99 protein-coding genes, 1 tRNA gene and 2 pseudogenes (2 of these 102 cut by a window edge) are annotated in these 115,343 nt (G+C 37.8%); 48 read left to right on the plus strand and 54 right to left on the minus strand.

Features of this window, described 5'->3' with window-relative positions:
- Positions 1-310, minus strand: the 5' end (the start) of a protein-coding gene (locus tag H6G25_RS05535) for a CCA tRNA nucleotidyltransferase (protein WP_190391614.1). 962 nt of this gene lie to the left of the window's left edge; the window shows 310 of its 1,272 coding nt (coding positions 1-310); the start codon lies at positions 308-310; the stop codon falls past the left edge of the window.
- 80 nt (positions 311-390) lie between these two features.
- Between H6G25_RS05535 and H6G25_RS05540 the strand changes: the two genes are divergently transcribed.
- Entirely contained in the window at positions 391-639 is a 249-nt protein-coding gene (locus H6G25_RS05540) for a Ycf34 family protein (protein ID WP_028083119.1), read from the plus strand.
- A 143-nt stretch (positions 640-782) separates the two neighbouring features.
- Here the strand turns inward: H6G25_RS05540 and H6G25_RS05545 are convergent, their stop codons facing one another.
- On the minus strand, positions 783-1,787 hold the full coding sequence (locus H6G25_RS05545) for a phosphoribulokinase (RefSeq protein ID WP_028089692.1): 1,005 nt from the start codon (positions 1,785-1,787) through the stop codon (positions 783-785).
- Positions 1,788-2,588: 801 nt separating this feature from the next.
- Here H6G25_RS05545 and petH point away from each other — a divergent pair.
- A complete protein-coding gene (gene petH, locus H6G25_RS05550; protein WP_190391699.1) occupies positions 2,589-3,941 on the plus strand; it encodes a ferredoxin--NADP reductase in 1,353 nt (450 codons plus the stop codon).
- A 133-nt stretch (positions 3,942-4,074) separates the two neighbouring features.
- Positions 4,075-5,364, plus strand: coding sequence for a homoserine dehydrogenase (locus tag H6G25_RS05555; RefSeq protein WP_190391615.1), 1,290 nt, complete (start codon positions 4,075-4,077; stop codon positions 5,362-5,364).
- A gap of 352 nt (positions 5,365-5,716) precedes the next feature.
- Here the strand turns inward: H6G25_RS05555 and H6G25_RS05560 are convergent, their stop codons facing one another.
- The 5 genes from H6G25_RS05560 to H6G25_RS05580 all read right to left on the minus strand — a co-directional run bounded on the left by H6G25_RS05560 (position 5,717) and on the right by H6G25_RS05580 (position 12,203).
- Positions 5,717-7,051, minus strand: coding sequence for a hypothetical protein (locus H6G25_RS05560; protein ID WP_190391616.1), 1,335 nt, complete (start codon positions 7,049-7,051; stop codon positions 5,717-5,719).
- A gap of 187 nt (positions 7,052-7,238) precedes the next feature.
- Positions 7,239-9,164 (minus strand): tRNA uridine-5-carboxymethylaminomethyl(34) synthesis enzyme MnmG, encoded by a 1,926-nt coding sequence (gene mnmG, locus H6G25_RS05565; protein ID WP_190391617.1) that lies wholly within the window; start codon positions 9,162-9,164, stop codon positions 7,239-7,241.
- 262 nt (positions 9,165-9,426) lie between these two features.
- Entirely contained in the window at positions 9,427-10,086 is a 660-nt protein-coding gene (locus tag H6G25_RS05570; RefSeq protein ID WP_190391618.1) for a restriction endonuclease, read from the minus strand.
- Positions 10,087-10,093: 7 nt separating this feature from the next.
- Complete coding sequence (locus tag H6G25_RS05575; RefSeq protein WP_190391619.1) at positions 10,094-11,266, minus strand: DNA cytosine methyltransferase; 1,173 nt, start codon at positions 11,264-11,266, stop codon at positions 10,094-10,096.
- 25 nt (positions 11,267-11,291) lie between these two features.
- Positions 11,292-12,203 (minus strand): restriction endonuclease, encoded by a 912-nt coding sequence (locus tag H6G25_RS05580; RefSeq protein ID WP_190391620.1) that lies wholly within the window; start codon positions 12,201-12,203, stop codon positions 11,292-11,294.
- A 158-nt stretch (positions 12,204-12,361) separates the two neighbouring features.
- Here H6G25_RS05580 and H6G25_RS05585 point away from each other — a divergent pair, with 158 nt between their 5' ends.
- Positions 12,362-12,982 (plus strand): hypothetical protein, encoded by a 621-nt coding sequence (locus tag H6G25_RS05585; RefSeq protein WP_190391621.1) that lies wholly within the window; start codon positions 12,362-12,364, stop codon positions 12,980-12,982.
- 52 nt (positions 12,983-13,034) lie between these two features.
- Here H6G25_RS05585 and H6G25_RS05590 read toward each other — a convergent pair whose 3' ends face one another.
- Positions 13,035-14,426, minus strand: a complete 1,392-nt coding sequence (locus tag H6G25_RS05590) for a hypothetical protein (protein ID WP_190391622.1) — start codon at positions 14,424-14,426, stop codon at positions 13,035-13,037.
- A 150-nt stretch (positions 14,427-14,576) separates the two neighbouring features.
- On the opposite strand from H6G25_RS05590, the gene H6G25_RS05595 reads away from it, so the two are divergent.
- Complete coding sequence (locus H6G25_RS05595) at positions 14,577-16,094, plus strand: UbiD family decarboxylase (RefSeq protein WP_190391623.1); 1,518 nt, start codon at positions 14,577-14,579, stop codon at positions 16,092-16,094.
- Between the two features lie 88 nt (positions 16,095-16,182).
- Here H6G25_RS05595 and petE read toward each other — a convergent pair whose 3' ends face one another.
- Positions 16,183-16,602 carry a plastocyanin gene (gene petE / locus H6G25_RS05600; protein WP_190391624.1) on the minus strand — a complete coding sequence of 140 codons (420 nt, stop codon included), beginning with the start codon at positions 16,600-16,602 and terminating at the stop codon, positions 16,183-16,185.
- Between the two features lie 253 nt (positions 16,603-16,855).
- Between petE and H6G25_RS05605 the strand changes: the two genes are divergently transcribed.
- The 9 genes from H6G25_RS05605 (at position 16,856) to H6G25_RS05645 (ending at position 27,224) form a co-directional block, all read left to right on the plus strand.
- A complete protein-coding gene (locus tag H6G25_RS05605) occupies positions 16,856-17,437 on the plus strand; it encodes a Uma2 family endonuclease (protein WP_028089331.1) in 582 nt (193 codons plus the stop codon).
- Positions 17,438-17,529: 92 nt separating this feature from the next.
- The gene (locus H6G25_RS05610; protein WP_190391625.1) at positions 17,530-20,892 is read left to right on the plus strand and encodes an Eco57I restriction-modification methylase domain-containing protein; all 3,363 of its coding nucleotides are present in this window, start codon (positions 17,530-17,532) and stop codon (positions 20,890-20,892) included.
- Positions 20,893-21,050: 158 nt separating this feature from the next.
- On the plus strand, positions 21,051-22,454 hold the full coding sequence (gene leuC / locus H6G25_RS05615; RefSeq protein WP_190391626.1) for a 3-isopropylmalate dehydratase large subunit: 1,404 nt from the start codon (positions 21,051-21,053) through the stop codon (positions 22,452-22,454).
- Positions 22,455-22,699: 245 nt separating this feature from the next.
- Entirely contained in the window at positions 22,700-23,308 is a 609-nt protein-coding gene (gene leuD, locus H6G25_RS05620) for a 3-isopropylmalate dehydratase small subunit (protein ID WP_190391627.1), read from the plus strand.
- A gap of 114 nt (positions 23,309-23,422) precedes the next feature.
- The gene (locus H6G25_RS05625; RefSeq protein WP_242034891.1) at positions 23,423-23,896 is read left to right on the plus strand and encodes an EVE domain-containing protein; all 474 of its coding nucleotides are present in this window, start codon (positions 23,423-23,425) and stop codon (positions 23,894-23,896) included.
- Between the two features lie 120 nt (positions 23,897-24,016).
- Complete coding sequence (locus tag H6G25_RS05630) at positions 24,017-24,580, plus strand: hypothetical protein (protein WP_190391628.1); 564 nt, start codon at positions 24,017-24,019, stop codon at positions 24,578-24,580.
- A gap of 180 nt (positions 24,581-24,760) precedes the next feature.
- Positions 24,761-25,264, plus strand: coding sequence for a hypothetical protein (locus H6G25_RS05635; protein WP_190391629.1), 504 nt, complete (start codon positions 24,761-24,763; stop codon positions 25,262-25,264).
- A 351-nt stretch (positions 25,265-25,615) separates the two neighbouring features.
- The gene (locus H6G25_RS05640) at positions 25,616-26,008 is read left to right on the plus strand and encodes a DUF2358 domain-containing protein (protein WP_190391630.1); all 393 of its coding nucleotides are present in this window, start codon (positions 25,616-25,618) and stop codon (positions 26,006-26,008) included.
- A gap of 43 nt (positions 26,009-26,051) precedes the next feature.
- Positions 26,052-27,224: a TRC40/GET3/ArsA family transport-energizing ATPase gene (locus tag H6G25_RS05645; protein WP_028089341.1), complete on the plus strand. Its 1,173-nt coding sequence runs from the start codon at positions 26,052-26,054 to the stop codon at positions 27,222-27,224.
- A gap of 76 nt (positions 27,225-27,300) precedes the next feature.
- Here the strand turns inward: H6G25_RS05645 and H6G25_RS05650 are convergent, their stop codons facing one another.
- A complete protein-coding gene (locus H6G25_RS05650; RefSeq protein ID WP_190391631.1) occupies positions 27,301-28,668 on the minus strand; it encodes a DUF2330 domain-containing protein in 1,368 nt (455 codons plus the stop codon).
- 9 nt (positions 28,669-28,677) lie between these two features.
- Positions 28,678-29,493, minus strand: a complete 816-nt coding sequence (locus H6G25_RS05655) for an RnfABCDGE type electron transport complex subunit D (protein ID WP_190391701.1) — start codon at positions 29,491-29,493, stop codon at positions 28,678-28,680.
- 329 nt (positions 29,494-29,822) lie between these two features.
- Between H6G25_RS05655 and fabG the strand changes: the two genes are divergently transcribed.
- A complete protein-coding gene (gene fabG / locus H6G25_RS05660; protein ID WP_190391632.1) occupies positions 29,823-30,563 on the plus strand; it encodes a 3-oxoacyl-[acyl-carrier-protein] reductase in 741 nt (246 codons plus the stop codon).
- A gap of 70 nt (positions 30,564-30,633) precedes the next feature.
- On the opposite strand, the gene H6G25_RS05665 is transcribed toward fabG, so the two are convergent.
- Positions 30,634-31,716 carry an MraY family glycosyltransferase gene (locus tag H6G25_RS05665; RefSeq protein ID WP_190391633.1) on the minus strand — a complete coding sequence of 361 codons (1,083 nt, stop codon included), beginning with the start codon at positions 31,714-31,716 and terminating at the stop codon, positions 30,634-30,636.
- A gap of 183 nt (positions 31,717-31,899) precedes the next feature.
- On the opposite strand from H6G25_RS05665, the gene groL reads away from it, so the two are divergent.
- On the plus strand, positions 31,900-33,588 hold the full coding sequence (groL, locus tag H6G25_RS05670) for a chaperonin GroEL (protein ID WP_190391634.1): 1,689 nt from the start codon (positions 31,900-31,902) through the stop codon (positions 33,586-33,588).
- Positions 33,589-33,751: 163 nt separating this feature from the next.
- Here groL and ctpB read toward each other — a convergent pair whose 3' ends face one another.
- Positions 33,752-35,020: a carboxyl-terminal processing protease CtpB gene (ctpB, locus tag H6G25_RS05675; RefSeq protein WP_190391635.1), complete on the minus strand. Its 1,269-nt coding sequence runs from the start codon at positions 35,018-35,020 to the stop codon at positions 33,752-33,754.
- A 420-nt stretch (positions 35,021-35,440) separates the two neighbouring features.
- Positions 35,441-36,982: a GTP-binding protein gene (locus H6G25_RS05680; RefSeq protein ID WP_190391636.1), complete on the minus strand. Its 1,542-nt coding sequence runs from the start codon at positions 36,980-36,982 to the stop codon at positions 35,441-35,443.
- Between the two features lie 372 nt (positions 36,983-37,354).
- Between H6G25_RS05680 and H6G25_RS05685 the strand changes: the two genes are divergently transcribed.
- Positions 37,355-37,900 carry a DUF937 domain-containing protein gene (locus tag H6G25_RS05685; protein WP_242034892.1) on the plus strand — a complete coding sequence of 182 codons (546 nt, stop codon included), beginning with the start codon at positions 37,355-37,357 and terminating at the stop codon, positions 37,898-37,900.
- 98 nt (positions 37,901-37,998) lie between these two features.
- Complete coding sequence (gene bchM, locus H6G25_RS05690; RefSeq protein ID WP_190391637.1) at positions 37,999-38,694, plus strand: magnesium protoporphyrin IX methyltransferase; 696 nt, start codon at positions 37,999-38,001, stop codon at positions 38,692-38,694.
- Between the two features lie 176 nt (positions 38,695-38,870).
- Here bchM and H6G25_RS05695 read toward each other — a convergent pair whose 3' ends face one another.
- Both H6G25_RS05695 and H6G25_RS05700 read right to left on the minus strand, forming a co-directional pair.
- Entirely contained in the window at positions 38,871-40,355 is a 1,485-nt protein-coding gene (locus H6G25_RS05695; RefSeq protein ID WP_190391638.1) for a carotenoid oxygenase family protein, read from the minus strand.
- 34 nt (positions 40,356-40,389) lie between these two features.
- A complete protein-coding gene (locus H6G25_RS05700) occupies positions 40,390-41,727 on the minus strand; it encodes a folate/biopterin family MFS transporter (protein WP_190391639.1) in 1,338 nt (445 codons plus the stop codon).
- 474 nt (positions 41,728-42,201) lie between these two features.
- Here H6G25_RS05700 and H6G25_RS05705 point away from each other — a divergent pair, with 474 nt between their 5' ends.
- Positions 42,202-42,399 (plus strand): prevent-host-death protein, encoded by a 198-nt coding sequence (locus H6G25_RS05705; protein ID WP_199319669.1) that lies wholly within the window; start codon positions 42,202-42,204, stop codon positions 42,397-42,399.
- The gene (locus tag H6G25_RS05710; protein WP_190391640.1) at positions 42,396-42,788 is read left to right on the plus strand and encodes a type II toxin-antitoxin system VapC family toxin; all 393 of its coding nucleotides are present in this window, start codon (positions 42,396-42,398) and stop codon (positions 42,786-42,788) included. The genes H6G25_RS05705 and H6G25_RS05710 overlap by 4 nt, the downstream gene beginning before the upstream one ends.
- 557 nt (positions 42,789-43,345) lie before the next feature.
- On the opposite strand, the gene H6G25_RS21480 is transcribed toward H6G25_RS05710, so the two are convergent.
- Positions 43,346-43,477 (minus strand): hypothetical protein, encoded by a 132-nt coding sequence (locus tag H6G25_RS21480; RefSeq protein ID WP_277881740.1) that lies wholly within the window; start codon positions 43,475-43,477, stop codon positions 43,346-43,348.
- 686 nt (positions 43,478-44,163) lie between these two features.
- On the minus strand, positions 44,164-45,594 hold the full coding sequence (locus tag H6G25_RS05715; protein WP_190391641.1) for a DUF4157 domain-containing protein: 1,431 nt from the start codon (positions 45,592-45,594) through the stop codon (positions 44,164-44,166).
- Positions 45,595-45,705: 111 nt separating this feature from the next.
- Between H6G25_RS05715 and H6G25_RS05720 the strand changes: the two genes are divergently transcribed.
- Positions 45,706-47,808: an ATP-binding protein gene (locus tag H6G25_RS05720; RefSeq protein WP_190391642.1), complete on the plus strand. Its 2,103-nt coding sequence runs from the start codon at positions 45,706-45,708 to the stop codon at positions 47,806-47,808.
- 271 nt (positions 47,809-48,079) lie between these two features.
- On the opposite strand, the gene H6G25_RS05725 is transcribed toward H6G25_RS05720, so the two are convergent.
- Positions 48,080-48,415, minus strand: a complete 336-nt coding sequence (locus tag H6G25_RS05725) for a nucleotidyltransferase domain-containing protein (protein ID WP_190391643.1) — start codon at positions 48,413-48,415, stop codon at positions 48,080-48,082.
- A gap of 33 nt (positions 48,416-48,448) precedes the next feature.
- Here H6G25_RS05725 and H6G25_RS05730 point away from each other — a divergent pair, with 33 nt between their 5' ends.
- Positions 48,449-48,607, plus strand: a complete 159-nt coding sequence (locus tag H6G25_RS05730) for a hypothetical protein (protein WP_190391644.1) — start codon at positions 48,449-48,451, stop codon at positions 48,605-48,607.
- A 433-nt stretch (positions 48,608-49,040) separates the two neighbouring features.
- Here the strand turns inward: H6G25_RS05730 and H6G25_RS05735 are convergent, their stop codons facing one another.
- From H6G25_RS05735 to H6G25_RS05810, 17 genes and pseudogenes are all read right to left on the minus strand, one after another.
- A complete protein-coding gene (locus H6G25_RS05735) occupies positions 49,041-49,253 on the minus strand; it encodes a hypothetical protein (RefSeq protein ID WP_190371714.1) in 213 nt (70 codons plus the stop codon).
- Positions 49,254-49,257: 4 nt separating this feature from the next.
- Positions 49,258-49,686: a hypothetical protein gene (locus H6G25_RS05740; protein ID WP_190391645.1), complete on the minus strand. Its 429-nt coding sequence runs from the start codon at positions 49,684-49,686 to the stop codon at positions 49,258-49,260.
- Positions 49,687-49,959: 273 nt separating this feature from the next.
- Positions 49,960-51,723 carry a tail fiber domain-containing protein gene (locus tag H6G25_RS05745; RefSeq protein ID WP_190391646.1) on the minus strand — a complete coding sequence of 588 codons (1,764 nt, stop codon included), beginning with the start codon at positions 51,721-51,723 and terminating at the stop codon, positions 49,960-49,962.
- 52 nt (positions 51,724-51,775) lie between these two features.
- Positions 51,776-53,344, minus strand: coding sequence for a phage tail protein (locus tag H6G25_RS05750; RefSeq protein WP_190391647.1), 1,569 nt, complete (start codon positions 53,342-53,344; stop codon positions 51,776-51,778).
- Complete coding sequence (locus tag H6G25_RS05755; RefSeq protein ID WP_190391648.1) at positions 53,325-54,266, minus strand: baseplate J/gp47 family protein; 942 nt, start codon at positions 54,264-54,266, stop codon at positions 53,325-53,327. Before H6G25_RS05755 ends, H6G25_RS05750 begins: the two co-directional genes overlap by 20 nt.
- A 3-nt stretch (positions 54,267-54,269) precedes the next feature.
- Positions 54,270-57,776 (minus strand): baseplate J/gp47 family protein, encoded by a 3,507-nt coding sequence (locus H6G25_RS05760; protein ID WP_190391649.1) that lies wholly within the window; start codon positions 57,774-57,776, stop codon positions 54,270-54,272.
- A 41-nt stretch (positions 57,777-57,817) separates the two neighbouring features.
- Positions 57,818-58,207, minus strand: a complete 390-nt coding sequence (locus H6G25_RS05765; RefSeq protein WP_190391650.1) for a GPW/gp25 family protein — start codon at positions 58,205-58,207, stop codon at positions 57,818-57,820.
- Positions 58,207-58,902, minus strand: a complete 696-nt coding sequence (locus H6G25_RS05770; RefSeq protein WP_190391651.1) for a phage baseplate assembly protein V — start codon at positions 58,900-58,902, stop codon at positions 58,207-58,209. The genes H6G25_RS05765 and H6G25_RS05770 overlap by 1 nt, the downstream gene beginning before the upstream one ends.
- Entirely contained in the window at positions 58,899-59,960 is a 1,062-nt protein-coding gene (locus tag H6G25_RS05775; RefSeq protein WP_190391652.1) for a phage late control D family protein, read from the minus strand. The genes H6G25_RS05770 and H6G25_RS05775 overlap by 4 nt, the downstream gene beginning before the upstream one ends.
- 14 nt (positions 59,961-59,974) lie before the next feature.
- The gene (locus H6G25_RS05780; protein ID WP_190391653.1) at positions 59,975-60,637 is read right to left on the minus strand and encodes a LysM peptidoglycan-binding domain-containing protein; all 663 of its coding nucleotides are present in this window, start codon (positions 60,635-60,637) and stop codon (positions 59,975-59,977) included.
- Positions 60,634-61,959 (minus strand): hypothetical protein, encoded by a 1,326-nt coding sequence (locus H6G25_RS05785; RefSeq protein WP_190391654.1) that lies wholly within the window; start codon positions 61,957-61,959, stop codon positions 60,634-60,636. The genes H6G25_RS05780 and H6G25_RS05785 overlap by 4 nt, the downstream gene beginning before the upstream one ends.
- A gap of 8 nt (positions 61,960-61,967) precedes the next feature.
- The gene (locus H6G25_RS05790; RefSeq protein WP_347239147.1) at positions 61,968-62,444 is read right to left on the minus strand and encodes a phage tail protein; all 477 of its coding nucleotides are present in this window, start codon (positions 62,442-62,444) and stop codon (positions 61,968-61,970) included.
- Positions 62,445-62,454: 10 nt separating this feature from the next.
- Positions 62,455-62,598 (minus strand): annotated as a pseudogene (locus tag H6G25_RS21620) (DUF6760 family protein); the annotation flags it as partial.
- Between the two features lie 17 nt (positions 62,599-62,615).
- On the minus strand, positions 62,616-62,978 hold the full coding sequence (locus H6G25_RS05795; RefSeq protein WP_137906580.1) for a phage tail assembly protein: 363 nt from the start codon (positions 62,976-62,978) through the stop codon (positions 62,616-62,618).
- A gap of 27 nt (positions 62,979-63,005) precedes the next feature.
- A complete protein-coding gene (locus H6G25_RS05800) occupies positions 63,006-63,446 on the minus strand; it encodes a phage tail protein (RefSeq protein WP_190391655.1) in 441 nt (146 codons plus the stop codon).
- An 85-nt stretch (positions 63,447-63,531) separates the two neighbouring features.
- A complete protein-coding gene (locus tag H6G25_RS05805) occupies positions 63,532-64,647 on the minus strand; it encodes a phage tail sheath subtilisin-like domain-containing protein (protein WP_190391656.1) in 1,116 nt (371 codons plus the stop codon).
- A 1-nt stretch (position 64,648) separates the two neighbouring features.
- Positions 64,649-66,040: a phage tail sheath subtilisin-like domain-containing protein gene (locus H6G25_RS05810; protein ID WP_190391657.1), complete on the minus strand. Its 1,392-nt coding sequence runs from the start codon at positions 66,038-66,040 to the stop codon at positions 64,649-64,651.
- 397 nt (positions 66,041-66,437) lie between these two features.
- Here H6G25_RS05810 and H6G25_RS20920 point away from each other — a divergent pair, with 397 nt between their 5' ends.
- Positions 66,438-66,605 (plus strand): hypothetical protein, encoded by a 168-nt coding sequence (locus H6G25_RS20920; protein WP_206754773.1) that lies wholly within the window; start codon positions 66,438-66,440, stop codon positions 66,603-66,605.
- A 115-nt stretch (positions 66,606-66,720) separates the two neighbouring features.
- Here the strand turns inward: H6G25_RS20920 and H6G25_RS05820 are convergent, their stop codons facing one another.
- A complete protein-coding gene (locus H6G25_RS05820; protein WP_190391659.1) occupies positions 66,721-67,383 on the minus strand; it encodes a DUF4255 domain-containing protein in 663 nt (220 codons plus the stop codon).
- Between the two features lie 538 nt (positions 67,384-67,921).
- Between H6G25_RS05820 and H6G25_RS05825 the strand changes: the two genes are divergently transcribed.
- Together H6G25_RS05825 and H6G25_RS05830 are read left to right on the plus strand one after the other, a co-directional pair.
- The gene (locus tag H6G25_RS05825; protein WP_051289692.1) at positions 67,922-68,197 is read left to right on the plus strand and encodes a hypothetical protein; all 276 of its coding nucleotides are present in this window, start codon (positions 67,922-67,924) and stop codon (positions 68,195-68,197) included.
- A gap of 198 nt (positions 68,198-68,395) precedes the next feature.
- Positions 68,396-70,123, plus strand: a complete 1,728-nt coding sequence (locus tag H6G25_RS05830) for a succinate dehydrogenase/fumarate reductase flavoprotein subunit (protein ID WP_190391660.1) — start codon at positions 68,396-68,398, stop codon at positions 70,121-70,123.
- Positions 70,124-70,409: 286 nt separating this feature from the next.
- Here the strand turns inward: H6G25_RS05830 and rpsU are convergent, their stop codons facing one another.
- The 6 genes from rpsU to purB form a co-directional block, all read right to left on the minus strand.
- Positions 70,410-70,589, minus strand: a complete 180-nt coding sequence (gene rpsU / locus H6G25_RS05835; RefSeq protein WP_028084685.1) for a 30S ribosomal protein S21 — start codon at positions 70,587-70,589, stop codon at positions 70,410-70,412.
- A gap of 101 nt (positions 70,590-70,690) precedes the next feature.
- Complete coding sequence (locus H6G25_RS05840; RefSeq protein ID WP_190391661.1) at positions 70,691-72,004, minus strand: hypothetical protein; 1,314 nt, start codon at positions 72,002-72,004, stop codon at positions 70,691-70,693.
- Between the two features lie 151 nt (positions 72,005-72,155).
- Positions 72,156-73,655, minus strand: a complete 1,500-nt coding sequence (locus H6G25_RS05845; RefSeq protein WP_190391662.1) for an Ig-like domain-containing protein — start codon at positions 73,653-73,655, stop codon at positions 72,156-72,158.
- A 196-nt stretch (positions 73,656-73,851) separates the two neighbouring features.
- Positions 73,852-74,619 (minus strand): TIGR03943 family protein, encoded by a 768-nt coding sequence (locus H6G25_RS05850; protein WP_190391663.1) that lies wholly within the window; start codon positions 74,617-74,619, stop codon positions 73,852-73,854.
- Positions 74,620-74,792: 173 nt separating this feature from the next.
- Complete coding sequence (locus H6G25_RS05855; protein WP_190391664.1) at positions 74,793-75,848, minus strand: permease; 1,056 nt, start codon at positions 75,846-75,848, stop codon at positions 74,793-74,795.
- 275 nt (positions 75,849-76,123) lie between these two features.
- Positions 76,124-77,419, minus strand: a complete 1,296-nt coding sequence (purB, locus tag H6G25_RS05860) for an adenylosuccinate lyase (protein WP_190391705.1) — start codon at positions 77,417-77,419, stop codon at positions 76,124-76,126.
- 178 nt (positions 77,420-77,597) lie between these two features.
- On the opposite strand from purB, the gene H6G25_RS05865 reads away from it, so the two are divergent.
- The 5 genes from H6G25_RS05865 to H6G25_RS05885 all read left to right on the plus strand — a co-directional run bounded on the left by H6G25_RS05865 (position 77,598) and on the right by H6G25_RS05885 (position 87,157).
- On the plus strand, positions 77,598-80,126 hold the full coding sequence (locus tag H6G25_RS05865) for a mannose-1-phosphate guanyltransferase (protein WP_190391665.1): 2,529 nt from the start codon (positions 77,598-77,600) through the stop codon (positions 80,124-80,126).
- A 781-nt stretch (positions 80,127-80,907) separates the two neighbouring features.
- Entirely contained in the window at positions 80,908-82,260 is a 1,353-nt protein-coding gene (locus tag H6G25_RS05870; protein ID WP_242034893.1) for an AAA family ATPase, read from the plus strand.
- Positions 82,260-83,198: a DUF4435 domain-containing protein gene (locus tag H6G25_RS05875; protein ID WP_190391667.1), complete on the plus strand. Its 939-nt coding sequence runs from the start codon at positions 82,260-82,262 to the stop codon at positions 83,196-83,198. Before H6G25_RS05870 ends, H6G25_RS05875 begins: the two co-directional genes overlap by 1 nt.
- A gap of 178 nt (positions 83,199-83,376) precedes the next feature.
- Positions 83,377-84,285, plus strand: coding sequence for a nucleotidyl transferase AbiEii/AbiGii toxin family protein (locus tag H6G25_RS05880; protein WP_190391668.1), 909 nt, complete (start codon positions 83,377-83,379; stop codon positions 84,283-84,285).
- 124 nt (positions 84,286-84,409) lie between these two features.
- Positions 84,410-87,157, plus strand: a complete 2,748-nt coding sequence (locus H6G25_RS05885) for a DNA methyltransferase (RefSeq protein ID WP_190391669.1) — start codon at positions 84,410-84,412, stop codon at positions 87,155-87,157.
- 486 nt (positions 87,158-87,643) lie between these two features.
- On the opposite strand, the gene ilvB is transcribed toward H6G25_RS05885, so the two are convergent.
- From ilvB to H6G25_RS05905, 3 genes are all read right to left on the minus strand, one after another.
- The gene (ilvB, locus tag H6G25_RS05895) at positions 87,644-89,536 is read right to left on the minus strand and encodes a biosynthetic-type acetolactate synthase large subunit (RefSeq protein WP_190391670.1); all 1,893 of its coding nucleotides are present in this window, start codon (positions 89,534-89,536) and stop codon (positions 87,644-87,646) included.
- Positions 89,537-89,663: 127 nt separating this feature from the next.
- Positions 89,664-90,920, minus strand: coding sequence for an MFS transporter (locus tag H6G25_RS05900; RefSeq protein WP_190391671.1), 1,257 nt, complete (start codon positions 90,918-90,920; stop codon positions 89,664-89,666).
- A 147-nt stretch (positions 90,921-91,067) separates the two neighbouring features.
- Positions 91,068-91,640, minus strand: a complete 573-nt coding sequence (locus H6G25_RS05905; RefSeq protein WP_190391672.1) for a hypothetical protein — start codon at positions 91,638-91,640, stop codon at positions 91,068-91,070.
- A gap of 189 nt (positions 91,641-91,829) precedes the next feature.
- Between H6G25_RS05905 and H6G25_RS05910 the strand changes: the two genes are divergently transcribed.
- A complete protein-coding gene (locus H6G25_RS05910; protein WP_190391673.1) occupies positions 91,830-92,810 on the plus strand; it encodes an aldo/keto reductase in 981 nt (326 codons plus the stop codon).
- A 145-nt stretch (positions 92,811-92,955) separates the two neighbouring features.
- On the opposite strand, the gene H6G25_RS05915 is transcribed toward H6G25_RS05910, so the two are convergent.
- The gene (locus H6G25_RS05915; protein ID WP_190391674.1) at positions 92,956-93,429 is read right to left on the minus strand and encodes an SH3 domain-containing protein; all 474 of its coding nucleotides are present in this window, start codon (positions 93,427-93,429) and stop codon (positions 92,956-92,958) included.
- Positions 93,430-93,493: 64 nt separating this feature from the next.
- Positions 93,494-95,005, minus strand: coding sequence for an AAA family ATPase (locus tag H6G25_RS05920; protein ID WP_190391675.1), 1,512 nt, complete (start codon positions 95,003-95,005; stop codon positions 93,494-93,496).
- A gap of 528 nt (positions 95,006-95,533) precedes the next feature.
- Here H6G25_RS05920 and H6G25_RS05925 point away from each other — a divergent pair.
- Positions 95,534-97,189: a serine/threonine-protein kinase gene (locus H6G25_RS05925; RefSeq protein WP_190391676.1), complete on the plus strand. Its 1,656-nt coding sequence runs from the start codon at positions 95,534-95,536 to the stop codon at positions 97,187-97,189.
- Between the two features lie 13 nt (positions 97,190-97,202).
- On the opposite strand, the gene H6G25_RS05930 is transcribed toward H6G25_RS05925, so the two are convergent.
- A tRNA-Ser gene (locus tag H6G25_RS05930) sits at positions 97,203-97,287 on the minus strand.
- Positions 97,288-97,326: 39 nt separating this feature from the next.
- Complete coding sequence (locus H6G25_RS05935; RefSeq protein WP_190391677.1) at positions 97,327-98,046, minus strand: M15 family metallopeptidase; 720 nt, start codon at positions 98,044-98,046, stop codon at positions 97,327-97,329.
- Between the two features lie 358 nt (positions 98,047-98,404).
- Here H6G25_RS05935 and H6G25_RS05940 point away from each other — a divergent pair, with 358 nt between their 5' ends.
- From H6G25_RS05940 to H6G25_RS05965, 6 genes are all read left to right on the plus strand, one after another.
- Positions 98,405-99,055, plus strand: coding sequence for a VWA domain-containing protein (locus H6G25_RS05940; RefSeq protein WP_190391678.1), 651 nt, complete (start codon positions 98,405-98,407; stop codon positions 99,053-99,055).
- A gap of 229 nt (positions 99,056-99,284) precedes the next feature.
- Entirely contained in the window at positions 99,285-100,061 is a 777-nt protein-coding gene (locus H6G25_RS05945; protein ID WP_190391679.1) for a protein phosphatase 2C domain-containing protein, read from the plus strand.
- A gap of 308 nt (positions 100,062-100,369) precedes the next feature.
- Positions 100,370-102,664 (plus strand): GUN4 domain-containing protein, encoded by a 2,295-nt coding sequence (locus H6G25_RS21075; protein WP_190391680.1) that lies wholly within the window; start codon positions 100,370-100,372, stop codon positions 102,662-102,664.
- A 78-nt stretch (positions 102,665-102,742) separates the two neighbouring features.
- Positions 102,743-102,958 (plus strand): KTSC domain-containing protein, encoded by a 216-nt coding sequence (locus H6G25_RS21625; protein ID WP_190391681.1) that lies wholly within the window; start codon positions 102,743-102,745, stop codon positions 102,956-102,958.
- Positions 102,959-103,102: 144 nt separating this feature from the next.
- Positions 103,103-103,408 carry a barstar family protein gene (locus tag H6G25_RS05960; protein ID WP_190391682.1) on the plus strand — a complete coding sequence of 102 codons (306 nt, stop codon included), beginning with the start codon at positions 103,103-103,105 and terminating at the stop codon, positions 103,406-103,408.
- A gap of 530 nt (positions 103,409-103,938) precedes the next feature.
- Positions 103,939-104,373, plus strand: coding sequence for an Imm30 family immunity protein (locus H6G25_RS05965; protein ID WP_190391683.1), 435 nt, complete (start codon positions 103,939-103,941; stop codon positions 104,371-104,373).
- 38 nt (positions 104,374-104,411) lie between these two features.
- Here the strand turns inward: H6G25_RS05965 and H6G25_RS05970 are convergent, their stop codons facing one another.
- Positions 104,412-104,747, minus strand: a complete 336-nt coding sequence (locus H6G25_RS05970) for a hypothetical protein (RefSeq protein ID WP_190391684.1) — start codon at positions 104,745-104,747, stop codon at positions 104,412-104,414.
- A gap of 186 nt (positions 104,748-104,933) precedes the next feature.
- Positions 104,934-105,038 (minus strand): annotated as a pseudogene (locus tag H6G25_RS21080) (type I-D CRISPR-associated protein Cas7/Csc2); the annotation flags it as partial.
- Between the two features lie 125 nt (positions 105,039-105,163).
- On the opposite strand from H6G25_RS21080, the gene H6G25_RS05980 reads away from it, so the two are divergent.
- On the plus strand, positions 105,164-105,394 hold the full coding sequence (locus H6G25_RS05980; protein ID WP_242034894.1) for a hypothetical protein: 231 nt from the start codon (positions 105,164-105,166) through the stop codon (positions 105,392-105,394).
- A 136-nt stretch (positions 105,395-105,530) separates the two neighbouring features.
- On the opposite strand, the gene yidD is transcribed toward H6G25_RS05980, so the two are convergent.
- Entirely contained in the window at positions 105,531-105,776 is a 246-nt protein-coding gene (gene yidD, locus H6G25_RS05985; protein WP_190391706.1) for a membrane protein insertion efficiency factor YidD, read from the minus strand.
- Positions 105,777-105,826: 50 nt separating this feature from the next.
- On the opposite strand from yidD, the gene H6G25_RS05990 reads away from it, so the two are divergent.
- The 7 genes from H6G25_RS05990 to H6G25_RS06020 all read left to right on the plus strand — a co-directional run bounded on the left by H6G25_RS05990 (position 105,827) and on the right by H6G25_RS06020 (position 112,454).
- Positions 105,827-106,534 carry a diacylglycerol/polyprenol kinase family protein gene (locus H6G25_RS05990; protein WP_190391685.1) on the plus strand — a complete coding sequence of 236 codons (708 nt, stop codon included), beginning with the start codon at positions 105,827-105,829 and terminating at the stop codon, positions 106,532-106,534.
- A 363-nt stretch (positions 106,535-106,897) separates the two neighbouring features.
- Positions 106,898-107,161: a CTB family bacteriocin gene (locus H6G25_RS05995; RefSeq protein WP_190391686.1), complete on the plus strand. Its 264-nt coding sequence runs from the start codon at positions 106,898-106,900 to the stop codon at positions 107,159-107,161.
- A 182-nt stretch (positions 107,162-107,343) separates the two neighbouring features.
- A complete protein-coding gene (locus H6G25_RS06000) occupies positions 107,344-108,837 on the plus strand; it encodes an HlyD family efflux transporter periplasmic adaptor subunit (RefSeq protein ID WP_190391687.1) in 1,494 nt (497 codons plus the stop codon).
- 171 nt (positions 108,838-109,008) lie between these two features.
- Complete coding sequence (locus H6G25_RS06005; protein WP_190391688.1) at positions 109,009-111,177, plus strand: peptidase domain-containing ABC transporter; 2,169 nt, start codon at positions 109,009-109,011, stop codon at positions 111,175-111,177.
- A 62-nt stretch (positions 111,178-111,239) separates the two neighbouring features.
- The gene (locus tag H6G25_RS06010) at positions 111,240-111,566 is read left to right on the plus strand and encodes a hypothetical protein (protein ID WP_190391689.1); all 327 of its coding nucleotides are present in this window, start codon (positions 111,240-111,242) and stop codon (positions 111,564-111,566) included.
- Positions 111,567-111,886: 320 nt separating this feature from the next.
- A complete protein-coding gene (locus tag H6G25_RS06015) occupies positions 111,887-112,069 on the plus strand; it encodes a hypothetical protein (RefSeq protein WP_190391690.1) in 183 nt (60 codons plus the stop codon).
- 163 nt (positions 112,070-112,232) lie between these two features.
- Positions 112,233-112,454, plus strand: a complete 222-nt coding sequence (locus H6G25_RS06020) for a hypothetical protein (RefSeq protein WP_190391691.1) — start codon at positions 112,233-112,235, stop codon at positions 112,452-112,454.
- Between the two features lie 548 nt (positions 112,455-113,002).
- Here the strand turns inward: H6G25_RS06020 and H6G25_RS06025 are convergent.
- Positions 113,003-113,206 carry a hypothetical protein gene (locus H6G25_RS06025; protein ID WP_190391692.1) on the minus strand — a complete coding sequence of 68 codons (204 nt, stop codon included), beginning with the start codon at positions 113,204-113,206 and terminating at the stop codon, positions 113,003-113,005.
- An 805-nt stretch (positions 113,207-114,011) separates the two neighbouring features.
- On the opposite strand from H6G25_RS06025, the gene H6G25_RS06030 reads away from it, so the two are divergent.
- Positions 114,012-114,995 (plus strand): alpha-ketoacid dehydrogenase subunit beta, encoded by a 984-nt coding sequence (locus H6G25_RS06030; RefSeq protein WP_190391693.1) that lies wholly within the window; start codon positions 114,012-114,014, stop codon positions 114,993-114,995.
- Between the two features lie 143 nt (positions 114,996-115,138).
- The coding region annotated (locus H6G25_RS06035; RefSeq protein WP_190391694.1) for a MerR family DNA-binding transcriptional regulator crosses the window boundary (this coding region is incomplete at its 3' end): on the plus strand, positions 115,139-115,343 show 205 of its 356 nt. 151 nt of the annotated region lie beyond the right edge of the window.

A 115,343-nucleotide genomic window follows, 5' to 3' on the forward strand; every position in this document is an offset into this window, starting at 1 on the left:
AATCAGTAATTAGACTTTCCCCCTCCTGTTGAGCAAAATCAACGGTAGCTTCAGGAAACACGACACGCGCAATTTGTCTTTCAGCGTCAAGTAACACAAAACCAGCTTGATAACGTCGAGCAATCTTTTTTGCCACTTGCACCGCATTTAATGGGATAATGAAATCCAAATCCATATATTCCCGCATTCTACCCAAAATCCCATCACGAACTGCACCACCAACCATATAAACGGGTCGTGGCAGATATTCCAGACTAAAAGGCCAATTTTCAGGAGATAGACGAGAAGCAACTAATTCGGATATTGTCATCAAAATCAACCCAATAACTAATGCTGATTATTTTGGCATGAGCTATATTAACTATAAAGGTTTTGAGAGTTGGTTCTAATATGTGTATTTGCGTGAATTGCCACTATGTAGACCGCTGTGTTACTTACAACGCCGTAGAAACCCAGCACCAACAGTTACACTTAACAGAAACACCAGATTTTGATCCTCACGAACCCACCATTAATGTTAATATTCGCACGCAAGGCGAGATAATTGAAATGGAATGGGATGTTGTTGGTTGTCTGAGTTTCCAACCCGAAATAGGTAAATGGTCTAAATTACGTCCTGGTGAGTTAGTCCCCACTTAGGTGTTTCCAGGGTTGGACTTTGGTGAATTAAAGCATGATTTTTTCTCACGCAGAGGCGCGGAGAGTAAGAGTTTGGTAAAGGAGGAAACAATTTAAAATGTCCCTCCCTAGTTATGACGCAAATACTACTATTTTAGACTTATTTAGACTTCAACAGCTAGTTTTGCTTCTTTAGCTGTTAAGCGTTCATAAGTAGCACGCATTTTCAAACCTGTCAAGACTTGGAATAAACCAGTACCATTGTTAGAACCGGGGTATTCGCGGTGTTGCACTAATAAGTGAGTCATCTCACCTTGATACTTGGTGGAGGTTTTGCTTAGATGGGTTTCAATGTAAATTACTTCATCTAGGTTGTCAAATTGACCGTCTACTTCTAAAACTGAGACGTAACGACCATAGTAAACATCAAAACCATAGTACAGTTGCATACCTGGGTAAGAACAGGTTAGTTTGCGTCCGCAAGGAGTCCACTGAATTGTTGAACCTTCGTCAAATAGGTAACTTGGTTCAAAGCCCTCTTTTCCTTCCCGTTGTAACATCCGTACCCGTAAAACCTTACGTTCTGTATCGTTTTTAATCAAGTTTGTGGGTAATACTTGTAGAACTACGTCCGCAAATTCTCTTTGTGGTTCGATAAATTTCTCAAAATCAGGTTTCCGAGAATTGATTTGTGCGAGAACATCTTCGTAGCGGTGGCCTCTCTCGGCCATATCCCGTTGAATTTTCCAGGCGATTTTGACTTCATCACTGATATCAAAATAAACACTGAAATCTAATAGTTCTCTAACCCGTTCATCATATAAAGGATGCAGCCCTTCTACTACGATAACATGATTTGGCTTGACTATTTCTGGTGGGTCAATATTGCCAGTTTCGTGATTATAAATCGGTTTATTAATTGTTTGACCTTCTTTAAGAGCTTTAATTTGCTCATACATCAAGTCAAAATTGTTTGCTCTTGGGTCGAGGGCAGTTATGCCTGTTTGTTTACGCTGTTTCCGATCGAGGCAATGATAGTCATCTAAACAGATAACTGTCATAAATTCTTCACCAAATAAATCAATCAAGCGACGTAAAAACGTAGATTTACCGCATCCAGAGTCTCCCGCTACTCCAATTAATACCACACGTTCCGGCTTACTTGTCATAAATCCTCTCTAAATACTAAATGTCAATCAATAATTTTTGTCACAACAGATTTTGAATGCAGGAGCTTACACTCATGGTACACCCCTAGGTTCTGGCTATCCAGGATAACGATGACTTTCTTTCAACGGATAACGTGTAAGCTAATGGCAGTTACTCGTCTGAATGAGCCTAATTTTATCGCTGGTAAGTATTTAATCTTAGTGTTGCACTAGATTTTAACAGAAGGGAGTGTACTCGCACAAGATTTACCTTGAGAAAGAATCTAGTTCCCTTAGCAGTTGTCTAGCTAATATTTTGCCATAGATGATACAATTTTTTTTAAGCCTGAATCAGAAACAAAAAAATATCTATAAATTTATAATCATCAAGTATGTTAACACTGTCATGGTAGGATAGGATGAGTAGTTTTAGGGGAATATGCAGACAAAGTTATAATGTACGCCTTCGGGACATTCTAACAAAGGCAGGGGCTTGTCCTCATAGCCGGGGTTTTTGCAGTATCAAGATGCTGTAAAATGTTTTTTCATCAACCTAAAACTATATAGTTCGAGAAAAAAAGATTAAAGTGATTCACTATTAACATTCTCGCCCGGACTTATCCTCTAACTTAGAAGGTGAACAGGTGTGTTTTTTGCCATGCCTACCGGTCTTGGGCGAGTGTGAGCCGGCATCATGATTATGATGTCGTTTTCCCAGGTGGGCAGTTTTGTGATCCGAAAATCCGGTAAACTAAAGCTCCTATAAGGATGGGAATGATGTTTTTGATAAACGGTTAAGTAAATATCGGAGTGGTAGAAGGAATGTACAATCAAGGTGCTGTTGAGGGTGCTGCCAATATAGAATCAGGTAGCCGCGTCTTCGTTTACGAAGTGATAGGTCTGCGTCAGAGTGAAGAAACTGATCAAACCAACTACCCAATTCGTGAAAGTGGCAGTGTATTCATCAGAGTACCTTACAACCGCATGAATCAAGAAATGCGACGGATCACTCGCTTAGGTGGTAAAATTGTTAGTATTCAACCTGTTACAGCTTTACAGCAAGTCAATCGCCAAGTTAAATTAGTAACGAATGATGTAGCAGTTATTACATCTGAAACTACTGCTAGTACAGAAGTGAAAGCTGAGGTGAATGCTAGTAACGAGGAACATGGTAAAGTCACACCTGTGATTAATCCTAGTGAGGCGAAAGGCTTTGCTAAATCATCGGCTAAGGAGAAAAAAGGCAACACCATGACTCAAGCAAAAGCAAAAAAAGATGCCCATGCTGACGTTCCTGTGAACATTTATCGTCCTAACGCTCCGTTTATTGGTAAGTGTATCTCTAATGAAACATTAGTTAAAGAGGGCGGAATTGGTATTGTTCAGCACCTCAAATTTGATATATCTACTGGTGACTTAAGATATCTAGAGGGTCAAAGTATCGGTATTATCCCTCCTGGACTGGATAAAAACGGTAAGCCTGAAAAACTGAGACTTTACTCGATTGCTTCCACTCGTCACGGTGATAATCTAGATGACAAAACAATATCCTTGTGTGTTCGTCAGCTAGAGTACAAGCATCCCGAAACTGGTGAAACAGTTTATGGTGTTTGTTCTACCTATCTGACTAAAATCAAACCAGGTGATGATGTCAAAATCACAGGTCCTGTTGGTAAAGAAATGTTGTTACCTGAAGATCCAGAAGCTAATATAATTATGTTAGCAACAGGTACAGGTATTGCGCCTATGCGGACTTACTTGTGGCGGATGTTTAAGGACGCAGAAAGAAAAGCTAACCCAGAATATCAATTTAAAGGATTTTCCTGGTTGTTGTTTGGTGTACCAACATCTCCCAATATTCTTTATAAGGAGGAATTGGAAGCAATGGAACAGAAATATCCTCAAAACTTCCGTCTCACCTATGCTATCAGCCGGGAACAAAATAACCCCCAAGGTGGTAGAATGTACATCCAAGACCGTGTAGCGGAACACGCTGATGAATTGTGGCAATTGATTAAAAATCCTAAAACCCACACTTATATCTGTGGTTTGCGCGGTATGGAAGATGGCATTGATGCGGCTTTAAGCGCTGCGGCGGCCAAAGAAGGTGTAACCTGGAGTGATTACCAAAAAGACCTGAAAAAAGCTCACCGTTGGCACGTAGAAACATACTAATTTAGTCATTGGTCATTGGTTATTAGTCATTGGTCATTGGACAATTAAAAGAAGATAATTAGTAGGTAGGGCTTATGCTCTGCCTACAATTGTTTTGTTATTCTCTAATAAAGTTAGTGTGGGTGCAAAATCTGTGACTGTTAAATTAGGAATACTCGGATTAGGTACAGTAGGAACGGGTACAGTACAACTGTTACAAGACAAGCTAGGCCGTCACCCACTGTTACAGGAAATTGAAATATATCGGGTGGGGGTGCGATCGCTAACTAAACCTCGTGTTGTAGAATTATCATCAGGTGTAATCACGACGGATTTAGAGGCCATTGTTAATGATCCAGCGGTGGATATAGTTGTAGAGTTAATGGGAGGATTAGAACCAGCCAGAACATTAATTCTCGCAGCTATTAACAATGGTAAGCACGTTGTCACCGCTAATAAAGCTGTAATTTCTCGATTTGGTGCGGAAATATTTACTGCTGCGAATCAAGCTGGTGTCTATGTCATGCTAGAAGCGGCTGTTGGTGGTGGTATTCCAGTGGTTCAACCTTTAAAACAGTCTTTAAGCGTTAACCGGATTAATGCTATTATGGGTATTGTCAATGGCACAACCAACTACATCCTCACCAGGATGCAAACGGAAGGTAGTGATTTTGATAATGTCTTAGCAGATGCTCAGAGATTGGGTTATGCTGAAGCTGACCCCACTGCTGATGTTGATGGTTTAGATGCGGGAGATAAAATTGCTATTTTGGCATCTTTAGGGTTTGACGGACGAATTAATCGAGAAGATGTCCATTGTGAAGGAATTCGCCAAGTCACAAAAACAGATATTACCTATGCTGCTAAATTAGGATTTGTGATTAAGTTATTAGGGATAGCCCAACACTTAGATACAGATAATTCCCAACTTTCAGTTAGGGTTCATCCTACTTTAGTACCGCAAAACCATCCTTTAGCTAGTATTAATGGTGTTTATAACGCTATCCTTGTGGAAGGAGAACCCATTGGCCAGGTGATGTTATTCGGTCCTGGTGCTGGTGCTGGTGCTACCGCGAGTGCTGTATCATCAGATATATTAAGTCTGGTAGCTACCCTCAAAACTAATACCAATAAACTAAATCCTCTCCTAGCTTGTAGACATCAACATTACTCTCAAATTACGCCAATTTCTGAGTTAGTGACACGGTTTTATACCCGTTTCTTGAGTAAAGACCAAGCGGGAGTTATTGGGAAATTAGGGACTTGTTTTGGCAATTATGGGGTAAGTTTGGAGTCAGTAGTTCAAACTGGTTTTCAGGGAGAACTAGCGGAAATTGTAGTTGTCACCCATGATGTCCGAGAAGGGGACTTTAGACAAGCTTTAGCTGAAATTCAAGCTATGGAATCTATAGACAGTATTCCTAGTGTATTACGAGTGCTGTGAAAAATAAAACAGACACCTACATATTCCCGATTTCTTAAAGAAGTCGGGGATATGATTGATTATCGCTAACTAATAATAAGATAGTTCTTCCTCATCAAAATGATGATAACATAATTAAAATTTTCTGTCAACACCAAAAAATAAAATTTTTCCCGGTTTTTTGCGTCTGAGATAATTGCTTTGTTGGGTTGAGAGAAAGCGTAACCTAACAAAGTTCTCAACAATAAATAAATTCCCTCAAAACTTAAGTGAGGCTCTATATAAATACGTCTTGGCATATACTTCGTTACTCAATCCCTTTCTACTCTTTTACTGTGTGCATTTAACCGGATTTGATATCACCTGTAAGCTTTCATAGTTTTTGTCCTGCATAAATGGATTTTTCCTCGCCATGACGACGAATAATAGCTTCACCGTTACTGACTTCTATTAGTATCCAGCCTGTGTCACCAATATTTTCGCCCAGATTAATCCCGCGAGTGGTACCATCTATGTTAAATAAGCCTACAGATTTATCACCTGATTCCAATATTCCCTCTAACTGCACAGAATAGGTAGGTGTGTTGACAAGTTCTTTTTCTGGTACTGTCGGAGTAATAGTCGCTAATTTTGGTGGTGCGTCTTTTAAAGGTTGAGAATTAACCTCTGTCTTTTTTATTTTCGGTTTAGTTACTGGTTGTACATTGTTAATAGGAGGATTATTAACTACTGAATATGAAGGTTGTGGTATTCTGACTGGGGAAACGGTTCGTGGTTGATAGTATGAGGCTGGGGACTGGTCAACCGGGATATTTTTCCTATTTGTCGCATTTGTGGAAAGTGCAGTCTGGGGAACGGGTGGTAAATTGTTGGCGGCTATAGGTAAGAGAGGAGCTTTAATTTGTGGTTGATAGTATGAGGCTGGGGACTGGTCAACTGGGATATATTTCCTATTTGTCGCATTTGTGGCAATTGCAGTCTGGGGAACAGGTGGTAAATTATTGGCGGCTATAGGTAAGGAAGAAGCTTTAATTTGTGGTTGCGTACTTGGCAAAGGTATGGCTTTTGTTTGATTAATACTAACATTAGTAAGTCCGGGTTTGACTGTAGTTGTGTAATTGCTCCTTTCTTGCTGTTCTATAAGTGAAAAAGCAGACAACATATAATTCACTAAATCTAATTGAGGATCTGATTTCACATAAACAGATGATGGTATCTGGTTGTTTTGTAAACTAGAATTTAATTGAGTATTCGCTCTATTTAATAAGGCAAAGTTCGTTAGCCAAAGCGTACATAATGTAGCCATAGACCAACCAAATCCCATATATATTAATTTATCTAAAATATTATCTAAACCACTGGTTTGTGGTCGATCTTTAGTAGTAATTGCTCCCGGAAAGGAAGAATTAACTACCAGGTATGTTTTTGGGACATTTTTTTTAATAAGTGCAGCAGACTGTAATGAACGATGGACTTTTGGTGACAAACTTGCGTCTGTCCTTGTTAATGCCGTGTTTCGCTTATGGAGGTATGTATTCCCAACACTATGACAATTCTGCTCATTGTTATTATTGAGAATGTTGTCAATATCGGCAAAAATTTCGTCCATTAAGCTTTCAGCATAGGTTTCTATTGGACAAAGCTTGTTAATAACGAAATCTTCGGCTGCCTCCGAGTCAAGTAAATCAGTGCTAGATTTTAGTGACATATATGGTTTTGCGATTGTAGCTGACAATCATAGAAAAATCAAAAACTACTGTGGAAATTAATTAACCTTCTTCATTAAACAACTAATCTTGGTTTTTGTGAATACAGGAATTTATTAGCTAAATAGTATTAGATATTACTTTTATCATGATTATTTAGCGGTAATCCATGAGTTACCGCTACTTTTGTTAAGACAGAATTACTGGGGTTGGGGTGGCTTTAGTTATGTTATTTTTAGCTATTTCTAAATATATCAAAAGGGCGTTGATATCCGCTGGGTTAACACCACCAATTCTCGCAGCTTGTCCAATAGTTAAGGGTTGGACTTTATTCAGCTTTTCCCTCGCTTCCTTCGATAAAGTATCAATGGTTGAGTAGTCCAAATCACCAGGTAGATGGCGATTTGCTTGACGAGCAACTTGGTCAATTTGGTTTTGCTGTCTTGCTAAATAACCAGCATACTTGATATCAATTTCTGCTCCTTCTTTTTCCGCTTGTTTGAGGTTGGGGTTATGGAGTCCGTAACGTTCCAAGTCAATGTAATGGATACCTGAACGACGCAGTAAGTCAGCGAGGGTAATAGAACCTTTAATAGCTTGTTGGGTATCATCTGCGATCGCTTGTCCTACTGCCTCATTTTCCTTTATTCTAGTACAATGCAGCCGTTCTTTCTCCGCAGTAATTTGTGCTTGTTTTTCGCTAAACAAATTCCAGCGCCTATCATCAATTAAACCAATTTCCCGTCCCAAGGGTGTCATACGCAGATCAGCATTATCAGAACGTAGTAATAACCGATACTCTGAGCGACTCGTAAGCATTCGATAAGGTTCTCGTAAATCCTTCGTACACAGGTCGTCAATTAAAGTGCCAATATAACTTTGTTCACGGGGAAAAATAATCATTTCTTCACCCCGTACAAACCGCGCTGCATTGATTCCTGCCACTATCCCTTGAGCAGCAGCTTCTTCATAACCTGTAGTCCCGTTTACCTGTCCGGCACAAAATAATCCGGGAACTTTCTTAGTCATCAAGGTGGGAAAACACTGGGTTGCAGGTAAATAATCATACTCTACTGCATAGGCAGGACGTAACATTACACAATTTTCTAAACCTGTCAAACTCCGCAACATCAAAATTTGCAAAGTTTCTGGTAAACCAGTAGAAAAACCCTGAATGTATAATTCAGGAATATCTCTTCCTTCCGGTTCAATAAAGATTTGGTGACTTTCTTTATCTACAAAGCGGACAATTTTATCTTCAATACTCGGACAATAACGGGGACCGGTTGCTTCCACCCAACCACCATACACAGGGGACAGATGTAAATTTTCCTGAATTAAACGATGAGTTTCTTTAGTGGTCCGAGTCATGTGACAAGGCATTTGTTCCCGTTCTACCCAGACTTCGGGGTCAAAACTGAACCACCGTACAGCGTCGTCTCCGGGTTGAATTTCCATTTTACTGTAATCAACAGAACGTTTATCAACCCGTGCTGGTGTCCCGGTTTTCAGTCTACCAGTTTCAAATCCTAAGCGGTTCAAAGTTTGTGTTAACCCTTCCGCTGCAAACTCTCCCGCGCGGCCTGCGGCCATGGATTTATTTCCCACCCAAATTTTCCCACCTAAAAACGTCCCCGTGGTGAGAATTACCGCTTTACAGTGGAAAGATACACCAAAATAAGTTTCTAAACCAATAACTTCATTATGATCATTTAAGATTAAATCCGTCACCATCCCTTCTCTAATTGTCAAATTCTCTTGATTTTCGACAATTCCCTTCATTATCGCCGCATATTCTCTTTTATCAGTTTGCGCCCGTAATGCCCAGACCGCAGGACCGCGTGAAGAATTGAGGATGCGTTTTTGTAAGTATGTCCGGTCTGCCATTTTGCCAATTTCCCCCCCTAAAGCGTCTATTTCATGGGTTAATTGGGATTTGGCAGGTCCACCGACTGCGGGGTTACAGGGTTGCCAAGCGATCTTATCTAAGTTTAGGGTCAATAGCAGAGTTCGACAACCGAGGCGGGCAGTAGCCAGTGCTGCTTCACAACCTGCGTGACCTGCACCGACGACAATTACATCATAAGCGTCTGGAAATTCAGTGAAATTGTGCATGGTCTTAGTTACAAAATTAAGTTAGTTAGGAATTATGATATAAATTCCTTATTATACATTATTTTTAATTTGTCGGTAATTCGTGATCTGCTTGCAGCAGCACTTAGCGATCGCACTATACTTAAAAATAAGTTAATTCTTAGTCCGTTTCTACCAGAAAAATATAGGTTAAATAAACCACGAAGAAACGAAGACCACGAAGAAAGAGGGAAGATAGGTAATCTTATGTTAGGAAGGGAGTAACTATCTTTAATTGAGATTTTTACACTAATAAATTTTCTATTCCTGTTGTTGTTCCTGCTGTAGAAACTTGGATAACTCTGCTATATTGTAACCGCCATTGTAAAGCGTTAGAAATTGTTAGGTAGCCTATTTCTGGGGGTGATTGTAAAATTCGTTCTGCTAGTGCCTCGCGTCCAATTTCATCTAAAGGAAAATTACGTTCTTCTAAAAAAGCTATCATATCATCTTTATTGCCATTGCGGCGGATAATTTCTTTAATTCCATAGGTAGTTTGATAGTCTCCAGTTCTTTCTTTAGTTACAAAAACGACATTCTGACATTTTAAATTGGCAGTTAGAGAACTATGATCATCAATTTTTTCGTATGCAAATATTAATAAGTTATATCCTAAACCATAGACTTTTTGACTTGCATTTCTAAATGGACAGGAAGACTGAGGCTGTTTAATAGATGTTACTTTTAAATCTACTTCTAGTCCCGGAAAATCTATACCTAACGCAGCACTACCAAGGGTATATTCATATCTTGAGGACAAATATTGATTAAAAGTAGACTCAACATAAGTTCCCACTGCTTTACCATCTGTAACTCCGTACAAATTATGAATTTGTGTTACACTTAATTTTGAGCAAAAATTACGTGCTGCCGTTTTTAAAGATTCTAGTGTTAGTAATTCCATTTTTAAATTAAATAGTCAAAGTTAATTGTTGCCAAGAAGATTTAGTAAATTCAATATTGCTTTTACCAATTCTTTGACATACCCATTCTACACAAGCAGGAACAATTGCATTACCAAATAAAGCATATTGATCATAAATTCTCGCTATTCGACACCAATCATCAGGAAACCCCATCAATCTGGCATATTCAATATTAGTTAAACGCCGATATTTATCAGCTACTTTATAACGTTCATAATGTCTTGATGTCGAAGCAGTTAATGTTGATGCAATTCCATTAATTCCAAATATTGTATAACCTAATCTTGCGCCTCCATCTTGATTATATAATAATTCTACACCATGACAATAACGATTTACAGCTTTACTTTTTTTAATTCTTTCTAAGGTATCAGATGTAAAGTCAAATTGAGGATCTACTATTGAATCATCTTGTAAAATATCTTTTAATTTCTGTCTAGGCTTGGTATCCGGTAAAGTAGAAAGATTCAAAGTTAACATTTTATTTTTATAAGCAATTCCCCAATTGTAATTCTTACCTTTATGTTCAACTATAGGCATCATATCTTTTTCTAGTAATTCTTCTATATTTTCTAAATCGGTTAAATCTGTTTGAGTTAAGAAAACTGATGTATTTTGTAAAAGTTGAGAATTGATATGCACTGAATTTAACTTAGTCCCAAAAATAAAAATCCTGTCTCTATTTTGAGGAATACCAAAGCTAATAGGACTAATAATTCTCCATTCTATAAAATAATCTAATTCTGACATTGCATTTAAAATCACTCGAAAATGATAGCCATTTTCCATTGTTAAAAGTCTTTTGACATTTTCTAAAAAAAAATATTTCGGTTGTTTTTTATCTATTATTTCTACAATACGCTCAAATAAAGTCCCTCTCACACAATCTCTCACACCCAATTTTTTACCAGCAGGGCTAAATGGTTGACAAGGGAAACCAGCAGTTAGTATATGATGATTGGGTATATCTGATATCGGGATTTTATTAATATCACCTAACACTAGAGAATCTTTCCCAAAATTACTTTCATAAACTTGACAACTCAATTCATTGATATCATTAGCCCATATAGTTTCAATATTAGCATTTGCCATACCCAAGCGAAAACCACCGATACCAGCAAATAATTCTACCGCTTTTAAATTCTCTGTTTTCATATATTAATTGTCTATTATTTAATAATTACTCATCTGTAAAATAATCGGAATCTATCTTTTTAATTTCGTAAATAGAGACTGTGGAAACACCCACATGATTATCAATCATTAATTGAGCTAATTCTTCTCCATCTATTAACACAATTTTACTGTCTATAATAGATACATATTCTCTCGCTTCTTGGGAAAATCTGGAAGTAGTGATAAAAACACCTTTTCTTGCTCTTTGTCCATGTAAAGCACCGACAAACTTTTGAATTTCTGGTCTACCAACAACAGTATTATCCCATCTTTTAGCTTGAACATAAACAATATCTAAGCCTAATTTATCTTCTTTAATTATACCATCAATTCCCCCATATCCACTTTTACCGATCGCTCTCCCTGCATCACGTCTTGAGCCACCATAACCCATTTTTACGAGTAAATCTACCACTAATCTTTCAAAAAAATCAGGTGGGGAAATTTTAACTCTATTAAGTATTTCTAATTCTAATTCTTTTCTGATTTTCTTATAACCAATGTCTATAGAATCTTGGGGTGTAGTCTCTGATGTTTCTATAATTTCCGGTTCTGATTTATCATTATCTTTTTTAGTAGTTTTAAATTCTATAAACTCTGGAAATTGATTAAGAAACTTGAGATTAATTTCCGATGGATTTTGACTTAAAATCTCCTTACCTTTGTCAGTAATTTGAAAAAATCCTCTTTTGGGAGAAATAAATAAACCTGCTTTCTTCAAATAAGTTCTTGCCCAACCTACTCTATTATCAAATACTGCTTGTTGTCCACTAGATAATAATTCCTTTCTTTCGTCATCACTTAAATTAAAAACATCAGCTAAAAATGTAATAGCGTCTCTTAAAGAATGTTCTTTACCATCACTTGCATATTGCAATAAAGGAAGCATAATAGCTTGAAAGTCAGGAATAGTCATTTTTCACAAGTCAAAAAATCAATATCTTCACTTTTATACCATACTCTTGTGTTTTTTGGCAATATTTTTACATCACCGCATCAAATAGATATTATATTATCATATATAATATGAATACAAAGGATAAAAAACTGACAACATAATTAATAAATAACTCTATGACTAAATCACATCGTCCTCCAATTCTTAAACCTGATGAAACATACACATTTCGTAAGTATTTTGAGTTAAGGTTTGCACCTGCGGATATTTTACAAGAATTAGGAGTCAATTTAACTAGAGGAACAATTGATTGTCCGGTAAGTAATAATCAAATATCTCGATTAATTGATCTCAAAGAACGATTAGAAGAGGCAATGCAAAGAGTTAGTTTAACAAGCGAAGCTGCAAGAAGAGAAGTTTTAATTGCACCAATTCTCTTAGAAGTTGCACATATTACCGAATCTAAAATTAATATTGAATATCCCATTGAAATAAATCAATTTTTGCGGGGTGACTTAGATTATTACCTGCAATCTCAACATCAGGTTTTAGTTGTGGAAGCAAAACACGCAGATTTAACACGAGGATTTACTCAACTTGCAGTGGAATTAATTGCTTTAGATCAATGGATTGAAAGAGATGAACCAATATTATATGGTGCTGTAACAACTGGAGATATTTGGCAGTTTGGCAGTTTTCAACGGGAAAATAAACTAATAACTCAGGATATAATGTTATATCGAGTTCCTACCGATTTAGAAATATTGATGCAAATTTTAGTAGGGATTTTAACCTAAAACTTCAGATCCCTGAATGGATATGTGGGATATCGAGGCTGGGGAGATTTTGTCAAACGGCATCGTCAGGTATTAATAGAGAAATTCGGGATTCAAAAACACTGTAATATTCTGTTTGCGGGTAAATGCTAATAATGGTATTTCCAATTTCGTAAAATGTTCCTTTTTGTTCATGTTTGGAAAATTGCAAATGGGGATATTTAGCGGCTAATTCTTCAGCAGTCATGGCTTTAGCTGTGATTTTATTGGGTAAATGTCCTGTGACACCAATATAAAATACTAAAGGAGAAATATTTTGTTGATAAGTTTGCTCAACAACTGCTACCAATTTTTTATAAGCTGTTGTCATGGCTGTAATTAAGTCTTCTTTATTGACTAATTTACCATCATGTTTACCATATAATAACAAGGCTAAACTGTCATCACCGACTTGATTGAGAATTTCCCCTATTTTCCCATTGATATTAATGCCCAAAAAGTCATCAAAAATCGGTTTCATCAAATCATCAACTTTAGTTAGTTTCATTCTCCTAGTAATGGCTTTTTGTCGGAAAGCGATATTTTGATTTAAACCCATTTCCAAAGTTGGTTTAGCAAATATCTCTCCAGTCTCTTGGTCATAAACTTCATATCTCCTCCCTAAAAATTGGTTAGCAGCATATAATTTACTCAAGTTGAGAATATCCTGATTACCAAAATCAATTTTATAACTGATATGAGTCTCAATTGTATTTGCATATTCTTGAGTTGTGGGGAAATTCAAATACAGGTTTTTTGACAAATAATTTTGTTTTAATGCCTCTATTTGATCACTCACAAATACATCAGATTGATGGCGTAAATAAGCAGATAAAATACTGGTAAGGACTTTGATTTCTGCTATTTGATTAAACAACCCATCAAGATTAGCAAAATTGATATTAACGGGAACTAATGGTAAATCATCTAACCTGATTGTATACTCACAATTGAAATCAAACTTATCAGCAGTAATTACACCTTTAGCTTGCAATAAATCAAATACTTTCTTGTTACTGATTTTGATATTTAAACTAGAAACGTGAAGTTTTCCATCTTTAACAATGGTATAATTATTAAAACTATCCAAATCATGAGCCAGCAAACCCCCAACTTCAATAATATCGGTATAATCCTCAACTTTTACCAGCTTAACCTTGCGCTTAACCAACATATTAATAGTAGCAGTATTGCGATTTATAGCAAATACACCCATTTGCACAAAATCACCACCATGGATATCTTGAGTTTCTAAACAAGGAGTAATCAAATCACCATTAATATCCCTTATCCCCCTAACTCGCTTAATACCAGTTCTTTGATAATCTTCCTTTAAATTATGTAAATTCAAAATGATATTTTGACGATATACCGATAAAATTTGGACAAGTTCTAACAGAGAAATCTTGTTATTCAACTTCAACATAAAACCCCCTAATTCTCTCTGCGCCTCTGCGCCTCTGCGTGAGAAAAATCCATCTTTTTTCCATTATAGTATATTTGTACTAAAAAGTCAACTTATCCAAATCAAGACTAAGATAAAAATAGCTTTACACTTCTTCATAAAAACAAAACCATGGCGCGAGATTTACGGGGATTCATAAAAATTCTAGAAGAAAGAGGACAATTAAAGCGAATTTCGGCTTTAGTTGACCCCGATATGGAAATTGCGGAGATTTCCAACCGTATGCTGCAAAAAGGTGGTCCAGGCTTACTGTTTGAAAACGTCAAAGGTGCATCTTTTCCCGTTGCTGTCAACTTAATGGGGACTGTGGAAAGGATATGCTGGGCTATGAACATGGAAAAACCAGAAGAATTAGAAACCCTGGGAAAGAAGTTGAGTATGCTTCAGCAACCCAAACCACCAAAAAAGATTTCCCAAGCCATAGATTTTGGTAAGGTGTTATTTGACGTGGTGAAAGCCAAACCGGGACGGGACTTTTTTCCCCCTTGTCAACAGGTGGTAATTCAAGGCCAGGATTTAGACTTAAATAAGTTACCTTTAATACGTCCTTATCCGGGAGATGCCGGAAAGATTATTACGCTAGGATTGGTAATTACTAAGGATTGTGAGACGGGAATCCCAAATGTAGGCGTGTATCGTTTACAGCTACAATCTCAAAACACAATGACCGTACATTGGTTATCGGTACGGGGAGGGGCGAGACACTTGCGGAAAGCGGCAGAACGTGGTAAAAAGTTAGAGGTAGCGATCGCTCTGGGTGTAGATCCTTTAATCATTATGGCTGCGGCCACACCCATTCCTGTAGACTTATCAGAGTGGTTATTTGCTGGGTTGTATGGCGGCTCTGGGGTCAATTTAGCCCGGTGTAAAACTGTAGATTTGGAAGTTCCCGCAGATTCCGAGTTTGTTTTGGAAGGGACAATTACACCGGGGGAAGTTTTACCAGATGGACCTTTTGGCGACCACATGGGATATTATGGCGGTGTGGAAGATTCCCCTTTGGTGCGGTTTCAGTGTATGACACACCGCAAAGACCCAATTTATCTTACCACCTTTAGCGGACTGCCACCAAAAGAAGAAGCAATGATGGCGATCGCTCTGAATCGGATTTACACCCCGATTTTACGCCAACAGGTATCAGAAATAGTTGATTTCTTCCTACCCATGGAAGCCTTGAGTTATAAAGCCGCGATTATTTCCATAGACAAAGCTTATCCTGGCCAAGCACGACGGGCGGCTTTAGCGTTTTGGAGTGCGTTACCACAATTTACATACACGAAATTTGTGATTGTAGTTGATAAGGATATCAATGTAAGAGATCCTCGTCAAGTGGTTTGGGCAATTAGTTCTAAAGTAGATCCTACCAGAGATGTATTTATTTTACCTAATACTCCCTTTGATACCTTAGATTTTGCCAGTGAAAAACTCGGTTTAGGTGGGAGAATGGGTATAGATGCCACTACAAAAATTCCTCCAGAAACCGAACATGAATGGGGTTCACCCTTAAAGTCAGATCCTCGCGTAGCCGCCATGGTGGAAAGACGTTGGCAAGAATACGGTTTAGCTGATTTACAATTAGGAGAGGTTGACCCTAACTTGTTTGGTTATGATATGCGATCGGGAAGTTAAACCTTGATAGTGACTATAAACTATCCCTGTAAATATACGGAGATAGTTTATAAATTACCAAACTTGTAGCTATAAATTTAGCTATAAATTAGCCTTCAACAATGATGTGACCAACCATGCCAGCACCACGGTGAGGTTCACAATAGAAGGTATAATCACCAGGAGTAGCGTCAGCAGGGATAACGGTGGTTTCGGTTTGTCCAGGACTCATTAATAACTTCTTGTGGGACAAAGATTTTGCTAAGTCAGCACTTTTATCAGGATTCTTCTTAGCATCAAAGACAACGTTGTGGGGAGGAACTTTGTTGTTCTTCCATTCAATTGTATCACCGGGCTTAACAGTCAATTTCTTGGGTTCAAAAGCCAACGCACCTTTATCAGTACCTAGCTTAACTGTATATGTTTCCGCAGATGCAGTGGGGGTAAACACAGCAAAGCTACCAAAAATTACAATAACTGTCAACACAGCTAGGCTCAAACGTCGCAAAGTTGCTGCTATAGATTTCATACTTCTGTCCTCGGAAATAATTTTTATTGTTCTCATCCCATTTTAAATACAATTAACGCCAAATATGACAACTCGTCATAGATTTATTTTTGATAATCATCATCAGCAGCTATATTTTGGAGATCAGACAGGGGTAAGATGTTTGTAAGTCAGACTTTATGAGTCCGCTTACCTGCTGCGAATTTATATTCTCAAAGATAGAATTAGATTAAATACAAGTGAACATAAACACCTCAAAGTGATTAAAGCCGCTATGCAAAGTACAGAAACAAATCTAGAATTGCGTTTGTGGACGGTGGAAGAATATCACCGCATGAATGAAGCGGGTATTTTTGCCCCAGATGAACGAGTGGAACTTTTAGATGGGAGAATTATTTGGATGATTGCAAAAGGAACAGCGCACCGTTCAGCAGTAGTAAGAACAGACTATTTATTCAAAAAAAGATTAGAAAATCGTGCTTGGGTATCTAGTCAAGAACCTGTAAAATTAAATGATAGATCTGAACCAGAACCGGATATTTCCGTTGTGAAAATTGATCCTTTGGACTATGCAGATCATCATCCTACACCATCAGAAGTTTATTTAATTATTGAGGTTGCCGATAGTAGTTTAAAATTAGATTGTGAAACTAAGGCTAAAGCTTACTCTTTAGCAGGGATTAAAGATTATTGGGTACTAGATGTGGTAAAACGTGAATTACACATTTTTAGAAACCCAACTCAGAATGGTTATGAAAGTGAGGTAATTATTGGGGAAGATGGAATAGTCTCAGCTTTAGAGTTTCCTGATTTACAAATTAGTTTATCTGATATGTTACCCCCTTGTCAAAAATGATTATCCAAATACCCGGATTCTTGAAAGTGTGGGATCTACATGATGATATATATTGAGAAATTAAATCAGAAATTAAATGAGAAATTAAAGTTATGAGTCAACAACTTTCTAAAGCTTTATTCCAGAAAAAGTCATTAAAAAATGCTTTGGTTAAGTTTAAATTTCCTTCAGATTTAGAACAACGTCACCAAATTATCATCAAATGGGTTGAGGCTTTAAATTCAGGTACTCTTAACCAAGTCAAAGAGATTTCTTTACATGGTGATTTTCTTAAAGATATCTTTCAAAATGTCTTAGGTTACTCTTCCATTATTACAGGTGGTGGTAAAGTTTGGGAAATTCACGCAGAACAAACTATAGCTGACGGTGGGGGTTCTGCTGATGCTGCTGTGGGCTTTTTTACCGCAACAGAAAATAACAAAGGAAAGGTAAAATTACAGGGTAAAGTTGTTGCACCAATTGAATTAAAAGGGACAAAAGATGATTTAGATAGACCCGCAGCAGGGAGAAAAGAATCCGCTGTTGATCAGGGTTGGCGCTATGCTAATTATACTCCTGATTGTCATTGGATTATCGTTTCTAATTATCGAGAATTACGACTATATCATACTAATAAAACTCCCGCTTATTATGAACAGTTTTTATTAGCTAATTTAGCAGATTTTGAGGAATTTAAAAGATTTTATTTACTGCTTTGTCGAGAAAACTTTTTACCAATTAAAGATATATCTACCATTGACAGGTTGTTAGTAACTTCTGAAGAAGCACAAGAAGACATTACTAAACAACTTTATGAAGAATATAAACAAGTTAGACTAAATATAGTTAAAGATTTCCGGTTTCGTTTTGGTAGTAAATTGCATATTCCTAACCGTGATCAAGTATTAATTGAGAAAGCACAAAAAACATTAGACAGAATTTTATTTATTGCTTTTTGTGAAGATAGGGGATTATTACCCGAAAAGACAATTAGCAAAGCCTATAATAACAAAGATATTTATCATCCTCGACCAATTTGGGAAAATTATCAAGCCGTTTTTCGTTGGGTTGACCAAGGTAATGAAGATCCCCCAATTCCCGGTTATAATGGTGGTTTATTTCAACATGATCCAATTTTAGATCAACTATTAGATATTCCTGATTCTTTGTGTGGTCAACTGCAACAATTAACCCGTTTTGATTTTGATTCGGAAGTTTCCGTAGATATTTTAGGACGAATTTTTGAGCAGTCAATTACAGATTTAGAAGAATTAAAAGCTGATGTTGCTAAACAGGAATTTGATAAAAAACAGGGTAAACGGAAAAAATTAGGCGTATTTTATACTCCCGCTTATATTACTCAATATATTGTTGAAATTGCAATTGGTGGATATTTACAAAAACGCGAAGATGAATTAAGAGAACGGTTGAAAATAGGAGAGTTTATAGATACAGCAGAAAATCAAAAACGGGAAATTGAATTTTGGCAAAGTTACCGAGATGAGGTTTTAGTAAAAACGCGAGTTCTTGACCCTGCTTGCGGTTCTGGTGCGTTTTTAATTGCTGCTTTTGATTATTTTGCAGGTCAATATCAACGAGTTAATGATAATTTGCGATTTTTAAAATATGAGACTTTAGAAAATATTGAATTAGATAAGACTATTCTTAGTAATAATCTATTTGGGGTTGATTTGTCTCCTGAGTCGGTAGAAATTACTAAGTTATCTTTGTGGTTAAAAACCGCAACTCAGGGAAAAACTCTAACTTATTTGGATGATAATATTAAAATCGGTAATTCCATCATTAATGATGCAAAAATCACAGATTTACCATTTAATTGGGAAAGTGAATTTTCTCAAGTCTTTGCTGAAGGTGGTTTTGATATTGTGATTGGAAATCCTCCCTATATTCGTCAGGAGTTATTATCACCATTTAAACCTTATTTACAGGAAAATTATCAAACTTATGACGGAGTTGCAGATATTTATATTTATTTCTATGAAAAAGGTTTAAATCTGCTTAAACCAGCAGGAATTATTTCTTATATTGTCACTAATAAATGGTTACGTTCTGGTTATGGTGAATCTTTGCGAAGGTTTTTTTGTCAGTCCAGTGTGTTTGAACAAATTATTGATTTTGGACACGCACCAATTTTTGAAGACGCGGATACATTTCCCTGTATTATTGCTGCGAGGAAAATCACCCCACCCCAACCCTCAAATATCAAAAGTTTATCCTTATCTTCCTCCCTCCTCGCACCCCCCTCAGTCCCCCCGCCACGGGAGGAAGAGAAGGTTTTAGTTTGTGCTGTTCCTCGTGGGGAGTTGAAAAATATTAACCTCATTCAATATGTGCAAAATCCAGAAAACAGTTTTACTATTCCTTGGTCGCGGTTTTCTGCTCATGCTTGGAGTTTAGAACCTCCTGCGGTTGATGATTTAATGCGGAAAATTCAACGGGTAGGAGTTCCCTTAAAGGAGTTTGCTGGAGTTAAACCTTATTATGGAATAAAAACAGGTTTTAATGAAGCTTTTTTAATAGATAATGCTACTAAGAATAAGTTAATTCAAGCTGACCCAAAATGTGCGGAAATTATTAAACCTTATTTAAGAGGTCAGGATATTAAAAGATGGTGTCCTGCTTGGGAAAATTTGTGGATGATTTTTGTAAAATGGGATTGTCCTATTAATAATTATCCGTCTGTTTTGTCTTGGTTAGAACAACATAGAAAAGGTCTGGAACTTCGTCCAGAAGTCAAGCAAAGAAAATTTCCCTGGTATGCACTCAGTCGCTATGGTGCAGATTATTGGCATTTATTTGAACAACCAAAAATCATTTATCAAGTTATTCAAACTTTTCCACTTTATGCACTTGATAATTCTGGAGTATTTGGAAATGATAAAACTTTCATTCTTCCCACTCAAGATTTATTTATTTTAGGGTTACTTAATTCACCTCTTATTTGGTGGTATGGTCAGCGTGTTTTTACAAAAATGCTTTCTGACGCTATTAGTCCAATGGGATATTTATTTGAAACCCTACCCATTGCCCAACCCACAGAAGAAACTCGCGCAGAAGTAGAAGCAATTGTCACCCGGTTAATTGAAATTACCAAAATCAACAGACAAGTTTATAAAGATGTTCTCGACTGGTTGCAAATAGAATACAAAATTGAGAAACTGGGCAATAAATTAGAAGATTTTGCTACTTGGGAATTTCCAGACTTTGTAGACGAAGTGAGAAAAAGAATGCCCAAACAAAAAAACGCCAAAAAATCTTCAGACCCGTTAAGTATACCAGCCTTTACAGCTTTACGTCAAGCATATAATGATTATGTTCCCGAAATTAACAGCCGCAAAAACGAAACTGTAAAATTAGAACAGCGTCTTTCTGATTTAATTAATCAAGCTTATCAACTCACAGCAGAAGAAATTGATTTAATCTGGAAAACAGCACCTCCAAGAATGCCTATTTGATTAAACATCATAGCGTTTACCCAGTTATGTTTTGAAGCTTGTAAACGCGCCCTAAGTTCTGAAAAATTACCTAAAAAATTATCTAATTTTATGGGATCTTGAAGCAGTCTATTTTCTGATACAATCAAAAATCCGACTCCTTTAATATAAATTGATCTATGAGCAAGGGTACTCTATTTGACAAAGTTTGGGACTTACATACTGTTGGTACACTACCGTCAGGATTAACACAACTATTTATTGGACTACATCTTATTCATGAAGTTACCAGTCCCCAGGCCTTTTCCATGCTGAAAGGAAGGGATTTAAAAGTATTATTTCCCCAGCGAACCATAGCCACAGTAGATCACATTGTTCCCACCGAAAACCAAGCCCGTCCCTTCGTGGATAACATGGCCGAGGAAATGATCCAAGCATTAGAAAAGAATTGTCAAGAACATAACATAACATTTTACAATATTGGTTCAGGGAATCAAGGTATAGTTCATGTCATTGCTCCCGAATTGGGACTAACTCAACCGGGCATGACCATCGCTTGCGGTGATAGTCATACGTCAAGTCATGGCGCGTTTGGAGCGATCGCTTTTGGTATAGGTACAAGCCAAGTTAGAGACGTTTTAGCCTCCCAAACCCTATCACTATCAAAATTAAAAGTCCGCAAAATCGAAGTTAACGGTAACTTAAAACCCGGAGTTTACGCCAAAGACGTAGTATTACATATTATCCGTACACTAGGGGTTAAAGGAGGTGTAGGCTACGCTTATGAATTTGCTGGTACAACCTTTGCCCAAATGAACATGGAAGAAAGGATGACCGTTTGTAACATGGCCATCGAAGGTGGGGCGCGATGCGGATACGTCAACCCTGATAAAATTACTTATGATTATTTACAAAATAGAGACTTTGCCCCTAAAGGTGCAGACTGGGAAAAAGCCCTAAATTGGTGGCAATCCCTGAGTAGTAATCCCGATGCCGAATATGACGATATCGTAGTATTTAATGCCGAAGCTATCCCCCCCACAGTCACATGGGGAATTACACCCGGTCAAGGAATTGGCGTAGATGAAAAAATCCCCACAGCCGCAGAACTGCTAGAAGAAGACCGCCTAATAGCCGAAGAAGCATATTCTTACATGGATCTATATCCCGGACAACCCATCCAAGGAACAAAAATAGATGTTTGCTTCATAGGTAGCTGTACCAACGGACGTATCAGCGACCTCAGAGAAGCTGCCAAAATCGCCCAAGGTCGGCAAGTTGCAGCGGGAGTCAAAGCCTTTGTTGTCCCCGGTTCAGAACGAGTCAAAAAAGAAGCCGAAGCCGAAGGACTAGATAAAATCTTTGTTAAAGCCGGTTTTGAATGGAGAGAACCGGGGTGTTCCATGTGTTTAGCCATGAACCCCGACAAACTCCAGGGGAGACAAATCAGCGCTTCCTCCTCCAACCGCAACTTCAAAGGTAGACAAGGATCATCCTCCGGTCGTACCCTACTCATGAGTCCCGCTATGGTAGCCACAGCGGCCATAAAAGGGGAAATTGCCGACGTACGGGCTTTATTATAAAATAAAAATCTTGTGGGGTGGGCATCCTGCCTGCCCAAACCAGAATTGAGTCCCAAAAAAATCTCTCTCAAACTCTGAAAAATCTTGTGGGGTGGGCATCCTGCCCGCCCAAACCAGAATTGAGTCCCAAAAAAATCTCTCTCAAACTCTGAAAAATCTTGTGGGGTGGGCATCTTGCCTGCCCAAACCAGAATTGAGTCCCAGATATTCCTTCGTGTCCTTCGTGCCTTCGTGGTTAATTAATTATGGTAAGTGAAGTAAAACAAATATCCAGTCAAGCCGTTCCCCTACTTGGTAACGACATAGATACCGACCGAATTATACCCGCCCGCTACTTAAAAGCTATTACCTTTGACGACCTCAGAGAAGGGGTATTTGTAGACGACAGAAAAGCCTTAAACGGTGAACACCCATTTGACCAAATCCAATACCAAGGGGCAAATATCCTCATAGTTAACCGCAACTTTGGCTGTGGTTCGTCAAGGGAACACGCACCCCAAGCCCTGGCCAAATGGGGAATCAAAGCCCTCATTGGTGAAAGCTTTGCGGAGATATTCTTTGGTAATTGCGTGGCCATGGGGATACCATGCGTAACGGCTGAAGCAGAGGTAGTTAAACAACTGCAAGAATTAGTTATGGCTAATCCTCAAGCAGTTCTTACCATAGATTTGGAAAAATTGCAAGTGGAAATTGGTGATTTTACTGCCTCGGTTGTCATGAGTGAAGGCACAAGAAGCGCCTTTATTAGTGGAACATGGGACGCTTGTGGACAGTTGGTAGCAAATGCTCAACAGGTAAAAGCAACGGCGGCCAAATTACCTTACATTGCTTGGGGCAATTTGGCCGCGAGTTAGTCGCCCCTCTTTTTGTCTCTGAGGTTGTATTTTATCGAACCACTCCAGGCACAGAGGACACGGAGAAAGGAGACGGAAAGGGAATTTTGGTCATATTGAGTTAATTGTTATGAGATGAATAGAATTAATTATTGGTTAATGAAGTCAGAACCAACGGTTTATAGTATTACTGATTTACAGCAGGAAGGTGAGACTATTTGGGACGGTGTGCGTAATTATCAAGCGCGTAATTTTCTCAAACAAATGCAAATGGGGGATTTAGCATTTTTCTATCATTCTAATGCTGAACCTCCAGGAATTTTTGGCCTAATGCGAATAGTTGAAACAGATATTAATGACCCGACACAATTTGATGTTAACAGTAAATATTATGATGCTAAATCAAGTCCTGAATCTCCCCGTTGGCAAACTGTGAAGGTGGAATTTGTAGAAGTTTTTAATCATCCTCTTTCACTATCAACACTCAAAACAAAATTTAAAGATGATGAATTATTAGTAGTAAAAAAAGGTAATCGTTTATCAGTAAATCCTATCATAGAATCAGTCGCAAATAGGATTTTAGAAATGGCAAGGTATATTTATATTTAGATAGCCTAAAAATCCTCAGCCACTCCACCTCTGTGTCCTCTGTGCCTGGAGTGGTTCGATAAAAAATATAATTCATCTATCCAAAAAGCGTTAACCTAGATCTAAAGTTCACAAATAATTATGACACCAGAAGAAATAGCGGGTACATTAACGGAGTTATTTAGCGTTGAAGTTGTAAAATCTATAGCCCCTGGTTCTTGGCAAGTAGAAACTACTGATTTTCGATTATTGGTGCTACTTTCAGAAGATCATACTTGGTTGCGGGTATTACTGCCAATTATGCCTTTACAAGAGGCTACAGCATTTCTCACCCAGTTTCTAGAGGCTAATTTTGATGATACTCAAGAAACACGCTACGCCGTTTATGATGGGGTAGTGTGGGGAGTGTTCCAGCATAATAGTGGCACTTTGAGTAATGCAGATTTTACTAATGCGATCGCTCGTCTGATATCATTACATCAAACTGGTGTCAATGATGTTTTTAATAATTTGGTGGAAATTCGTATCCGCGAAATTATTAAAACAGCGAAACAACAGGGACAATCTCTAGAAGCTACTATGCAAAATCTAGACCGTTTTTATGCAGAAGGATTATTAGGAGATATTGACCAAAATCCCCAAGGACGAACGGAAGTCTTAGCGGCTTGGCGACGACAATTAGAAGGTCTTTGGGAGGAAATGTAATTCAAGTAACAGGGAAATAGAAGTTCTCAATGGCTTATTCTATTTCCTGGTAAGACCGTTAATTGTTAATTAATAATTAACAAGGCAGATTATACAAGTCTATTAGCAGTAATTGTGAGGATATTCTCAGATAATTTGACTCATCTAAACTTTTCCAATATCGTCTCAAGAATCTAGATCATGACACTGGCAGAAATCCAAACTAAAATCAAAAACCAAGTAGCTAAAATTGAAGAACAGCAAAAAGCATTATTAGATTCTCGACAAGAATTATCTTTGCTTTTAGAACAGAAAAAAATCATGCAACAAGTGGCACATAAAAAGATTAAGGAAGCGGCACAGTTATTAAAAGCAGCACAAACTGATTTAGAGTATACAACTGAAGAGATTATAGACATGACTAAATCAGAAATGATCAGCCCTGAGGCAGAAAATGATCTCAAAATCTTAGAACAATATAACCAAAATAGTTTAACTTTAGGGGCTGGAGAAATTGGGTTAGAAAAATCTGGATTTAGTATCACAGAAGGTCAAAAGGAACTGGTTAATGCCATCACCGAGAAACTGGATGATTTTGAATTTGCTTTATCTCGTTTACCTGTGGAAGAAAGAGATTATGCTAGAGTAAAATTACAGTCTGTAATAAGTAATTTCATCAGAGGAAACCCATCTAAATTGTCTTGACAAAATACTATATTAGTATTAGTGAATCTAGATCGAAAAATATGTCATTTGATTCAAAATATGATAAATTCCTTGATTATTATCCTAAAAATTTAATAAATTTAGAGTAATTATTTATTATAGATGTTATCCAGATCAAAAAACAATTCTGAAATTGTTATTGTTTTAACCATTTTTCTTTCTTTTTTCCATAGGTATCCATCAATAGCTAACTATCTACCCCACAAATTACTGCTATATTCATATAAGTTACACTTTGTCAAAAAAATTAGATGGGTTTCCCCTGGTAATTTAATCAAGAACTAATATACAATTTTCTATTATCAACACCAGCACAACATCAATTTATTTATGGATATTATAGAAACTCTCAAAGCTGATTATCAAAGATTTCCTGTCAATCAAACTTACAGCATTTATGCCCAAGATGTTTATTTTCAAGATGCTGTTTTTAAGTTTCGCGGACTGGAACTTTACAAATGGATGATTAAATTCATTCAGACTTTTTTCTTCAATCTTAAACTGGATTTACATAACATCCAATCTCAGGAAGAAATTATTAAAACTGAATGGACTATGAGTTGGAATTCTCCCCTACCTTGGAAGCCTTATATTTCCGTTTCTGGCTGGAGTGAATTACGTTTGAATGCTGACGGTTTAATTGTTTCTCATATTGACTATTGGTACTGCTCTCGTTTAGATGTAATTAAGCAGCATTTCATTTCTTTGAAAAAACCATCATAATGTAAATAAATGTAAATAAACTTCAGGCAGTAAGGAATCATTGATGCGAGTAATTTTAATGACAGGGAAAGGTGGCGTGGGTAAAACCTCCGTGGCCGCAGCCACTGGACTCCGTTGTGCAGAACTGGGCTATCGGACATTGGTTTTAAGTACAGACCCTGCCCACTCCCTGGCGGACAGCTTTGATATAGAATTAGGACATGATGCCCGTCTCGTGCGCCCTAATTTATGGGGTGCGGAATTAGACGCACTGCAAGAATTAGAAGGTAATTGGGGGGCTGTGAAACGCTATATCACTCAAGTTTTACAAGCCAGGGGTTTAGACGGAATACAAGCGGAAGAATTGGCCATTTTACCGGGCATGGATGAAATTTTCGGCTTGGTGAGAATGAAACGTCATTATGATGAAGGAGAATATGATGTTTTAATTATTGACTCCGCCCCCACTGGTACAGCATTACGACTGTTAAGTTTGCCGGAAGTTGGTGGTTGGTATATGCGTCGTTTTTACAAACCCTTCCAAAATATTTCCGTTGCCCTTAGACCACTTGTAGAACCTATTTTTAGACCCATTGTTGGTTTTTCTTTACCAGATAAAGAGGTAATGGACGCACCCTATGAATTTTATGAGCAAATTGAAGCTTTGGAAAAAGTTTTAACTGACAATACTCAAACCTCTGTGCGTCTGGTGACGAATCCTGAAAAAATGGTAATTAAAGAATCTCTTCGCGCTCACGCCTATCTAAGTTTGTATAATGTAGCCACAGATTTAGTGATTGCTAACCGAATTATTCCCCAAGAAGTAACAGATCCTTTTTTCCAACGGTGGAAGGAAAATCAAGAACAATACCGTCAAGAAATTCATGATAATTTCTTACCTCTTCCAGTCAAAGAAGTACCTCTATACTCTGAAGAATTGTGTGGTTTACCAGCTTTGGAAAGGTTGAAAGAAACCCTCTACAAAGATGAAGATCCAACTCAAGTTTATTATCAAGAAACGACAATCAAAGTTGTCCAAGACAAAAACCAATACAGTTTAGAACTGTATTTACCTAACATTCCTAAAAGTCAAATTCAACTGAAAAAAACTGGAGATGAGTTAAACATCACTATTGGTAATCATCGCCGTAATTTGGTATTACCTCAAGCTTTGGCCGCACTGCAACCAGCAGGGGCAAAAATGGAAGATGATTATCTAAAAATTCGCTTTGCTTGAAGCGTCTAAATTTTTAGATACCCGGCTTATTTAAGAAGTCGGGTATCTGTGTCCAGTGAAGTCCAGACATCTAAATTTACAAACCTAGCCAAGATAAGGAATTATCCCACCAAGAATTAGAGATATTTCCCATAGATAATTTCATTTTTTGGCGAATATCTTGAATATTCCAGTTGGTAAGTCTAGCTAGATTTTGAGCTTCTTGTTCAAATCTCCGTCTTAAAGAACTTTTATATCTTCTTCCCGCACTACATTTAACCTTACCTGTGAATGGGTGTTGTAAAATATAACGTCCTTGAAAAGAGTCTCTTTGAGCAGTTTCTTGAAAGATTAGATCTTCAGGAAATTTATTTCTAGTATAGCGGACGTGCAAGCGAGTAATGAAAACACTACTACTGGGAAAACGAGAACGAAAACCCGGAGCTATTTGGCTATTACTATCACTATTATCATTCAACCAAAAAACACCGGCTTGTTTTAATTCTTCATTATTGAGTGGTTCAGCAGCACAAGGATCACAAGTACTCATATCCCAAGCATATTCTAAAAATCCGACTTTTTTATCTTCTTTCGTGTAGGAATTTTGGAACATGGATTTATAAAAATCACCAAATTGATTTTTCACAAACACGGGAATATTCACATCTGAAGGAACTTTAACCGTGCGATAATTAGTAATTTCTGCCTGGCCTTTAGGTGAGAGAATATAAATGATTAAATCCTGTTCTTTAGTAGCGTTAACCATTCCTAAACGAATAGGTAACATAAATTTCCGTGATTCGTAGGAAATTTGTAAAGGACGCAGGAATTGATAACCTGATTCGGCAAATTTATCTAAATTGACTTTAGCAACAAAGAATTTCATCGCCGAACGAATGTAGGGTTTGAGTAATTCCTTTGCACCTTGAGGAATTTTATAATTATTGCGATTTAACCAAGTTTCTAAGCCACCAGATTCTTTAGCGCTGAGGATAACAATATCATATTCACCAACATTAAATTTGGCTTCAACAGTGACACCTAAACTGCTATCTTCCTGGGTACTACTATCTGATCTGGCTGCGTTTTGCATTGGTCGCATCTCGTTTATTTTATAAACTGGGGCGCAGGGGTCAGAATCAAAATATTCTACTAATCTTGGGGCGCTAAAAGCATCTAATCTTTCAATAATTTTTGGTTGGGCTACATGAACTTGTTCTTTTTGTAATACTGTGGGAACAGGAACAACAATTGCAAAATCTTTAACATCACCTTGAAAATCGTTAGCCATTGTTAAAACTGTCCGATTTCCCTCTCTAGCAAGTATGACTTGAGAAGCTTGGTTATAGAGTTTTGTATCGGCTTTAGCTACATAAAATCCACAAAAAGCCCAAGCTGTAGGTGCGAAACACAGCACCGCTAAAAGTGCAGATACTAAGGGCATAAATAGACGAAGTTTTTTCATTTTGATGCCTTAATTAATTTTCAGTTCTGCTTTATTCCACCAAGAAAATCTAGGACTAAACCAAGATTTATCTAATAAAATAGTCAAGGGTGCAAGGGCAAATAAAGCCCAAAAAACAGCGGTAGAGAGAAAGAAATAATTCCGCAAAATAAAGGTTAATAAAGCAATACATACCGCCCAGATTATTCTACTAATACGGGCGTTGGGAATTGAACGCGGATCTGTCACCATAAACAGAGAAAATAACACTAAAGATCCACTCATTAAATGATGAAAATAAACGTCCCATGTCCAACCTAACCAAATATTTCTCACGGCGGCTAAGAGGGAATAAGCACCTAGAAAAGCGGCGGTAGTATCCCAACGTCCAACGCACTGTAAAATCATTCCTCCAGTCCCCACAAATAATAGCGCGTACCACCATTCTTCCCCCCATTGTCCTGGGGAAACCCAAGCATCATTAGTGAAGCTAAGAACAGCAATAATGCCAAAATTAGCAGGATTAAAAAAATGCTTTTCTCCATATTGAAAGATAAATTTACTTGCTATGGCTGCAAATCCAGCTAAGGCCATGGTTGGCCAATGATCAACCCGTAATAATAAACTTAGTCCCAAAGAGGTAATGAGGGGACTACGAATATTAATTGGTAAAATTCTGTTTTGGGATTTAGTGATCAATGAAAAGATAATTTGTGTTATTATGCAGGAAGCGATCGCTACACCAATAAATTCTGGATGTAATGTCCAGTCTCGCGTTAAAACGCCTATGATCAGAAATAAACTCAGAAACAGAATTTGATAATCTCGAACATCTTTGAATAATATCATCTTCATTCCACTGATTAATCACAGCTTTTTTCTAATTTAAATCACTGTTGTCATAAATTAGGTTGTTGTTACAGTTTTTGTTACAAATGGGACTTATACAGGGGATATGGAAAAACGAACCACTTCAGGACGCAACAGGGAGGAATGAGAGTCCTCACAAATTTATTTTTAACTAAGACTAAGACGGTGTTTGAAAAGTTTCAGGAAGTCAAAAATTAAGCCTGTTCTCTAACTGTCATCCAGAATTTCTGTATATTTTGGCATACTTCCACACCAAACTATTCTAAAATAATTAGCGCGGCATCTTTAAAAATTGAGGAAAATTAATGAGTTTATTAAGAAATCAAGTTGCAATTGTAACTGGTGGATCACGAGGGATTGGCAAAGCGATCGCTTTACAATTAGCCTCCGAAGGTGCAAAATTAGTTGTTAACTACGCTAGTTCTAGCACTGCAGCGGATCAAGTAGTATCAAAAATTACCGCAGACGGAGGTGAAGCCATTGCTATCCAAGCAGATGTTTCTCAAGAAAATCAAGTAGATACACTGATTAAAACCACCTTAGAAAAATTCCAGCGCGTGGATATCTTAGTCAACAATGCAGGTATTACCCGTGACACCCTGTTATTAAGAATGAAGTTAGAAGAATGGCAAGCAGTAATAGACCTTAATTTAACAGGCGTATTTTTATGTACAAAAGCGGTCAGTAAAATTATGCTTAAACAACGATCAGGTCGGATTATTAATATTGCTTCTGTGGCTGGACAAATGGGCAATCCTGGACAAGCGAATTACAGCGCGTCCAAAGCAGGTGTTATCGGTTTTACCAAAACCGTAGCCAAAGAACTTTCTTCCCGTGGAATTACCGTAAATGCTGTTGCTCCTGGTTTTATTACCACTGACATGACCAGCGATATTAAAGCCGAAGGAATCTTACAATATATCCCACTGGGGCGTTTTGGTAAACCGGAAGAAATTGCCGGCATGGTAAGATTTTTAGCATCTGATCCCGCAGCAGCTTACATCACTGGACAAGTATTTAATGTTGACGGCGGTATGGTGATGTAGTTTGATAATACGATCATACCCAGATCCCCGACTTCTCAAAGAAGTCAGGGATCTATGCCTATAATCATTTTCACCGACTATTCAGTATTCTTTGCCAAACAGTAAAGCCTAACAGCAAGATAATACCAGCAGCAGTAGCCAGGATTACAGATAAACTCATACCCTGGACTTTCATGGCCAGTAAATTACAACCCAAAGTAATGGACCACAAGATAAAAGCCGCATTGCGTTGGGATAGTCCCCAAGCCAACAAACGGTGGTGCAGATGATCCTTACCAGGTGTACTCAAAGGGTTTTTTCCTGCCATGATCCGGCGCACAAACACTTGAGTAGTGTCAATAACTGGCAATAACAGAAATAAAACTGTAGGTATGAGGGCATAAACGGTATTTTGTTGAAGTTTACCTAAAATGCTGGTTGCTGCTAAAACATAACCAAAAAAGTATGCTCCAGCATCACCCATAATGATGTGTGAGGGGTGAAAATTATGGCGTAAAAAGCCCAATGCAGCCCCTCCCAAAGCCGCTAAAACTAAGGTAGCCGCAGCACGATTATCAAACTGGGCAGAAACTCCTAATAAACTAATAGCAGTAATAAAACTGATTCCACCAGCTAAACCATCCATACCATCCATGAGGTTAATGGCATTAGTGATTCCTACTACCCACAGTACAGTTAAGGCCATAGATAAGAGAGAATCAATAGGTGTACCAAAAACAACTTTAATGCTGATACCGTTACCAACTAACAAAAGTGCTGTCGTCACCTGGGCCCATAACCGCACAGAGGGAGGTAGTCCAAATTGGTCATCAATAAAGCCAACCAGGACTAAAATAGAACCACCCAGGAGAATGGTTAAGACTTGAGCTAAAACCCCCTGAATTTCAATTGGCCGCAAGAGACTAGCTAGGACCAAAGCGGCAATTACACCCGCGTAGATTGCCAAACCGCCGGCATTAGGTAAAGGTTCTTGATTCAGTCGTCGGGCATTGGGTTGGTCTGCCCAACCTACCTCTAAGGCAAATTTGCGAATTGTGGGAATTAAAAACCAGGTGACACCTGAAGCTAATAGAAATGTAAACACTACAGCTAACCAGCCGGAGCCGCTAGGTTTAGCAATGCCAAGGGATATAAGGAAGTTTTCTAGATTCATTTGCTCCCAAGACAATCATGGGTTTTATAGTTAAATATTAGTATCAACTGTTGATAGTAATGTATTTTGGGATTTTGATACTGCATCTAAATTGTGAAATAAGAAATAAATTGTGAACAGGGATTAGCACTCACTGACCAAGAGTGCTAAATTATCTAATGGAAGTATATAGAGAAATAAAACATGGCCAAGGTTATTGCATTTAAGGAAGAATCACGGCGTGCTTTAGAGAAGGGTATTAACGCCCTAGCAGATGCTGTGAAGATTACTTTGGGTCCAAAAGGACGGAACGTTCTATTAGAAAAAAAATTTGGTATTCCCCAAATTGTTAACGATGGTATTACTGTTGCCAAAGAAATTGAATTAGAAGATCCTTTAGAAAATACTGGTGCTAGATTGATTCAGGAAGTAGCATCGAAAACCAAGGATATAGCTGGCGATGGGACTACTACTGCCACAGTTCTAGCACAAGCCTTGATTAAGGAAGGTTTAAAGAATGTTGCAGCGGGAACAAATCCCATAAGTTTGAAACGGGGTATTGATAAAACCGTTGAGGGACTGGTAGCAGAAATTGCCAAAATTGCTAAACCTGTAGAAGGAAGTGCGATCGCTCAAGTGGCCACAGTTTCCGCTGGTAATGATGCTGAAGTTGGCAATATGCTGGCATTGGCTATGGAGAAAGTAACCAAAGATGGTGTCATTACTGTAGAAGAATCTAAATCCCTGACTACTGAACTAGAAGTAGTGGAAGGGATGCAGATTGATAGGGGTTATATTTCTCCCTACTTCATCACCAACAACGAACGGATGACAGTAGAATTTGAAAATGCCCGCATCCTGATTACTGATAAAAAAATCAGCAGCATCCAAGATTTAGTACCTATTTTAGAAAAAGTTGCCCGTTTAGGCCAACCTTTACTAATTATTGCTGAAGATGTAGATGGTGATGCTTTAGCAACTCTGGTTGTGAATAAATCTCGTGGTGTATTGGCTGTAGCTGCCATTAAAGCCCCTGGTTTTGGCGATCGCCGTAAGGCTATGCTAGAAGATATTGCCATTCTCACCGATGGACAATTAATTTCTGAGGAAATTGGTTTAAGCTTAGATACCGCTACTTTGGAAATGTTGGGAACTGCTGTAAAAATCAACATTGACAAGGAAAACACCACAATTGTCGCTGGTAGCACTGTTAAACCAGAAATCCAAAAACGAATTGCTCAAATTCGTAAACAGTTGGCAGAAACTGATTCCGATTATGATACCGAAAAACTGCAAGAACGCATTGCTAAGTTAGCTGGTGGTATTGCTGTCATTAAAGTTGGTGCAGCCACGGAAACCGAACTCAAGGACAGAAAACTACGGATTGAGGACGCACTTAATGCCACTAAAGCAGCGGTAGAAGAAGGTATTGTTCCCGGTGGTGGTACAACATTGATTCATCTATCTAGTAAGGTAGATGAAATTAAAGCCAGACTCTCCCCTGAAGAAAGAATTGGTGCTGATATTGTCAAAAAAGCCTTAGAAGCACCCCTGCGACAAATTGCAGACAATGCCGGAGTAGAAGGTTCTGTAATTGTTTCCAGAGTCCGGGAAACTGACTTAAATATCGGCTATAACGCAGCGACTGGGGAATTTGAAGACTTAATTGCTGCTGGTATCATTGATCCTGCCAAGGTGGTTCGTTCTGCTTTACAAAATGCCGCTTCTATTGCCGGTATGGTACTCACCACTGAAGCTATTATCGCCGAAAAACCTGAGAAACAAGCCGCTGCTCCTGATGCCGGTATGGGCGGTATGGGCGGTATGGGCGGTATGGGCGGTATGGGCGGTATGGGTGGTATGGGTGGTATGGGTGGTATGGGTATGTTCTAATTTGCCACTCTCCCTAATCCATAATTTATCTAATTTATGAATTACCCACCCCTCAAAGTAGTAGGGGTGGGTTTTTTTGTCTAGTGGGAATTTTGAGTTTTCACTGTTTGTGCTAATTTGCCATTAGAAAGAACACTATATCCTGTTATGTCCAGGGATTTAATTATTTAGTCACAGCAGCAATAGCACGAACATATTGGGGATCACTATTTGTAGCGATTAAATTTGGATTAGAAGCTAATTGGCGTTCTTGTGTTTGTGTCAAATCTAGTTTGATATCAGGTGCAATTCCTTTATGGTTTATATCTGTGCCATTAGGTGTATAATAATGGGCAATAGTGACAGCTAAACCTGAACCATCTGGTAATTCATGGACTGACTGTACCAAAGCCTTACCAAAGGTTTGACTACCAATAACTACAGCCCGTTTATTGTCTTTGAGTGCGCCAGTCAGGATTTCACTAGCACTAGCAGAATTACTATCCACTAAAATGGCCAAGGGCAGTTTGCTGATAGCTGTGCCATTGGCTTTTGTTTCGGCACTTGATCCTTTGCGGTCTACGGTTTTGACGATATGACCTTCATCTAGCCACATTCGCGCAATTTCTATACTCGCATTCAATAAACCACCAGGATTACCTCGCAAGTCCAAAACATAGGAATCAACTTTTTCGCTGTTCCCCCTGAGAATGGCTGCACGCATTTGATCGGCGGCGTGGGAACTAAATTCTTGTAAGCGAATATACCCAATTCGCCGATTGGTTTCCTGTTTGAGACTATACCGGACTGTAGGAACTTCTATTGTCGCCCTTGTTAACTTGATCTTGAATTTCCTTCCTGGTCGTTCTAGATCCAGACTAACGGAAGTACCTACTTGACCACGAATTAATTTTGAGGCATCTTCTATTGTCATTTTTATGGTAGATTTACCATTAATAGCCAAAATTTCATCGCCTGATTTGAGTCCGGCTTTTAGGGCTGGGGAATTTTCTATAGCCTCTATCACGGTCAGACGCTTGGTTTTTTCGTTTACTTGCATACGAATGCCAATCCCGGATACTTCCCCAGATGTTTGACTAGTCAGTGATTCATATTGTTGGGGGTTCATAAACCGGGTGTAGGGATCACCTAGCGTTTGTAAAGCTTCGCGGATCGCTACGTAGGCTTCATCTTTAGAAGTATAGTCTTTACTTAATAAACTCTGTCTAATTGCTCGCCAATCTTGTTGATTAAATTTATCATCAACATATTCACGATTCACCAACTGCCACACTTGGTCAACTAATGCTTTGGGACTATCTTGTAAAGCTAAAGCTGCATTAACACTGCGTGCCCATGCTTGACCAAATACGGATATAGTAGCAGTTGTGGCGATCGCTCCCCCAATCAAGGCAGATTGGAACGGTGAGTAACGTTTTGCAGATTGGTTCATGTATATTAGCTGAAATAGTTGTATTTTTGAGAGTTTATCAATCTGGATTTCCTGATTTCTTGTAGTTTTCTATCCTAATAACCTTTATACTTCATCTATCTTTAGACCTTGGTTCATGATGAGTCGAATATTTTATTTCTTAGGTTAATAACTCCAGTTTTTTTACAAGATAACACAGACGAATATGTGACATATAGATAAGTGTCATTTATAAATTCTCAATTATCTACTTTACGATAGCACTTTCTTGGCTGAGTAGGTGTGATTTCCATCCATAGATAATTAAAGTTTTATTAATTGTCGGGAATTAAAAATTTTTGATCGGACTTAGGCAGGAGTTACGGAATAAGAAACTACTTCAGCCACAGAGGTCACGGAGAAATCAGGGTTTGAGGAGTATTTGCCTAAGTCCTATCAGTCCTATATATGATCTTCTTTGTCTGTAAAGCTATCAGTTAAAGGTTTAACGACTTTAGCGATCGCTTCTTGAACAAAAACTTTGATAAACTCATCTCGGCGATTAATCTGAAACTGCTGTTGTACTACTTCTGTCATTCCCCCGTCACCCCAATCTTGATCATGACGAAAATACTCAATAAAGCTTTTCCCAGCAATGCGGGTTAAATAAGCGGCTGTTACACCTTGAATTGCTCTACCGACAATAAAAGTAGTAACATTGAGTTGTAAAGCTGTTGATAATAATTGAATTGCCCCTTTGACGATACCTAAACCAGCAATAGTTTTTCCTAAAGATAGGGCTAATTCCTTACCCCTTTCCATGTTTAAATCGCAACCGTATATCTTACCAATTTCTACTACCATTTGGGCATTAACGGCAGCAGTTGCCAGTAAATCTACTACTGGTAATGGTGTCACGGAAACCACACCTGCCCCAATCCATTGATAACGGACGATGACTTTATCAGCTTGACGACGACGCTGGGAGTCTATGAGTTTGCGGGCTTCTTCCCCTAAACGCAGAGATTGTAAAAGAATATTATCCGCAATTAAATCCTCACCTTCAGCCCGTAAGATAGAGGCCATGCGCCGCAACAGAGGTATAATATCTGGTTCTGGCTGGAAGGTTTCGCCGGTTTCTAACTTAGCTATTTGCGGGTTAGCAGCGATCGCTACCACATCATTAGTAGCAATAAAACTCCGTACTCTTTCCCGCAATCTCCCCAAAATCACATTCCTATCAGTATCAGTATATAAATCCGTTTTATTTAGCACTAAAAGCGATCGCTTACCAATTTCCGCCAACCCCCGCAGTGGTTCATATTCAGAACGGCGTAGATCATTATCTACCACAAATAACAGTAAATCGGCTTCCGTGGCCAAAGCCCTAGCCAGTTGTTCCCGTTCCGTACCCGCTACCCCTGGTTCTAAAATCCCTGGAGTATCGGTAATTAATATCTTCCGTTCCAAACCCTTCAACCGTAAACAATAGGTTTCTCCCACCTGAGTTGTCCCCATAGGCGCGTTGACTTCACCCACTATCCGCCCCATAATGGCATTAACTAGGGAAGTTTTGCCGGCGCTTCCTGTACCAAAGACAACCACTTGAATTTCCCCCCTAGCTAAATTAGCCTCAATGTCCCTAGTGCGACTGAGTAAAGCTTGGCGTGTCACCTCATCTTGAATTTGGGCTACTTGTTGACGCACTGCTTGTAAAGTAGAAGAAGCTGCATCAGATTTAGCGGCGGGAATTTGGGCTGGAGTCACTCTTTGGCGTTGTCGTCGGGATTTTTCCTCTCCTTTTCGCAGCACCAGTACATAATAGACAAAGGCAGCGATTAAACCACCAATCAAGAAAATTAGCAGTAATAATAGTAAATTACCCAACAATGGTGAATAGGACAACTGCCAGTACAGCCGAGAGAGAGAATCAATCAGCCATAGGGTTAACGCCAAAATGACGATTAGACCAACAATCAGTGTTACTACGCGAGACAAAGGCATGAATGATAAATTTATTACTTATAAATGGGTTGTTCAATTTTCTCAAGTATAAAGTACCCAGTATCAAGTACAAAGCACTTTTTTTCCATATCCTAGCCTGTAGTCAGAACTTTAGTCTTGTTTTCCAAACCCTACCGCCACAAAATCAGGTCTAAAGCCCAAACAACAAAGAAAAAAATATAAAAACTATAATTTTGTGACACCGATGTAAATCCGATTTAGACAAAGATGATTCTCCGGCTTGGAGAGTAGAGAAAAATAGTCTTTCATTTACCTGAAATATGCTGTAGAATCATATAATTCCACTACTTAATCCTCAATTCTGCTATAGAATTGATCATGAGAAACATTAAAAACAACGGGTAAAAATCAATGGGACTGTTTGATCAAATTCTTGGGGCTGTTAATAGTTCCACTCAAGTCGGTGGCTTAAATGACTTACTAAATGTTGTTAGTAATTCCACTCAAGGTGGTGGTTTGGATGACTTGCTAAATATTGCCAATACAGTTAAACAATTAGGTAATAACGTTGGTGCTGACTCCTCGACAATCCAATCAATTTTATCAGTTGTTGGCAAAGAAGTACAATCATCTTTACAGGTGAAGCAAGCTACCAACGGAACTGAATCCGTACAGGATTTTGTAAATCAATTTGCAGGAACTTCACCTAATTCCGAGGCAGTAAATACCCTATTTTCTCCAGATATTCAAGCGAAAGTCACTGAAAACGCCGCCCAGGTCGCCGGTCTAGATGTTGAGAAAATTCAAGAATTATTACCCAGTTTAGTGCCTTTAATTTTGAGTTTCTTGCAATCTAGTGGCAATCCGTTCTTAAATAAATTTCTAGATATTGATGGTGATGGTGATATTGATATTGCTGATTTACTTAAATTAGCTAGTCGCTTTTTAAGAATTTAATCCCGATTCATCCCAACTGCATTTGTTCAAACATTATAGCAGGGAATCCACTGACAAATGATAATTTTAAGAATTGTGAACCGTTAACAATTGAGTTTATGAACGCAGCCCAGGATAAAACAATAGTCCGCGAATATTTCAACTCTACAGGCTTTGACAGGTGGCGACGCATCTATGGTGATGGTGAAGTCAACAAAGTTCAGCTAGACATACGCACTGGACATCAGCAAACTGTGGATAATGTCATGGGCTGGCTAAAAGCTGACAACAATTTACCAGAATTATCAATTTGTGATGCCGGCTGTGGTGTAGGTAGTTTAAGTATTCCCTTGGCTATGGAGGGCGCTAAAGTCTATGCCAGTGATATTTCTGCTAAAATGGTATCAGAAGCCCAGGACAGGGCTGTAAAGGCTTTTTCCAATACCATAAATCCCTCCTTTGCGGTACAGGATTTAGAATCTTTGAGTGGTAATTATCACACCATCATCTGTTTAGATGTTCTGATTCATTACCCCCAAGACAAAGCTGATGAAATGATTTCTCACCTGTGTTCTTTAGCACAATCGAGGATTATTCTCAGTTTCGCGCCTAAAACCTGCTTTCTGACTATCCTTAAAAAAATCGGTAGTTTCTTTCCTGGCCCTAGTAAAGCTACTCGTGCCTATTTACACCGTGAATCTGATGTAATCAAAATCCTGGAAAAAAATGGCTTTTCAGTGCAAAGACAGGCTATGACTCGCACACGCTTCTACTTTTCCCGCTTACTAGAAGCAACTCGTACATCTGGTCAATAATACCTTATACCCCCGATTTCTTAAAGAAATCGGGAATTTTATTATTTACGAATAAGTCCAGCGTCACCTCGCCCTATATTGTACCCGGTTTCCTATCAAAACCTGCACATCTCCATTATCCATTTTTATGGGAATGGAGGATGTTATTGGGTTTCCTAGCGTCAACCCAACCTACATTAAATGAATATTTCTGGTGTAAAACTCCCATGTAAACCGTAGGGAATATGATGTTTTAGACCTAGTTTTGCAATTCTACCTTTTTCCAAATTCTGAGCATCTAAAATCACTATCTCTGAACGATGATTTTCTGCATTGTAAACTACAACTATAATCCAACCATCATCTTCTTGTTGAGAATGTGCGCGAGGAACAAAAATTGGTTCTCCTACAAATCCTCGCGGTGCTGTACTCCAAAGTTGTTTTTTTCCTGATTCTAAATCTACCTTAAAAATGGCTTGTAATGGTGCATTCAATGTTGATTTATGAGCCGCAGCACTGTATAAATAACGGTATGGTTTACCTACGTAACGCGGGTGAATGGTAGGAAATTCAGTGGTACGAGTGTCTATTAACTGATTTTCGACTTGATTCTCTAATAAATTTAGATGAAATCTCCATAGTTGGGGAGGTGAATTTTTCTCAAAATCAGTTTTTCGATAATCGCTATTGGGTTCAACTTCCATTAATGATTCATAACAAATAGAATCAACGATAATTTCATTTTCTAGTTCAAAAGCATTAACATGATGGAAAATGAAACCCGCTTTGGTCTCTAAAATTCTGACTTTTTCAATGGGTGTATTTGTGGTGCGAGGAATAATGATGATTTTTGTGGGTTGATTTTTTTCAACTTTAATACATTCGGCTGCACCACATATTCCTAAAGCAAAAGGTATGGGGTTAAATTTAACGGGATTTTGGAAAAAGATACAGTAATTTTCTGTAATTACAAAATCATGAATAAAGCAAAAACCAGGAACACTATGATTTTTTTTGCTGGTAACTTCTCCCTTTGTATTCAATTCAAAGATGGTAATTGTAGTTGATAATCCCGGTTTTATGGCAAAGTTAACTAATATCCCATTGGGATCAATTCGTGGGTGGGCGCTAAAGGCTTCTCCCTTGGACAAGACACCGTTAAAATATTCATTTCCTAAAGTTTCTAAGGTGTGAGGATTGAGTAAATAGGGTTCGGCTGCTTCCCATAATGCTAGGAGTTTTTTACCCCAATAAATAACGTTGGTATTGGCAATATTTTTGAGGTTAAAATCGAAAATATTAGCTAACCAACCACCCGGTTTTTGTGTACCAAAAACCCCCCGGTAAAGAATTTTTTTTGCTTTTTGTTCTGCTAAATAACCTGCTGTTTGTACAAATCGGTTACGAAAATGAGCGCGACCATTGATAAATGTAATGCGGCTGATCATACCGTCACCGTCAAAAGGGTGGTGTAATCTTTCTCCATTTATATCTAATAAACCTGCTCCATTTCTAAATAATGTTCCCGCTAATTCTGGGGGTATTTCTCCTTCGATATCATCAATCCAATAGTCATATTCTTCAGGAAGGGATTCATATCCACCTTGCCAATCTTTGATGGTATAGGATTTTTCTAGAACTTGGTTATCTTGTTGGTTATCTTGGGTTTCTAATGTTTGCATTTTTTTGGTTGACTATCCTGAAAGACTATAAAAACTATATTGATGAACTATCATCAATTTCCATTGTACCATCTGGTAGCCAATTAATAAAAAATATGGGAATTAAAGAACTAAAGTTAGTAATGATGATTAGTAACCATAATAAATCAAATTGATTTTCTGTGATTCCTAACCATTTCATCATCATAGACCCTAACCAATAGGAAACTGTTCCTCCTAAATTAAATACAGACATTATTAAAGCAAAAAATGTGGCTTCTATACCGGGAGGACAAAGCTTTGTTGCCAATACTAGGACGGGCATAAATACAATTTGTCCAATCACTGTAATAACTAAATTATCACCTAAACTAAACCAATGATCATTTATTCCTAAAAGTCTGTTGGTATGAGTTACTAATAATAAAGTTGTCATTCCTAAAGCAGTGGATATAAAAATACCCCAAGTAAAGATAATTTTAAAGGAGATAGTTTTAAAGTAACGCTGAAAAGCCCACACTCCCACTAAAGAAGCAAAACTTGTGACTAATCTCACTCGTCCTAAAAATTCTGGTTGAAATTGTAGTTCGTTGGTTGTAAAATAGAAAAACGCTGATTCGGCATTTGGTGTAGCGTGCCAAACAAATATAAATACTGTTGGTAGTAAAACTGCTTTTTTTGTGATTGCTTGACGTATTTGTACTAATTGATATTTAATATGATCATAATTGTTTTTTTGATCATCTTTGTTCATCGGTTTTTCTGTAATTAACCAAGCGACAAATGAGGTAATTATAGGAAATAATGCCGTGATTAAAAATACTGTACGAGTGGTAAAGTATTCTAAAAGTAGGCCGCTAAAGTAAGCTGTACATAAGCCACCAATGGCTGAAATAGCCCAGCAAAGAGATTGTAAAGAACCTAATTTTTCTGCTGATTCTGATCTGGCTCTTTCCACTACTATGGAATCAACTATCACATCACTAAGAGCAACGGAAAAAGAAGAAAGGAGAATCATCATTGTTGCAGTTGAGCCACTATTAACTATTGTTCCTAAACTCAACCAAGCCGCACTTCCTATAATTCCTGATAAGAATATATAAGTTTTTCTATGGTAGCCAAATAATGGTAAAATATCAGAAATAAAACCATATAATGGTTTGATCATCCAAGGTATGGTACTGATACCGATAATTGCGGACATTTGTACTGGACTTAATAACAATTCATCTTTGAGAAAAAAGCTAACAGCTAACCGGGATAACATTAATATCCCTTGGACAAAATATATAGTCAGAATTGCAATTAACTCAGAACTAAGTTTATTTCCTAAAAGAATTTGCTCGATTAGTGAATCTTTAAGTTTTGGCAATTTGGCAGATTCATTTAACATTGAAATCAATATTTTTTAATTTTCATTTACTTTTATATCATATCCATATTTTCAAAATATTGTCTAAATTGACCTGAATCACATTCCACAAATCTCAAAGAATATTTTTAATGTAATAAAGTATACTTTTTGCTTTTCCTCCCAAGGAAGCAGGGCGTTTTCATTCTCGAAGGTAAAGAAGAAAAGAATAGTGGTCTTTTCTTGATCAAATCAAAAAGAGATCACTGATGTTTCAATTTTTAAATAGTGAATTGCTAGGTATCTTTTTCTCAACCTAACCTAGAATATCTGCGAACTGCTTGCAGCAACGCTTACGCACTTTTGGGTAGGGTGTGTTAGCGCAGCGTAACGCACCGATACCTCCCATCCTGATGTTGCCTTACATTTCATTAACGCACCCTACAACAGCGATCGCCATTCTTTAATGAATTTTATGTTATCGTAATACTAAGGTCAATTTGAAGGAATTTAATTATGCCAAATAAAGCCTTAATTATGGAAGAAATTGAGTCCCTATCAGAACAGGAATTAGATAAAATTCTAAGTCTAATCCGCCTCATTAAAAATAAACCAAGATTGACAACTCAAGAATTATTTGCAGACTTGCGAGGAAAAGTTACCTATTTAGAAGATTTGACAACTCCTACCACGGATGAATGGGAACTTTTATGAGTCTGGTTTTAGATACTTGTGCTTTGATTTGGTGGAGTCTTGATCCAGAGCAATTATCTTTATTGGCTCAAAAAGCGTGTGAGCAAATGGAAAAGGATAAAAATGGGTTAGTGGCTTCTATTTCAATTTGGGAAATCGCCATTAAAATCAAAAATAAAAAATTAGATCTAGGTATTTCTTTAGAAATTTATATTAAAAGATTACAGCAATCAGATGTGATTTCAATTATCCCAATTGATGAGAATCTTTGGTTAAAAAGTGTTGCTTTAGAATGGGAACATAAAGATCCAGCAGACCGAATTATTGTGGCTTTAGCAAATCAATATTATGCTCCTATTATTACCAAAGATCAAAAAATTAGAGGCTTTTATCCGTCAGTCTTATGGTAAAGCGATTATGATCAAGATTGCATCGGCGATCGCATTAATAGCCATTCCAAATATTAGACAATGATGATGAATAATCATTAATTTGGTGCGTTACATTTCATTAACGCACCCTACAAGAGCGGCGATCGCACTAAGCATTATGGGCAAGCTTTAGGGATTAATCGAGATATTTCTCTGTCACGACAGAAGCGCGGGGAAAGTCATCTTTGGCAACGTCGTTTTTGGGAGCATTTAATCCGAAATGAGCGAGATTTTGCGCTGCATTGTGATTATATTCATGATAATCCTGTGCGACATGGTTTATGCAAAAATCCCCAGGATTGGCCGTATTCCAGTATTCATCGTTTTATTGCTCAGGGAATTTATCCTGCCGATTGGGGTAAGGGGGAAAGAAAGGAAAAACCTTCAGGCTGTTGGGATGATTAACCACAAAAAAGTAGGGTGTGTTAGCGAAGCGTAACGCACAATAAACAATCATTTTAGAGAGAAAATTAAATATTTTGGAGAAATAAGCGTTAATTTGGTGCGTTACATTGCATTAACGCACCCTACAAGAGCTATAAAATCGGCGATCGCACTAATTTGACATTTCGATAGATACAGTTTTGAAGGCGGTATAGATTCTTTTGGAATTTCTTCCAAGGTAGTTTCTTCCACACCACGTTCCAATCGTAGGATTGTACGTTCATAGTGTTTTACTTCTTACTTTTCTATCTCTGACTTTTTCAGTTTTGGATAGTCGGGTTTCTCAAGCCCTACCTTTCCTCTTCTTTCCTCTCTTGCTGTCTTTCGGTTTTGTCCTTGACCTTCTACGTTAGACTGTATTTCTAGTGCGTAGTGACCGCAGAGATTTTCAACGTTCCCTCGTTACTTTTCTCGTTCATTTTAGGCTTAGTCCCTTTACACCGACTCCCACTTTGAAGCAGCCTTGATACTTGATTTATTCAATCTTTCTCGGTGGACAGGATGAGCGAACTCCTGTGTTTCGGGGGAGCCATATTTCTTGGGGAAATATGATAGAGTTTTTCCTTAGCCTTTGCTCTATTTCTCGTTTACGATGCTTCCATCGGGTCTTGCCTTGATGAACTTTCGGTTACGCTTTTCATGATAGGCTATTCGGGGGGTTAGCGTATTTTCCTGCTTGCTTTCAGCGTCTTACACTGGACTCAGCGTGACGGTTGGCTGTTTGCCGTTTCACCTTTGACTGCCAAAGGGGTGGGAATTTAACCCACAAGTTGACGAGAGTTATGCAAGTTTCTGAGTTTTCAACTTGCCGAACGGTGTTTTCCACTTCCAAGTTTCTTTTGATTCTTAGTTTCGTTCAACGTTTCGCCCGCACCCTACAAGATCGGCGATCGCACTACAAGATCGGCGATCACTCTGACCATTTCATAAATTTGCAACCACAGGCTTTTTTGATTTCGTGTTTTGATGCGTATAGAGTTTGGAAACCTTGTTTCTGATACCATGACTCAGCGGATTTAGCGGAATCGACTCTAAGCTCCCCTTGTGCATCGTGGGTGGCGATTTCTTTTGCCGTACGCACGAGGGCACTTCCTCCTCCTTTTTTCTTGGGATGTCCCAGAAGCCATCTTATATACCGATGTGTCAAATTGGGACTTTGTTTATCCTCTTTTCTCATCTCTACTATCATTACGGCTATGGGATCGAAGTCACCGGGTATGTAAGCTATAAAAATTTTCTGTTCATATTCGGGGTCGGCACTTCTGTATTCTGGCTTTAACAGATCTCGGGACACGTCCGCTCCCTCGTCGTTGATATTCCAATCTGCACCTGAACATTCGTATTCTTCTTTGGGTTTATTCGGATCCCCGCCTAGATTTTGCCATTCTATTCCTATGGCTGTTACGGCTAGATCTAGACGTTCAGTCCAATCGGCAACCTCCGCGACGACGATTTGATTGCTGGCATCTCCCATCAGATTCTTCGGGTTGAGAAGGCTTCGCAACATCTGCTCCTTTTTCGGTATATGACTCAAATTTGTTTTGACAAATTGACTTCCTAAGCTTGACTCTAGCTCTTGGATCTCTTCCCAAGGACGGTCGGTTAGCATTAGGCCATTGCATTGAACGGTTGAATGGTGCATTGAAGTTGGCTGTTTATTGTCTTCATGCCTCTCAGCACGATTACTCTTTTTCCAAAAACACTGTTTCACGTTACATTTTTTCTGGGTTAATAGATTAGTAACGTGTTTGGGCCAATGCTTCTGTAATATTTTTTTACCCTTTTTCTCCGCTTCTCTCTCCAAACCCTCATCATCATTAATCTGTACTCCCTTCATTTGCATTGTCGGCTTAACCCTTCCCTGCATCTGCTGAACAACGTGCCAAGCCTCATGCGCCAAATGCTTCTCCTGCCCAGGCCCCACATGAATCTCCGTCCCCTGCGTGTAAGCTAACGCCTGTAACTGAGCAGGCTTAGACGAATTGTAATGAACCCTCACATCATCCAACGAAAAACCCGATAAACTCTCCACTCCTGCCTTCAGGTCATCAGGTAAACCCGTTTTATTTTCCTCTTCCCGTAACTGGACAGGCTGAGACTCTGCCGCCAACTCCTGGGATAAACCCCGAAAACTCGGTTTCGCTTGAATCGGTGGCTGAATTTGAGGCGATGAAGAAAAATCCGACCCCAATTGTTGCCGAAAAGCCGCACTCGCCGCCCGACTGCCATAGACTTCCTGAAACTCATCAATGGGATCACGGACAGAAGCACGAGAAGCAACATTCGATACAGCTTGCTCTGCTTTAGATAGAGAATGCTTGTGAAGTCTCGTTTGCACCATGACCCATTTCTCCCGTTATTTCAAGAAATTGATAAAAGCTGAATAATGTCCCTCATTTTAGCATTAAACTACTCAACAGCAGTTAAACGCCCAACATCTTAACCCAAATTAATGCTTCCCCATCTTATCCCCCTCCTGCAATGGTTAGACCGAAAACTTGAAACCGCGATCGCAGCCATTGATGACCCAGAAAAAAACGTTAACCCCTATCATGACCTGTTGCAAATCACCCCAGAAACCGCCGAAAAAATAGTAGGAAAACCTCTCGATCAATCGTCTTTCCTAACAGAAGATAACCCGAATTTAGCGATCGCCGTTATTGCTGACACTCCCTTACATTGGCTACAAAAAACCTATCAATTAGATGATATTGAAATTAAAATCATGGCGATCGCTTTGGCTGTTGAACTTGATCGCAATTATGAAAAACTCTATGCCTATCTCCAGGACGATGTGCGAGCCAAAAGACCGACGGTTGATCTCGCTCTTAACTTAATTTGTGCGAATATTCCCGAAAAACTTACCTATCGCCGCTATTTTCAGCCCGACGCTACCCTGACCCGCGATCGCCTTTTGCAACTCGTTTCCCCCGTTGACCATAGTTCTTTACTCGCCCAGGAATTACATCTAGACCCGCAAATTACTCAATACTTATTAAAAATTCCTGGACTAGATGCTCGATTGAAAGATTACGCCCATATTATTGAACCTGAAAACGAATCAGTTACCCTAAAAAGTCCCCCAGGCTTACTCCGACTCATCCAAGACCATTGGCAAGCAAGCAAACCGCTAAAACTCTATTTTCAGGGCGGAGATTCCCTAGAAAAACAAACCCTGGTTCAATCCCTAGCCAATCAGAGCAAAGCTTCCTTACTGATGGTTGATTTGCCAAAAATGATGGCGGCAAAAGTCAATCAAGAAACGGCTTTTTTCCTACTATTACGACAGGCTCAACTGCAACAAACCTGGCTTTATTTAGCGAATATCGATCCACTTTTTCAAAATACTGAAAATATCGCCTTTCAAGGTCTTTGTAGAGCGTTAGGGGATTATCCCACCCTGGTGATTTTGTCGGGAGAAATGCCTTTTCCCAGTAGTCCCTATCCCTTGGGTTTATTGACTATTCCCTTTACTCTGCCTGATTTTGAACAACGGCGGGATTGTTGGTTATCCCATTTAACGCCCCTGGGTATAATGTTAAACCCTGCCGAACTGGACTCTTTGAGCGATCGCTTTCGTCTCTATTCCCACCAGATCAGGAATGCGGTAGCAATGGCTAGTCAACAGATGCTCTGGGAAGGTTATCAAGACAAGGAATCTCAGGGGAAGGAGAAGCCTAAATCGAGTTATCTGTTTGCGGCTGCGCGTGCGGAATCTGGGTATGCTCTGATTACCCTAGCCCGGAAAATTGAGCCAAAGTATGGCTGGGAGGATATTATTCTTCAGTCTAACCCCGCTCATCAACTCCGAGAACTTTGTAATCAGGCCAAACAGCATCATTTTGTCATGGAAAACTGGCAGTTTGGTGAGAGATTATCCCTGGGTAAAGGGTTAAATGCCTTATTTTCAGGTGCGCCAGGGACGGGAAAAACCATGGCGGCGGAAGTCATTGCCCAGGATTTACAGTTAGACTTATATAAAATTGATCTGTCTCAAATTGTTAGTAAGTATATTGGCGATACGGAAAAAAATCTTAGTCAGGTATTTGATGCGGCCACTAATTCTAATGCTATTTTGTTGTTTGATGAGGCTGATGCCCTGTTTGGTAAGCGTTCTGAAGTCAAGGATGCCCGCGATCGCTATGCGAATATGGAGACCAGTTATTTATTACAAAAAATGGAAGAGTATGCAGGAATTGCGATTTTAACGACTAATTTTCGCCATAATTTAGATGAGGCTTTTACGCGCAGATTACGATTTATTATCGAGTTTTCCTTACCAACGAAGGAGGAACGTCGTCGAATGTGGGAGCTTATGTTGCCGATGAATACGGCTATCTGTCAGGATTTAGATTTGGATTTTTTGGCTGGTCGTTTTGAGTTAACGGGGGCGGATATTCGCAATATTGCACTGCGGGCGGCTTTTTTGGCAGCGGGGGATGAGAATCAGGACAACAGAGCGATCGCTATGAACCATATTATTAAAGCGATCCGTCTGGAATATCAGAAGCAAAACAAAATTTTAATGACGGGGGATTTAGGCGACTATGCCTAGATAAAGCAGTTTCCGATATACAGATATTAATCATAAAACTCTTGTGGTGCGGGCATACTATGGCTAACGCCACGCTACGCGAACGACAAGTGTTACAGTGAGCTTGTCGAACTGCTCAGTACGAGTCTTGCCCGCATAAGGTGTACCTCACTCAAGCTGAACTTGCTGTAAGAGCGAGATACAGAATATTCGGCGAAAGAGTTATGAAGTAATAATTGAGCGGCTAAAATACTTTGACGTGCTTTGAGCAACAATTCTAATTGTTCTGGTTTCATAAAGTAATGCCTTCTTTACGAATATTTCTGAGTAGAGGTCCAGACCCATTTATAAATTGTTCTTTATCTATAAATAAACGACTAATTACTACATCATTTTCTAAAGATAGATCTGCAATTATCTTCCCTGTTTGTTTTATTTCCTCGCCAGGGTTGACGGTTTCATTGAGGACGATAAGAATATCAATATCAGAGTCGGGACGAGCATCTCCCCTGGCTTGGGAACCAAATAAAACAAGTTGAAAGAGTTTTTGTCCGTAGTGTTTTTTTAGTTGAAATTCGATTTGGCTGAGAATTGTTTTTAATTCATTGTTTATTGTGATAGTTTTCATAAAATTGAATAGCAATAGCTATCGAGTTATTTCATGTTGAATTTTCTGAAGAATATTGCCCTCCGGGCGGCTTTTTTGGCGGCAGGGGATGAGAATCAAGAGAAGAGAGCGATCGCTATGAACCATATTATTATATCATGTCCGGTTGAATATTTATCATATCTGTTGAGGCTGGTAATGGGTAATTGGTAATTGGAAAAAGGCAATACAATGATGAACTATATCGTAAGTGATTAGGCGGACATATTATTAAAGCTATCCGTCTGGAATATCAGCAGCAAAACAAAATTTTAATGACGGGGGATTTAGGCGACTATGCCTAGATAAAGCTTTGTAGGATATACAGCAATTTCAGCTTGAGTGAGGTACACTTTATGCGGGCAAGATGCCCGCACCACAAGAGTTTTATCATTAATATCTGTACTTCAGAATACCGGGAACTGCTGTAATATATTACAGCGGTTTTCGCTCTTATAAGGTACATCTTAAGCCCCCTCCCCGCAAGCGGGGAGAGGGTTGGGGGTGGGGTTCTTGTACCTCATAACATCGGGAAGTGCTGTATGTCCTTTTTTTGTAAGAGATATAATGACAAACTGCCCTATTTTCATCGTCAAAATAAACAATTTTAGTTAATAATTTCTACGGGAGTTTCTTGAACGGGTTCTAAGGTTTCATTAACTCTGTTAATTTCTTCTTCTAGGATTTGAATTGCTCCACTAATTCGCAGTAATGTATCCCGCAGATTGGACTGTTTACTTTCTAGTTCTGTCATCATTTTTTGACCCGCTTCAAATTCGCTTTTGAGTTCGGTTAGGCGTTTTTCCAGTTGTTTTTTCATGCTGTTAGGTTGCTTTAACTTTGAGGTTGGTGGTCATAAATGTACCCGTCCCTGAATATTGGCGGGTAGCATCGGGGATTGGTCCGGCTGGTGTGGGTTGTTGGGCAGGAACAGCGACCTGGAATTTAGCGGTAAAAGTAGCTCCTTTGAGGAGGACGGGTTTACCGCCTGATTTGGTTTTCGTTGCTTTTTGGTTGCCCCCCAGAGATTGAATAGAAAGAATGCCCACACCAGGAATACTATATTGGGAGGTCATGTAGGGGCAACCAGGGACGATTACTGTTTTTTCGTCGCCATCAACACAAATCAGTTTACCGTTAATTTTACCTTTCCCTGTGCCGATTAAGTCCCCTGGGCGGACTGTAACCATTGCTTGTCCAAAGGTGGGGTTAAACATGGCTTTATCCCCTGTGATCAAGATAAAATCAGACATTTTTTAATAATACTTGAACTGTTTGATCATCGTTTTTTAGCTTATTTCACACGGAATTTCCTCAAGAATCGTAGATGTTTTGCCAATAGTTTAGTCGTTATTTTCAATAAGTGGATCGCCAAATTGTTTTGCTAAATCCTGTCTTAAACCTTGTCCAATATAAGGTTTTAATAGGAGTTTATCAACTATGAAGAGAATGAAGTCAGACATTGGTTGATTCGTAATCAAAAAATATATTGCAGAAGCTGGAAATTTCAAGTTAAGAAAATAATTTTATCGCTTCTGTAAAAGTAGAATGTCATTTTGTAGATTCTCAATTAAAGACTGTTGAGCTTTGAGTGCCGCTAAAAGAAAACCATTATAGTCCAGAAAACTGACAGCTTTACCACTTTCATCTAATATATCTTCGGGGGATTGTTCGGCAATTACCCCCAATCTTATTTTACCATCAATTCCTGGTGTCTTAAATCGATATCTAAATACAGGTGTTTGCTTCAATCGTTTAAGAATTGAGTTTAAATCTTCATTAGAAAGTTTAGTGATATCTTGTTTATGTTCTTGCGATGAGTTATTAACAAATGTTCCATTAACTTCAAAACGATCCCATACAGAAACTCTTCTACCCTGACCATTCGATTTGTTCCCTATGATCATTAATGTTTTGTAGTCAGATGTATCGTTACTAATCTCTGCAACATTAGTTACTACATCAGGTGTTGCTTGCCACTTACCAGTAAAATTAATTGGGTTTGAACCAGAATTTAGGGTGATCGCTCCACTAACTCTTAAATTGCCAGCAAAAGAAGACGTTCCCGTTCCATTAACAGTTAAAGAACCATCCGCTCCTGTCGTTAGTGCCATTCTTTCATTATTACCGTTAATATCTCGCCAAGAGTGTTTTCCAGCAGCCGCGTAAAATAATGTCCCGCCATTTATGCCTAAACCATAGCCAGTCCATAGCTGAAGCTTCAGGTTATTGGTAATATCTGTATCTGAAAATTCAATTTTTTGATTTCCTGGTACAGTTATTTTGTTACCTGCTGTCAGACTGCCAGTAACTTTTAAATTGCCACTAACTTCTAGTTTTTCAGATGGAGTTTCTGTACCAATGCCGACATTGCCCGTAGGAGAAATTGTAAGTGCTTCAACAAGTTCAGGGTTAGTAGTTCCCTGTTTTTGCGTTCTGATTCTGAGTCCAATATTTCGATTTGAACTATCATTTCTGGCTTGGAGATAAGCAAGATTATTAGTTGAAAATTCTTTAAGTTGTACATGACCAGATAGATCAATATTTGCTGTGCTACCAAGTTCTGCTCCAACTTGTAACAAAGTGCCTGAAGATCCAGGAATAGTTAATGTTCCAGAAGTAATTTTATTTGCTGACAAATTAGGAATACGCTCAACAGCTAATACTCCAGAATTAATATTTGTCGCATCAATATTACCTGTAATTGTTCCCGTTACCGTTAAACTACCATTTAAAATCGCTACATTAGGATTAGCATTTCCTCCTGATCGCAGAGTTAAATCATTGCCAGTCGCATTAGGCAAAAAGATGCCTGAATAACTACGAACAGTTAGATCTAACGTCAGAACATTATTAACAATAGAAATTTTAGCTAACTTAACACCATCATTGGGAGTTGTAGCTGCAAAACCAATGGTTGGGACTTCTTGCCAGCGAGTGAAATCTTCTTGTTGTTTAACCTGTTTTTCTTCTTTATAACTAATATATAACTCTCCATTCGTAAGGGGAGCAAACTTAGAAAAAGAAGTATCCTTTTTCAGGATAATTAAATCTCCATTGCTATTAATAGCAGATCCAGATTTTATTTGGACTTCTTGCTTATCCTTGATCACCTCTACTTCCAATCCTTCAACAATGCCTGAAACATGAAGACTTTGCCGATGATATTTTTGGCGGTCAATTAGATATTTTTGTTCAACCTCAAAATCATCTTCTAATAAAAATTGACCAGGGAAATAGTTAGGGCGGGCATCAACAAAGTTGGTAAAATCGGTTTTTGATTTGGGCATGGCTTGACTCCTTAAAAATGAATTGTCAGAATAATTTAATTAATGGTTAAAGTTACTGAGTTCCTAAAATGGTAAAAACAGTGCCTTGTTTATCTGTGTTAATGATTTTTCCATCCTGATCTTGATAACAAATTTTTAAGATATCTTTAGGAGGAACAGCAGCTAGGTTTAGATCTTGTTCAAACAAGGTAAAAACTGCCGGAACTAGATTAATATTCATTTTAACACTAACACGAACTTTTCCGCTAGTCTCAACATTGTTAAGATTTTTAACTGTCAACTGTAACTTATCTGAAATGTTGAGAAGTTGTGGGTAACTAAGCTGGCGTTTAATGGTCATTTTATTGCCTTGAATAACTGTTGTCGGCGTTAATAAATGATAGTTGGAATTTTCATCTTGAAAACGAATAGCAATATTGTTGATGATATTTTCTGTGATTGCTGGAGGTTGATTAATTTGTACGGTAGCCTCTAATTCAAAAATTTGAATTATGGGAGAGTCAAATAAAGTAAAATTATAGGGATTTGTCCAGAGAGACTTGGTAATCTGCATCCCAGAAAACTCAGGAGCTTGGGCTTGTTTAAGAATGGTATTACCTCCAATAATATTACCTGATTTATCTTGACTACAAAGTTTGAGAACGGGTAATAAATTCAATGATTGTTCTAATAAGATAGTCTCTTTCTGATTACCATTAAGATCCATAAAAAGCGTTACTTTTAAACCTCCTACAAAAAGATTATCAGTTTGATTAGACAATATCACATTAAAACCTGCTAAATTATCTAAAAATTGTTGATAGGTTATTTTTTGTTTAACGTAAAAAGCCTGATTATCTGTAACAATTAAGGGAGAATAGGGGGTGATTTCAGTTGTATTTCCTTGAATTTTCACAACTAACTGCCTAGACAAATTAATGATTTTCTCTGGCGCGGTTTGCTGAGGAATAATGGCAACTTCTAAGGTAAAATTTTGGGTTTGAAGGTCATTAAATAATTTAAAGGGATAGTTAACCTGCGATCGCCGCGTCAACTGCATCGTCGGTATCAGAATTTTCAGCGAATAAAAGGTATGGGCTGGTTTTTCTTGATCGATAATAGCTTTCGCAATCCTAGACTGTCGCCAATACTTTTCAGGATCGCGGTCATTTAACGTTAATTGAACCTGAAAATAATTCGGGAAATTATCAAATTGGTCAAAAATTTCAACCTTATCGCCAAAACCTGAATTGACTAGATAGAGCTTTAAAACCGAAGCCAATCCCTCTTTTGTCCCTCTTATCCGATATAGTTTAACGATTTCCCTGATAAATGCTCGTTTAGTGCTAGTTTCCCAATCATCTCGTAAACTTAAGGCCACCCAACCCGCTAACCAAGGCAAAAACTTCTCTGGCGTTTCTTGGGGATGAAAATAAGTCTCAATCCGATTAATAATCTCTTCTAATCCAGGGACATTTTCGCTATTTCCTTGAATGATTTTTTCATAATTGGGTAAATCCTTCACTCCCGAAAGAATCTTTTCAAAAGCCAATAAAAACCTACCCATAAAGGGATCTTCCTGAAGAATGGCAGGTAAATATTGCAGATAGCTACTGACTAACTTAGACTTCTCTGGATTCATTGCCGATTTTCACCTCGATTGTAATTGTTGCAGTTTGAAAGTTGATCAATTGGTCATCATCTAACTTAATTTCAGTGAGGACTGTTTCAGATTTTTTTTCTTCTGGGTGAATAATTAATTTTTTTACATAATCTACCCCAGATAAATTATCCAACAGTTGATACAATTCTGATATATAAACATTACGGCCAAAGGGATAGCCCTTACCCTGCCAATATTTTCCTGATTGCAAAGGATGAAAATAATATTTTAACGCTTCCTGAGCATTTTCTTTAACATCTTCTGGCTTGATGCCATCTTCAATCACTAATGTTGTTTCCAGATTAACTGATATATATTTAGGTGCGACTAGATGAATACGGGTGGTTAATAACCTTCGCTGATCGAGAAATTTAAAGAGATTTGGATAGGCCGCATTGCTGGTGATATTATCATCATCTTTAACAACAACTAGGGTAATATGACCTTTTGCGTTAGTTTGATTTTGATTCCTCAGAGGTAAACAATTAACCCTAGCGATAGATTCTGCTTCGGTAAAATCCTGTGAATTTTTCCACTCTTCAAGAATGAGTTTCTCGTAATCTTCTTTCGTGACAGCCCGATAGGTGTTTCTTAATTCTAATAAGGTTTTTCTAATTTCAATCTGGAGTTGTTTCTGTTTTTCTTCAGCAGATTTGTTCGGTAAAGTCCATTGTTCTCCCTTTAATAAACTCACAAAACTAGCATAATTTTGATCGGGAATTTGATTAATTTGATAAAGGATCATTTCTGTTAACCAAGCAAACAATTCAATCAGAATAATTCCCGTATCTGTTGGATTATGGTCAGTCCATTCAGGATATTCTAAGGGAATAAGCGCGATCGCCTCTTGCACCAAATCATCATAGCTCTGATCATCCAGATTAGGTAAGGGTAAATTCATAATTTAATTTCCTCCAGAAGATTGCAAATGAATAAAATGAATAATATGATGACCCGAAAATATTAATAAGTCGGCCGCTAGTTCGGGTGATTCAGGATCGGGATTAATCTCCAATAAATCCACATGATCAACCCCAGAAATGGACTGAATCAGTGCGTAAAAATCAGACTTTTGGGGATAGCGTCCAAATCGCCAACCGTCTCCACTTCCGCCGGTGAGGGGATGTAAAAAGGCTTCTAAACGCCGATTAATCGTCTCTCTGAGGCGATCTAATCCTTGGTAAGTCGTGGGTGTAATGGTGGCAGTTACAATGATTTTTTGCCATTTGGGAACGGTGACAGTTATATCTAACATTTCTTCACAACGACATCGAATATAGCTTTCGACTTTTTCTAATAAAGCTAAACTAGGATTGGGTTGACGTTCTTTACTATTAGGTAAAACTATTAATTTAACTTTTCCCGAATCCTGATTAATTTTTTCTATCATTGTTTTAAATTCATCGGGGTTGGTAATTTGTGTCCTTTTACTGTTGATATAATCATCAAGTGTTATGTCTTTCTTGGTCGGATCTAACCACAAACCTCCATTTAATGCACTAAATTTTGGAGTCATTAAATTAGGTGTAATCAATTTAACTCTCTTCACATCCGTAGAGGCTTCATAGGCTAAATCTTCTATATCTTGAAGGGTGACTGCGCGATTTCTGTGCCGTAATTTTTGCGGAACTCTTTCTTTGAGGCGTTCGAGCTTTTCTTGATTGGCCCCCCCAGCCGCTGCTTCTAAATTGATGACTCGATCAATATAGGGAACAGTGGTTTTAAGTTGATTGACTGATTGGGAAACGAGATTTCCCTGTTCACCACCACCAACACGATAAAAAGAAAGACGAATATTATTACGACCCCTGGGAGGAATCATCCCTGATTGTCCATCACCAAAGCTAATTTTTCCTGTCTGACGATCTAATAAATAATGGCGATCGCTCTCCGTTGAACTATAAAAATCGGGAACTTCTTGCCATGTTACCCAAATTTCTTCAATCTCTCCTAAATTATCTCGAATCACTGTCAATTTATCCGAATCAAACTGTTGAGGAATTTCATTTTCTCGAATTTCTAATTTTTCACCGATTAAAATTGGTGAATAACGGGCAGTAAAAGTTTGGTGAGCTTCGTAATTACTTGAACCTAATATTTCTGCTTGGATCGTAGTTGCCTGAACTGCCCAGGTTGTATTGGTCAAAATTTTATTTAAACGAGGCTGAATCGAAAAATTTCCCCCTTGCCAACGGACTCTTAACCAGTATAAGTCCTGATTAAATATCATTGATTTGGTGAAATCGCTAGGAGCAATAAATTGAATTAAGCCTCTGTGAGAAAATGCTTTTGTTTGATCATTGACTCCCAAAGTTTGCCAACCCAGGGGGCTAAAATATTCCCAAATTAATTGAGGATTACTTCGAGAAATTGCTTGAGATAATTCTTCAGGAGATGGAGGATTTACCTGAGCATAAAGAGTAACTGTTTGATTGCCAAAAGGTTTATCAAACCCTAAATATAAACTAGGATTTTTATCAATAGTGGGGATAAATGGTCGAAAATGACAATCAATACGGGTATCTTTTAAGTATGTTTGACTGAGACTTGCCGCTAAAATAAGTTGCTTAGTTTGAGGATTGATATACTCGATTTGATGAATTTCTGGATTAGGCTGAGAGGGGAATGTTAAAAATTCTCCAACTGCCAAACCTTCAACTTGATTAATACTGACTCTCTGACTACCCTGATCTATTTTATCCGTTAATTTTATATCAAACTTTTTCGGCTGGGAATAATGAAGATCATTATAGGCAAAATTAATCGCCTTTTCATTAAAATCAAAGTTATAGGTTAACTTAAGAGATTGGATGATCGGTGGGTCATAATTCGGAGGAACGGTTTCAGAGATGACATATCTTAAGAAAATTTTTGTTCCTTTTACTTTGGCTTGGGGATTAGTAACTAATGTTTCTAAGGTTAATTGGTTATTACTAAGACTTTGAATTTTATATTCTTCTCTTTTTTCACTATTATTTTCTAACCAGACTAATCGGATAATATCACCAGCTTTGAAAAAATCTGATGCTGTACCTACGATAGAAATCGTTTTATTATCATTAGTGACACTATCAACGATAGCCACCTCATTATAGATGGCATATTTTCTAATAGTGGAAGCTTGTCCATAAAGTCCTTGGGTAATTCTAGCGCGAATCCAGTAACGAGTTTCTCCATTAACTGTACTGGGTGAAGGAATTTGCTGGGGAAACTTTAATGTCGTAGTTATTGGACTATTTTTAATCAACTGAGGTGATGAATTCATCCACAATTGATTTTCACTTTCTATTGTCGCAATTTTTTTCCATTCTCCCTGTGCTTGTATTTCCCAGGTAATAGTTATATCAGAAAAGGCTAGATTGGAAGTATGGCTTAACTCAAAAGTCAATGTGATATTTGCGCCAGGTTTAACAAACCTATCATGTAAGGCAATATAAAAAGTATCATTTAATTTGGGTTCTTCTCCAAAGGGATAAAAATTCTTACTCTGATCTAAGGGGGTATCATTATATAAACAAACTTCAGGCATGAGATTTACTTGATTAATCTGTGTGCTACCTTGAATTTGATTAATAATGGGCAAATTATTGGGTAAAGAATTTAATTTTAATTTGGCTTGTAGCCATTTTCCTGATTTTCCATTAATTTCAGAGACAGAAGGAAGTGTAATATCAGCAAAATTTAAGATACACTGGCTGTCTTTAATCGTTAAGCTAGGACGAGAAAGATTTTGCCACTCTAGACCATTCCAATAGGACCAATCTAAATATAAATTTAAATCCGCCATACTTTGGGGATTATTTGTTTCTATAGTCAGGCTTAAATTAGATAATTCAGGCAAATTAAATATTTCATGACAAGTTATATAAAGAGAATGCTGAATCGGGCGATCGCCTGAAAAAACCAGAAAGGATTGATCTTCTTTTCCTGTGACAAATAAGGTATAGTCACCATATTTATCTTGATTGGGTTCTCGTACAAATACCGCTTTTAATTGAGCAGTGGTAACAATAAGTTCCTGCTCAGTTTCAAAAATAATTTCCTCATCATTGCCTTCCAGGGGAGGTGCAGAAATTTGGGTATAGGCAGGAACAAATGCCCCCACTGGACTGGCTTCGGCTAAATAAAAAGTTAAGGGAACTTTTGCGGGTTGAGGCGGCTGTAATTGTCCGCCAATTAAATCGAGAAAGGCCAGAAAATTTTTCTCAGGGACTTGATTGAGGCGATCGCTAATTTTTGTTACCATACGACCAAAAATGCGAATTAAAGCTCGACCCACATCCATTTGCCCTAGGGGAGGGGCTTTCCATCCCTGTTCAAGACTCGAAGTAAACTCTTGAACAAAGGCTTCTGTTTGTTGGACAATCTCTTCATAGGTACGTTGGTCAATTTTAGGCGGTAAAGAAGTCATATTTAATCCTCCGTAGTAGGTTTAGAATAGAGAAATAGTTGTTATTGATCTAAGTAAAATGGATAAACTAAATTAAAAATATTGTTAGTAGTGCGAACCTGATAGTTTATTTGGATAAAAATAACATGAGGTTGACTCGCATCAGGAATGGTATCAACATCTAAAACATCAATACGAGGTTCCCACTCAATTAAGGCCTCTCTCACATCGCTGACGATTTGACCGATGGTTCCGAGATTATTGGGAGAAAATACCCTTTCATAGATACCGCAACCAAAATTAGGACGCATTACCCGTTCTCCCTTAGCTGTACGGAGAATCATGATCACAGATTGACGAACTGAATCTTCATATTTTTGGGTTTTAATTTGACCTTTTTCATCAATCTTTACCGGGCTTGTCCAACCCACTCCTAAAAAATCAATATCCATTACATCACCTCTAGGGAATTATCATTAATTTCTACACCTAATTCTACACCTAAGGACGCTTCCAGTGCGTACTTAGATTTAGCTTTTATAGTACAATCTTTTCCCGTTTCCAATTGATAATTTCCCTGGGTTTTAATTGATAAGTTCTTACATTCTATCGAAACATCGTCATTACTACTTTTTAGGATAATTTTTCCGCCTGTTTCTATGGTTAAATCTTTTTTCACCTTGATATTCATCGTATTTTCTTTGGAATCAATAATAATTTGATTCTTGCCTGTTTTATCTTGAATAATAATTTTCTCTTCTCCCTCAGTGTCATCTAGGGTAATAGTGTGACCACTGCGCGACTTAATCATTCTTTTATTATTTTTTCCATCTTCATTCACTTCAGGCGGCGTATCTTTACCATTCCATAATGAACCAAGAATGTAGGGAAAATTCATATCACCATGCTCGAAAGCCACTAAAACTTCGTCGTCAACTTCAGGCAACAAAAATAAACCCCGATCTTTCCCTGCCATTGGACTAAGGACCCTAGACCAATCACTTTCATCATTTTCTGATAACCAAGGGAACTTAACCTTAACTCGACCCATTTTTTTAGGATCTTGATTATTGGTGACGATCGCAATAGTCACACCATAAAATTTATGATTTTGTTCCTTTGCCATTAATAAGTCTATTCCCATCATGTCGCAGTCCTCCTAGCTGTAAATAGAGTTTGATACCCTTGATCGGGTGAAAATTTGTGTTCTGTGGTCGTCACGTAGTAAAGACCGCTAAATCGCTTACCGATACCTTTAACTTCGATCACTTTGCCGATTCGTAAATCGGGATTCCCCAAACTACTTCCCTCCGCTATCACATAGGCGATCGAAATATCTCGAAATTGTCCTAAGGCCATTTCGTCGGCTTCTGCCTTTGTTGACATTGGTTGATCGACAATTGTGTTACTAGATTTTCCAAAGGTGCGGATCATCTGAGATCCTGTTTTATCCCCTCCCATTTTACTGTTTTCTTTGCCCACCCCTGCCTTACTGACCACAACTTCTTTGTCTTGAGGATTCCAACCTCTAACTTCTACCTCAGAAACTTGATTGAGACTACTTAATCGAGGAAAAAATTCAACTAAATCCTCCCTATAAGTAAGTGTTAAAACTTTACCAGCAAAGTTTTTATGGGGACGAAAATACAAGTCTTTTTTGTCAACAACCACCTCATAACCAATGCGCTCGGCGCGAGCTTTTAAAAAATCCCAGTCAGTTTGATTATGTTGTAAGACGTATTCTAATTTTACTTTACTATCAGTAACTTTGGCATTCAATCCTCTAGATGTAGCGATTTGGTTAGCAATTTCACTATCTTTTACTTTCAGAAAAGATTTTGTCTGATTACCACGTAATAAACGATGGCGTAAATCATGGCCTCTCACTCCTAATATGGGTACTGATTCTTGACTAAATTCTGGTTCTAAAGCAGTAATTTCTCCCGTAATAATTGTTTTGAGATTGTTTGCGTATCCCATTTGAATTTCTACTGCATTACCAATTTCAAATAAATTATTATCTGCCCAGGTTACTTCTTGTTTGACTAAATCCCAACTAACAATTTTTAGTTCAAACATACTCGGTACTTCCAGATCTTCGGAAATAGATACTGAAATCAAATCGGCATCTACTTTAGGGGATAGAGAACTACCGTTAATTAAGATTTTTCTATTAGGGTTCAATAGGTCGGCATTACTTGGCATAGCTGATCTTAATTTTATGAACTTTGAAGATTATTAATTCGTAAAGGGGGAATTGTTAGCACCATTCCTGGATTTAAAATTCGAGGATTAATCAAGCGATTTTCTGCGGCAATAATTCGCCATAGAGAGGGATCACCATATTCTTCTGTGGCAATACTACTGAGACTTTCTCCCTGTTTTACTATCCTTACGGGATCATCAATCGGGTTGCCAATTTTGGTTTTTATCCCTGGTTCTTGCCACTCTTTAAACGTACAATCTAAGGTAGCACGAACAGGGGTTCCATCTTCAAGAAAGTGGGTTAGGGTTTTAGTCACACTTATTAAAAAACCATCGGGTAATAAAACACTGTCCTTTCCTGATATTGTCCCCCATACTAATCGGCATCGCGGAGGACGTTTTAAGTTCATATTAATTTGTGCCAAATTATAAATGAGTCTCGTATAATTTTGAACATTTTTATTGGGTTTTATCTCAAAGGTAGTATCAAAAAATAACTCAATATCTAGGGTTGCAGGATCATCAGAAAAGTTATAAGTTTCTTGTTCTTCATTTTTATTTGATTTAGTAACAGTAATCTTATTTGGGTTGAAGGGAACTTTGATCAGCAAAGGAAATTGATCAGGTTTTTGTCCTTTGCTTTTCTCGGCATAAATTTTTAATTTTTCTAAACTCATCGTTTTTGTCCTCTGCGTTCACTTTCGATTACTAAACGTCGCATGATTTTCCGCTCAACTTGATCGGCGATCGCCTCTAGATTAACTTTTGGTGGAGTGGTTTGTATGGGAGAAATTCTGGTTTCTGTGGGAGGAGATGATACCGCAAAAACTTTAGGAACTTCTGGACTCTGTTGTGGCGATTGACTTTGAACATCAAAGTTAGCAGAACTGGACAATGATGGACTTCTAGAAGCCAGGGGTAAGGGAGCCGCGATCGCAGACCTATCACCAACAGTTTTTACGTTAACTCTGGGCATTTTTGACGAATTAAATGGTGGCATGGGCAGTTGCTTTTGTATATTTTCTGAAGGGTATTGATGAGAAATTTTAACCACAGGTAATTTAATTTTTCTTTGCTCTAAGATCATCGAATCTATTAAAAATTCTTCAGTGATAGGTTCTTCTAAAGAGCGATTAAATCTTTGCTTTCTATTCTCAGAATAATTAATTAGGGAGGAATTGGTTGATGATATAGGCAGACTTAAAGGACGCTCTTGAATAGACTTATTTTCAGATAATAACTTATAAGCATTGTCCTGTAATAATGGATTAACAATTAGATATTTTCTCTCGGAAAAATTAGAGTTTCTATCAATACTTTTAGCAATCGGTAGTGGATCTTCTTTTTTAAAACCATTGTTGATCAAGGAATATGTCTGATTTGACGATAAAAAATTATCTATGATTGCTAATGGATGAACAGTTTGATTTTGTGTTAAAGAAATACTGTTTTTTTTGTTAATAGAATCAGAAGTTTCTGATTTAAATTTTCCAGGAATCATAGTAGATGAAGTGGCGATCGCCTCTAAGGATTCTGAATTAGTCACTAGCGGCATTTCTATCGCTGGAGCAATTTCATTCCCTGTTGATGGTTGAATTACTATAGGATTGGCAGTATTAGGTTCTCTGTTTTCTGTCAAATAATTACTCGCTGCTGATGGTGTTTGAGACGATGCTGTTTTTGTTTGTATTGTTTTCTCTGTATTTGATGCTAAATTGTTAGTCTGATTGACTGTCAAAGTCTGATTATTTTCTGACTCTCTCAAAGCAGGTAAAGCATAAACAATTGGTACAGAGTCTACAGACATTTCATTAAGCCCTTGCCAACGCTGTAGATATTGACTTAATAGGGGTAAACGATTCAAAAAGCGATCGCAACGATCAATAATTTTTTGGCCAATATCCTGCTTAATAATGCCAGGTTGTTTACCTAAAAGAATTAACCGCTGCAACAACTGAGGATTTAATGAATCTTGCCAGTTTAATGAAGAATTTTCCATGAAAATACCTATCTTTTCTTAGTAATCCCTTGATGAACTAGTTCGATGCGTTCGATCGCAATTTCGTCACCACTAGCATTGAACGTTGGCCCTTCCCATTTAACGGGATAGGCCTTTTTAAAAGTCCACCAGAGGACAGGAATCCGTTGACTATTTAATAAAATAATCGTGCCGTTTTTTTGTTCAATAATGCCTTCACTGGTGGCTTTATACCAAATAAAAAATAGGTCAACATTGACTAAACCCCGCGTAAAAACCAGATTAGGATAGGTCGTATTTTTAGGAAATTGATGAACAAAACCATTTACCCCTCCTTCTTGATATGATTCGAGATTGATTTCACTACTTAACCCACTCACTTCACTAAAACCACCAATCACGACTCCACCAACTTCCACTGCAAAGTTGTAAGCCATATAGGGATCGTGTCCCAGGGCGCTGATCGTTGAGCCGGTCAATAAAGCCCGATTGAGTAACTGATTCACGATTGCCTCCTTAGGTTTGCGAATTGTTGAGTTGTTCGTTGATTCGTGCGACCTGGGCAACCCATTGTTGGCGATCGCGGTGTTCCATCATCATTACTTGGTCATGGGGCCAATGAAAATAGTAAGCAAGATAGGCTACCTCCTCCAGTAAACGCTCTGGGGGGTAGCGACTTACTCCCCCAGGGGAACGGTTTCCACTTCAAATTCCCCTTGACAATGGGGACAGGCAACCAATAAACGACTATGACCATTTTGATTAATTCGTTGATAAAAATCCTGCAAATAAATCAAATCTCCCGAAAATAATTCTTCGATCACCTTGGTATTAATTTGCTCTAATGCTCCCAGTTTGGTAATTACCCGCGCTAAGAGAATAATGATCAAATAGCCTGGATTTTTTTGCACTCTGGGATCTCGTAGAGGGGCAATTTCATCCTGGGCTGTGGAGAGACGCATGGTTCCCTCACGGTGGAGATTTCCATGAGCATCCAGATACCCCTGGGGAAGAATAAAGGAAAATTCGGTTTGTAGCATAGATAATTATCAATTATTTAAGGCTGATTAACTGACAGTAATGCCTTCGTGAACTAATTCCAAGGTTTCGATTGCGACTTCATCGGAAGTGGCATTAAAATCGGGGGCGTTCCAGGTGGTTGGCCAACAATTTTCTAAGTTCCAACGTATTTTTTCTTGTCCCTGATCGTCAGCTAAAATGATGGAGACGTTGCGTCGCTCTGCTGTGCCGTCCTGTAAAGTTTTATGCCATTTCCAGAGTTCTTGGTTATCGGTAATGCCGCGTTTGAGAGAAATGTTGCCGTAACTATTGAGGCCTGGAATTTGGCGTTGGGTTAAAGTTTTGTCCGTACCTTCTCGATAGGTTCCCGCTGCACGGGTAGCCGTTAATCCGCTACATTCCCGAAAACCAGCATGGATAATGCCATCCCATTCCACCCAGAAATTATAGCCACTATAGGGGTCATGGGTATTAACAACGTTAGGCATGATTAGATCTCCGTATTGTTTAATAAATTTTAGTCGCTATCTTGGTTGATGATTTTATGCAAAATTATTTTGCTAATTTAGCAACCTAAACTAGGGCAATACTATTTCCCGTTTGTACCAAGAGAAGTTGAATAAATTCTCCTGGAATGGTGGGAGCTAAACCGATTTGTGCGATCGCTTTTCCCATTTCCCGACTTTCGGGTGGATTGGTGATTGCATCACATTTTACATAAAATGCTTGCTCGGTAGTTTCTCCCTGTAAGGCTCCTTGTTGCCAAAGAGATTCACAGTAAATGGTCAATTCTCGCTGTATGCGTAACCACAGGGAAAAATCATTGGGTTCAAAGACAGTATCCCCTAAGTTGAAGTCAATCCAACGTTTAAACGTCAAAAAAAGACGACAGACATTGACATATTTCCATTCAGGCAAATCACTCAGGGTACGAACCCCCCAAACCCTTAGTCCCCGTCCCCGCAAACTACGAATGATATTAACCCCTGCTTCTTTTTCTTGATTGAGTTGGATTTGCTGTTCTGGTGTGAGGGAAAAACTGAGATCAAGAATGCCTGCAATGACTTGGTTGGCTGGGGCTGTGTGAACTCCACCTGCTCGGTCAGATTGGGCATAAATTCCCGCAATATGGCCACAGGGAGGAATGGGATTTTCTCTATTTTCAATCTTGAGCCAAGGCGCGTACAATGCCCCATGATTGCTAATTAATCCTTGTTTTTGCCTGTTTATGGCTTGAACCTCAGCACTATCAACAGCATCTAGAATAGCAAAGCGATCGCCCATTTTTTCACAATGGGAGAGAATTTCCCGTTGCATTTCTAAAATATCCTGAGTATCACCTTTCATGATGTCGGGAGCGCAGACTAAATCAATGTTTTCGACAATTTCACTCGCTTCTAATCCCCTTTTCAAGGCATCTAGGGTATGATCTGGCAAAGGCATAACATAGCAAAGACGACCGCCATTTTCAAAAAAGCCTCGCACCGTATCTCCCAAATACCCATCTTTCTGAGAACTAAAAAACTGTTCAAACTGATCCAACAGAGTTAGTCGTTGAGGAAAATAAACTTTCTCCTGATCACCAGCAAGACCGAAAAAAATAGGAACTCCCGTGAGCAATTGGGCTTCAGGAGCAGGACTAATTTCCGTTAGATAAACGCCAGGAATTTTAGATTGGAGTTGTTGCATTTTATTCTTTAGCGCCAGACCACTGACTCAAACGAAAGATCACAAATTCAGCAGGTTTAACCACCGCTACGCCGATTTCTATCACCACTTGACCGCTATTCCGTATTCCCTCATCATTATTCTCTCCATCGCATTTGACATAGAAAGCTTCCTGGGGAGTTGTTCCAAATAAAGCTCCTTTGCGCCATTCTAAAGTCAAGAAAGCAGAAATATTACGACGGATTTTGGCCCAAAGTTCAGGGGTATTGGGTTCAAAAACAACCCATTGCGTCCCTTTATCAATGGAGTCTTTCAGATAACAAAAATGACGACGAACATTAATATATTTAAACTCTAAGTTTTTATCGCCACCGAGGGTACGCGCCCCCCAAACCAGAATATTGCCATTGAGTTTACGAATAACATTCACGCCCTTGGGATTCAGCCCATCTTGCTTGGCTTTACTGGTGTTAAATTGCAAATCCAAAGCACCTAAAAGAGGCACATTAGCTGGGGCTTTGTGAACACCTCTTTCTCCATCAACCCTGGCATAAACCCCCGCAATATGTCCACTGGGCGGAACAAAAATGTTGGTCTCTGTGGCAGGGTCGTAAACCTGTATCCAAGGGAAATAGAACGCCGCATAGTCAGAACTAAATTCCGGCACTGTTGGCTTGGTTTCACTGCCTAAATTAATATCAGTCTTACAATCAAGGATGGCAATGCGATCGCCCATTTTAACGGCATGGTCTTTAATTTTGACAATAATATTCGCATCAGTTTGTCCAGGAGCGACAACAATACTGATTTCATCAATGGCTTCAAAATCATTCAAAACCCCATCCACACCGTTATCATCGGATACCCAGGTCACATAGGCGCGAGTTCCGCCATTGCGAAAGAAACCATAAACCGCATGGGCAAAAATATTTTGCTCTGGATTGTCTTTGATAAAATCCCCAAAAAATTGTTTAAATTCAGTAAAATTAGTAATTAATTTGATTTCACCTGATGAAACCGAAGTCCTAAAGTAATCAATTATGATTTCGGACTTTTCAGGGGGAGGTGTTGTAAATTCAAGGCTTGAAATCTTCTTAACATGATCATTTGTTAATTCAAAGCTATTGTTTTTGAGTATTGATTCAGGCAAAGTAACACTTTTTTGGTCCGTCGCCACTGGATAATTGTTAAGCGGAAAAATCTTTTTTTCACCATCCCCAACGCCTACTTTTTCCTGAGTAATCTTGTTAAGATAATACCAAGAGGTAGCTTGAGTTCCAGGAGTTTTAGCAAGGGTTGTAGCGGATTTAATAATGGCGATGAATCCAGCAACACTTGTCCCCGCTCCCGCAATCGGTGCAGAACCAGAAGATACCTCTTCAACATAGACACCCGGCGATAAATAAGTCGGCATGGCTTAAACTCCTGAGTAGTTGGGAAAACTATAAGAAGAACTATAAAATATTTCTGGTCAGTAAAGATATTAACATTAATATTTCTTAATAAAAGAATACCTAAGTTATTAATCATTCATGAATGAAAACACTTAGGGCATAATACCCTGGTCGAAAGTGGGGATTTTTGCAACAAAAATTTACAATCTTTGGGTTTTAACTGAGTAAAATATCTGATTATTAAACATCTCTGAAAAAGAATTAAATAAACAATGAAATTATGATGCGATCAGATTATAAAATAATGTTTTTAGCAAGTTTTAGGATCAGTATTTTTGAGTATCTTCAAAAAGATCCACAGGAAGTACAGCGTTTAATTGGGTTGAAATATGAGCAAGTGCAGGAATTATTGAATTATTGTTAGAGGAGAAAGAAAAGTTTGATGAAAAACTAAAATTTAGTGGTGATAAAGCTTGTCTGGGAGAAGAATTAATTAAAACCCCGACAAAAAAACCTAAAAAACAAGAATTAACTTCAAAACAGATAGCGAGCGCTATCCAAAAAGTATTCATAGTAGGAGTTTGACAGTTTTCAGAGATGTCTATTGAGAATAGAGTCATTAAATGCTCAAATTTGGTATCACTAACGCCAATACACAACTTAGGTAATATTCTTCATATCTTAACATTTAACGAGTGAATCACTTGGATGAGTTCTTCTGCTGATTTCTCTGTACACTAGAACTCTCTAAGGTGACCTTGCTTGTTGTTATTAATGGCACTTTTTCTTGTTCATCATCAACAACATAAGGGACGGGAATTGTTACAGTACAATGAATCGAGGCCTTGGGTTTTCCTCCCATTGCTTGCCAAAATTCACCTAGATTTTGAACTTGTCCAGATCGTAGTGAGATAATAGGTACAGGTAACTCTTGTTTTTTTAGTGTTCCCTGCAAAATTGTAGATGGAATATAACGATATCTCACCAAAATTTGCATAATTTCTCCAAGTATTTGATGTTCATAGAGAAAGGGAACTTGATTACTATCGTCACGATTAGATTGAGGTCTATTAGTCCAAACAGTAATTAAATAAGAACAATCAACCCTAGTCGAAGCAAAAACTCTTTTTGAAACTCTTTGTCCTTCGGTTGCTTGGATTGGCATATCCCAACTTCTGACAGAACTACGCAGTTCAACATTTTCTCGTATATCATATAAAAAAAGGTTGATAATAGTTCCTTCGTTTTCAATCTCCTGACTAGGTGGCTCAAAACTAATTTTATAACCACGTTGATCTATCACATCATTTTTTAAATTATTACTTAATAGTAATTTTAAGGTTTCATCTAGATCTTTTAACATCGCTTTAACTCCTTTTGCCTAAAGTGTCATAATTAAAATCTTAGGTGATTTTTTATTAAAGAAAACCTAGATACTTCTTGACTCAAAAATAATATTTACCATATTTATTTACCATATTTATTTACTATATTATTTATTATTAAATTATTTTTAAAAGCTTCAAAGCTTTAATTGGTAAAAACTAAACTCAGTTATATCCCATGAGCAGATTTATTACCGTGAAATATAATACAAGGAAATATAACATCATTGTTCAGATCAGAGCTTACCCCTTACAAAAATTTACATTTTTAAGAATTGATAGCCTCTGAGGGGGTGACGAAATCCTTTCAACCAATTATGCAGTCAGGGTTTTGAAGGTTTCCGCTATGAAGAAAAACAAAAATCAGATCAGACTTGTGGGTTTTGGCTTTTACCCCAGTTGTTGATATTTGTAAAGTAATATTACAAACCTTGGAAAAATATTGAGAAATTGCTCACCTGGCAAACATAGCTTTAAGGTAGTAGCTATAGAAGAGAATTAAGGCCAATTTATAAAATGAACAAAAATAATCTTCAAAACTATCGGTTTGCTTGTACCTTGACCTTTGGTGATATATATGGCCAAATTATTGTTTGGTTAATTACCATTACTATTAGTTTAGCATCTGCGTTAGCATTAATGGGCGCGAAACGACCTGTTTACGCTTTGGCTACGGTGGGTCTTGTGGTTCTCTTGTCTCTGCCTTTTTTACTTTTTGCCTTTGTGACAACTCTATTAAATAATATTGAATTGAATGCTGTAGAGCCGGAAACAAAGACTGAATCAACATAAACCAATGATTTGTTACCCTGTTTCTAGCAGGGCTTACGCAAGTGGCATAATAGATGAAATCCTAGTCAGGAATTTAGTTCTATCTTTAGACCTGAATACAAGCAAAAGATGATAACTTTTTGTGACAATTGCGTAAGTCCTAATCCAGGACGGGGAATTTTTTGATCATCTTTTATCATCTATCATCGGTGATTGACAATGCTAGAACATGATGTAATTATTGTTGGTGGTGGTTTGGCTGGATGTCGGGCTGCGCTGGAAATCGCCCGCATTGACCCTAATTTAAAGGTAGCGGTAGTTGCTAAGACTCACCCCATTCGCTCTCATTCTGTGGCTGCTCAGGGTGGTATGGCTGCATCTTTGAAAAATGTTGATGATCAAGATTCTTGGGAAGCACACGCTTTTGATACTGTTAAGGGTTCTGATTATTTAGCAGATCAAGATGCGGTCGCAATTTTAACCCAAGAAGCTCCAGATGTGGTGATTGATTTAGAACATCTAGGGGTGTTGTTCTCTCGTTTACCTGATGGTCGTATTGCTCAACGGGCTTTTGGTGGCCATTCCCATAACCGTACTTGTTACGCTGCTGATAAAACCGGTCATGCGATTCTACATGAATTGGTAAATAATTTACGCCGTTATGGTGTCCAAATTTATGAAGAATGGTATGTAATGCGTCTGATTTTAGAGGACGGCCAGGCTAAGGGTGTGGTCATGTTTCATCTTGTGGATGGAGATGTTCAGGTACTACGAGCAAAGGCTGTGATGTTCGCTACAGGTGGCTATGGTCGCGTTTATAATACGACTTCTAATGATTATGCCTCCACTGGTGACGGTTTGGCAATGACCGCGATCGCTGGTTTACCTCTACAAGATATGGAATTTGTCCAATTTCATCCCACTGGGTTGTATCCGGTGGGGGTGTTGATTTCCGAGGCTGTCAGGGGTGAAGGAGCTTATTTAATTAACGCTCAAGGTGATCGGTTTATGGCTAATTACGCCCCCAGTCGCATGGAATTAGCCCCTCGTGATATTACCTCACGGGCGATCGCTTATGAAATCCGTGCTGGTCGTGGTGTAAATACTGATGGTAGTCCCGGTGGTGCTTTTGTTTACCTGGATTTACGCCATCTGGGTCGGGAAAAAATTATGAGTCGTGTTCCTTTTTGTTGGGAAGAAGCCCATCGTTTGGTCGGTGTGGACGCTGTAACTCAACCTATGCCGGTACGTCCCACGATTCACTATTGTATGGGTGGTATTCCTGTGAATACTGATGGTCAAGTCCGTCATAGTGCTGATGGTTTTGTTGAAGGCTTTTTTGCCGCAGGTGAGACAGCTTGTGTCTCTGTTCACGGTGCTAATCGTCTCGGTAGTAACTCTTTATTAGAATGTGTAGTTTATGGCAAAAGAACCGGAGCAGCGATCGCTAATTATGTTCAAAATCGTCAATTACCATCAGTAGATGAAGCACGGTACATCAGGGAATCCCAGCAACAAATTCAAGCTTTAATAGCACAACCTGGACAATATCGAATTAATCAAATTCGTCAATCTTTTCAAGATAATATGACTGAATATTGCGGCGTTTTTCGCACCGCAGAATTAATGGGTCAGGGTTTGGAAAAAATAGCCGAATTACAACAGCAATATTCACAAATATACTTAGATGACAAGGGAAAAAGCTGGAATACAGAATTAGTTGAAGCCTTGGAACTACACAGTTTAATGGTGGTAGGACAAACCATTTTAGCGTCGGCCTTAAATCGTCAAGAAAGTCGTGGCGCTCATTTCCGAGAGGACTTTTCTCAAAGGGATGATGTCAACTTTCTTAAACATACAATGGCTTATTATTCATCAACAGGTATTGATATTCAATACCGTCCAGTCACAATCACTATGTTTGCACCAAAAGAACGAAAATATTAATTAAATCAAAGTTATCATTCATCTGTTTAGTATGATAATTGATAATTTGCTGGTGCGAAAACATATTTTGCTTGCTTGTTACTTATTAATGCTAACACCCAATAACTATGGGTGTAGCATATTATTATATTTATAAGCGTAGAAAAAAGCTGTTTGATAAATAGTTAAAGCTCTTAGGAAATCCTAAAATGATAAAACTAACTAATTTACACCCAGCAATTAACTTTTACAAGTATATCTTTAGCTTATAACATCTCAAGCAAATTTTGTAGCCACCGAAATATGTTTATCTAAAACGTCGGTTACGTCTAATAGCAACTGCTTTACGTTTGCGCTTTTCTAATGGTGTTTCAAAGTGCCGTCGAGATTTTACATCAGCTAGTATACCAGCTTGAGCAACTTGGCGTTTAAAACGACGCAAAGCTGAATCTATGCTTTCATTTTGTCCTAAAAGCACCTGAGTCATTCTTATCCTATCCTTAATTGATTGATGATTTCCATGTTGAAAATTTTCATTCTCAAAAAGCATTTTATCAAAAACTTGATTAGAAATAAACTCTTCACAAGTTACTTAGGTTTGGGTTGAAAATTCGGCAATTCTACGGATGCTAAAGATTTCCGTCCCTTGGGTGGTCGTTGGGGATAAATCAACGGTGAAGGTGATTTATTTTCAGATGTATTGTTATCCAGTGACTCCGAATTCAGGGGGTGATTCGGTAAGTTTGACACTGTATCAGGTGGAACATCTAACCAATAATCTTCAATTTCCACCTGTGTAGAAGTGATTGGTAATTCCTGTGCTGGTGATATTAGAAATCTTTCCTTTACGTTATTTTTCGTGTCATCATGGGTATTAATTTCTAACTCCACATCCTGTTTAATTTTTATTTCTGTTTGTTCATTATTTTCCAGAGTAAATACCAGATTTTCCCAAATAAACTTATCATCTTGATGAGTATGATTAATATTTACCTCTCTTGCTGTTGCTTGTGGAATTACTTCAGGTAATGGAGTAGTAAAAAACTGCTGGGAGATCTCATCCTGTGGCAGATTTTCGGGTAATATTTGAGAAGTAGCGACAGCTTCTATTTTATCCATTATTGGCTGGGAGATTAAGGGTTCTTGCTCGTGGGTATAGTGATCAGAAATAGTTGTTGTCGGTGGAATACAGGGATTGTGTATAGAATTGCTCAGAGAATCTGTAACTCCAGACCAAGGTTGAATAGGTTGAGCATTGGGAAACAAAGATCGAGCTTTTCTAGAGAATCTCGTTTGTTTATGAGTGATATCATGGGGATGGTGAATATGATCTTCTAAATTATCATTATTGGAAATTGGTGAATCTAGACATTTTTCCAGAGCCGACTTAAATTGTAAAGTCTGTCGTTGTTGACGCATAAGTCTAGTCCGTAACTCACGACAAGTATTTTCCGAGTGTAGTAATTGTTGGGACTCTTGACTATAATTAGTTTGTAGTAGGGAGCATTCCCGTTCCAAATGAGCTAAACGTTGTTGGCTAATTTGCAAATGGGATTTATAAGTTTCTATACATAATTCTTGTTGTTGAATTGTTTGTACAGATGTTTCTAACTGTTGATATAGAGATTGAATTTGATCTTGAGTAGCGGAAAGTTCTTGGGTTTGTTGGTTAAACATAGACTCACTAATCCTGGAGCGTGTTTTTTGCCACTGCAAAATTTTTTCGGCTTCAGCTAATTCGGTTTTTAATTGCTCTACTTGAGCATATAAATCATTATTAGCTGTACGTAATTCTGTGTTTAACTTTAGTAGCTGCTGAAATTCTAAATTCACCTGTACTTGTTGATCAATGTCAGATTCTGCAATCAAGTCCTGTTGTTTACGATCTTCCGATTTTTCCATAACTACGGTTTAATGTTGATTATCTGTAGTTGGCTGATAGCATCCTCTTAGCCCTATGATAGATAAATTTGTCACGGACATAAGCGATATAATTTACTTACACAAACAAAAATTGACAGTTGATAATTGTTAATTATTGATTGTCAATCAATTAAGGTAGCCAATGGGGATAAAAACCGACGAGAGGTAATTGTTCTGGTTTAATATCAATGTTAGTATTATCAGGGATGGGTAGCAAGGGCATTAACCAAAGAGTACTACTAGCAATCGGTTCACCATCCTCAGTTTTTAAGGTATTTGCGGGTAATGGTGTAGTATTATTGTTGATGGGAATTACTTGGTCAAATAATAAGCCTAAACCATCAGGTGCTAAACTGGTTTGCACATTGCGTTGAGCAGCAGGTAACAGTAGTAGTGGTTTTTGCATTCCTGTTTTCAAATCAATGGCCAGTAAATAAGGCTGTTCCAGATATTGTTCCTGAGAAATAAGTTGTGTCAGTAAGCAGTAAAGAGTGGGGGACGCAGGATCAAACTGACAACTAAGAATAGAGCCTTTAGTCTTTAATAATTGCTTTTGTACACCTTGATTCGTAACCAAAAACAAATCCCGCGTATAATCGGTATTGAATTTAACCATCGCTGCCTGGGAGCCGTCTTTAGAAAAGGCTTGTACTAAGCCAAATTGGGGAAGAAAATCTAGGGGTTTGTTGCTATTACCGTCTAAAGAAACAATTGCTGTTCCCTGACCTTGGGAAACTGCTACGGCTTTGCTGTCCGGTGTAATCAAAAAATCCCCACCCGGTTGCCCTTGTAAACGTTTTGCAATGGGTTTTTCTGAATAAATATCATTGCTAGTAGGTAAGTACCAGAGAGCGAAATCACCAGGGTGATCCCGTTTACCTCTTTGAATAACAATAGTTTCTCCATCTGCTGAAAGGTCAAATTTTAGATTTTGATATTCTTTGTTATCCAAAATTAAGTCAACTTTCCCTGCTGCTTTTTTCCTAGTACCAACCTGACTAGAAATACCCGTAGTAACAGTATAAATCTGGGCTGAAAGAAGGTCGGGATTTTGAGAAGAACGAGCAGAAAATACAATTTTTTCACCATTAGGGAACGGCTCAAAATCCATAACAATTAAGTCTTTAGGGGTAAGAACCTTTTTTTGTTCTTTGGTCAAATTATAAAGTACCAACTGCCCTGGAAATTCCTGATTAGTTCCAATATAAAGGATAACGCGATCGCGGGTGGTAAAACTACCATTAAAAGGCTGCATGACCCGGTTTTTTCCTTCTGCTTGGGAATATTTGTCTCTACCTTTTTCTAATTTAACTTGGTAAGTTGTGCCATAGGGGGCTGGTGTGAGCAGTGTATACACCATTCTTCTTCCCGCCCAACTAATTTTACCAGCCAAAGGTGGATCTATTTTCAGATTTCCCTCCACACTTTTGATATCCATAGGGCGACTAAAATTCAGAGAAAATGAAATATCATCCGCTCCAATTTGTTGTTTTTCCCAGGTAAAATTGCGGACAACAGGTTTGACAACATCACCTTTCCAGATGATTAACCCTATGAGCATACTTAATAATAGCATCAGGGCGATCGCAATTCCATCTAATGGTTGAATAAATTTATAAGATCTGCTCATCTAACAATTTTGGATTTTGGATTTTAGATTTTGGATTTTAGATTTTGGATTTTAGATTTTGGATTTTAGATTTTGGATTTTAGATTTTGGATTTTAGATTTTGGATTTTAGATTTTGGATTTTAGATTTTAGGACGACTATATGATTGTGGATTTAAGAAGCACAAGCAAAAGTTACAATCATCATCTACTCCTGATTAATAACTGTAAGGATTTTGAGGTTGGGGAATTTTTTTCAGAGAATTGGCCGCAATAGTTAATTGACGTTTCTCCCCAATAGTTTGAGTCGTCATTTGTCCTTCCACTTCTAACCATGTATCAGGTGGATATTGTTGACGAGACGAACTTGGTAACTGTACTGGTAATCCTACTGGATAAGCATCAGCCGCACAACAAGTGAGGATAAATCGGGCTAAAAATATATATTCTTGACTAACATTAGGTTGGTGAATCACAAATCCCTGCACCTTTACCTTTTGTCCCGTATATGCGTCCGGTTCAGGATATACATTTAGTGTTCTTACCCAGTCTACCAGCGATCGCTCCTCTGGACGAACCTGAGCGCGAAAAGCTTGGGGTTGAACACGAGTCGCACCAATTAATTCTGTCACACCTCGGTCTAAAGCCGTTTGACTAGCAAGAGCACGGGGTGTAATGATTAACCCTAAAATTGCGGCTGTTAATAACAGGAAACTACCCCAACCAGGAGGAAATACATTAATGTGCAAAGCATTAGCCTTATCAGCTTGGCGGCGGTGTTTCCACAGTTGTAAACCTTTAAAAAAACCAACAATTAACAAACCTATACCACCGACAATAACTAACCAAAAGTAATCAGGGTGAATTAACAAATACAGTTTACCTGTTAGCCAGTATTTCAACATTAAAATACCCCAAGCTGTAATAGCGACCACATCTAACCAGGGTATGAATTTATTTGAGGCTTTGATTTGAGAATTTGACATTTTGTCAGTAATAGGTGAAGTGATAATACTTAATTACTTACGCACAAATTACGGAATAATCAACCACATATCGAAACCAGGGAAAGCCGCACCAACGCCTAGTAACCCTACTGATAGAAGCAGAAGACACCAAAGAAAAAAGCCCTTCTCCAGCTTGCGTAAGTCCCATGATCTCAAATGACGTGCAAATTCATGAATAAAGTGAATAAAAGCGTCAATTGTCCAGCCAAGAAAAAAAGATAGATCAGAGCTTTCGGCTTAAAAATGGATAACATTAAACCAACACTCTTAATATCAATCATCGGTCCGAACACCAAAAACGCCAATAACGACCCACTGGTAAAAGTAGAAGCAAAAGACAAAGCAAAGAAAGAATCAACCGTAGAACATATTGATACAACTCCCGCTAATACTAGCATGGCTAAAATCGAGCTAACAGGACCTGCTCCCAGACTGAGAATGAGTTCACGGGGGGCTAAAACCTGAATAGCAGCAGCTATGGCACTACCTAATACCATAACTCCACCTAATTCCCGCAATTCTTGGACAATATTATCTAATACAGACTGGAGTTTCTCTGGTAAAGGTTTACTAAAGTTAGGAATTGCAGCCACTTCACTGTAATAATCATCTATGCGTTTTGGTTTTCCCGTTGTTCCACCCAGAATATAAGTTCCCGATTGCAATAAACTGGTTTTACTGGTTTGCAGTTGCAATTGGGATTGTCTTCCCCCGCGTGTTGCTTTTGCTTGAGTAGGGGGGTTAAATTTAAGGTAACGAGCCATACTTGGTTGCAAAAAGGGAATTAAGTCTGATTGAAAACTGAAAATAAAACCAATAATGGTAGCAATGGCTAGAGAAAATACCACTCTTAACACTACTATTTCTGGTTGATCACGAAATGCAGTCCAAGTTGACCAGATCACAATTGGGTTAATCGTGGGTGCGGCTAATAAAAAGCCCATTGCCACCGGTGTAGGTACTCCCTGCATCAACAGTCTCCTGGCCACAGGTACATTACCGCACTCACAAACTGGAAACAAAAGACCCATTGTACTGCCGAATAAAGCCCCCAGCAGGGGATTTTTGGGCATTTTTTCGACCAATTTACTCTCATCAATAAAGAACAGTAGTACACTGGAAAAAAATACACCCAGTAGTAAAAAGGGCATGGCCTCAACTAGTAGACTGAGAAATAATGTAAAACCATTGTTCAGTTGATTCGTCATTGCGTTGCAGTCAACAGCGGTTGGTGAGTTTTAGGGTTTTGTTTTGTCATATTATCCGATAGCTTGGCATCTGCCTACGGTAGTTATTCCCAAGGGAGGGGATCATTAATTAAGCTGCTAGAGCTAAACCTCATGATCGTGAGGAAATTATAGCAATTCTCAGTAAGTACCTAAGAAAAATTAATTCAACATTTTGGCAACACAAATCTCCGTTTTTTTGTCTGTTCCCTAGTCTGTGTTCCCCAGCCCCTGTTCCCTCTTTCCTATTCCCTCTTCTAAATACCCAGTCGTTGATAAACTTGTTCTAAATGCTGGAGATGATGTTGCGGATCAAAACAAGCTTCTATCTCAGCAGTTGACAAGTTTTTAATGACGCGCGGATCTTTGGTAATTAAATCACGGAAGTTCCCTTCTGGTTTGTTCCAAGCGGTGTGGGCGCTTTCCTGAACTATGGAGTATGCTTCTTCGCGGTTCAGTCCTTTGTCAATTAAAGTTAATAATACTCTTTGACTAAATACTACTCCACCATAACAGTTGAGATTCCGTGCCATGTTTTCAGGATAGACCAGGAGGTTATTCACCAGGTTAGTGATTTCGTGTAGCATGAAATGGGTTAAAATGCAAGCATCTGGTAAAATTACCCGTTCTACAGAACTGTGGGAAATATCCCGTTCATGCCATAAAGCGACGTTTTCTAAAGCTGCACCGGCATAACTCCTGACCAGTCGTGCCATTCCTGTTAACCGTTCAGAACGGATAGGATTACGCTTGTGTGGCATAGCACTAGAACCCTTTTGTCCCTTGGCAAAAAATTCCTCAACCTCTAAAACGTCTGTTTTTTGCAGGTTACGAATTTCTACAGCAAACCGTTCTATAGAGGCAGCAAGTAGCGCTAATTGTTGCACAAAGTCAGCATGAAGATCACGGGAAATTACTTGTGTAGAAGCAGTATCAGGTTTAAGTCCGAGTTTTTCACAAGCGATCGCTTCCACACGGGGTTCTATATTAGCATAAGTTCCCACTGCACCAGATATTTTCCCGACCGCGATGGTTTTCTTGAGAATTTGCAGCCGTTCTTGGTGTCGTAATACTTCCGCTAACCAGCCAGCTAACTTAAAACCAAAGGTAATTGGTTCAGCGTGGATACCATGCGATCGCCCAATCATCACCGTATACCGATGGGTTGTAGCTTTTTTGCGAATTGCTGCAATTACATCTTCTAATCGTTTTAACAACAAGTCCAGACTAGCCACTAATTGTAAAGCTAAAGCAGTATCTAATACATCTGAACTGGTTAGACCTAGATGAATATACCGACCAGCATCACCTACATATTCATTAACATTTGTCAAGAAGGCAATAACATCATGACGAACTTCCGCTTCAATTTCTAGCACCCGTTTGGGGTCAAAATTCGCCTTAGCCTTAATTTCCTCCACTGCTGCTGCTGGAATATAACCCAGTTCTGCCTGTGCTTCGCATACCGCGATTTCTACATCTAGCCAGGTTTTCAGCTTATAGGTTTCACTCCACAGATTGCCCATGTCCGGCAAAGTATAACGCTCAATCACATTTACAGGATCTAATACAACTGTCATATTTTACATTGTAAATTACCGCTTGTGGAAAATAGCCAAGAGAGAAGAATTTTGATCAGATGTTTCTTGGGGAAGTTCCTTAAATCTCAATATCTGTATGAGACTAAAGGAAGAAAAACATCTTGATTTTTATTCAAGTCTAGGAGTATTTATGCGTGCAGTGTTAATGGCAGGTGGGTCGGGAACGCGGTTGCGTCCTTTGACTTGTGATTTACCCAAACCCATGGTTCCGATCTTAAATCGTCCTATTGCTGAACATATCATCAATCTTCTTAAAGGACATCAGATTTATGAAGTAATTGCTACATTACATTATCTACCAGATGTTCTCCGTGATTACTTCCAAGATGGTAGTGATTTTGGTGTACAAATGACCTATGCTATTGAAGAAGACCAGCCTTTAGGAACAGCAGGTTGTGTAAAAAATATTGCTGAACTTTTGGATGAAACCTTTTTAGTGATTAGCGGTGATAGTATCACAGATTTTGATTTGACTGCGGCCATTGAATTTCATCAACAAAAACAATCAAAAGCGACTTTAATATTAACCCGTGTGCCTAACCCCATCGAATTTGGTGTGGTAATTACAGATACCGAAGGACGTATTAACCGATTTTTAGAAAAACCTTCTACCAGTGAAATTTTTTCTGATACCGTCAATACTGGAACTTATATTTTAGAACCAGAAGTTTTAGATTATTTACCAGAACATACTGAATGCGACTTTTCTAAAGATTTATTTCCCTTACTACTAGCTAAAAATGAGCCAATTTACGGTTATGTTGCTGAGGGATATTGGTGTGATGTAGGTCACTTAGATGCCTACCGTGAAGCCCAGTATAATGCCTTAGAAAGGAAAGTTTTGCTCAAAGTAAGTTATCCAGAAATTTCCCCTGGTTTATGGGTAGGACAAAATACTTATATTGATCCTACAGCCAAAATTGACACCCCAGCGGTAATTGGTAATAATTGCCGAATTGGTGCAAGAGTACAAATTGAAAATGGAACAGTGATTGGTGATAATGTGACAATTGGTGCTGATGCCCATCTAAAAAGACCAATTATTTGGAATGGAGCAATCATTGGCGATGAAGCCCATTTATCGGCTTGTGTAATCGCTCGTGGTACTCGTGTAGACAAACGCGCCCACGTTTTAGAAGCGGCTGTAGTGGGTTCATTATCCACCGTGGGAGAAGAAGCGCAAATTAGTCCTGGTGTGCGAGTTTGGCCGAGCAAAAAAATTGAGTCCGGCGCTATTCTCAATATTAATCTGATTTGGGGAAATACCGCCCAACGGAACTTATTTGGACAGCGAGGAGTACAGGGATTAGCCAATATTGATATTACCCCAGAGTTTGCGGTCAAATTGGGTGCTGCCTATGGTTCAACCTTAAAACCGGGTTCAATAGTTACCGTTTCCCGTGACCAACGCAATGTTTCCCGCATGGTGACACGCTCTTTAATTGCTGGTTTAATGTCTGTAGGTGTAGATGTGCAAAACCTGGATACTACAGCTATTCCCATCGCCCGGACGGTGATCCCCACAATGTCCGTAGCGGGGGGTATTCATGTGCGAGTACACCCAGAACGCCGTGATTATATCTTAATTGAATTTATGGATTTTAAGGGCATTAATATCTCTAAAGCCCAAGAAAAGAAAATTGAGGGGGCCTATTTTAAAGAAGATATGCGTCGTTCCCAAAGTCATGAAATTGGTGATGTCATATATTCTAGCCAATTGATGGATCGCTACTGCAAGGCCTTTGAGAAATTATTGAATGTGGACACTCTGCGTAACAGTCGGGCAAAAGTGGTCATTGACTATGTTTACGCCGTGTCTGGGGCAATTTTACCGCAAATGCTAGATAAATTTGGGGCTGATGCGGTGGTATTAAATGCTAGTTTGAATAAAACGGCAATTTCTAACGCTGACCGAGAATTACTATTAACTCAATTAGGCCACGTTGTCGAGGCTGTAAATGCTAACTTTGGGGTACAAGTATCAGCTAATGGGGAACAACTAATTTTAGTTGATGAATCGGGTTTTCCCATTCGTGGTGAAATGTTAACCGCTTTGATGGTTGATATGATGTTAACTGCTAACCCTAGAAGTTCCGTCGTTGTTCCCGTTCATGCTTCTAGTGCGGTGGAATTAGTTGCCCATCGTCATGATGGTAATGTAATTAGAACTAAAGCGAATCCGACGGCTTTAATGGAAGCTTGTCAAAAAAATTCTCATGTGGTTTTAGGTGGTAGTGGGGAAACTGGGTTTATTTTCCCCCAATTACATCCAGGATTTGATTCCATGTTCTGTATAGCCAAGCTGATTGAAATGTTAACCATTCAAGAGCGATCGCTGGCAACCGTACGTTCTGAATTACCCCGTGTGATTAATAGAAATTACACCCTTCGCTGTCCCTGGACTGCTAAAGGGGCGTTAATGCGTTATTTGGTCGAAACCCACCCCGCTCAAAATTTGGAATTAATTGACGGTGTGAAAATTCGTCAACCCTATGATGACAATTGGCTTTTAATTTTACCAGATGCCAGTGAGCCTTTGGTTCATCTCTATGTTAACAGCAGCGATCGGGATTGGGTTGATGAAACTCTCAGAGATTACCGTTCCCGTATTCAATATTTTGTCGAACGTGAACAGGAGAATTACAGATTGGATATGTAATTAGGGCTGGCTGAAAAAGTTGTCTGTTAGTCCAGGGAACAGGGAATAGGGAACAGGGAACAGGGAACAGTTTTAACTGTTTGGATATTCTCAATTTTCCAAATCCGACAAAGAAAAATGCAATTCATTACCCTAATTAGCGGTATAACTTATGTTTGACATCCAGACACAAAGGAGCAAAAACCCAAAGTTTGAGATTTTAGATCTTCTCATGGTTATTCCCTATTTCCTGGAATAATTTCAGCTTGGGAATACATGGACGGGAACAGAATAAGATACCGCCAGTCAATTTATAATAGGACTTACGCACAAGTCACGGAATAATGAACCACGAAGGAGCGAAGATAACGAAGAAAAGAGGGTTTGAGAGGTATTTTGCGTAAATCCTGTATAATTTATTTATTGGTTGGTAAGGGTGCAAAGGTGCGGTAAGAGCGCACCAGCAGCGTCGAGAGGCGCTGGCTCGGTAAACCCCGGTTGGGAGCAAGTCCACAAGGAACTACGGTTGGTCTTTTACCGGTTCGGCTGAAAAGAGCCGCTAGAGGTGTTTGGTAACAAGCTCCCAGATAGATAACTGCCCTCGCAAGAGAACAGAACCCGGCTTACTACCGACTCTCTATTTTTAAGCGAATTATGGATTTTTTATTTTCCATAGTTCGTTTTTTCAATTACTACAGAAAATGAGAGATACTGAAACATTTTAGCTAATGAAATTTTGAATAGAGCTATTTGACAACTTATGACATAATATATAGCTATGGTTATTAATATGGACAATAAAATGAACACAAGTAATATAAAATCTTTTTCTGTGTATGGTCTTTTTGGAACAGATGATATACACATTCCTTTTGATGAAAATATAAAGATACTAGTTGGTGAAAATGGGATTGGCAAAACTCAAGTCTTAAATCTTTTTTATTATACTTTAACAAGAAATTTTTTTAGACTTGATGAATTCAGTTTTGATCAATTGATTTTAGAATTTAATGACAGAAATCCTATTAAAATAGATAAAGCTAGTGTAAATGAATTGACTAAAGGAATTTATGATAATCCCATAGTTAAGGAATTTATTAATGAGGTTGGTTATTCTGAATTTGAGATGTTAAGAACTCGATTTATACAAATCAAAGGTACTAGAAGAAAATTAGAAATGGAATTTGAATATAATCCCAAGTTCAGAAAATATCCTATAACTCATCTATTTCGAGTTTTTGAGCAAGCCGAAATGAATAAGGAAAATTTATCAAACCAATTTTTTAGAACCTGTAAAGAGGAAATTGAATCCGGTATTAAAGGTAGTGAGATTATGTATTTTCCAACATACAGACGGGTTGAAGAAGATTTATATAATTTAGGTTACAATGATGAGATTTTGAAGCAAGAAAATACACTTATCCAGTTTGGAATGGATGATGTTAAAAAACGTTTTACTCAAATTGAAAGTAAAATTGATAAACTCTTAAAAGAAGGATTTTCTAAAATTACTTCGGAAATTTTAAGTCAATTAGTAAAAGGATTTGCTCACACAGATAATAATTTTTTAAATAGAATTAATGAAAATGATATTGAAATTATTTTAGCAAGAGTTGGTAAAGAATTATCTGAAACTGATAAAAATGAAATTAGAAATAGTGTTAAAAATCAATCATTTGGAAATCCATCACTAACTTATATTTTAAAAAAGTTAGTAGAAATATATGATAAACAAAAAGAATTAGATGATTTGGTGAAGAAATTTAAAGACATTTGTAATAAATATTTAATCAATAAAAAGGTATTTTATGATGAAAGTGCCATCAAAATATTTATCAAATCAGAAAAAACTGATTCTGAAATTGACTTGAGTAAACTTTCTTCTGGAGAAAAGCAAATTATTTCTATATTTTCCAAAATATACCTTTCTGAAAGCGACAAAAGATTTATTATACTTTTTGATGAACCGGAATTATCATTATCAATGATCTGGCAACAACAATTACTTCCAGATATTATCAATTCAGGAAAATGCGAATTACTTTTAGCAGTAACTCACTCTCCATTTATTTTTGATAATGAACTAGATAAATATGCTATTGGATTAGATCAATATATTCAACCTTCAGAAAATTCAAGAAAGATTATAGCCTAATGTCATACTTAGATAAACTCAAACAGAGTCGGAATAAATCCCAGGTTGCCTATCAAGAATTTGCCCTGCATACAAGACAAGGTAAAGATGGTTTATTTTGTTTTTTTGAAGGTAAAGATAATGCTTATTATGTGCCAAGAATCAAGCGTTTTATTAATAATTATTACCCTATCCATTGTGGTGGTAGAGAGAAAGTGTTAGAAGTTTACCAACTTATTACTATTCATAGGGAATATGATAAGTACAAAAAAGCATTTTTCATTGATAGAGATTTTAATAAACCTTTACCACCTCATAACCCACCAATATTTGAAACATCTTGTTATTCAATTGAAAATTTTTATGTTTCAGTAAATGTTTTCAAAGAAATTATCAAAAATGAATTTCATTTATCAGAGGTTAGTGATCCAGATTTTCAAGTTTGTTTAACTCTTTTTAAAGATAGACAAGAAGAGTTTCATCAAGCTACAATTTTATTTAATGCTTGGTATGCTTGTTTGATAGAAATTAGAAATACTACAGGAAGAAAAACAGGTGTAGAACTAGATGATAAATTCCCTAAAGATTTTATTTATTTAACTTTAGACTCAGTTTCGGTAAATTATGACTTGGAAAAAATTAAACAAAAGTTTCCAAATGCTCCAGAAATTCCAGCAGATACTTTAAATGATAAAATGGAGGAATTTACTAATTGTGAACATGATCAAGTTTTTAGAGGTAAATATGAAATGTGGTTTTTGTTAATCTTTTTAAGATTAATTTTAATAGACTCTAATAAAAGCAAATTGTTTATCAGCGAAAAATTAAGTTTCGCTTTTAATAATGACTATAGTAGTCCAAGTCCTATCCTTAGTAATGAACAAGCACTTAAAATATTTAGTGACCATGCTGAAACCCCTGAAAGTTTGAATATTTATTTAATGCAAGTGATAAAATAGTGTATTATATAGTATATGATTCCCTAGAACAGTAATTACTTACCAGTTCTAATTAAGAAACTGCAAAATATAAACTTAAAACCACTATTCTTTACCCAGAAATTATTAACTATACATTATAACCTCTTTTGGTCTCTTTTTTTATCTAAGTCCCACCTCAACTCCAGTATACCCCCGAATGTTAATTAAACCTCAAATTCAAACTCCAGAAAAATTGCCGTTTTTAGAAAAATTATGTTGGCAAAGAGAAGATATAAAAAATCTTGCTCCTTTAGAAATGCTGAAAATATATGAACGAGGGTGGCATTACCGGGGAGTTTTAGGCAACTTGAGCCATACAGAAGCCTTATTTGTGCAACAATTAGCTGAGTATTATCATTCATGGTTAGGAGCAAAAATGTTTGAAAGGGAATTTCATCAAAAAATTTTAATTGTTCTTCACCAATTAAAGGCTAATTTTTTATTAGAGTGTGGCGCGTATTTTGGCGGTGGGACTCTGGTTAGTTTAAATCATGGGGAATATAGATTAAGCAAGGATATAGATTTTCTCTGTTCTACTGGTACTGGCTACCGATTACTGCGACAAAAAATAGCTGAAAATCAATATAATGCCCTTTTTAACACTCAAAATAATCTCAACCTACCCGGAGAAATTAAAGCTGACCAGTACGGAGTAAGGTTTGCCATTGTAGTTGATCAAACTCTGATTAAATTTGAGATAATTATGGAAGGACGGATTGAATTGGGAGAAGCAGATTATCCCAGTTGGTCGCCTGTTCCATGCTTAAATCAAATTGACAGTTTTGCAGAAAAACTTTTAGCTAATTCTGACAGATGGAATGATTCCTCGGTAGAGTCGAGAGATTTAATTGATTTGGCTATTCAAAGGCTCAATTCTCCTATTCCTCAAGCAGCTATTGAGAAGGCAGAATCAGCTTATCCTGTAATTGAACCTTTAAAAAAAGCGATCGCATTTTTCCAAAATCACCCCAATTATCGAGACAAATGTTTTGCAGCTTTGGGAATTGCCGATCCCAGTAAAATTATTGATGGTATTGATTTAATGGCGGCTGATTTAAGACTGTAATGTGATAAAATAGTGTATTATATCCTATATGATTCCCTAGAACAGTAATTACTTACCAGTTCTAATTAAGAAACTGCAAAATATAAACTTAAAACCACTATTCTTTACCCAGAAATTATTAACTATGCCATTAAGCTGGAACGAAATTAAAAGCCGAGCGATCGCATTTTCTCAAGAATGGGAACATGAAACCTCAGAAGATGCAGAAGCTAAATCATTTTGGGATGGGTTTTTTCATGTTTTTGGTATTTCTCGTCGCAGGGTGGCAACATTTGAACAATCTGTCAAAAAAGCCGATAATAAACAAGGTTTTATTGATTTACTCTGGAAGGGTATAATTTTAGTAGAACATAAATCTAGGGGGAAAAATCTCGATAAAGCTATGCAGCAAGCCAAAGATTATTTCCCTGGTTTAAAAGAACATGAATTACCAAAATATATTTTAGTTTCTGATTTCCAAAAATTTAAACTCTACGATTTAGATACTAATATTACCACAGAATTTGAACTAAAAGATTTTATTAATCAGGTTCATTTATTCGGTTTTATTGCTGGTTATGAAAAACGCACCTATAAAGATGAAGATCCGGTCAATATCCAAGCCGCTGAATTAATGGGTAAACTACATGATAAACTAGAAGCAGTTGGTTATCGAGGTCATGATTTAGAAGTCTATTTAGTGCGGTTACTCTTCTGTTTATTTGCTGATGATACAGGCATTTTTGATAAAGGTATTTTTTGGGAATATATTGATTTACATACTAAATCAGATGGTAGTGATTTAGCAATGCACATTGCTTCTATTTTTCATACATTAAATACACCACCGGAAAAAAGATTAACAAATTTAGATAGTAATTTGGCTCAGTTTCCCTATGTGAATGGTAAGTTATTTGAGGAGGTTTTACAACCGGCTGCTTTTGATAGCAAAATGCGGGAAATGTTTTTAGAAGTTTGTGGTTTTGACTGGGGTAAAATCTCACCGGCTATTTTTGGTTCGATGTTTCAAGCGGTCATGAATCCCACAGAAAGACGAAATTTAGGCGCTCATTATACCTCGGAAAAAAATATTCAAAAGTTGATTAAACCTCTATTTTTAGATGATTTATATTTAGAGTTGGAAAAGGTCAAAAGTAATCGGGGTAAACTCCAAGAATTACATCAAAAAATCGCTAGTCTTTATTTTCTTGATCCTGCTTGTGGTTGCGGTAATTTCCTAATTATCACCTATCGGGAATTGCGAGAGCTAGAAATTAAAATTTTGCAAGCATTGAATAAAAATGGACAGCAATTTATTAATATTCAAGATATTATTAAGGTTAATGTAGATCAATTTGCGGGTATTGAATATGATGAATTTGCGGTGCGTGTTGCGGAGGTAGCAATGTGGTTAATTGATCATCAAATGAATATTCAGGTTAGTCATGAATTTGGTCAATATTTTTTTAGAGTTCCTTTAACTAAATCTGCGAAAATTGTTCATGGTAATTCATTAAGAATTGATTGGGAAACCGTTGTCGAGAAGGAAAAGTTAAGTTTCATCTTAGGAAATCCCCCATTTGTTGGTAAACAGCTACAAAATGCAGAACAAAAAGCGGATATGCAATATGTTTGTAATAGTATAAAAAATTCAGGTGTTTTAGATTATGTAAGTGCTTGGTATATCAAAGCTGCTCAGTTAATACAAGATACAAATATTCGTTGTGCTTTTGTGAGTACAAATTCTATATCACAAGGTGAACAAGTTGGGATTATTTGGCAAGAACTTTACAATAATTACAAAATAAAAATACATTTTGCTCATCGTACTTTTAGCTGGAGTAATGAAGCTAAAGGTAATGCTGCTGTACATTGTGTAATTATTGGGTTTGGTTTAGAGGATATTGAAAATAAGAGAGTTTTTGATTATGTAAATATTAAGGGTGAACCAACAGAGAGGAAAGTTAAAAATATTAATTCATATTTAGTAGAAGGAAACGATTTAATAATTTTAAAAAGAAATCAGCCTATTTGTAATATACCAGAAATGCTTAAAGGTAGCCAACCTACAGATGGAGGAAACCTTTTAATGACTGAGGAAGAAAAGGTAGAATATGTCATTCAAGAACCATCTGGAGAAAAATTTATTAAACTATTTATTTCTGCTGATGAATTTCTTAATGGTAAAAAACGTTGGTGTTTTTGGCTGAAAGATATTCAACCTCATGAATTAAAAAAATTGCCATTATTGTCTGATAGAGTCAGTAAAGTTAGAAAAATGAGATTATCAAGTACAAAACAATCAACGGTAAAATGGGCAGATTTTCCTACATTGTTTACTGAAAATAGACAACCTGATACTGATTATTTACTTGTACCTCGTGTTTCATCCGAGAATCGAAAATATATCCCAATAGGATTTTTTGAGAGTAGTGTAATTGCCAGTGATAGTTGTATTACTATACCTAATGCTACTCTCTATTTATTTGGTATTCTCACTTCAGAAATGCACATTACATGGGTAAAATATGTATGTGGAAGATTAAAAAGTGATTATCGCTATTCCAATACCATCGTTTATAATAACTATCCCTTTCCTGAAAACGTCAATGATAAGCAAAAACAGAAAGTAGAAATAGCCGCGCAAGCAGTATTAGACACCAGAGCAAAATATCCTGAGAGTAGTTTAGCTGATTTGTATGATCCCTTGACAATGCCACCAGACCTAGTCAAAGCCCATCAAATATTAGATAAAGCCGTAGACTTATGTTATCGTCCCCAGCCCTTTGTCAGTGAATTAAATCGAATCGAATTTTTATTTAGTCAATATGAAGCCTTAAATGCTCCCTTACTCAAACCAGAGAAAAAGAAAAGAACGAAAAAAAGCAGTTAATTCTTTAGTTTTTCAATAAAACAGAAAGATTTGGATAACATTGAATGGGTTTGTGCTAAAGTAAATTTAGCTAAGAGAGACTTAACAAAAGAAGAATTTTTAGAGTTATGTAAAATTATTTGTATGAAAACCCAACCATAATACTAGCCTCGCAGAGGCTGATCTTTCTAGCTCTACTTCACGTACCCGCAAACAAGCAGGAAGCATGACGCAACTAGGGGAAAAGAAGCGTCAAAAATCTCAAAGTAACTCTGCTAATAACAAACTAGAGGATGTAGAAACCTCTAGTTTAAGCGAATCTAACTAGAGGTAGTTCATTAGACATCTCCAGACATCTCCGGTAATTAAATGTGCGTGACTTACAACCCTTGTAGAGACGTGACCTGGGTAGGGATTCTCGGCTCTACAATATTTTTCACCAGATGTCTATTGCTTCTGATTTTCCCTTCAAAAGTTAGCAAATAATTAACTAGTTAACTGCCCTAACTACAACTTTGTTCCGCACTCAGAACAGAAATTATGATTAGCTTGGTTTTGTGTGCCACAATTGCTGCAAGAAATTGATTCCACAGCAGTTTTTGGTGTTTGTTTGGGTAAACCAACCATTTGGGAGTTATTCTTACCAGGGGCTACCATGGGATAGCAGTTTTCATCTCTGGTAACATGAACATTGACAATTACTGGTCCATTATGTTCCAGCACTTCGGCAATTTTATCTGCCAATTCTTCCCGCTGACTAATTACCATGCCTTTGATACCATAAGCCTGGGCTAAAAGCTCAATATCAGGCATTCCTACTTCCATGTTAGAAGATGAATAACGCTGGCCATAGAAGGCTTCTTGCCATTGTCGCACCATTCCCTGCCAACCGTTATTTAAAATAATGGTCTTGACATTAATTCCATATTGTGCTAGTGTTCCCAATTCTTGTAAACACATTTGGAAACTAGCATCACCGCTGATACAGATTACTTCTTCGTCTGGAAATGCTACTTTTACGCCCATGGCCGCTGGAACACCAAAACCCATTGTTCCTAAACCGGCGCTAGAAATCCAGCGTCTTGGACCATTTTTGAGGAATTGGGCAGCCCACATTTGATGTTGACCGACATCTGTGGTGTAAAATGCGTGCGGAGCTTGTTTACCGACTTCGACAATTACTTCTTGGGGAGAAATACTATCGGCATGATGGGGTACAATTAAAGGGTAATCTTGTCGCCAACGGTTAATTAGGTTTAACCATTCTTGGTTTTGGTTTGGTGTGGCTTTCCTATTTGCGTCTTGACATCGGTGTAATAGGTCTTTTAAGACGTTTTTAACATCCCCAACAATGGGAACTTCAGGAACGCGGTTTTTACCGACTTCTGCGGGGTCAATGTCAATGTGAATGACTTTGGCTAAGGAGGCAAATTCGTCTAGTTTTCCTGTAACTCGGTCATCAAATCTCGCCCCAACGCAAATTAATAAATCACAATTTGTCACAGCAAAGTTTGCGTAGGCTGTGCCGTGCATTCCCAACATTCCCAAAGACAGGGGATGATGTTCGTCAAATGCACCGATACCCATTAAGGTGGTGGTAACGGGAATATTGAATAATTCGGCTAGTTGTTTGACTTCTTCATGGGCATTGGCTGCGATCGCTCCTCCCCCAACATACAACAAAGGGCGACGACTTTCTCGAATTAATTGAATGGCGGCATTAATTTGGCGGGGATTTCCCTTAACTGTGGGACGATAACCCGGTAATTTAATCGAACCTGGGGCTACAGGAACATAATCAAATTCTTCTAACGCTACATCTTTGGGAACATCAATTAAAACAGGTCCAGGTCTACCTGTACTGGCAATGTGGAAAGCTTCAGCGACAATCCGCGCCATATCTTTAGCATCACGGACTACGTAAGAATGCTTAACAATGGGTAAAGTAATCCCATAAATATCTGTTTCCTGAAAAGCATCTGTACCAATTGCGGCTCGTGGTACTTGTCCTGTGACTACAATCATGGGTATGGAATCCATGTAAGCTGTAGCAATACCTGTGACTAAGTTGGTTGCCCCTGGTCCAGAAGTACCAAAACATACTCCTACCTTACCAGTAGCACGGGCGTAACCGTCAGCAGCGTGGGATGCTCCTTGTTCGTGTCTAACTAAGATATGCTTAACTGTACCCGCTGCTTCTATTTTGTAGAGGTCATCATAAATGGGTAGAATTGCGCCCCCGGGATAACCAAAAATATGCTCAACACCATGACGAATAAGACTATCTATGAGCGCGAAACCTCCAGAAGTCCGTTGGGGGTGAACTGGGGAATTGGGGGAGACAGGAGACTGGTTGTGATTTTCAGATTTTGCGGGACTGATGGAAGAAGACGAAAGCACGGTTTAGGCCTCAAGGTATAACTAAAATTAACGCTTAGATTTTGTATTTTAAGACTTGATTTTAATTTAAAAATTCTCACAGATCATAAATTGATATGCAATGAGAATAGATTTAGATTGTACAACTTTAGATCACATCTTGCAATACTTTACGAGTATTTTGCCAGGACCAGATACCGATAGCTCCCACAAATACACTCATTCCTAATAATACAACAGATAAACCAAAGGCATTAACTAATTTGGTTGTAATTAATAGAGGTGCGGTCAGGGCGATATTAATGGCATGATTTTGAAAGCCAAAGACTTTACCGTGCATTTCTGGTGGTGTTTGTTGTTGAATTAAGGTCTGCATTGGCACGTTAACAAAAGCTGCACCTATGCCTAAGAAAATACATAGTCCTAATGCTAAGGGTTGGTTGTCAATAAAAATGAATAAGCCTAAAGAGAATGCCATAATTATAAACCCAATCAAAGGCAAGGGTTTATGATGTAAACGATGGCCGAAATGCCCTAAAATAGCCGCACCTATCACCATACCCACTCCAGCCGCAGCGACAAAGGAGCTAAATTCTTCCGGTGCTAAATGTAACCTAGCAGCCATACCAATGGCTAATTCTATCAGGGCGGCAAATACGCAGTATAAGGTGACAATTTGCAGCATAGCATTCCATACCAGCCGATTTTGTTTGAGATAGCGTAGTCCTAACATAAATTCAGCCCAGGGATTAATTGGGGCTGTCTCTTGGTTAATTTGTCTGTGTTCCCGAAAATGAATGGGCATCATGATCAGGGCAGAAAGCAGGTATAAGCAGCCAACTACCAATTCTTTACCAAAGCCCTTGTTAAAACTTTCAAACCAATTTAACATAGGGGTAGCCACGGCATTACCAATAATTAACGCAGCCATCATTGTGCTGCTGAATAAGGCATTGGCAGCCATTAAACCTTCTTTTTTGACCAAAAGCGGAATAGCAGCCTGTTCTGCTGGGGCAAAAAACTGGGTAATGGTGGAGATAGAAAAGGTGAAGAAGAGGAGAATGGCAAATTCTCGCGGTAGGAAGGGAATTAAGATCATTAACACCCCGCGTACCGCATCTGAACCAACCATAATCAGTTTTTTTGGTACACGGTCAACGATAATACCACCGGCAGAACCAAACAACATGGCTGGGACGGTAAATGCCATATACAAATAAAAACGTCCGTCTTCTCCTTCACCATTAACAGGCAAATAGAGTTTGAGTAAGGCAATCATTAATACAAAGAATACCTTATCTGCCAATTGGGAAATCAGTTGTCCAATCCATAGAAGCATAAAGCCTCTATTTTTTACCAGTGCTGCAAATCCGTGATTAATAGTAGTAGATTTATTCGGTAGCATGAGATACTTGAGATTGGTGAATAGGTGAGGTAATTACGCATAACATAATCAAGGTTGGTGGCGGAAAAAAGGGATATGTCCAGATGAATTACTCTTGATTAACAATAAGCTCTTCGGTCGCATTTTTCGTAATTCCTCAAATAATCACTATTTATTGTGATACTGTTGTAATATGAAATTGAGAAATTCAGAGGCGGTAAGGTAGTTTTTGGGTGGAGAGAAACCAGTGGGGGGGTTTACCCATTTCCCTGGGACTGCTTGGGGGGAATGCCACATTGATAGATGGTCAACTGCTGGATCTGCGTAAAAGTTATTTTCTTTTATACCGAGATAAGCTGAACTCCAATGAGTGTAATAATCATGACTTAAACGATGAATGGGAAAGTTGCCCCCTAGAGGCACTCCCCAACCGTCAATGGCAATAAAAGCCTGAACGTGACCTCCCAAAAGTTGCCACCCTGTAGCTGCACCTATACCCCCAATTACACCCGCACTAAAGCATAAGAATATCAGAGGAGATTCTAGTTTATCACGGAGGCGATCGCGCAAGAAATGTAAAATATGAAATGTTGATAAAGTTAAATAACCTTCTCCTGGAAAAATTAGTATATCTGCTGGCTTTTTCATGTTAAAACTTTTTTTGTCTTTATTTAAACACTCTTGGATAAAGCTTTGAGTTAATTCTGGTGCATGAATTCCGGGACAAATAATAATGGGCATTTATTTTTTATTTTCTAATCTGTCATAATTTTCTACTAAATTAACATGAAAATTTACCGCAGATGAGCGCTGATAAACGCTGATAAAGAAAAAGGATAATTATTCTGTGTAGCTTTGGAGAAAATTGGTCTGATTCGTGAATAATTAGTTTTATAATAAGTCCAAAAATTTTCTTATCTTAATTAGATTATGCAAACTGACCATTTACTAAATCTACCTCTCATGGGTTGCGGAACTTGGGCTTGGGGAAATCAATTACTTTGGGGATACAATCAAAGTATGGATAACCAGTTGCAAGAGGTATTTAATCTCTGTGTTAGCAGTGGTGTCACATTATTTGATACGGGTGATTCCTACGGTACTGGCAAATTAAAAGGACGCAGTGAGTTACTTTTAGGCAGATTTTCCCAAGAATATCAAGAAATAAATAAAGAGAATATTTGTATTGCGACTAAGTTAGCTGCATACCCTTGGAGGTGGACTAGAAACTCAATTATATCAGCTTGTTATGGCTCGGCAAAAAGATTAGGTAAAAATGTTGATTTGGTGCAAATGCACTGGTCTACAGCTAATTATGCACCTTGGCAAGAAGTGGGTTTATTAGATGGTTTAGCAGATTTATATGAGCAAGGTTTAGTTAAAGGTGTCGGTTTGTCTAATTATGGTACAAAAAGACTTAAATGGGTGCATAAAAGATTTCAGGAAAGAGGAATACCTATTAAAACTTTGCAGGTACAATATTCACTTTTATCTACTTATCCAGTCACGGAATTAGGTTTGAAGGAAGTTTGTGATGATTTGGGAATTAGGTTAATTGCTTATAGTCCTTTAGGATTAGGTTTATTAACGGGTAAGTTTTCGGAAAATGGGAGTTTTCCTAAAGGTATTCGGGGATTTTTATGTAAGCAGTTATTACCAGGAATGAAACCGCTTTTGGGCTGTTTGGAAGAAATAGCAAATATGAGAAATAAAACTATGTCTCAAGTGGCTATTAATTGGTGTATTAGTAAAGGTACAATTCCTATTCCTGGCGCTAAAAATGTGAAACAAGCACAAGAGAATATTGGGGCTTTAGGTTGGTTTTTGAGTAATGGTGAGGTGATAGAATTAGATAGTGCTGCTAATAGGGTGGAGAAGAAAATGGTGCAGAATATTTTCCAGACAAAGTAAGATGAAAAGTCAGAGAAATTAATTGTAAAAAGCTCTCCCAGCATAAGCTGTAAATAGATGGTAGACAGCACTGAGAGAGGAAAATCAGTAAAGCATATCCGTATTAGTGATATTTGTAACTGATTTACCTAGAATCTGCGGTAGGTTACTGGGAACGTTGAATATTACCTGCTTTTACCCAACCTTCTTGATTAGTATCAGCAATGCGAATTTTTTGCCATTTTTTATCCGTACTTTCCTCTAAAATGATCACTTTTTTATTAGCGCCAACTCCACTTGTGCTAGGAGAATTTATATCCGGTTCTGACCGCATACTTAGCCCTCCGGCCCAAGTAACAATTCCTTGGTAAGCACCTGGTGGTAATAAATTAGGTGATTTTATGGGACTAGGTGCAGGTATGGGACTAGAAATAGAAATAATTTTTTCCTTGGGTTCAGTCCGAGAAATGGCTTGAGGCTTTTTGGTTTGACTTGTAGAATTATCATTGGCAAATATGGGCTTGGGTGGGTTCACAGCCGTACGGTTGACAAAATAGAAAGCAACTATCAGTCCAGTACCTGATAAAACCGCAAGCGCTAAAACAAAACCCAGTATAAATTTAAGTAAGTTTTCAAACATAATATTGGTGAATAGGGAGTAGGGAAGAGGGAAAAATTTTCTTCTTTATTCCTCCTGACTCCTGCTACAATTGACGTTGAATGCGTTGATTTAAAGGGCTATATTTTGAGGCTAGACGGGCCCTACCGGCTGCTGCCCATTCTTGGAGTTTTTGAATTTGCTCGACAGCGGTTTGCGCTAAGGGTATAATTTGACTAGCGGCCTCTAAAATATCATCAGTTGTGAAGTCGCGGTTTTGACTGAAGCCAATGTGCATGGCTTCAATTAAAGTTTGCTCAATTTCTGCACCGGAAAAATCCGGGGTTTCGTAGGCCAACCTTTCAATTTCATAGCTATTCAAATTATGGGGGCGCAATCGGGATAAATGCACATTAAAAATTGCTTTTCGTTCCTCCTGACTGGGTAAACCGACAAAGAAAATCTCGTCAAATCGTCCTTTTCTTAACATTTCCGGTGGTAAGGATTGAATATCGTTAGCGGTAGCCACAACAAAAACAGGGGAGGTTTTTTCGGCTAACCAATTGATAAAAGTCCCAAATACTCGGCTTGTAGTTCCTGCATCACCTTTACTACCCAAACCCGAAAAAGCCTTATCAATTTCATCAATCCATAGTATACAGGGAGCGAGCGCTTCTGCCACTTGAATCATTTGCCTGGTGCGGGATTCTGATTCACCTACCAAACCGCCAAATAATCGCCCTACGTCTAAGCGTAACAGAGGTAAGTGCCAATGGTGTGCGATCGCTTTGGCAGTTAAAGATTTACCAGTTCCCTGAATTCCCACCAACATTAACCCACGGGGATGGGGTAAACCATATTGTCGGGCTTTTTCGCTAAAAGAACCACCGCGACGAATTAACCAATCTTTTAAATTATCTAACCCACCAATATCAGTAATTTCCTCGGTGGCAGGGTAAAAATCAAGAATTTGGGTTTGGCGGATAGTTTGGCGCTTTTCTGCCAAAACTAAATCTACATCTTCTGGTTCTAATTGTCCATGAGATGCGATCGCCCGCACTAATACCCGGCGAATTCTTTCCATGGATAACCCTTGACAAGAACGCACCAAATCATCCAAAAACTTGCCACCTGGATGGTTGACCGTGGCTTGTAATAACCGTTCTACCTCGGTTTTGATTTCCGGGGCGTTAGGTAAAGGAAATTCAACCACTGTCAGCACTTCTGTTAAATCATCAGGAATAGCGACGCGGGGGGATAATAAAACAATATTTTTCGGTTGTGACTTCAACAGTCGGGCTAAATTACGGAGTTTACGAGAAATGGCTACATCATCCAAAAAACGATGATAATCCCGCAAGATCAGGACCGCAGGTGCAGCAGCAGTCAACTTTTCCGCCAACTCCAAAGCCTGTAAAGGGTTACGTTTTCCAAACCCCACATCATTAGGATTTCCCTGATAACCATCCACAAAATCCCAAGTATATACTGGACGATTACCTTGATTAATCGCTTCTTCCCGAATTGCAGTTTCTACCCGTTCCTCCTCATAAGTAGGAATATAAATCAATGGGTAACGGGCGCGGAGTAACAATTTAAACTCATCACGAAAATTCATAAAAAAAGGAGTATGGCTAAGGCAGTCCTATGAAAATCAATAAATCAGGGTAAGTTATAATACCACATTTCAGTCCAATAAATGAGAAACTTTTATGGTAAGCAGATCTTGTGTACACTATGGTATATCCTTAGAGAATGTTTGGACGGTTTTCGGCGAGCATGAATTTGTACTTTTTAAATACCTTTGGAAAATTTTGGCTTCAGTTTAACAAAGGAAGGAATAGCTAATCAGTTAGTATAATTATGTCCTATGGAAAAAGTTATCTGTCAGGACAGAGGAGAACCAAGAAGGAATCAATAAGCCCTAATTAGGAATACCGAAAATAGATGTGGTTTCAGATAATATTATCATATCACTTGAGGACATAAAGTTTATTGGTTTGGCATCTGTTCATATTTTCGTTTTTTTTAGTCTTTGCGGAATATAAAGGTATTCATCTTAGACTGGTAATTTGTGTTTGTACTTTACAGATAAAAGTGCTACAACCTAGTTAATCATCTGCTCATTTAAGATGCAAACAACCCTATGTTAGCAGGCACAACTTTACAAAATGGAAAATATACCATCCTCCAAGAAATAGGGCGGGGCGGATTTGGTGTCACCTTCAAAGCTATGCACCACTATTTAGGTCAAGAAGTGGTGATGAAGACTATTCATGAACGTTTACGAAAACATCCTGATTTTCCCAAGTTTCAGCGCCAATTTCAAGAGGAGGCTAAAAGATTAGCCACTTGTGTTCATCCTCACATTGTCCGGGTAAGTGACTTCTTTGAGGAAGATAGTTTACCATATATGGTGATGGAATACATTCGTGGAGAGACTTTAGGTACTGCATTTGTCTTACCAGGAATACCCCTACCAGAAGTTACTGCTATTCATTATATCCGCCAAATAGGCGCGGCGTTGCAGGTAGTACATGATAATGGCTTACTACACAGAGATGTTAAACCAGATAATATTATTTTGCGTCAAGGAACTCAGGACGTAGTATTAATTGATTTTGGCATTGCCAGAGAATTTAATAACGGGGCAAAACAGACACACACAAGTTTAGTCAGCGAGGGTTATGCACCCATCGAACAATATTTAACCCAAGCACCACGCACAGCAGCCACAGATGTTTATGGTTTAGCGGCGACTTTATATGCACTGTTAACGGCACAAGTTCCTGTACCTGCATTATTGCGCGATCGCCAAAAAATGCCCTCTCCTAGTGAACTACAACCCCATCTTAGCGCGGCTGTGGATCAAGCGGTAATGCGGGGAATGTCCGTAGAAACTCAGTTTCGTCCGACTACAGTAGCAGAATGGCTGCAACTTCTACCTGGAAATGGGCTAAATGTCACGTCACCAATTTTACTTACTCAAGCAGCACCTACTATTAATTTATCCGGCTTAAGATCAAAAGATCTACATAAAAAAGCTACTCCTCTCCCCATTCCTAAACCCCTAATAATTGAGAAAGTCCCTGGTATTGGACAAAAAGCAGGTGCAGGTATATCTAAGGGAGTTATTGGCATTAGTATAGCTTTAGTTGCAGCTACAGCAGGCTTTAGCATGATTCATAAATTATCAAAATCTGATTTACAATCACCAGCTAAACCGCTTATTGAACAACCTACCTACGAATCTAACACAACCAAACCTATTGTCGAAATATCACCATCACCTGAAAGTAAAAATGATAGTGAAAAGACTCAAAGCTCATACGCTGGGGAATCTATACCAGTACGTAGTTTGAGAAGAAGAAGGAAAAATTTTCGTGTTTCTCCAGAACCAACTCCGACTAGCAATAACAGTTATGACGAAAAAGCACCTGAAGATAACGCTCAACCCACCCCAACTCCTTACACCACAATGGAGAAATCAACACCCGTTGATACTTCTTCACCATCTTCCGTAGACACCTTGCGTGATGCTAAAGAACCGCAGAAAATCCCGCCTCCAGCCGCAAAAAATACCTCACCAAAAAATACCGCACCAGAATCTCATCAAAATCAGGTATTACCCCCATCTTTACCAGAATCTCATCCGATAGTTATCCCCCAGAAAGAACCTCAGCCAGTAAATTCTCCCTCCGTCGTAGTCCCAACCCAAGAAACAGACCAAAATCAGGCACAGGAAAATAAACCCCAAAAGGCCGAAAAGCCGCCGCAAAAGGAAGAAAATCCGCCACAATAGCTGGTAAATTTAACGGAGAGGGGGGGATTCGAACCCCCGTTGAGTTTCCCCAAAACGCATTTCGAGTGCGTCACCATCAACCACTCGGACACCTCTCCAAAATTAAAATTAAGTTTTGACCCCAATTGTAGCACGACTTATTGAAAATTTGTGTGTGTGTTTTCAGTTAATCTGCCATAACGTGCTGTCATCACAGTTTGGGGATGAGATTGATTATATAACCAAGCCCACATTTGATCACCAAAGGAAAAATGCCACCATTCTCTAGGATTACGTTGAAATCCGGCTTTTAGCATGATACTATACAATAATTGACGGTTAGCATAATATTCTTGATTACTATTAAGATAATATTCGGGGTGCGATCGCTCGGACATTTCATCAATAGGTGAACCCATATTCACAATTTCCCCTGTATCATTTACTAGGGTAATATCCACCGCAGCACCCGTACTATGGGGAGGAGGGGTATTTATATCCAAACTCGGTACAGCCCAAATTTCATAAACTGCTGCCCAGATTTCTTTTTGCTGCTGGGGTGACAATTCTGTTTCTGTTAAACCCCTATTTCGCAACGCTTCCCGAAAACTATAATCTACCATAAATTGTTGGACAGCTACGGGGCGATAAGCATCGAATATCTGAATATGCCAATGGGGATGTAGTAATTGTAAATAATTTTGTGCCTGAATCAAATTTGTAATGACAGTTTGCCGTAAATAATAGGGTGAATGTCCTTCATAATTAGCACCTAACTTTTGATAAGGATGAGGTGATTCTACTGCAAACAATTCTAGAGGAATTTGCACTAAAGGTTCACCACATTCAATAATGGGGATTTGGTAATAAGGTCGCATTGGAATTGATCAATTTTTAACCTATTATACAATCTTGCTTGTTCTGTTACCTTTGCTGGAAATTACTTGTTTGTACGCTAACTAAAAATCGGTATAAGAACAGCGGATCTTGATTCTGTAGAAACACTTACAGCAAACTGTCATCGAAACCGGAACAAGAACCCCACCCCAACCCCCTCCAGTATCAAAAGCTTATCCTTTTCTTCCCCCCGCTGCGGGGGGATTGAGGGGGGTGCGAGGAGGGGGCTAAGATGTACCTTATATGATTGGAAATCGCTGTATGTTAGCATATTTGGTGATAACTAAAATCTAATTTATATATTCTGCATCTTACTTTGATTAACCAGGAGTATCGAAAATGCCAGTAGGAATGCCCGAATTTGTGGAAAACCCGGAAAATCGTTGTCCGGTAATTCTTTTGCTTGACACCTCTGGCTCAATGTCAGGACAACCTATCCAGGAGTTAAATCGGGGTTTAGCAGCCTTTAAAGAAGATGTGATGAAAGATGCTCAAGCCTCTTTAAGTGTAGAAGTGGCTATTGTCACTTTTGGACCTGTGAGACTGACGCAAGATTTTGTCACTATAGACCATTTTACACCGCCTAAGCTAGAAGCAGATGGTGTAACTCCAATGGGAGAAGCTATAGAATACGCATTAGATTTATTAGAACAGCGCAAACAGACTTATAAAAATAATGGTGTCCATTATTATCGTCCTTGGGTATTTTTAATTACCGACGGTGCGCCCACAGATGATTGGCAAGGTGCAGCGCAAAGAGTGAGAGAAGAAGAAGAACAGCGGCGAATGTTGTTTTTTACTGTTGGTGTTCAGGGTGCTGATATGAACAAACTTAAACAAATTGCACCTCGTCCTCCAGTAATGCTGAATGGCTTAGATTTTCGCTCTTTATTTGTTTGGCTTTCCACTTCCATGAAACGGGTTTCTAGTGGCAAAGTAGGGGAAGCTGTGGCATTACCGCCGGTAGGGTGGGGACAAATTACAACATAATCTGAATAGAAACCAGATTCCCTACTTCTAATATTAAGTTGATAATTTATTGACATGATCAAAGAAGAAGTCGGGGATCTTAAATCAGATTACTTAAACAGGACTTACACACAACAAAACGAAAGTAGGGGTAATTCATGAATTACCCCGACGAAAGAGTTAGGTTTATAGTAATATTGTGGGTAAGTCCTATTAAATTTAAAGATTAGATTTTGAGGATTTATTGATTGTGGGTTGGAAAGCTATAGCGCGTTCTGCGGTGGGAACAAGTCATAATGAGCAAAAAATACGTTGTCAAGACTGCGGACATTATCGCATTTTTGATGATGTGATTGTGGGTGCTGTTGCTGACGGGGCTGGAAGTGCTAAATATTCTCACTTTGGTTCTGAATTGGCAGTAAAAACTGTAATTAAATGCTTTGCTGATATTAATGAACTTCCTGATCAACAAGGTTTTACTCAACCACTGAATCAAGAAGAAGCTGAGAAAGTTTTTACTAAGTTTGTCAAGGAAGTTATTAGGGCGTTCAATCAAAAAGCAGATAATAAAGGTTATTCTGTCAGTGATTTAGCTTGTACCCTGTTAGTTTTTATCGCAACTCCTGAATGGGTTGCAGCCATGCAAATTGGCGATGGTTTTATGGTGGTGTATTGCCAAGATCAAGAATATCAATTATTATTTGAACCAGATAAGGGGGAATTTTTCAATGAAACAACTTTTGTCACTTCAGCCAATGCCCTGGAGGAAATGCAGGTACAGGTAATTTCAGGTAAACAAGGGTTTATTTGTGCTTCTACTGATGGATTAGAAAAAGTAGCAATTCGCTTGAGTGACTGGCAACCTCACGCGCCATTTTTTAAACCCTTGGAGGAATATTTGCGAGAAACAGATAATCCAGAAGATGATGATCAATATGTCATTAATTTCCTCAATTCTCAGCGGTTAAATTCCCGCACGGATGATGATAAAACTTTGCTTTTGTGTTGTTTTGAAAATCAGATTTAGTAGTCATAATTAAATGATGGGCGGGCAGGAGGCCCACCTCACAAGAGTTATATATTTATTGTGGAATGGGCTTCTAACCCGCAGAGACAATTAAATGATGGGCGGGCAGGATGCCCACCCCACAAGAGTTATATATTTATTGTGGAATGGGCTTCTAACCCGCAGAGACAATTAAATGATGGGCGGGCAGGATGCCCACCTCACAAGAGTTATATATTTATTGTGGGATGGGCTTCTAGCCCGTCCTAGTCAACAATAGGATTTGATGTTTATTTCAACCCATCTAATTAAAATCTAATTAAAATTCTATGACAGTTCTTACTTGTGCCAGTACGGGAAAATCAATTACTCTCTTAAAAGAGATTGCTAATAGTGGTGAAGCGAAAGTTTGGCGAACTAATCAAAATGGTTATTTAGCGAAAATTTACCATTCTCCAACACCTGAACGGGTGCAGAAGTTAGCAGTAATGATAGACCACCCACCCACAGAACCAAATTCCCATCTTCATCATGTTTCTTTTGCTTGGCCTAAGTCGGCGTTGAAAAATGCTCAGGGCGATTTTGTCGGCTTTTTAATGCCAGAAATTAAGAATGGAAAAGAACTTATTGATGTTTATAATCCCCGTCGTCGTCAAACTTTGAAACTAGAGATTGATTGGCGGTTTCTGCACACAACAGCGCTAAATATTGTTTCCATTATTGAAGCCCTGCACGCTGCTGGTTATGTCTTAGGTGATATTAAACCACAAAATATTTTAGTGAATAATCGGGCTTTACCTTCTATTATTGATACAGATTCTTTTCAGGTGAAAAATCCGAAAAATGGTAAAGTTTATCATTGTTTAGTTGGTTCTGAGGGATATACACCACCGGAACTGATTGGCAAAGATTTTGATAGGATTGAGCAAACGGAAGTACATGATAGATTCCGGTTAGGGGTAATTATCTATCAATTATTATTTGGTGGTAATAATCCTTTTCATGGAGAATGGACAGGTGCGGGGGAAATTCCAGACATAAATGAACTTATCTGTCAGGGTTTATGGGTTAATGGGTCAACTAATTTAATTGCAGCAGTAGCAAGAACAATTCCCCTGGAGATTGTCCATCCAGAGATTCAGCAATGTTTTCTAAAATGCTTTAATGATGGTCATAATTACCCCAATTTACGCCCCACAGCTAGGGAGTGGTTGGAAGCTTTAAGAACAGGAAATGATAATTTAACTATTTGTGGCAGAGTAGATAGTCATTATTATAGTAGAACCTTTGGTAATTGTTATTGGTGCGATCGCTTTGCAAAACTTGGTATTGATATTTTTCCTGGTGTTGTGAAATCAAAACCATCTGCTGTGGTTGAATCAACATCACAAACTAAGATTTTTGCAGCTACTAACACGCTAGAACTGGTTAAGCAAGAAGGAAAGATAATAACTGTAGTTGGTAAAGTTGCTAATACTCGCCATCTTAGCAGCGCAAATATATTCTTTATTAACTTTGGTAACGTTTCTAGTCTCGTCAACGGTTATAGTCCTTTTGCAATTGTTATATTTTCAGAAGGTTTAAAAAATTTATCTAATTCCAGAAGCTTAACAATTACTCAATTAAGTAATTGGGTTGGAAGTTATATCAAAATTACGGGAACTCTTGAAGTACATCAAAAATCAGGTCGTAATACTCCACAAATAATACTAAAAGATTCAAACCAAATAAGTCTAATAAGTCAAGCTGAAGCTAATAAACTAATTACGGGGAATACTAATATAAATAATTCAGCCGCAGTTAAGCAAACTCAATCTCAAGTTACGCAACCAGCAGTTTATAAACCTCAAAATCAACCTGTAATAACCCAACCATCGGGACTATATACTAATACCACTACTTCATCTCCTGTTAAGCAAACACCCTCTCAGATTTCGCAAACTACACATTCTACAAATTTACCCAATTCTTCCCGTCGTCGTTTTCTGCAAATTTTAGGGTTAACAGGTTTTGGATTTGCGTTAGTGATGACTGGAGAAAGGGTTTTGGATAGAGAGAAACCACAACCCTCACCTCTTCCCACAAGTGTGGAGAAAGTATTAAAATCACCAGTTATAGATTATACGGAACTGATTGTGCTACTCAGTGCTGGAAAGTGGAAAGAAGCAGATCAGGAAACACAAAGAGTAATGTTATCTGTAACAAAACTTGAAAATGAGTTTGGGTTAAATGAAGAAAATATTGAGAATTTTTCCTGTATAGACCTTCGTACTATTGATCAACTTTGGGTAAAATTCAGTAATGGAAAGTTTGGGTTTTCAGTACAAAAGCGTATTTATCAAAATTTGGGTGGAACTAAAGAGTACAACGAGAAAATTTGGGGTGCTTTTGCAGATCATATAGGATGGAGGAAATATCTAGGATGGAGTGAAGGCGACACATGGTTAAGATATGATGATATGACTTTTGACAATACAGCACCCGAAGCCCACTTCCCTAATGATACGTGGAATAGAATGATATGGGGGGGAGATTTGACTGGCGGAGGTGGACGTAAAAGCGGGTCGCGTGTGATTGCTCTTATGTCGAGGCTTATAGATTGTAATATAGATAATAGCGAGTAGAGTGGGTTAGACACACTTATGAATTATATTTATTAATAAGAATAGACTTTCATTTCCCTTAGTTCAAGATATATAACAATGCAAAGAAAAACTGTATCATCATCAAATATAGCCTCCATTGGTTACGATGCAGAACATCAAATACTAGAGGTAGAATTTTCACAAGGCTCTGTGTATAGGTATTTTAATATTCCGCAGTCACTATATCAAGGCTTAATGAGTGCCTCATCTCATGGTAATTATTTCGATAAATATATCAAGAAGAGTGGATTCACTTATAAGCAAATTGCATAGTAGTTAGAATCAGAATATACAGGATTGGAAAATTTACAGGGTTTTATTAAAAATAATCTATCTATTTTATTATCCTGTAAATCCTTTAATCCTGGACATCCTGATTCAGACAATTTTACTAACCTATTTCCTCACCATAAATCTATGAATCATAAAGTTTTTTATCTTGATGGTAAAAAAATCAATAGCAAACAAACATTTTTAAAACAAGCTGCTGAAGCAATGGAATTTCCTCCATACTTCGGCGCTAACTGGGATGCTTTTGATGAATGTATCACCGATTTAACATGGTGTCCGGCTCAAAGATATGTCATATTATATGATCATGCTGATATCTTTGCTCAAGCAGAACCGACACAGTACCAAATAGCATTGGATATTTTAAATTCAGCCAAAGAATACTGGGAAGCTAATAATATTCCTCTCAAGTTTTTAGTTATTAACAAATAGGTAAAGTTACATTTTCACTATTTGGAGATTTTTTGTTGTGGTTATCAGAATCAGGACATCCAGGATTTAAGGATGTACAGGATTGTTATTTGTAGATTTTCTGTGAATAGTTAATGATGATAATTTATGATTTGGAGGAAAATATATTCTTGATTCTGGATAAGAGTTGTCAGAATCAGGACATCCAGGATTTAAGGATGTACAGGATTGTTATTTGTAGATTTTCTGTGAATAGTTAATGATGATAATTTATGATTTAGAGGAAAATATATTTTCTATCATTCACAAAAACCTATATTTTCTCAAAAACATCCTGTTAATCCTCTAATCCTGGACATTATCTCGACTTACTTCGGCAAGCTCAGTACAAGTCGCTCGATAACCACCTGATTCTGACAATTTTATGATGTACGTTGTATTTATCTTCGTCAAGGTTTGTATAATAGAGAAATCAGGGAAAGTTTGCAAACATTAATCAGACAGAATAAATCTACTTGGCCATGGATTTTTGAGAAATAAGGGACAAAACAATGAATCAAAATAATTTACTAGCAACCTTGCAAGAAAATCGCTTCATGCAAACAGAAGCACAAGTTACAAATTTTGAAAATGCTTTAGCTGAAATAGCTGAAAATCCTGATGAAAATAAATTATCTGCTTATCATCTAATTTTAGATGATCAATGTCAACAGCCAGAAGTGATGTTTAGCTTAATTCATTTTCTCGAATCTTTCGATATGGAAAAACAAATTACAGCATTTATTCATGTTGTCCCTCAATTAATGATAACAGCACCAGAATGGACGAGAATTATTCACAATCGGATTTTAAATGATGAATCAGCGTGTCAAGTTTATCAAAATCTATTACATTCAGCTAATTTAAACACTCCTCATTTTATCTATTATCTTTTACAAGAAAGTATTATAAATAAATTGCAAATTAAAGAAAGTGTATTAACGTGATTGTCCTGTTTAGAATTACCATATAAATAGTGATTATGTTAACTTGACCAATCACTTGGTGCTTCAATAGTTCCTGTTAAGGCCTCTAGCACATCCCAAGCATTACCTTCATTATTGCGTATTTCTGTAACTTCCATTAAAGGATTTTTAGTTTCATAACATTTAATTTCTAAAGTTACTATTTCTGGTTTTCGGGCTTGAAAAAGTTGAATCAGATTATTTAATGCTTCTTCTTTATTTGCACCAAAACCTTGAAATTCTGGTAAACTTAATAATGTCGCTTTCACAGTGCCATCTTCTTGGTTTTCAATTAACACATCATAAGTTAACTTGGGTGCAATTGTGGAAAGAGCATTTTTAATAGCTAAAATCATGATATTTTTACTCTTCTAAATCTGAATTAATCAGGACTTACGCAAAATATCTCTCAAACCCTCTCTTCTTCGTTCTCTTCGTTCCTATCCCTGACGGGACGCTCCGCGAACGTGGTTCATTATTCCGTGACTTGTGCGTAAGTCCTATTAATTGTAACACAATACTTGAACAAAGTTAAAATTATCATCTAGAGGATTAATTGGCTGTGTATTCATCATCAAATCATAGATTTTTTGTGTCCATCGCAAATTACTAACAATTTCTCCATCTGCAAAAATCACCCCAATTAGCGCGATCGCTTTTAAAACATCCTTCACAAAATAACGAGCAAAGTCATAGACTGCTTGACCGAAAATAATGGGATACAAGCCCCGTTCTTCTCCAGTCATTACACTGTTAAAAACTACATCAATATATGGTAGAACGGATACCAGATCAACCACAAGCAAAAAGAGTAATTAGAAGACTATCAACTACATTTTTGTTTATTCGGGAAATCATGCAGTATTCCGTTGATTGTATTGTAGTTTCACCGGAGAACCTGCGATCGCGCATTAAAGGAAAACTGATCAATCTATTCAATCTATGTCAAAATTATGACTTGACTGTATCACTCACAAGTTACAGCAGTTTTCATCTATATTAAACCAGACTTTGATTACCTTCTTCCTTCGCGCCTTCCCTACTTTGCGCCTACCCTTCGGGATCTCTAAGAGAGATTGCGCGAAACAAAAACCTTGGTTCGTTTACCAGCAAAATCGCTGTAATATCATTATTAGTATTTAATCTTCATGTTCACAACAAGATTTTTCCTGCACATTGGGAACAGGATCATAACCTCCTGGATGAAAAGGATGACAGCGTAAAATCCGCATAATAGCCATCCAACCACCCCGAAACACCCCAAACCGTTCAATTGCTTGAATCGCATACATAGAACAAGTCGGTTGAAAGCGACAAGTGGGGGGAAACAGAGGAGAAATAAATAAACGATAACCTTGAATGAGCCAAATCAATAACATTTTCATACCCAAATCTAATAAAGTAGGATTAAAGTGAAAAATACCTCTATTTGACATTGTTTAACACATTTCTCGGCTTGGAAACCATTTCTCCATTATCGCTGCAAATTGCCCCCGCTGCGGTTTGGGTGGGATTAATTATCTGCATTGCTTGGGTAGTATATCGTTTTACTGATAGTGAAACGGAAATCATTCGTAAAATCGTGCATATTGGCATGGGTAACGTGATTTTAATTGCTTGGTGGTTAGATATTCCTGCTTATGTGGGAATTACTGCTTCAGTTTTGGCGAGTATTATCACCTTGTTATCCTATAAATTCCCCATTTTTCCTGGTATTAATAGCGTCGGTCGTCAGAGTTTGGGAACCTTTTTCTATGCTGTGAGTATTGGGGTTTTAGTGGGTATTTTTTGGCATTTACATCAACCTGAATACGCCGTTTTAGGGATTATGATTATGGCTTGGGGAGATGGATTAGCTGCTTTAATTGGTAAACGTTTTGGCAAACATCAATACATATTTTTCGGTTCTCAGAAAAGCTGGGAAGGTTCTTTAACAGTGACTTTAATTAGTTATTTGATTTGTGTAACTATTTTACTTGTTACTCAAGGTAATATTTGGCAAACTTGGATAGTTTCTTTAATAGTTGCCTTAGTAGCTACGATTTTAGAAGCATTTTCTTTTTGGGGAATAGATAATTTAACCGTTCCTGTCGGTAGTGCTACTTGTGCTTATCTGTTAGTTCAGATACTCTTTAATTACTGAATAATTGCTGGTATAGGCAAATATCTAAAAGTATAGAGATTAAATTTTGTCTTGAGAGAAAAACCAAAGTAAATTCCTATCATCATATTTTTCTATGAAAACAAAAAATTAAACAATAAAAATTATGAATTATGAAGATATTAGAAAAGAAAATTAATGTATTAACAATGTATTAGCTAACACTATTTTAGTGATAAAAAACTATTTTGTCTCTACTTTTAGAAGTTATTTTGTCTCTACTTGTAGAGGTAAATTTGCAAACATTACTTTCTACCCTTAGATTTATGAAATATTAGCCAACAATGCTTATAGTTGAGTTGTTAGGTAATAAAACACTTAATCACATAGGTGAGGCTAATAATCGTGTCAAATAAAATGTTAACCGTCTTATCAGATCAAGAACAAGAGTTACTAACTGGTGGTGCAGATTTTTCTCTAAACTCAAGTGCTTTTGGTAACAGACGTTCAGGCGCATTGGGTGAAAGCAATTCTAATCTTCAAGGTAGCACAGTCAAAGGTGGAGGTCTCAATGATACCACCGTTACCGCGTCAACAGGTGCAGTAGGTATAACTGCACCTGTTGCACCTGCTGTTCCCGCTGTACCGGTTGTCACTCTTCCTTCATAGATTTCGATAATAAAAACAAATTAGGATTCCAGAGTTATTTTACCATTTTCTCTTTTGCCAAACCCAATTCATATCACCAGTTGAATTTGGGAGAATAGCATTAGTGAATTAGTCTCTGGAATCTTTATTTATGCAAAATTTATGCAATTCAACTATTGATTTATAACTAAAGGTGTAATACCGTGAATTATTCCCATAACTTAAATGAATCAAATTCTGATCATCTCCATATTTTAGAAGCCAATGAGTTTCTTCCCCATATCGGTAAATGGATTCATGTCGGTGGGGGAGTGATGATTAGTATGCTTGTAGTTGCTGCAAGTCTTACCTCCATTCTTTATTATAACGTCACGGTTAAAGTTCCTGCAACTATCCGACCATTGGGAGAATTACGGTTAGTTGAATCAGCAATGACGGGAACTATTAAAAGAATTGCTGTCAAAGAAAATCAGGTAGTAAATAAAGGAGAAATAATTGCTTATATTGATGACTCCCAACTACAATCTCAAAAAAGACAACTGCAAAATACTTTTGAGAAAAATCAATTACAACTTATTCAAATTGATGCTCAAATTAATCAAATTAATACTCAAATAATTGCTCAAACTAACTTAAATAACCGGACTATTATAGCTACCCAAGCTGAATTAACTGGAACTCAACGTAACTATAAAGATCAACAAATTAAAGCCAGTGCAGAAATGACACAAGCTAAAATAACTATAAATTTAGCAAAGGAACAATTAGCAAGATTAAAAAAAGAAAAGGTATTAATAGCCACAGTACAAGAAGCAGAAGCAGCATTACAACTGGCTATATTACAGAGAAATCGCTTGCAGAATATAGCTGAATCAGGAGCAATATCTCAGAATTTAGTCGAGGAAAAAGAACAAGCTGTTAAATCGGCTGAATCAAAATTAGAACAAGCTAAATTTAGTGCTAAAAATCTCCAAGAAGAAAAAGAGCAAGCTGTTAAATTAGCACAAATAAACCTACAAAAAGCAAATAGTGCTGTCAATCCTAGTAATGCGATAGTAACAGTAGCATCGGAAAGAATTAAACAAGAAAAGTCCAAAGGTGAAGCTAATTTAGCAGCATTAAAAAAAGAAAAAGAAACCTTGTTTCAACAACTTTTAGAACTACAAAAACAACAAATTCGCACCCGTCAAGAACTACAACAATTAGAAAATGAGTTGAATAAAAGTGTGATTCGCTCCCCAACTAATGGTACACTTATACAACTCAAACTCCGCAACCCTGGACAGGTTGTACAACTCAGTGAAGCTATCGCTCAAATTTCTCCTGTAGATGCTCCTTTAATTATCAAAGCTCACGTTCCTACTAAAGATATTGACAAAGTAAAAACCGGTCAAGCAGTGCAAATGCAGGTTTCCGCTTGTCCCTATCCTGACTATGGAACTCTGAAAGGAACTGTCAAAACTGTTGGGGCAGATGTTTTAGCAACTACCCAGAATAATCCGAATAATTCAATTATTAATACACCCCAATTAGCTACTTATGAAATTAATATTGAACCAGAAAGTCTATTTCTAGGAAAAGGTAATCATTTATGTTATCTCAAATCTGGCATGGAAGGACGCGCTGATATTATTTCTCGTCGGGAAACTGTACTCCAATTTATTCTGAGAAAAAGCAAGTTAATCACTAATTCATAGGTGAAAATGTAGGTTGGGTTAAGGGATAGCGCAACCCAACACAAGCTTTTTTAAAATTGGGTTTCCTACGTCAATCTAACCTACTCAAGACCATCCAAAGCTTTGTTAATAAAGTTGGGTTTCCTCACGTCAACCCAACCTACTAGAATACTCTTAATAATCATGTTTAATATGCTCAATACTTTTAAAAATCATCAAGATTATCAGTGTACTTTACAGTTAAGTGAAGAAGATTGTGGAGCAGCTTGTTTAGTTTCTATTAGCAAGCATTATGGACATTTTTTAAGTATGATTAAAAGTCGGGAAGCTGTTGGTACTGGACAATTAGGAACAACATTATTAGGTTTAAAAAGAGGCTCAGAAAATCTCGGTTTTAATGCTAGAGCAGTTAAAGCTTCTCCAGAAATTATAGACAGAATTACAGAAATTACATTACCCGCAATTATCCATTGGCAAGGCTATCATTGGGTTGTTTTATATGGTAAAAAAGGCAAAAAATACGTTATTGCCGATCCTGCGGTGGGAATCCGTTATTTGACCAAAGAAGAACTAACCGCTGCTTGGAATGGGGTAATGCTCTTATTAGAGCCAGATCCAGATCGTTTTTCTGACCAGCCCCAAGAACAATCAAAAGGTGGAATAACGCGCTTTTTTCATCGCATTTTACCCTATCGTGGTTTACTAACTCAGGTTTTAATGATTAATATTGTCCTGGGTTTACTAGCTTTAGGAACTCCGGTTTTGATTCAATTATTAACAGATGATGTTCTCGTTCGTGGAGATGTACAATTACTTACTGTTGTCGTTTCTGCTGTTGTCGTTATGAGTTTATTTAGTGGAGGTTTACAAGTATTCCAAGCTTTAATGATTTCTCATTTTGGACAAAGATTACAATTAGGTTTAGTCTTAGAATTTGGTCGTAAACTTCTGCAATTACCTTTAAATTATTATGAATCCCGTCGCAGTGGTGAAATTACTAGCAGACTCCGAGATATTGGCGAAATTAACCAATTAGTATCACAAATTGTGATTGTTTTACCTAGTGAGTTTTTTATCGCTATAATTTCTCTTGGCTTAATGTTATTTTATAGCTGGCAATTAACAATAGCTGCTTTATTGGTTGCTGGTTTAATGACCTTATCTACTTTACCTTTCTTGCCTATTTTGCAACAAAAAACCCGCAGTCTCTTAGTTTTAGGAGCAGAAAATCAAGGTGTTTTAGTAGAAACATTTAAAGGCGCACAAGTCATTAAAACTACTAATGCTGCTCCTCAATTTTGGGATGAATTTCAAAGTCGTTTTGGTCGTCTAGCTAATCTTGCCTTTAGTACAGTACAAATAGCAATTATCAACGGTACTCTTGCTAGAATTATATCTACAATTGGTGGCGTTCTCTTACTAGGATTTGGCAGTATTTTGGTAATTGGAGGAAATTTAAGCATCGGTCAAATGTTAGCTTTTAATGCTTTAGAAGTAAATGTTTTAACTTTAATTAATTCATTAGTTAGCTTTGTGGATGAATATTTTCGCTCTCAAACCGCAGTTTCTCGATTATTAGAAGTTATTGATGCCACACCAGAAGTAGTAGGAGGAAGTCAAAAACCAATTGTACAAATTTCCAGTAATGCTGATATTAGTTGTGCAAATCTTAAATTTCATCACCCCGGAAGAGTTGATTTATTAGATGATTTTTCTATTCAAATTCCAGGAGGAAAAACAATTGCTTTAATTGGTAAATCAGGTTGTGGTAAAAGCACTTTAGCTAAATTATTATCTGGTTTATATGTCCCAGATTCTGGTAATATTCGCATCGGTTTTTTAAATATCCAAGATATTGCTTTAGATTGTTACCGACAACAGGTAGTTTATGTTCCCCAAGAGCCTCATTTTTGGAGTCGTTCTATTTTAGAAAACTTCCGTTTAGGCACACCTAATATTTCTTTTGAAGAGGTAGTTCAAGCTTGTGATATTGCTGATGCAGATGGTTTTATTAGTCAATTACCTAATAAATATCAAACCGTTTTAGGAGAATTTGGTGCAAATCTTTCTGGTGGCCAAAGACAAAGATTAGCGATCGCTCGCGGCATTCTCACAAATCCACCTATACTAATTTTAGATGAAGCTACCGCCGGATTAGACCCTATGAGTGAAGCTAATGTTTTAGATCGTCTTTTGGAATATCGCGCAGGTAAAACCACAATTTTAATTACCCATCGTCCTAGTGTCATTCATCGCGCTAATTGGATTGTTCTTATCGAAAAAGGTCAAGTACAAATTCAAGGAACTGCTGATACTTTCTTATCAAAACCTGGCGAACATTTGCAGTTTTTAACTGCATAAATTGAGCTTTTATTGTGCTATCAATTAACCAAAATTACTTAGGTTTTTTAAGGACAAATAATATGTCTAAAAATACTCAATTTAGTCATCCTCAATTATTCAGATATCTTTCTGATGCAGAACAAGAATCTCTAATTGGTGGGCAAATATCTCCCCAATTAGGTGTATTAGTTGAAGGTAATTCATTTTTCCAAAAAACTGATATTGAAAATGAAGGTAAAAATGATTTAAAACTTGCTTCAGGTGATTCTAGTTCACAAACCACCAAATATAAATTATCCCAAGTCACTATGGTGCTTTCGTTAACATTTGGGTTACTAACAATTAGTTCTAGTGGTGATAAATTGAGCAATTTATTACCCGGTTTTCTAAATAATTTGTTTTCCTAAAATAGCTAGATTTAATTAAATTAAAACATTTTATTGTAGAGACAGGTTTATTTTCTGCTCTACATTTTCTGCTGTTTGAGTTAATAAATAACTTCTTTGAGGATAAAAAAATAGAGTATATAATTATGTACTGTTAATTAGATAAATCAAATAAAAAAACATGAGTTAAAAGAGAGAGATTTATCTAAATAGATATATAACCTAAGAGTAATTTAACATCTCAAAACTTTATAACCAGAGGATCATTTATTTCCCATAATAAATAGTTATAAAAGAAGCATAGGTGAATAACACCTATTCATAAATTGAGGCTAACAATCATGTCATATCAAAACATTAAATCTGATTTACTCGTGGAGTTATCGGCAGATCAACAAGAGCTTTTATCTGGAGGACAGCAACGTCCAATACTCTGCACTCGCTATCGTCCCCATAGACGAAGAAGACACCAATCTTCTGCTTCTGAGGCCGATATTGTTAATATTGATATCGATACTGAGTGATGGCGATTCCTAGAGATATTAACTGGAATAAACTCACAAATTGGGTAGCCATTTAATTTCAACCTAGTCTTTACGAGAGGAAAGAGAAAGCTGATATAACCATTACCTTTCTCCTTCCTCCTAATTAAAAGCCAAGCAATTCCACTAATTAAGGCACATAATTATGTCAAACCAAAACATCACAACTGATTTACTTGTTGAATTATCCTCGGAAGAACAACAACTTTTATCTGGGGGATGTGATAATTACGAACCTTTACGTCGTCGACGTGGTGGGGTAAGGCAAAAAGTAGAAAATCATCCAGTATTCAATATATATCCTTCTGAAGCAAAACGTACCGATCAGCCTGACAGTAGCCAAACTTCTTCAGATGATGAAGATTAAAACTAATGTTACTAATAACTCAATTTGCTGATTATCTCGTTGAGGCTGGTAATGGGTAATGGGTAATGGGTAATAGGTCATTGGTGAGTAATTTTCCGTTTTAATCCTGTAAATCCTTGAATCCTGGACATTCTGACCCAGACATTTTCCCTAACTAGCAACTTACGTTAATAAGTTAGTCCCCTAGTTTAAACTCTGGAATTATTCAAAACAGGAGAAAACTTAGGTAATTCATTCAAGATAAATCAAGTTTTGAGAATATTTAGGCATTCTCATTTGTTCTTTTCAGAGATTTAATTAAACGTGCTGAATATAAAAAGGTAACTACTATAAATAGCAGTTACTTTTTTCTTTATTTTTACTTTTAATGGCGTAATTTATTCCCCAATATTTATTTTATTTTTAATCATTAAAAAAGTCTAATTCCCCAAGGAGAATTAGACTGTAAATTGATTAACAAGGAAGTAATGGTTCTAATTTATATGAAATAATGACCATCAGAGACAATTGATTTGAGTCCTGAAAACTCCATAAAAACCCATGGTATTTTAAGTAGGTTCGTTAGTAGGTACATTCTGAGTTATGTCAGGTAGATTTCTAACTGTCACTTTAAAAGTAGCTGGAAAAGTTTGACCACCGTAGACAAAATTACCTGTACCCTCCAGAACTCCCTTTTTACCTCCAGATAAAAGCTGTTGTTCCTGTTTAGATAATTCAACAAGTAACTCAGATTCAATCGTATTAACTGACATGATTCTACCTCATCATTAACACTAATTTAATTGGCATTAGCTGGTTTTCTAGCTAACAATTCAAATATAACCATCATTTATCAGAAAATCATAATTCTCAAGTTAGATCATATATCTATTTTTGCCCTGTCATAAGAGATATTTCTTTCAAAGAATTTGCTTAACACATAAATACTTGATTATAGAAATAATATTCACAAAAATCGCATTTTTTATTGAATTAACTATGCTAAACTGGAGGGAACACGGAAGAGGTTTTGGGCAACTTTACTTTTCGTTACTTGTGTCGTTTTTTCCGTTCACCTACTTAGGATTATGTTCAGAAAAAGATGTAGAAATGATTCTTAATTTATTAAAAGAAGAAAGCAGAATGATTATTAGTCTTATTAAAAAACTAGAAAATTAATTTTTTCCCCTGTTAAGAGTTCCCAGTTAAGAGTTCCCTTCTCTCAACTTCTCGGTTTAGCATAACAAGTACCGAAGAACCTTATTTACACCTAACTCAGGTGATACAGCAGTTCCCGATGTTATGAGGTACAAGAACCCCATCCCCAACCCTCTCCAATATCAAAAGTTTATCCTTTTCTTCCCCCCGCAGCGGGGGGATTGAGGGGGGTGCGAGGAGGGGGCTTAGGAAGTACCTCATAAGAGCGGAAACCCCTGTATAATAAATTTTCTACTCCTACGTCCTTAAGACAGATTATAAAGAATTATCCCCTGTTCTCAATAAGAGTGATAGGCTTGACGGTATTCGGGACAATGACACGATAAAATTCTATAACGATAAATTGCAATAAAGGTCTAAATGGCAGAAACACTATTTTTCAACGCTCTGCGGGAAGCTATTGACGAAGAAATGTCCCGCGACTCTAAGGTATTCGTTCTGGGTGAGGACGTAGGACACTACGGCGGTTCTTATAAAGTTACTAAAGATCTACACCAAAAGTATGGTGATTTGCGGGTTTTAGATACCCCTATTGCGGAAAATAGCTTTACTGGAATAGCTGTAGGCGCTGCTATGACCGGTTTACGTCCTATTATTGAAGGAATGAATATGGGCTTTCTGCTCCTCGCCTTCAACCAGATTTCTAATAATGCGGGTATGTTGCGCTATACTTCCGGAGGTAACTTTAAAATCCCTATGGTCATTCGTGGTCCTGGGGGTGTGGGTAGACAATTAGGAGCGGAACATTCCCAGCGTCTAGAAGCTTATTTCCAAGCTGTTCCCGGTTTAAAAATCGTGGCTTGTTCCACCCCTTACAATGCTAAAGGCTTACTGAAAGCAGCTATCCGCGATGATAACCCAGTCTTATTTTTTGAACACGTTTTACTTTATAATTTAAAAGAAGACCTACCAGAAACAGAATATGTCCTCCCCCTAGATAAGGCTGAAATTGTCCGTAAAGGTAAGGATGTGACAATTTTAACTTATTCACGAATGCGGTATCATGTTTTACAAGCTGTGAAATCTTTGGAAAAACAAGGTTATGATCCAGAAGTTATTGATTTAATTTCTCTCAAACCTCTGGATTTTAACACTATTGGCGCATCAATTCGCAAAACTCACCGCGTTATCGTTGTGGAGGAGTGTATGAGAACGGGGGGTATTGGTGCAGAATTAACCGCTTCTATTAATGATCGCTTATTTGATGAATTAGACGCTCCTGTATTGCGTCTTTCTTCCCAAGATATCCCCACGCCTTATAATGGTAATCTGGAACGCCTAACAATTGTTCAACCAGAGCAAATTATCGAAGCGGTCCAGAAAATGGTGGCTTTGCGAGTTTAGATAATTGGTGATAGGTAATTGGTGAGAGTTTTTCCAATTACCAATTACCACCCCAAACTCCTACTCACATATTTTTAAATCTGGGAGGAGTTTAGCTAGTTAAATATTTGCCAACTAATACTAACTAATGCTATACTTTTCTTATGGCATACATACCACTTAGAAAAGCGGTCGAATTTCTGGGATTGCATCCAAACACCTTGAGGAGATATGCAGATGAGGGGAAAATCAAAAGCATTAAAAACCCGGCAGGACAAAGATTATACGATGTCGAATCATACATCACGGGCGATTCAATTAGAACTCCCACTATTTGCTACTGCCGGGTCAGTTCCTCAAAACAGCGAG

The organism is Dolichospermum sp. FACHB-1091, assembly GCF_014697585.1.
Classification (GTDB): Bacteria; Cyanobacteriota; Cyanobacteriia; order Cyanobacteriales; family Nostocaceae; genus Dolichospermum.

Coding starts and splice junctions, on each gene's coding strand:
- H6G25_RS05540 (WP_028083119.1), top strand. CDS start 391: ATGTGTATTTGCGTGAATTGCCACTATGTAGACCGCTGTGTTACTTAC.
- H6G25_RS05545 (WP_028089692.1), bottom strand. CDS start 1,787: ATGACAAGTAAGCCGGAACGTGTGGTATTAATTGGAGTAGCGGGAGAC.
- petH (WP_190391699.1), top strand. CDS start 2,589: ATGTACAATCAAGGTGCTGTTGAGGGTGCTGCCAATATAGAATCAGGT.
- H6G25_RS05560 (WP_190391616.1), bottom strand. CDS start 7,051: ATGTCACTAAAATCTAGCACTGATTTACTTGACTCGGAGGCAGCCGAA.
- mnmG (WP_190391617.1), bottom strand. CDS start 9,164: ATGCACAATTTCACTGAATTTCCAGACGCTTATGATGTAATTGTCGTC.
- H6G25_RS05570 (WP_190391618.1), bottom strand. CDS start 10,086: ATGGAATTACTAACACTAGAATCTTTAAAAACGGCAGCACGTAATTTT.
- H6G25_RS05575 (WP_190391619.1), bottom strand. CDS start 11,266: ATGAAAACAGAGAATTTAAAAGCGGTAGAATTATTTGCTGGTATCGGT.
- H6G25_RS05580 (WP_190391620.1), bottom strand. CDS start 12,203: ATGACTATTCCTGACTTTCAAGCTATTATGCTTCCTTTATTGCAATAT.
- H6G25_RS05585 (WP_190391621.1), top strand. CDS start 12,362: ATGACTAAATCACATCGTCCTCCAATTCTTAAACCTGATGAAACATAC.
- H6G25_RS05590 (WP_190391622.1), bottom strand. CDS start 14,426: ATGTTGAAGTTGAATAACAAGATTTCTCTGTTAGAACTTGTCCAAATT.
- H6G25_RS05595 (WP_190391623.1), top strand. CDS start 14,577: ATGGCGCGAGATTTACGGGGATTCATAAAAATTCTAGAAGAAAGAGGA.
- petE (WP_190391624.1), bottom strand. CDS start 16,602: ATGAAATCTATAGCAGCAACTTTGCGACGTTTGAGCCTAGCTGTGTTG.
- H6G25_RS05605 (WP_028089331.1), top strand. CDS start 16,856: ATGCAAAGTACAGAAACAAATCTAGAATTGCGTTTGTGGACGGTGGAA.
- H6G25_RS05610 (WP_190391625.1), top strand. CDS start 17,530: ATGAGTCAACAACTTTCTAAAGCTTTATTCCAGAAAAAGTCATTAAAA.
- leuC (WP_190391626.1), top strand. CDS start 21,051: ATGAGCAAGGGTACTCTATTTGACAAAGTTTGGGACTTACATACTGTT.
- leuD (WP_190391627.1), top strand. CDS start 22,700: ATGGTAAGTGAAGTAAAACAAATATCCAGTCAAGCCGTTCCCCTACTT.
- H6G25_RS05625 (WP_242034891.1), top strand. CDS start 23,423: ATGAATAGAATTAATTATTGGTTAATGAAGTCAGAACCAACGGTTTAT.
- H6G25_RS05630 (WP_190391628.1), top strand. CDS start 24,017: ATGACACCAGAAGAAATAGCGGGTACATTAACGGAGTTATTTAGCGTT.
- H6G25_RS05635 (WP_190391629.1), top strand. CDS start 24,761: ATGACACTGGCAGAAATCCAAACTAAAATCAAAAACCAAGTAGCTAAA.
- H6G25_RS05640 (WP_190391630.1), top strand. CDS start 25,616: ATGGATATTATAGAAACTCTCAAAGCTGATTATCAAAGATTTCCTGTC.
- H6G25_RS05645 (WP_028089341.1), top strand. CDS start 26,052: ATGCGAGTAATTTTAATGACAGGGAAAGGTGGCGTGGGTAAAACCTCC.
- H6G25_RS05650 (WP_190391631.1), bottom strand. CDS start 28,668: ATGAAAAAACTTCGTCTATTTATGCCCTTAGTATCTGCACTTTTAGCG.
- fabG (WP_190391632.1), top strand. CDS start 29,823: ATGAGTTTATTAAGAAATCAAGTTGCAATTGTAACTGGTGGATCACGA.
- H6G25_RS05665 (WP_190391633.1), bottom strand. CDS start 31,716: ATGAATCTAGAAAACTTCCTTATATCCCTTGGCATTGCTAAACCTAGC.
- groL (WP_190391634.1), top strand. CDS start 31,900: ATGGCCAAGGTTATTGCATTTAAGGAAGAATCACGGCGTGCTTTAGAG.
- ctpB (WP_190391635.1), bottom strand. CDS start 35,020: ATGAACCAATCTGCAAAACGTTACTCACCGTTCCAATCTGCCTTGATT.
- H6G25_RS05680 (WP_190391636.1), bottom strand. CDS start 36,982: ATGCCTTTGTCTCGCGTAGTAACACTGATTGTTGGTCTAATCGTCATT.
- H6G25_RS05685 (WP_242034892.1), top strand. CDS start 37,355: ATGGGACTGTTTGATCAAATTCTTGGGGCTGTTAATAGTTCCACTCAA.
- bchM (WP_190391637.1), top strand. CDS start 37,999: ATGAACGCAGCCCAGGATAAAACAATAGTCCGCGAATATTTCAACTCT.
- H6G25_RS05695 (WP_190391638.1), bottom strand. CDS start 40,355: ATGCAAACATTAGAAACCCAAGATAACCAACAAGATAACCAAGTTCTA.
- H6G25_RS05700 (WP_190391639.1), bottom strand. CDS start 41,727: ATGTTAAATGAATCTGCCAAATTGCCAAAACTTAAAGATTCACTAATC.
- H6G25_RS05705 (WP_199319669.1), top strand. CDS start 42,202: ATGCCAAATAAAGCCTTAATTATGGAAGAAATTGAGTCCCTATCAGAA.
- H6G25_RS05710 (WP_190391640.1), top strand. CDS start 42,396: ATGAGTCTGGTTTTAGATACTTGTGCTTTGATTTGGTGGAGTCTTGAT.
- H6G25_RS21480 (WP_277881740.1), bottom strand. CDS start 43,477: ATGAACGTACAATCCTACGATTGGAACGTGGTGTGGAAGAAACTACCT.
- H6G25_RS05715 (WP_190391641.1), bottom strand. CDS start 45,594: ATGGTGCAAACGAGACTTCACAAGCATTCTCTATCTAAAGCAGAGCAA.
- H6G25_RS05720 (WP_190391642.1), top strand. CDS start 45,706: ATGCTTCCCCATCTTATCCCCCTCCTGCAATGGTTAGACCGAAAACTT.
- H6G25_RS05725 (WP_190391643.1), bottom strand. CDS start 48,415: ATGAAAACTATCACAATAAACAATGAATTAAAAACAATTCTCAGCCAA.
- H6G25_RS05730 (WP_190391644.1), top strand. CDS start 48,449: ATGTTGAATTTTCTGAAGAATATTGCCCTCCGGGCGGCTTTTTTGGCG.
- H6G25_RS05735 (WP_190371714.1), bottom strand. CDS start 49,253: ATGAAAAAACAACTGGAAAAACGCCTAACCGAACTCAAAAGCGAATTT.
- H6G25_RS05740 (WP_190391645.1), bottom strand. CDS start 49,686: ATGTCTGATTTTATCTTGATCACAGGGGATAAAGCCATGTTTAACCCC.
- H6G25_RS05745 (WP_190391646.1), bottom strand. CDS start 51,723: ATGCCCAAATCAAAAACCGATTTTACCAACTTTGTTGATGCCCGCCCT.
- H6G25_RS05750 (WP_190391647.1), bottom strand. CDS start 53,344: ATGAATCCAGAGAAGTCTAAGTTAGTCAGTAGCTATCTGCAATATTTA.
- H6G25_RS05755 (WP_190391648.1), bottom strand. CDS start 54,266: ATGAATTTACCCTTACCTAATCTGGATGATCAGAGCTATGATGATTTG.
- H6G25_RS05760 (WP_190391649.1), bottom strand. CDS start 57,776: ATGACTTCTTTACCGCCTAAAATTGACCAACGTACCTATGAAGAGATT.
- H6G25_RS05765 (WP_190391650.1), bottom strand. CDS start 58,207: ATGGATATTGATTTTTTAGGAGTGGGTTGGACAAGCCCGGTAAAGATT.
- H6G25_RS05770 (WP_190391651.1), bottom strand. CDS start 58,902: ATGATGGGAATAGACTTATTAATGGCAAAGGAACAAAATCATAAATTT.
- H6G25_RS05775 (WP_190391652.1), bottom strand. CDS start 59,960: ATGCCAAGTAATGCCGACCTATTGAACCCTAATAGAAAAATCTTAATT.
- H6G25_RS05780 (WP_190391653.1), bottom strand. CDS start 60,637: ATGAGTTTAGAAAAATTAAAAATTTATGCCGAGAAAAGCAAAGGACAA.
- H6G25_RS05785 (WP_190391654.1), bottom strand. CDS start 61,959: ATGGAAAATTCTTCATTAAACTGGCAAGATTCATTAAATCCTCAGTTG.
- H6G25_RS05795 (WP_137906580.1), bottom strand. CDS start 62,978: ATGCTACAAACCGAATTTTCCTTTATTCTTCCCCAGGGGTATCTGGAT.
- H6G25_RS05800 (WP_190391655.1), bottom strand. CDS start 63,446: ATGCCTAACGTTGTTAATACCCATGACCCCTATAGTGGCTATAATTTC.
- H6G25_RS05805 (WP_190391656.1), bottom strand. CDS start 64,647: ATGCAACAACTCCAATCTAAAATTCCTGGCGTTTATCTAACGGAAATT.
- H6G25_RS05810 (WP_190391657.1), bottom strand. CDS start 66,040: ATGCCGACTTATTTATCGCCGGGTGTCTATGTTGAAGAGGTATCTTCT.
- H6G25_RS05820 (WP_190391659.1), bottom strand. CDS start 67,383: ATGTTAAAAGATCTAGATGAAACCTTAAAATTACTATTAAGTAATAAT.
- H6G25_RS05825 (WP_051289692.1), top strand. CDS start 67,922: ATGAACAAAAATAATCTTCAAAACTATCGGTTTGCTTGTACCTTGACC.
- H6G25_RS05830 (WP_190391660.1), top strand. CDS start 68,396: ATGCTAGAACATGATGTAATTATTGTTGGTGGTGGTTTGGCTGGATGT.
- rpsU (WP_028084685.1), bottom strand. CDS start 70,589: ATGACTCAGGTGCTTTTAGGACAAAATGAAAGCATAGATTCAGCTTTG.
- H6G25_RS05840 (WP_190391661.1), bottom strand. CDS start 72,004: ATGGAAAAATCGGAAGATCGTAAACAACAGGACTTGATTGCAGAATCT.
- H6G25_RS05845 (WP_190391662.1), bottom strand. CDS start 73,655: ATGAGCAGATCTTATAAATTTATTCAACCATTAGATGGAATTGCGATC.
- H6G25_RS05850 (WP_190391663.1), bottom strand. CDS start 74,619: ATGTCAAATTCTCAAATCAAAGCCTCAAATAAATTCATACCCTGGTTA.
- H6G25_RS05855 (WP_190391664.1), bottom strand. CDS start 75,848: ATGACGAATCAACTGAACAATGGTTTTACATTATTTCTCAGTCTACTA.
- H6G25_RS05865 (WP_190391665.1), top strand. CDS start 77,598: ATGCGTGCAGTGTTAATGGCAGGTGGGTCGGGAACGCGGTTGCGTCCT.
- H6G25_RS05870 (WP_242034893.1), top strand. CDS start 80,908: ATGAACACAAGTAATATAAAATCTTTTTCTGTGTATGGTCTTTTTGGA.
- H6G25_RS05875 (WP_190391667.1), top strand. CDS start 82,260: ATGTCATACTTAGATAAACTCAAACAGAGTCGGAATAAATCCCAGGTT.
- H6G25_RS05880 (WP_190391668.1), top strand. CDS start 83,377: ATGTTAATTAAACCTCAAATTCAAACTCCAGAAAAATTGCCGTTTTTA.
- H6G25_RS05885 (WP_190391669.1), top strand. CDS start 84,410: ATGCCATTAAGCTGGAACGAAATTAAAAGCCGAGCGATCGCATTTTCT.
- H6G25_RS05900 (WP_190391671.1), bottom strand. CDS start 90,920: ATGCTACCGAATAAATCTACTACTATTAATCACGGATTTGCAGCACTG.
- H6G25_RS05905 (WP_190391672.1), bottom strand. CDS start 91,640: ATGCCCATTATTATTTGTCCCGGAATTCATGCACCAGAATTAACTCAA.
- H6G25_RS05910 (WP_190391673.1), top strand. CDS start 91,830: ATGCAAACTGACCATTTACTAAATCTACCTCTCATGGGTTGCGGAACT.
- H6G25_RS05915 (WP_190391674.1), bottom strand. CDS start 93,429: ATGTTTGAAAACTTACTTAAATTTATACTGGGTTTTGTTTTAGCGCTT.
- H6G25_RS05920 (WP_190391675.1), bottom strand. CDS start 95,005: ATGAATTTTCGTGATGAGTTTAAATTGTTACTCCGCGCCCGTTACCCA.
- H6G25_RS05925 (WP_190391676.1), top strand. CDS start 95,534: ATGTTAGCAGGCACAACTTTACAAAATGGAAAATATACCATCCTCCAA.
- H6G25_RS05935 (WP_190391677.1), bottom strand. CDS start 98,046: ATGCGACCTTATTACCAAATCCCCATTATTGAATGTGGTGAACCTTTA.
- H6G25_RS05940 (WP_190391678.1), top strand. CDS start 98,405: ATGCCAGTAGGAATGCCCGAATTTGTGGAAAACCCGGAAAATCGTTGT.
- H6G25_RS21075 (WP_190391680.1), top strand. CDS start 100,370: ATGACAGTTCTTACTTGTGCCAGTACGGGAAAATCAATTACTCTCTTA.
- H6G25_RS21625 (WP_190391681.1), top strand. CDS start 102,743: ATGCAAAGAAAAACTGTATCATCATCAAATATAGCCTCCATTGGTTAC.
- H6G25_RS05960 (WP_190391682.1), top strand. CDS start 103,103: ATGAATCATAAAGTTTTTTATCTTGATGGTAAAAAAATCAATAGCAAA.
- H6G25_RS05965 (WP_190391683.1), top strand. CDS start 103,939: ATGAATCAAAATAATTTACTAGCAACCTTGCAAGAAAATCGCTTCATG.
- H6G25_RS05970 (WP_190391684.1), bottom strand. CDS start 104,747: ATGATTTTAGCTATTAAAAATGCTCTTTCCACAATTGCACCCAAGTTA.
- H6G25_RS05980 (WP_242034894.1), top strand. CDS start 105,164: ATGGTAGAACGGATACCAGATCAACCACAAGCAAAAAGAGTAATTAGA.
- yidD (WP_190391706.1), bottom strand. CDS start 105,776: ATGAAAATGTTATTGATTTGGCTCATTCAAGGTTATCGTTTATTTATT.
- H6G25_RS06005 (WP_190391688.1), top strand. CDS start 109,009: ATGCTCAATACTTTTAAAAATCATCAAGATTATCAGTGTACTTTACAG.
- H6G25_RS06010 (WP_190391689.1), top strand. CDS start 111,240: ATGTCTAAAAATACTCAATTTAGTCATCCTCAATTATTCAGATATCTT.
- H6G25_RS06015 (WP_190391690.1), top strand. CDS start 111,887: ATGTCATATCAAAACATTAAATCTGATTTACTCGTGGAGTTATCGGCA.
- H6G25_RS06020 (WP_190391691.1), top strand. CDS start 112,233: ATGTCAAACCAAAACATCACAACTGATTTACTTGTTGAATTATCCTCG.
- H6G25_RS06025 (WP_190391692.1), bottom strand. CDS start 113,206: ATGTCAGTTAATACGATTGAATCTGAGTTACTTGTTGAATTATCTAAA.
- H6G25_RS06030 (WP_190391693.1), top strand. CDS start 114,012: ATGGCAGAAACACTATTTTTCAACGCTCTGCGGGAAGCTATTGACGAA.